Source organism: Pontibacter chitinilyticus (genome assembly GCF_039748935.1).
Taxonomy (GTDB): Bacteria; Bacteroidota; Bacteroidia; order Cytophagales; family Hymenobacteraceae; genus Pontibacter; species Pontibacter chitinilyticus.
Map to the genome: position 1 here is coordinate 56,677 of NZ_JBDIZJ010000010.1, position 115,343 is coordinate 172,019.

Annotated in this window: 97 protein-coding genes and 1 pseudogene (1 of these 98 running past the window's edge); 55 read left to right on the forward strand and 43 right to left on the reverse strand. The window is 51.6% G+C overall.

What is annotated here, in order from left to right:
• Positions 1–341 precede the first annotated feature (341 nt).
• Positions 342–508: pseudogene (locus ABDW72_RS20380) on the forward strand (BBE domain-containing protein).
• 237 nt (positions 509–745) lie between these two features.
• Here ABDW72_RS20380 and ABDW72_RS14890 read toward each other — a convergent pair.
• Together ABDW72_RS14890 and ABDW72_RS14895 are read right to left on the reverse strand one after the other, a co-directional pair.
• On the reverse strand, positions 746–1,843 hold the full coding sequence (locus ABDW72_RS14890; RefSeq protein WP_347159382.1) for an acyltransferase family protein: 1,098 nt from the start codon (positions 1,841–1,843) through the stop codon (positions 746–748).
• Between the two features lie 202 nt (positions 1,844–2,045).
• Positions 2,046–2,576 (reverse strand): DUF4385 domain-containing protein, encoded by a 531-nt coding sequence (locus ABDW72_RS14895; RefSeq protein ID WP_347159383.1) that lies wholly within the window; start codon positions 2,574–2,576, stop codon positions 2,046–2,048.
• 250 nt (positions 2,577–2,826) lie between these two features.
• On the opposite strand from ABDW72_RS14895, the gene ABDW72_RS14900 reads away from it, so the two are divergent.
• Both ABDW72_RS14900 and ABDW72_RS14905 read left to right on the forward strand, forming a co-directional pair.
• The gene (locus ABDW72_RS14900; RefSeq protein ID WP_347159384.1) at positions 2,827–4,728 is read left to right on the forward strand and encodes an acyltransferase family protein; all 1,902 of its coding nucleotides are present in this window, start codon (positions 2,827–2,829) and stop codon (positions 4,726–4,728) included.
• A gap of 135 nt (positions 4,729–4,863) precedes the next feature.
• Complete coding sequence (locus ABDW72_RS14905) at positions 4,864–5,784, forward strand: DUF808 domain-containing protein (RefSeq protein ID WP_347159385.1); 921 nt, start codon at positions 4,864–4,866, stop codon at positions 5,782–5,784.
• A gap of 198 nt (positions 5,785–5,982) precedes the next feature.
• On the opposite strand, the gene ABDW72_RS14910 is transcribed toward ABDW72_RS14905, so the two are convergent.
• From ABDW72_RS14910 to ABDW72_RS14920, 3 genes are all read right to left on the reverse strand, one after another.
• Positions 5,983–6,258 carry a Sec-independent protein translocase subunit TatA/TatB gene (locus ABDW72_RS14910; protein WP_347159490.1) on the reverse strand — a complete coding sequence of 92 codons (276 nt, stop codon included), beginning with the start codon at positions 6,256–6,258 and terminating at the stop codon, positions 5,983–5,985.
• Positions 6,259–6,537: 279 nt separating this feature from the next.
• Positions 6,538–7,653 carry an MBL fold metallo-hydrolase gene (locus ABDW72_RS14915; protein WP_347159386.1) on the reverse strand — a complete coding sequence of 372 codons (1,116 nt, stop codon included), beginning with the start codon at positions 7,651–7,653 and terminating at the stop codon, positions 6,538–6,540.
• Positions 7,654–7,752: 99 nt separating this feature from the next.
• A complete protein-coding gene (locus tag ABDW72_RS14920) occupies positions 7,753–9,288 on the reverse strand; it encodes a lipase maturation factor family protein (protein WP_347159387.1) in 1,536 nt (511 codons plus the stop codon).
• Positions 9,289–9,711: 423 nt separating this feature from the next.
• Here ABDW72_RS14920 and ABDW72_RS14925 point away from each other — a divergent pair, with 423 nt between their 5' ends.
• Positions 9,712–10,920 (forward strand): alpha/beta hydrolase family protein, encoded by a 1,209-nt coding sequence (locus tag ABDW72_RS14925; protein WP_347159388.1) that lies wholly within the window; start codon positions 9,712–9,714, stop codon positions 10,918–10,920.
• A gap of 114 nt (positions 10,921–11,034) precedes the next feature.
• Here the strand turns inward: ABDW72_RS14925 and ABDW72_RS14930 are convergent, their stop codons facing one another.
• The 3 genes from ABDW72_RS14930 to ABDW72_RS14940 all read right to left on the reverse strand — a co-directional run bounded on the left by ABDW72_RS14930 (position 11,035) and on the right by ABDW72_RS14940 (position 15,803).
• Positions 11,035–13,437: an alpha-L-rhamnosidase-related protein gene (locus tag ABDW72_RS14930; protein ID WP_347159389.1), complete on the reverse strand. Its 2,403-nt coding sequence runs from the start codon at positions 13,435–13,437 to the stop codon at positions 11,035–11,037.
• A gap of 218 nt (positions 13,438–13,655) precedes the next feature.
• Positions 13,656–14,450, reverse strand: a complete 795-nt coding sequence (locus tag ABDW72_RS14935; RefSeq protein WP_347159390.1) for an alpha/beta fold hydrolase — start codon at positions 14,448–14,450, stop codon at positions 13,656–13,658.
• A 459-nt stretch (positions 14,451–14,909) separates the two neighbouring features.
• Positions 14,910–15,803, reverse strand: coding sequence for a Rieske (2Fe-2S) protein (locus tag ABDW72_RS14940; RefSeq protein ID WP_347159391.1), 894 nt, complete (start codon positions 15,801–15,803; stop codon positions 14,910–14,912).
• Between the two features lie 574 nt (positions 15,804–16,377).
• On the opposite strand from ABDW72_RS14940, the gene ABDW72_RS14945 reads away from it, so the two are divergent.
• The 3 genes from ABDW72_RS14945 (at position 16,378) to ABDW72_RS14955 (ending at position 20,230) form a co-directional block, all read left to right on the forward strand.
• Positions 16,378–17,823 (forward strand): AMP-binding protein, encoded by a 1,446-nt coding sequence (locus tag ABDW72_RS14945; protein WP_347159392.1) that lies wholly within the window; start codon positions 16,378–16,380, stop codon positions 17,821–17,823.
• On the forward strand, positions 17,824–18,960 hold the full coding sequence (locus ABDW72_RS14950) for a DUF3419 family protein (protein WP_347159393.1): 1,137 nt from the start codon (positions 17,824–17,826) through the stop codon (positions 18,958–18,960).
• 76 nt (positions 18,961–19,036) lie between these two features.
• Positions 19,037–20,230 (forward strand): aminoglycoside phosphotransferase family protein, encoded by a 1,194-nt coding sequence (locus ABDW72_RS14955; RefSeq protein WP_347159394.1) that lies wholly within the window; start codon positions 19,037–19,039, stop codon positions 20,228–20,230.
• Here the strand turns inward: ABDW72_RS14955 and ABDW72_RS14960 are convergent.
• The 3 genes from ABDW72_RS14960 to ABDW72_RS14970 are packed head-to-tail and all read right to left on the reverse strand — an operon-like array spanning position 20,182 to position 24,704.
• Positions 20,182–21,249 carry a hypothetical protein gene (locus tag ABDW72_RS14960; RefSeq protein ID WP_347159395.1) on the reverse strand — a complete coding sequence of 356 codons (1,068 nt, stop codon included), beginning with the start codon at positions 21,247–21,249 and terminating at the stop codon, positions 20,182–20,184. The genes ABDW72_RS14955 and ABDW72_RS14960 overlap by 49 nt on opposite strands.
• Complete coding sequence (locus ABDW72_RS14965) at positions 21,243–23,807, reverse strand: PEP/pyruvate-binding domain-containing protein (RefSeq protein ID WP_347159396.1); 2,565 nt, start codon at positions 23,805–23,807, stop codon at positions 21,243–21,245. Before ABDW72_RS14965 ends, ABDW72_RS14960 begins: the two co-directional genes overlap by 7 nt.
• A 3-nt stretch (positions 23,808–23,810) precedes the next feature.
• Entirely contained in the window at positions 23,811–24,704 is an 894-nt protein-coding gene (locus ABDW72_RS14970) for a UbiA family prenyltransferase (RefSeq protein ID WP_347159397.1), read from the reverse strand.
• 44 nt (positions 24,705–24,748) lie between these two features.
• Between ABDW72_RS14970 and ABDW72_RS14975 the strand changes: the two genes are divergently transcribed.
• The 3 genes from ABDW72_RS14975 (at position 24,749) to ABDW72_RS14985 (ending at position 29,464) form a co-directional block, all read left to right on the forward strand.
• Positions 24,749–26,971: an efflux RND transporter permease subunit gene (locus ABDW72_RS14975; RefSeq protein WP_347159398.1), complete on the forward strand. Its 2,223-nt coding sequence runs from the start codon at positions 24,749–24,751 to the stop codon at positions 26,969–26,971.
• A 253-nt stretch (positions 26,972–27,224) separates the two neighbouring features.
• On the forward strand, positions 27,225–28,445 hold the full coding sequence (locus tag ABDW72_RS14980) for a serine hydrolase domain-containing protein (RefSeq protein ID WP_347159399.1): 1,221 nt from the start codon (positions 27,225–27,227) through the stop codon (positions 28,443–28,445).
• A 104-nt stretch (positions 28,446–28,549) separates the two neighbouring features.
• Positions 28,550–29,464 carry an NmrA family NAD(P)-binding protein gene (locus tag ABDW72_RS14985; protein WP_347159400.1) on the forward strand — a complete coding sequence of 305 codons (915 nt, stop codon included), beginning with the start codon at positions 28,550–28,552 and terminating at the stop codon, positions 29,462–29,464.
• A gap of 149 nt (positions 29,465–29,613) precedes the next feature.
• Here the strand turns inward: ABDW72_RS14985 and ABDW72_RS14990 are convergent, their stop codons facing one another.
• Positions 29,614–30,501, reverse strand: coding sequence for a 3-keto-disaccharide hydrolase (locus ABDW72_RS14990; RefSeq protein ID WP_347159401.1), 888 nt, complete (start codon positions 30,499–30,501; stop codon positions 29,614–29,616).
• A 131-nt stretch (positions 30,502–30,632) separates the two neighbouring features.
• Here ABDW72_RS14990 and ABDW72_RS14995 point away from each other — a divergent pair, with 131 nt between their 5' ends.
• The 4 genes from ABDW72_RS14995 to ABDW72_RS15010 all read left to right on the forward strand — a co-directional run bounded on the left by ABDW72_RS14995 (position 30,633) and on the right by ABDW72_RS15010 (position 34,463).
• Entirely contained in the window at positions 30,633–31,496 is an 864-nt protein-coding gene (locus tag ABDW72_RS14995; protein WP_347159402.1) for an AraC family transcriptional regulator, read from the forward strand.
• 197 nt (positions 31,497–31,693) lie between these two features.
• Positions 31,694–32,800: an SGNH/GDSL hydrolase family protein gene (locus ABDW72_RS15000; protein ID WP_347159403.1), complete on the forward strand. Its 1,107-nt coding sequence runs from the start codon at positions 31,694–31,696 to the stop codon at positions 32,798–32,800.
• Positions 32,801–33,158: 358 nt separating this feature from the next.
• On the forward strand, positions 33,159–34,010 hold the full coding sequence (locus tag ABDW72_RS15005; RefSeq protein WP_347159404.1) for a DNA/RNA non-specific endonuclease: 852 nt from the start codon (positions 33,159–33,161) through the stop codon (positions 34,008–34,010).
• 39 nt (positions 34,011–34,049) lie between these two features.
• Positions 34,050–34,463: a nuclease A inhibitor family protein gene (locus ABDW72_RS15010; protein ID WP_347159405.1), complete on the forward strand. Its 414-nt coding sequence runs from the start codon at positions 34,050–34,052 to the stop codon at positions 34,461–34,463.
• Positions 34,464–34,630: 167 nt separating this feature from the next.
• Here the strand turns inward: ABDW72_RS15010 and ABDW72_RS15015 are convergent, their stop codons facing one another.
• On the reverse strand, positions 34,631–35,179 hold the full coding sequence (locus ABDW72_RS15015; protein ID WP_347159406.1) for a YceI family protein: 549 nt from the start codon (positions 35,177–35,179) through the stop codon (positions 34,631–34,633).
• Positions 35,180–35,509: 330 nt separating this feature from the next.
• On the opposite strand from ABDW72_RS15015, the gene ABDW72_RS15020 reads away from it, so the two are divergent.
• Entirely contained in the window at positions 35,510–36,325 is an 816-nt protein-coding gene (locus ABDW72_RS15020; RefSeq protein ID WP_347159407.1) for an SDR family NAD(P)-dependent oxidoreductase, read from the forward strand.
• 76 nt (positions 36,326–36,401) lie between these two features.
• Positions 36,402–37,154, forward strand: a complete 753-nt coding sequence (locus ABDW72_RS15025; RefSeq protein WP_347159408.1) for an alpha/beta fold hydrolase — start codon at positions 36,402–36,404, stop codon at positions 37,152–37,154.
• A 116-nt stretch (positions 37,155–37,270) separates the two neighbouring features.
• Here ABDW72_RS15025 and ABDW72_RS15030 read toward each other — a convergent pair whose 3' ends face one another.
• Both ABDW72_RS15030 and hrpB (ABDW72_RS15035) read right to left on the reverse strand, forming a co-directional pair.
• On the reverse strand, positions 37,271–37,573 hold the full coding sequence (locus ABDW72_RS15030; protein WP_347159409.1) for a GIY-YIG nuclease family protein: 303 nt from the start codon (positions 37,571–37,573) through the stop codon (positions 37,271–37,273).
• A gap of 273 nt (positions 37,574–37,846) precedes the next feature.
• Positions 37,847–40,303, reverse strand: a complete 2,457-nt coding sequence (gene hrpB, locus ABDW72_RS15035; RefSeq protein ID WP_347159410.1) for an ATP-dependent helicase HrpB — start codon at positions 40,301–40,303, stop codon at positions 37,847–37,849.
• Between the two features lie 153 nt (positions 40,304–40,456).
• Here hrpB (ABDW72_RS15035) and ABDW72_RS15040 point away from each other — a divergent pair, with 153 nt between their 5' ends.
• The 5 genes from ABDW72_RS15040 to ABDW72_RS15060 all read left to right on the forward strand — a co-directional run bounded on the left by ABDW72_RS15040 (position 40,457) and on the right by ABDW72_RS15060 (position 43,390).
• Positions 40,457–40,678, forward strand: coding sequence for an HTH-like domain-containing protein (locus ABDW72_RS15040; RefSeq protein ID WP_347159411.1), 222 nt, complete (start codon positions 40,457–40,459; stop codon positions 40,676–40,678).
• Positions 40,679–40,716: 38 nt separating this feature from the next.
• Positions 40,717–41,547: a ParA family protein gene (locus ABDW72_RS15045; RefSeq protein ID WP_347159412.1), complete on the forward strand. Its 831-nt coding sequence runs from the start codon at positions 40,717–40,719 to the stop codon at positions 41,545–41,547.
• On the forward strand, positions 41,547–42,050 hold the full coding sequence (locus ABDW72_RS15050; protein WP_347159413.1) for a hypothetical protein: 504 nt from the start codon (positions 41,547–41,549) through the stop codon (positions 42,048–42,050). The genes ABDW72_RS15045 and ABDW72_RS15050 overlap by 1 nt, the downstream gene beginning before the upstream one ends.
• Complete coding sequence (locus tag ABDW72_RS15055; protein ID WP_347159414.1) at positions 42,050–42,763, forward strand: hypothetical protein; 714 nt, start codon at positions 42,050–42,052, stop codon at positions 42,761–42,763. The genes ABDW72_RS15050 and ABDW72_RS15055 overlap by 1 nt, the downstream gene beginning before the upstream one ends.
• Before the next feature lie 159 nt (positions 42,764–42,922).
• The gene (locus ABDW72_RS15060; RefSeq protein WP_347159415.1) at positions 42,923–43,390 is read left to right on the forward strand and encodes a transposase; all 468 of its coding nucleotides are present in this window, start codon (positions 42,923–42,925) and stop codon (positions 43,388–43,390) included.
• On the opposite strand, the gene ABDW72_RS15065 is transcribed toward ABDW72_RS15060, so the two are convergent.
• The 4 genes from ABDW72_RS15065 to ABDW72_RS15080 form a co-directional block, all read right to left on the reverse strand.
• Positions 43,353–43,730: a hypothetical protein gene (locus ABDW72_RS15065; protein WP_347159416.1), complete on the reverse strand. Its 378-nt coding sequence runs from the start codon at positions 43,728–43,730 to the stop codon at positions 43,353–43,355. The two genes, ABDW72_RS15060 and ABDW72_RS15065, sit on opposite strands and share 38 nt — an antisense overlap.
• Positions 43,731–43,829: 99 nt before the next feature.
• Entirely contained in the window at positions 43,830–44,195 is a 366-nt protein-coding gene (locus ABDW72_RS15070; protein ID WP_347159417.1) for a hypothetical protein, read from the reverse strand.
• Between the two features lie 134 nt (positions 44,196–44,329).
• Positions 44,330–45,100, reverse strand: a complete 771-nt coding sequence (locus ABDW72_RS15075; protein ID WP_347159418.1) for a hypothetical protein — start codon at positions 45,098–45,100, stop codon at positions 44,330–44,332.
• A gap of 166 nt (positions 45,101–45,266) precedes the next feature.
• Positions 45,267–47,474 (reverse strand): acylase, encoded by a 2,208-nt coding sequence (locus ABDW72_RS15080; RefSeq protein WP_347159419.1) that lies wholly within the window; start codon positions 47,472–47,474, stop codon positions 45,267–45,269.
• Between the two features lie 825 nt (positions 47,475–48,299).
• On the opposite strand from ABDW72_RS15080, the gene ABDW72_RS15085 reads away from it, so the two are divergent.
• From ABDW72_RS15085 to ABDW72_RS15095, 3 genes are all read left to right on the forward strand, one after another.
• Entirely contained in the window at positions 48,300–48,833 is a 534-nt protein-coding gene (locus ABDW72_RS15085; protein ID WP_347159420.1) for an EF-hand domain-containing protein, read from the forward strand.
• 120 nt (positions 48,834–48,953) lie between these two features.
• Entirely contained in the window at positions 48,954–49,526 is a 573-nt protein-coding gene (locus ABDW72_RS15090; protein WP_347159421.1) for a hypothetical protein, read from the forward strand.
• A gap of 293 nt (positions 49,527–49,819) precedes the next feature.
• Entirely contained in the window at positions 49,820–50,122 is a 303-nt protein-coding gene (locus tag ABDW72_RS15095) for an ATP-binding protein (protein ID WP_347159491.1), read from the forward strand.
• Positions 50,123–50,182: 60 nt separating this feature from the next.
• Here the strand turns inward: ABDW72_RS15095 and ABDW72_RS15100 are convergent, their stop codons facing one another.
• Complete coding sequence (locus tag ABDW72_RS15100) at positions 50,183–50,812, reverse strand: DUF4403 family protein (protein WP_347159422.1); 630 nt, start codon at positions 50,810–50,812, stop codon at positions 50,183–50,185.
• 236 nt (positions 50,813–51,048) lie between these two features.
• Here ABDW72_RS15100 and ABDW72_RS15105 point away from each other — a divergent pair, with 236 nt between their 5' ends.
• Complete coding sequence (locus ABDW72_RS15105; RefSeq protein WP_347159423.1) at positions 51,049–51,570, forward strand: RNA polymerase sigma factor; 522 nt, start codon at positions 51,049–51,051, stop codon at positions 51,568–51,570.
• Positions 51,554–52,171 (forward strand): hypothetical protein, encoded by a 618-nt coding sequence (locus ABDW72_RS15110; protein WP_347159424.1) that lies wholly within the window; start codon positions 51,554–51,556, stop codon positions 52,169–52,171. The genes ABDW72_RS15105 and ABDW72_RS15110 overlap by 17 nt, the downstream gene beginning before the upstream one ends.
• Positions 52,172–52,416: 245 nt before the next feature.
• On the opposite strand, the gene ABDW72_RS15115 is transcribed toward ABDW72_RS15110, so the two are convergent.
• Positions 52,417–52,986, reverse strand: coding sequence for a hypothetical protein (locus ABDW72_RS15115; protein WP_347159425.1), 570 nt, complete (start codon positions 52,984–52,986; stop codon positions 52,417–52,419).
• A 305-nt stretch (positions 52,987–53,291) separates the two neighbouring features.
• Between ABDW72_RS15115 and ABDW72_RS15120 the strand changes: the two genes are divergently transcribed.
• From ABDW72_RS15120 to ABDW72_RS15135, 4 genes are all read left to right on the forward strand, one after another.
• Complete coding sequence (locus ABDW72_RS15120; protein WP_347159426.1) at positions 53,292–53,735, forward strand: hypothetical protein; 444 nt, start codon at positions 53,292–53,294, stop codon at positions 53,733–53,735.
• Between the two features lie 147 nt (positions 53,736–53,882).
• On the forward strand, positions 53,883–54,692 hold the full coding sequence (locus tag ABDW72_RS15125) for a tRNA pseudouridine synthase A (protein ID WP_347159427.1): 810 nt from the start codon (positions 53,883–53,885) through the stop codon (positions 54,690–54,692).
• A 254-nt stretch (positions 54,693–54,946) separates the two neighbouring features.
• The gene (locus ABDW72_RS15130; RefSeq protein WP_347159428.1) at positions 54,947–56,638 is read left to right on the forward strand and encodes a L,D-transpeptidase family protein; all 1,692 of its coding nucleotides are present in this window, start codon (positions 54,947–54,949) and stop codon (positions 56,636–56,638) included.
• Positions 56,639–56,773: 135 nt separating this feature from the next.
• On the forward strand, positions 56,774–57,127 hold the full coding sequence (locus tag ABDW72_RS15135; protein ID WP_347159429.1) for a DUF5655 domain-containing protein: 354 nt from the start codon (positions 56,774–56,776) through the stop codon (positions 57,125–57,127).
• 68 nt (positions 57,128–57,195) lie between these two features.
• On the opposite strand, the gene ABDW72_RS15140 is transcribed toward ABDW72_RS15135, so the two are convergent.
• Positions 57,196–58,944: an ABC transporter ATP-binding protein gene (locus ABDW72_RS15140; protein WP_347159430.1), complete on the reverse strand. Its 1,749-nt coding sequence runs from the start codon at positions 58,942–58,944 to the stop codon at positions 57,196–57,198.
• 1,002 nt (positions 58,945–59,946) lie between these two features.
• Between ABDW72_RS15140 and ABDW72_RS15145 the strand changes: the two genes are divergently transcribed.
• Both ABDW72_RS15145 and ABDW72_RS15150 read left to right on the forward strand, forming a co-directional pair.
• The gene (locus tag ABDW72_RS15145; protein WP_347159431.1) at positions 59,947–61,356 is read left to right on the forward strand and encodes a carbohydrate-binding protein; all 1,410 of its coding nucleotides are present in this window, start codon (positions 59,947–59,949) and stop codon (positions 61,354–61,356) included.
• A 451-nt stretch (positions 61,357–61,807) separates the two neighbouring features.
• Complete coding sequence (locus ABDW72_RS15150; RefSeq protein WP_347159432.1) at positions 61,808–62,725, forward strand: mechanosensitive ion channel family protein; 918 nt, start codon at positions 61,808–61,810, stop codon at positions 62,723–62,725.
• A gap of 74 nt (positions 62,726–62,799) precedes the next feature.
• Here the strand turns inward: ABDW72_RS15150 and ABDW72_RS15155 are convergent, their stop codons facing one another.
• On the reverse strand, positions 62,800–63,342 hold the full coding sequence (locus ABDW72_RS15155) for a hypothetical protein (protein ID WP_347159433.1): 543 nt from the start codon (positions 63,340–63,342) through the stop codon (positions 62,800–62,802).
• A gap of 330 nt (positions 63,343–63,672) precedes the next feature.
• Here ABDW72_RS15155 and ABDW72_RS15160 point away from each other — a divergent pair, with 330 nt between their 5' ends.
• Entirely contained in the window at positions 63,673–64,407 is a 735-nt protein-coding gene (locus tag ABDW72_RS15160; protein ID WP_347159434.1) for a hypothetical protein, read from the forward strand.
• Between the two features lie 155 nt (positions 64,408–64,562).
• Here ABDW72_RS15160 and ABDW72_RS15165 read toward each other — a convergent pair whose 3' ends face one another.
• Positions 64,563–64,760 (reverse strand): hypothetical protein, encoded by a 198-nt coding sequence (locus ABDW72_RS15165; protein ID WP_347159435.1) that lies wholly within the window; start codon positions 64,758–64,760, stop codon positions 64,563–64,565.
• Positions 64,761–65,014: 254 nt separating this feature from the next.
• On the opposite strand from ABDW72_RS15165, the gene ABDW72_RS15170 reads away from it, so the two are divergent.
• Positions 65,015–65,731 carry an N-formylglutamate amidohydrolase gene (locus ABDW72_RS15170; protein ID WP_347159436.1) on the forward strand — a complete coding sequence of 239 codons (717 nt, stop codon included), beginning with the start codon at positions 65,015–65,017 and terminating at the stop codon, positions 65,729–65,731.
• 281 nt (positions 65,732–66,012) lie between these two features.
• Positions 66,013–67,044 (forward strand): SDR family oxidoreductase, encoded by a 1,032-nt coding sequence (locus ABDW72_RS15175; RefSeq protein WP_347159437.1) that lies wholly within the window; start codon positions 66,013–66,015, stop codon positions 67,042–67,044.
• A 104-nt stretch (positions 67,045–67,148) separates the two neighbouring features.
• Here the strand turns inward: ABDW72_RS15175 and ABDW72_RS15180 are convergent, their stop codons facing one another.
• From ABDW72_RS15180 to ABDW72_RS15195, 4 genes are all read right to left on the reverse strand, one after another.
• Positions 67,149–67,319: a hypothetical protein gene (locus ABDW72_RS15180; protein ID WP_347159438.1), complete on the reverse strand. Its 171-nt coding sequence runs from the start codon at positions 67,317–67,319 to the stop codon at positions 67,149–67,151.
• Entirely contained in the window at positions 67,267–68,403 is a 1,137-nt protein-coding gene (locus tag ABDW72_RS15185) for a cation:proton antiporter domain-containing protein (protein WP_347159439.1), read from the reverse strand. The genes ABDW72_RS15180 and ABDW72_RS15185 overlap by 53 nt, the downstream gene beginning before the upstream one ends.
• A 345-nt stretch (positions 68,404–68,748) precedes the next feature.
• Complete coding sequence (locus ABDW72_RS15190) at positions 68,749–69,234, reverse strand: hypothetical protein (RefSeq protein ID WP_347159440.1); 486 nt, start codon at positions 69,232–69,234, stop codon at positions 68,749–68,751.
• A 12-nt stretch (positions 69,235–69,246) separates the two neighbouring features.
• Entirely contained in the window at positions 69,247–70,404 is a 1,158-nt protein-coding gene (locus ABDW72_RS15195; RefSeq protein WP_347159441.1) for a zinc-dependent alcohol dehydrogenase, read from the reverse strand.
• Positions 70,405–70,954: 550 nt separating this feature from the next.
• On the opposite strand from ABDW72_RS15195, the gene ABDW72_RS15200 reads away from it, so the two are divergent.
• Complete coding sequence (locus tag ABDW72_RS15200) at positions 70,955–71,812, forward strand: FkbM family methyltransferase (RefSeq protein WP_347159442.1); 858 nt, start codon at positions 70,955–70,957, stop codon at positions 71,810–71,812.
• Positions 71,813–71,865: 53 nt separating this feature from the next.
• Here the strand turns inward: ABDW72_RS15200 and ggt are convergent, their stop codons facing one another.
• Positions 71,866–73,461 carry a gamma-glutamyltransferase gene (ggt, locus tag ABDW72_RS15205; protein ID WP_430438158.1) on the reverse strand — a complete coding sequence of 532 codons (1,596 nt, stop codon included), beginning with the start codon at positions 73,459–73,461 and terminating at the stop codon, positions 71,866–71,868.
• A 416-nt stretch (positions 73,462–73,877) separates the two neighbouring features.
• Here ggt and ABDW72_RS15210 point away from each other — a divergent pair, with 416 nt between their 5' ends.
• From ABDW72_RS15210 to ABDW72_RS15220, 3 genes are all read left to right on the forward strand, one after another.
• Entirely contained in the window at positions 73,878–74,882 is a 1,005-nt protein-coding gene (locus tag ABDW72_RS15210; protein ID WP_347159444.1) for an amidoligase family protein, read from the forward strand.
• The gene (locus tag ABDW72_RS15215) at positions 74,849–75,790 is read left to right on the forward strand and encodes a gamma-glutamyl-gamma-aminobutyrate hydrolase family protein (protein ID WP_347159445.1); all 942 of its coding nucleotides are present in this window, start codon (positions 74,849–74,851) and stop codon (positions 75,788–75,790) included. The genes ABDW72_RS15210 and ABDW72_RS15215 overlap by 34 nt, the downstream gene beginning before the upstream one ends.
• Before the next feature lie 349 nt (positions 75,791–76,139).
• Positions 76,140–76,835 carry a hypothetical protein gene (locus ABDW72_RS15220; protein WP_347159446.1) on the forward strand — a complete coding sequence of 232 codons (696 nt, stop codon included), beginning with the start codon at positions 76,140–76,142 and terminating at the stop codon, positions 76,833–76,835.
• A gap of 202 nt (positions 76,836–77,037) precedes the next feature.
• Here ABDW72_RS15220 and ABDW72_RS15225 read toward each other — a convergent pair whose 3' ends face one another.
• The 4 genes from ABDW72_RS15225 to ABDW72_RS15240 form a co-directional block, all read right to left on the reverse strand.
• Positions 77,038–77,655 (reverse strand): cupin domain-containing protein, encoded by a 618-nt coding sequence (locus ABDW72_RS15225; protein WP_347159447.1) that lies wholly within the window; start codon positions 77,653–77,655, stop codon positions 77,038–77,040.
• Positions 77,652–78,200 (reverse strand): RNA polymerase sigma factor, encoded by a 549-nt coding sequence (locus ABDW72_RS15230; RefSeq protein WP_347159448.1) that lies wholly within the window; start codon positions 78,198–78,200, stop codon positions 77,652–77,654. Before ABDW72_RS15230 ends, ABDW72_RS15225 begins: the two co-directional genes overlap by 4 nt.
• A gap of 183 nt (positions 78,201–78,383) precedes the next feature.
• A complete protein-coding gene (locus ABDW72_RS15235) occupies positions 78,384–79,091 on the reverse strand; it encodes an alpha/beta hydrolase (protein WP_347159449.1) in 708 nt (235 codons plus the stop codon).
• Between the two features lie 131 nt (positions 79,092–79,222).
• Positions 79,223–79,591, reverse strand: a complete 369-nt coding sequence (locus ABDW72_RS15240; RefSeq protein ID WP_347159450.1) for a hypothetical protein — start codon at positions 79,589–79,591, stop codon at positions 79,223–79,225.
• A 354-nt stretch (positions 79,592–79,945) separates the two neighbouring features.
• Between ABDW72_RS15240 and ABDW72_RS15245 the strand changes: the two genes are divergently transcribed.
• Together ABDW72_RS15245 and ABDW72_RS15250 are read left to right on the forward strand one after the other, a co-directional pair.
• Complete coding sequence (locus tag ABDW72_RS15245; RefSeq protein ID WP_347159451.1) at positions 79,946–81,502, forward strand: protein adenylyltransferase SelO; 1,557 nt, start codon at positions 79,946–79,948, stop codon at positions 81,500–81,502.
• Positions 81,503–81,737: 235 nt separating this feature from the next.
• Positions 81,738–82,163, forward strand: coding sequence for a hypothetical protein (locus ABDW72_RS15250; RefSeq protein WP_347159452.1), 426 nt, complete (start codon positions 81,738–81,740; stop codon positions 82,161–82,163).
• 93 nt (positions 82,164–82,256) lie between these two features.
• Here ABDW72_RS15250 and ABDW72_RS15255 read toward each other — a convergent pair whose 3' ends face one another.
• Positions 82,257–84,683, reverse strand: coding sequence for an ABC transporter permease (locus tag ABDW72_RS15255; protein ID WP_347159453.1), 2,427 nt, complete (start codon positions 84,681–84,683; stop codon positions 82,257–82,259).
• Positions 84,684–84,976: 293 nt separating this feature from the next.
• On the opposite strand from ABDW72_RS15255, the gene ABDW72_RS15260 reads away from it, so the two are divergent.
• The 3 genes from ABDW72_RS15260 to ABDW72_RS15270 all read left to right on the forward strand — a co-directional run bounded on the left by ABDW72_RS15260 (position 84,977) and on the right by ABDW72_RS15270 (position 87,961).
• Positions 84,977–86,329: a sigma-54-dependent transcriptional regulator gene (locus tag ABDW72_RS15260; protein WP_347159454.1), complete on the forward strand. Its 1,353-nt coding sequence runs from the start codon at positions 84,977–84,979 to the stop codon at positions 86,327–86,329.
• Positions 86,319–87,671, forward strand: coding sequence for a sensor histidine kinase (locus ABDW72_RS15265; RefSeq protein ID WP_347159455.1), 1,353 nt, complete (start codon positions 86,319–86,321; stop codon positions 87,669–87,671). Before ABDW72_RS15260 ends, ABDW72_RS15265 begins: the two co-directional genes overlap by 11 nt.
• A gap of 74 nt (positions 87,672–87,745) precedes the next feature.
• Positions 87,746–87,961, forward strand: coding sequence for a hypothetical protein (locus ABDW72_RS15270; protein WP_347159456.1), 216 nt, complete (start codon positions 87,746–87,748; stop codon positions 87,959–87,961).
• A gap of 7 nt (positions 87,962–87,968) precedes the next feature.
• Here the strand turns inward: ABDW72_RS15270 and ABDW72_RS15275 are convergent, their stop codons facing one another.
• Together ABDW72_RS15275 and ABDW72_RS15280 are read right to left on the reverse strand one after the other, a co-directional pair.
• Positions 87,969–88,811, reverse strand: a complete 843-nt coding sequence (locus ABDW72_RS15275; RefSeq protein WP_347159457.1) for a hypothetical protein — start codon at positions 88,809–88,811, stop codon at positions 87,969–87,971.
• Positions 88,812–88,815: 4 nt separating this feature from the next.
• On the reverse strand, positions 88,816–92,817 hold the full coding sequence (locus ABDW72_RS15280; protein WP_347159458.1) for a DUF7149 domain-containing protein: 4,002 nt from the start codon (positions 92,815–92,817) through the stop codon (positions 88,816–88,818).
• A 705-nt stretch (positions 92,818–93,522) separates the two neighbouring features.
• Here ABDW72_RS15280 and ABDW72_RS15285 point away from each other — a divergent pair.
• Complete coding sequence (locus ABDW72_RS15285) at positions 93,523–95,175, forward strand: tail fiber domain-containing protein (RefSeq protein ID WP_347159459.1); 1,653 nt, start codon at positions 93,523–93,525, stop codon at positions 95,173–95,175.
• A gap of 172 nt (positions 95,176–95,347) precedes the next feature.
• On the opposite strand, the gene ABDW72_RS15290 is transcribed toward ABDW72_RS15285, so the two are convergent.
• The 3 genes from ABDW72_RS15290 to ABDW72_RS15300 all read right to left on the reverse strand — a co-directional run bounded on the left by ABDW72_RS15290 (position 95,348) and on the right by ABDW72_RS15300 (position 99,250).
• Positions 95,348–96,991, reverse strand: a complete 1,644-nt coding sequence (locus ABDW72_RS15290; protein ID WP_347159460.1) for an ABC-F family ATP-binding cassette domain-containing protein — start codon at positions 96,989–96,991, stop codon at positions 95,348–95,350.
• Between the two features lie 239 nt (positions 96,992–97,230).
• Positions 97,231–98,379 carry a Na+/H+ antiporter NhaA gene (gene nhaA / locus ABDW72_RS15295; RefSeq protein WP_347159461.1) on the reverse strand — a complete coding sequence of 383 codons (1,149 nt, stop codon included), beginning with the start codon at positions 98,377–98,379 and terminating at the stop codon, positions 97,231–97,233.
• Between the two features lie 154 nt (positions 98,380–98,533).
• Positions 98,534–99,250 (reverse strand): RDD family protein, encoded by a 717-nt coding sequence (locus ABDW72_RS15300; protein ID WP_347159462.1) that lies wholly within the window; start codon positions 99,248–99,250, stop codon positions 98,534–98,536.
• 70 nt (positions 99,251–99,320) lie between these two features.
• On the opposite strand from ABDW72_RS15300, the gene ABDW72_RS15305 reads away from it, so the two are divergent.
• From ABDW72_RS15305 to ABDW72_RS15330, 6 genes are all read left to right on the forward strand, one after another.
• Positions 99,321–100,283 (forward strand): stage II sporulation protein M, encoded by a 963-nt coding sequence (locus ABDW72_RS15305; RefSeq protein ID WP_347159463.1) that lies wholly within the window; start codon positions 99,321–99,323, stop codon positions 100,281–100,283.
• A complete protein-coding gene (locus ABDW72_RS15310) occupies positions 100,258–101,148 on the forward strand; it encodes a DUF7847 domain-containing protein (protein ID WP_347159464.1) in 891 nt (296 codons plus the stop codon). Before ABDW72_RS15305 ends, ABDW72_RS15310 begins: the two co-directional genes overlap by 26 nt.
• Positions 101,132–101,872: a DUF4129 domain-containing protein gene (locus tag ABDW72_RS15315; protein WP_347159465.1), complete on the forward strand. Its 741-nt coding sequence runs from the start codon at positions 101,132–101,134 to the stop codon at positions 101,870–101,872. Before ABDW72_RS15310 ends, ABDW72_RS15315 begins: the two co-directional genes overlap by 17 nt.
• A complete protein-coding gene (locus tag ABDW72_RS15320) occupies positions 101,869–103,056 on the forward strand; it encodes a DUF4350 domain-containing protein (protein ID WP_347159466.1) in 1,188 nt (395 codons plus the stop codon). Before ABDW72_RS15315 ends, ABDW72_RS15320 begins: the two co-directional genes overlap by 4 nt.
• Positions 103,057–103,059: 3 nt before the next feature.
• The gene (locus tag ABDW72_RS15325; protein WP_347159467.1) at positions 103,060–104,052 is read left to right on the forward strand and encodes an AAA family ATPase; all 993 of its coding nucleotides are present in this window, start codon (positions 103,060–103,062) and stop codon (positions 104,050–104,052) included.
• A gap of 88 nt (positions 104,053–104,140) precedes the next feature.
• Positions 104,141–105,472: a DUF58 domain-containing protein gene (locus tag ABDW72_RS15330; RefSeq protein ID WP_347159468.1), complete on the forward strand. Its 1,332-nt coding sequence runs from the start codon at positions 104,141–104,143 to the stop codon at positions 105,470–105,472.
• Positions 105,473–105,523: 51 nt separating this feature from the next.
• Here ABDW72_RS15330 and ABDW72_RS15335 read toward each other — a convergent pair whose 3' ends face one another.
• On the reverse strand, positions 105,524–105,781 hold the full coding sequence (locus ABDW72_RS15335; protein ID WP_347159469.1) for a hypothetical protein: 258 nt from the start codon (positions 105,779–105,781) through the stop codon (positions 105,524–105,526).
• A gap of 207 nt (positions 105,782–105,988) precedes the next feature.
• Between ABDW72_RS15335 and ABDW72_RS15340 the strand changes: the two genes are divergently transcribed.
• Positions 105,989–106,510, forward strand: a complete 522-nt coding sequence (locus ABDW72_RS15340; RefSeq protein WP_347159470.1) for a hypothetical protein — start codon at positions 105,989–105,991, stop codon at positions 106,508–106,510.
• Here the strand turns inward: ABDW72_RS15340 and ABDW72_RS15345 are convergent.
• Together ABDW72_RS15345 and ABDW72_RS15350 are read right to left on the reverse strand one after the other, a co-directional pair.
• Entirely contained in the window at positions 106,507–108,954 is a 2,448-nt protein-coding gene (locus tag ABDW72_RS15345) for a PAS domain-containing protein (protein WP_347159471.1), read from the reverse strand. The two genes, ABDW72_RS15340 and ABDW72_RS15345, sit on opposite strands and share 4 nt — an antisense overlap.
• 5 nt (positions 108,955–108,959) lie before the next feature.
• A complete protein-coding gene (locus tag ABDW72_RS15350; protein WP_347159472.1) occupies positions 108,960–109,253 on the reverse strand; it encodes a hypothetical protein in 294 nt (97 codons plus the stop codon).
• Positions 109,254–109,601: 348 nt separating this feature from the next.
• Between ABDW72_RS15350 and ABDW72_RS15355 the strand changes: the two genes are divergently transcribed.
• From ABDW72_RS15355 to hrpB (ABDW72_RS15365), 3 genes are all read left to right on the forward strand, one after another.
• Positions 109,602–110,738 (forward strand): class I SAM-dependent methyltransferase, encoded by a 1,137-nt coding sequence (locus ABDW72_RS15355; protein WP_347159473.1) that lies wholly within the window; start codon positions 109,602–109,604, stop codon positions 110,736–110,738.
• A gap of 52 nt (positions 110,739–110,790) precedes the next feature.
• A complete protein-coding gene (locus ABDW72_RS15360; RefSeq protein ID WP_347159474.1) occupies positions 110,791–111,312 on the forward strand; it encodes a GreA/GreB family elongation factor in 522 nt (173 codons plus the stop codon).
• 193 nt (positions 111,313–111,505) lie between these two features.
• Positions 111,506–114,052: an ATP-dependent helicase HrpB gene (hrpB, locus tag ABDW72_RS15365; RefSeq protein WP_347159475.1), complete on the forward strand. Its 2,547-nt coding sequence runs from the start codon at positions 111,506–111,508 to the stop codon at positions 114,050–114,052.
• A 66-nt stretch (positions 114,053–114,118) separates the two neighbouring features.
• Here the strand turns inward: hrpB (ABDW72_RS15365) and ABDW72_RS15370 are convergent, their stop codons facing one another.
• A protein-coding gene (locus ABDW72_RS15370; protein WP_347159476.1) for a sodium/glutamate symporter crosses the window boundary here: on the reverse strand, positions 114,119–115,343 show its 3' portion. The gene runs 17 nt beyond the window's last position; 1,225 of the gene's 1,242 nt are visible here — the last part of the coding sequence; the start codon falls outside the window, past its right edge — the gene reads right to left on this strand; its stop codon occupies positions 114,119–114,121.

A 115,343-nucleotide genomic window follows, 5' to 3' on the forward strand; every position in this document is an offset into this window, starting at 1 on the left:
CCACATTACTCTACTTTACAATAATCCGGTTTTTCGGGGGAGGTCAGGTATCTCAATCGCACCTATGTGGTATAGAAAGATGGAAATTCTGCCGGCCCATCACGATCGACTGCTTATTTCAATCAGGCAACGGGTACAGGCAAACAAGGAGCTGAATCCGGATCTTTTCTGGGCAATACAGGGTAGTGGCAACTTTGAAATTGTTACATCCTTTGAGTTTCAACTGCATCCTGTGGGTCCGGAAGTCCTGTCAGGGCTCATTATTATCCTTTTGAAGATGCAAAACAGGTGCTGCAGTATTACCGGGGCTTGGTGGCCGACTTGCCTGATGAAACTGCCGTGTGGGTCGTGCTCCGATAAACTTTTTGACAGAGGAAGAAACAGACCGTATCAGCGCTGCTTACGGCCTCAACTTCGACCGACTTGTAGAAGTTAAACAAAGTATGACCCGGAAAATCTTTTTAGGTCTAGCCAGAACATTATACCACGCACAGTCGCTATGTTCTGAAGCAGCACAAAGTTGATGCTATACATGACCAGTGCCAACGTTCCTCACCTGGGTGTTTGTGCTGGCATACACACCGGAGAGGTGCTATTTGAAGGCTATGATGTTCTAGCGATAGCGTAAATGTAGCTGCTTAATTATAGCCGTTGGCGCCAATAGGTGGCATTTGGTCCTCGGAACAGGTACATAAATAACTCTGCTGCTTGCGTGGAACGGCTAAAGTGTAGTTATATTTTCCTATTATCGCTGCCGCCTTTTACTACTAAGGTATCTCCTAACAGGGATATCATACACCACCATCACGAAATAAGCGAAGCCGACCAATAGCACTACTCCTATTATTACGATAAGAAGCAACTCGGTTGCTCCGGGCTTGTTGCTCGTGTAATAGTTGCCAAACATCCAGATAACGGCGTAATGGGTCATGTACAAGGGGTACGAGATCTTTCCAGCGAAAACACAGAGCTTTTTCAAGCCTGCTAACAAGCTGGAGCCGGCTCCCAAAGCAACTAGTAATGGAAAATAGAAGAGGACGACCAGCAGTTCTGCCAGCCAATTCCATTCAAAATGGGGCATAACAAAGGCCAGCGACAGCAAGATAGCCAAGCCGATGAATCCAAGCCTGTTTCTGATAATCCAGTTAGAACGATAGATCAACAGCCCGGCAGAGAAGGAGTAGGCGATACGCGCACCGCCATCCCAGAAATTCTCTCCTGCCCAGCCCCCCAGCAGGTTTCCGGCACGATAGGAAACAAAACAAAGAGCAACCGCTGCCAGCAAGGTGAGTACTGCCAAATAGCGGCGGGAGAGCCTGCAGAGCACAAGGGCATACACAATATTGGCAACGTATTCCCAGAACAAAGACCACGAAGGAGCATTGAGACCGAACAGGTTAAAAGCACGGTCTTCCATCATCGGAAAGGGAATAAGCAGTATGGAGCAAAGAAACAGCAGGATAAGCTTGCCCGTGCCATACACGCCTGTGTAAGCGGCGAAGGGATCAAAAAGAAAAGCCAACAAGCCCAACACAGAGCCTAGCACTACCAGGGGATGCAGCCTTATCAATCTAGATTTAAAGAACTCCATTATTCCCATTTTCCCTATGCGCTCGTCATAAGCGTAGCCGATGACAAAGCCGGACAAGCAGAAAAAGAAATCCACCGCGAGGAAGCCATGTCCAACGAAGTTCTGGCTGGAGTCCGGGTAAACCCATTCCATGAAATGGAAGACCACCACAGCCAAAGCGGCTATTCCTCTTAACCCGTCCAGGATAATAAAGTGCTGTTTCGTCTTTAGAATGCCCGGGCTGGCGACGGTATTCACTGTAAGCTCATTCATTAAGTTCTGGTAAGCGCACAATGCAAGTAGCAGCAAGTCTTGATAAGGATTTGTGCAACAGCATCTGATGGATAAAGTCGTAATATATTAAGATTATCGCTTTAAAGCAGACACGTAGCCGGAAAATGTTATTACTGCTACGCTTATACCTCAGCAGTTACCCTCAACAAGTATAATCCGGCTCACTCCAAAATCCAGTTCACTATTTACTGTAGTATAGCTGCTTGAAACGCTCTTTCTGTCTTAAGTATTCAGGATTGTCCTTTGCTTTAAACCAATAGCGCCTGAAAACTTCCGCTGCTCTGGCTTTCTCACCTGTCAGCGCGTCTTCCTCCTGCGGGAGAACAGGTCCGCCCTTGTTTTTGCTCCCTGAGGAATATGGATAAGAAAGCTCCTCCGTCCCTTGGCGCTCCCCTGGCTCATACTTTCTCCCGCTGCTGTGGTTGGCATACCGCCTGGCCCGCGTGAAACCCATTTGAAGAAACTTACGCGCGATATCCGCACCAACGAAGTCCCCAGCTTCCAGATAGCCCTCGAACAACCTATAGATTGTCTTTGCAGATTCCGTTGCAAGTGCCTCGGTTTTGAACCTCCAGTGCGGCAGGATCTCTGACTTGTAAGGCTGTACCAGCAGCACGCCTTGCTCGCCTACGCCGATGCGGTACAGTTCTGGCTGCTTCCTGAAATCCACAGTACTGAACTCAAGCGAGTAGTTGAATGCGTTTTTTGCCATGTGCCTGATCTTGGTAACTCTCCGTGTACGGAAGGCTCCGGCAGGCGGTATCGATTTCCGCTCCTCTCGATGTACTATTTATAACCTCTGGCAATAGCCTAAGGGGCCGCCTCATTAACTATACTTCATTTTTCGGTAAAATATATTATATCTCAATATATTCATTTATAATTATTTGACGTATTCATTCTACTTGCTTAATAATACATAAATTCATGCTTTTAGTTTGCTAAATACAAATATGAATGTCATGACGAATACGGCTAAACCTAAATCGGACTTTCGATATGATATAAATGCGCTCAGAGCGCTTGCCATATTGGGAGTGCTGCTGTTTCATTACAAGGTCCCTTTCTTTGAGGGTGGTTTTGCAGGCGTGGACGTTTTCTTCGTTATATCGGGTTATTTGATGAGCCGCATCATCATCCGTTCAATTAACAAGAATGCGTTCTCTTACAAGGATTACCTGGAGAAGCGGCTCCAAAGAATAGTCCCGGCCTTGCTATGCCTGGTCACCTGCCTTACCTTGGCCGGTTTTTTCCTTTACCTACCTGAAGACTATAGACTTAACGAGAAGAATGCTGCAGCAAGCGTACTCTTCTTATCTAATATTTTGTACTGGCAGAGTTCGAGTTACTTTGCCCCTTCTTCGGATATGAACATTCTCCTGCACACTTGGTCGCTCTCCGTAGAATGGCAGTTTTATCTCTTATACCCTGCTGCCCTGCTCCTTTTGCACAAGGCCTTTAAGGCAAAGCTCCCTTACATGCTATGTTTTGTCGGCTCTACAGTACTCCTCGCGTTCTTCGCAATATGGTTTACGGAAACGAACCCAACGGCCTCCTTCTATCTGCTGCCGACAAGGTCCTGGGAAATGCTATGCGGGGGCATCGCTTTCTTCGCAGAAGGCTATATCAGGGGGTATAAATGGCGTAAAGTGCTGGCTATAGCAGGATATGTTACTATTTGCTTAAGCTTTCTACTGCTTAATACCTCCATGCTCTGGCCCGGTATCTTCACGCTTCTTCCGGTAGTGGCTACTTTCCTGGTCATCATTGCTGATCATAGTGATGTTACGATCGTCCGGCACAGCGGCCTTCAGTTTATAGGACGTATATCGTACTCTTTATACTTATGGCACTGGCCCATCTATGTCATAGCCCAGTATTTCGGGATTGGAGAAAGCCTTTGGGCTGTTACTGCTTTTGCCTTGCTATCTGTAGCTTTAGGGTATGTTTCGTTTAAGTATGTGGAGACTTTCCGCTTCGCTAACAGCAGGCCTGTCATCGCCGCTATGGTAGTTCTGTTTGTCTGCACGGCCGGCCTCGCACACTTTAAGGCCAACCGCGCCCTCTTCAAGGACAAGACATTCGCAATCGAAAGCTATCAAAGTATGCACCAGCAGGAGTTATTTGCCCAGTACCGGCGCGACACATGCCATGTCAGCAAGATGGAGGAGTATGATGAAGACTACTGCCTGCGTATTGAGGAGGGGAAAAAGAATATCCTGCTGCTGGGTGACAGCCACCTGGGGCAGCTTTCCCGCTCTATTATTGAGCGTTTTGAGAGCAGGGGCGTGCACATCCTTCAGGCAACGGCTTCCGGTACCTTTCCCACATTACAAAATTATGAGGGCAGAAAGGCAATGGTTCGGCCACTGATGGATTATATTTTCCGGGACTTCATTCCAGCGCATGCAGGAGAAATAGACGGCGTCATTCTCTCTGCCAGCTGGGCCGGGAAAAGTGATATTCCCCAGGACAGCATTCTGTTTGGCATACAGGAAGCCCGGGATTATCTCCGCAAGTATAACATCCCCACCCTCGTAATAGGGCAAACGGAAACTTACAAGATACCATATGAAACGATAGCAGCCAGAGATTACGAATACGGCATTCATTCGGGCAGTCGGTTCCTGAATGACTATACTTATGAATTGGACAGTTACCTTAGCAAGCACTTAGGGCCTTCTTACATCAGGGTGATCAACTCCAACTCTTTCCCCTCCCTGTCACAGGATGGAGCACCCTACATGGCTGATAACCATCACGTCACCCCATATGGTGCTGACCTGATCGTTGCCAAGATCAGCACTAATCCTACTGCACGGAGATTCTTAAGCGAAGAGAACAGGGGTGTTGCACAGAAGTGATAGATCCCTTTGCCGCCTCTAAGAATCAATTTATTGTGCTATAACTTCGCCAAAGGTGTTAGCTTTGTAAGGCAGGCAAGTGCCTGTGCCGCTTTGTAGATTAAAAGCTGCGCTCTCTTAAACAGCAAACAAGCAATGGCTACAGGACTTCTTGCTTTACTGGATGATGTGTCTGCCCTGGTGAAAGCCAGTGCGGCTAGTCTGGACGACGTGCCCACGCAGGTGGCCAAGACAACAGGTAAAGTCTCGGGCATCGTCATCGATGACACCGCCGTGACGCCTAAGTATGTAGTGGGGCTTGATCCCGCGCGCGAACTCTCGATTATTTATCAGATTGCCAAGAAGTCGCTCATCAACAAGGTTTTTCTTTTAAGTCCGGCAGCGCTCCTGCTCGGTTTCTTCGCCCCCTGGGCTATAGGTCCTATCCTGATGCTTGGAGGCGCCTATCTTTGCTTTGAGGGGTATGAGAAAGTCCATTCTATGTTCAGCCGGCATTCAACGGACGATTCTCACAGCAGCGCAGCAGATGACCTGATAGTAGTATCACCCGAAGAGTTGGAGAAGGCAAGAGTCAAGAGCGCCGTCCGCACTGACCTGATTCTCTCCTCTGAGATTGTCGCCATCACCTATGCCACCGTAGCAGGCAAAGACTTGGCGATGCAAATTATTGTAATGCTGTGCGTGGCCGTATTCATCACGCTTGCCGTGTACGGGTTTGTAGGCTTGGTTGTAAAAGGGGATGACATCGGGGTGCATTTGGCCAAAGCCAACCACCATCCTCAGATCAGGAATATTGGACGTGGCATTGTCAAGTTCATGCCGATATTTCTAAAAATCCTCAGTTATGTCGGCACGGCGGCGATGCTGTGGGTAGGGGCAGAAATCATCGCGCACGGCATTCCCCTGACAAGCCATGCCCTGGAAAGACTGGAGGAAGCGCTGGCTCACCTGCCTGCGCTCGCCTGGCTGACGAAAGCTGCAGCTTGCGGCGTAGGAGGTTTGCTCTTAGGTGCTGCCATTGAAAAAGCGGTAGCATTGACCCGAAAAGTTGCGTAAGCAATATAGTCTCTCCTAAGGGCTACATAGGATTTAGGCTGGAACTGCAGCGTTTTACCGGGAGCTATTATAAGCAGCCAAAACTGAAGATGTCACAAGGCAGAAAACCTTGTGACATCTTCAGCCATACTTCCCTTACTACTTTCAAACTCTAGCAGCATAAGGGATGGTGCCTGAAAATTTGTGTGGAGTCTACTTTTATAGCGGTCCTTCTGTTCGGGTTTGATCGTGCCGCTGGGCAACCTCCCTGATCTGTTCCTCTCTTTTGGTCCGCTCCTGCTCATCAGCCGCGCGCGTAATCTCGTGCGTTACCTCGCTGGCAGCGTCTTTGAACTCCCGGATGCCACGGCCAAGCCCTTTAGCAAGTTCAGGAATGCGTTTGGCGCCAAACAGTAACAGAAATACAACCAGAATAAGCATGATTTCCCCTCCTCCGAGATCCCCAAGGAAGAGAAGGACATTTTCTAATACCATCTTCTTAATTTTAAAGTATACATGAATAATTAAACACAACTCTTTAACATTTCACAGTGCAGGGTTGCAGCAAACTGCAGCAACTTGGTATGGCTTAGGTTTACGGCTTTGGTGTAAAGCCCAAGCGCCATTCCTTTACTGCTGATTCTGCTTCGAAAGTGCAAATCTTATCGCTTTACCACAATAGTGCTCTTTCTTTCAACGATCTGGCTGACCGAAAAGCCACGTTTGCCACAATATTTTAGAGTATAAGCATCAAAGTTTATACTGTAGTGAATTCTACCCGCTATGCATCCCTGCGTAATCTACATCCTTCCACCATTCTGTAAAAACCTGCGCACTATCATTCAGGTTAACGGGCTCTCCTATCTGAGGCGTCACCAGCGGCAATCCTATCTTTTCGTTACGCTTCACCATCTCTTTCAACGGTTCATCCCACGCATGCAGTGCCAGGTCAAATTTGGATGAATGGACCGGCATCAGCCGATTCGCTTTCAGGTCTATAGCCGCTTGCAGGTTTTCTCCGGGCAGAAAATGAATAGCTTTCCAGGCTTCATTGTATTGGCCGTTTTCCAAAATTGCCAGGTCTATAGGGCCATGCAGCGCACCAATTTCTTTAAAGTGCTTGTCATAACCACTATCACCCCCAATATAAATTTTGCGTGTAGGGGTTTGGAGCAAAAAAGACAACCAAAGCGTCTGGTCCCGCTTAAAACTCCTGCCGGAAAAGTGCCTTGCCTCCAGCCCGAAAATCTTTACTCCTTGCTGCGGTTTAACAGCCGTATTCCAATCCATTTCGGTAATGTTCTCCGGTTCATAGCCCCAGCGCTCCAGGTGCGCACCAACGCCCAGGCCACAAATCACTTTCTTCACTTTCTCCTTCAGCTTTTTGACTGTCTCATAATCCAGGTGGTCATAATGGTCATGAGAAATAAACAGGTAATCAATTTCGGGCATATCGTCTGTAGTATACACATTCGCTCCTTTAAATGCTTTGGTGGATCCGGGTACAGGAGAAGCATTGCCACTAAATACCGGGTCTACTAAAAACGTCAGTCCATCAGTTTGGATGAAATAAGAGGAATGCCCGAACCAAACCAGCCAATCACCAGCAGGAAGATTCTTAAGATCAGTGTGCACAGCGGGTATAGTACCTTTTGGCTTCGTGCTCGCTCCCTTTCTGAAAAGAAAATCGAACATCACTTTAGTCATAGAATAGCCTTCTGTAAGTGATGGCGTATAAGTACGGTTTACAAAGGTGCCATTCTTATAGTGGGGAGACGCCTGCATCTTTTGGAGTCTTTTGCCTGTGGGCTTTGCGCCAAATGTAGGGCGCTGCATGTATAAACTTACGATAATTACCAGTACTACTACAAGAGCGATAAGTATGATCATATTCCGGGGAAGGAGTTTTTTATTTTGCGGTAAACTATTATTCAACGAGGCGCTGATGTAAGCAGATACATTTTACTGCATTATATTGTCAGGCCAGGTTTATGGAATCCAGCCGGCTGTTTTTAAGAATCCGGTCAGTTGCAAATCATTCGTGGATAAAGGGGGTAGCCAAATGCGGACCCGCTCCCGCGTCCACCAAAGCCCTTGGGGGTTGCCCGGCTTTGCAAAACGGTAGCGGTAGAGCACGGCGCGGATATAGCGGGGCGGCATATGGGGGAAAGGAGTACTGGCAAACAGACTAACAACTCCGGGATCGTTATGGAGGAGTTTCCAGACCAGATTCAGCGTCCAGGGATACTCGTTATGAGAGAACATAGCAGCAAACCACATTTGCCAGTCCAGGCGCAACTGGTACGGCGCTACCTGCGGGGGCCGCTTATCCAGGGCCACAGGCAGCCCTTTGTAGATATACGGTTTCCAGTCGGCGCTGTCGTCAGGTATCGTATCCATTGTTCCTTCAAAAATAACGTTCAGGCGTTCCTTTCCAACCGTTCCAAAGGCGCCATATGTATTCACGAGGTTTAGCGGGTCAAAAGAAGTATTCATCACTTGCTCAGACGATAGCATATTAACGGCAGGCCGGAAGCTCAGGAGCGCGATTATAACCGTCACCACCCACGCGATTGTCTGCATAGGCTTTGAGGCTGTGGCATTTGCAGCGGCTAATTCAGCCTTTCGCACAAGCTTTCGGGGAAGTAACTTCGCCCAGAAGCCATCATCGAAACAGGCCAGCGCAGGTACAATTGTCAGCCAGTTTAAAAAAGACAGGTTCCCGCTCAAAATAATACTGATCTGGAATAACACGATCACGACTCCTGCTACATGCCGTGCCAACCGCGGCCAGAATACGAACCAGGGGGCAACCAATTCAGCCAGGTGATTGAACCAAACGCCCAGTTTCAAAGCGGAATGGGGCAAAAAATGAAACCACCGGCTCAGTGGCCCGGGTATAGGCTGGGTTTCGAAGTGGTAGTAGAGGGCCGTGGTATCGCGCCATATCTTATCTCCCCTGATCTTGATAAGTCCGGCCCCAAGCATGATGCGGAAGATCAGCCATCGAAATAAAACAATAATGGGCATGGGTGGCTCCCGCTTTGGAAAAGGGCGCAGGTCGAGCAGCGGGCAAAGGAAGATTGCGAGAAACCCTGTTTCGGTTAGCAGGAACTCCCAGCCATAGCCATACCACTCCTGCCCTACATGTACAAAGGACATGTATAGAAACCAGAGCACGCCTAACAGCAGCGCATTTGCAAAGCCTGCCACCACCACCAGAGATAGTATAAACCCGATCCAGGCGACTGTTACAAGTGCCGCGTCAGAACGCCAGAGCCAAAAGAGCGAGGGCAGGCGCACAAAGCCTGCCGCATCAGACCCCAGCGCCACACTTACCTGCTGGAGGTAAACTGCTACCGGCAGAAGCCCCTTAGCACCAATCAAAGGAACGATCTGGTTGATAGCCACGAGAAAAGCGATGCTATAAATCACACCCAACAGGCGAAGTATGACAAAGCGCGTGAGCCAGTAAGTTGGCGGGGCACCTGGCAAACGGGAGGCTTCTGTAAGTTCGTTATCCATATTGCGTTGAACTAAAGAACCATTATACTTCTGTTGCTTTTAGTGGCCTTTATGGCCATACTTGCTTGCCCAGCTTCTGACAAGACCTGGTTTAGTATACTTGAAACGAACGCTTGGCGGATGCAGCTGTTTTATACTTGCTCACCCGCATCTTCTCCTTCTGACCCACAGCCAGGCACACCGTTTCACTTTTAAAAAGTATCATACTTTGCGTGTTACGGAACAAGAAATCAGCATCCAGAAGCTGAACGGTTGCGCGCCCGGAAAACGCCACCTACGTTTCTTCTCTCTTAGCACTGTGATCTTTCCCTGTTACTAAAAACAATTGCTATACTTAATATTTCACACTTAGTATTTGTATTATTATAACTTCAGCAGCTATAAAGACACTGGCTCGCACATCACCATCTAATCATGTAAATTATGAAAAACACTACTAAACCGAGCTTCTGGCTCCTGCTTCTGGCAGTTTGTATGTTGTGGAGCTGTGATTTTAATCCAGAAGATGGCATTCCTCCGTTACAGCATGATAAAACCTTTGTGTCGGCCACTCCAATCGGCACTTTTTCAAAGCAGTCCTTACAAGCCCTGGCCTTGTCTTCAGCTGAATACAAGAGTTTTGCCCCGCTGGTACAGTATGATGTTTCCTTTTACCGGATCGTGTACAAAACAATGTATAAAGGGAAAGAAATAGATGCTTCGGGGCTATTAGCCGTGCCGCAAAATACCCCCTTTGTGCCGGCGCTGCTAAGTGCTCAGCACGGCACTATGTTCAAACGAAGCGATGCGCCCTCTAACTTCCCATCCACTTTCTCCGGGTTCGAGCTTTTTGGTGCAGCAGGCTATGTCGCTGTGATTCCTGATTTTATCGGGTATGGTGCCTCAGCCAATATTTTTCATCCTTACTACGATGAAACGTATTCGGCAGACGCGGTAGTGGACATGCTGAAAGCCGCAAAGTATTACCTGAAACGGGAAAAGGTAAAAACAAATGGCAAGCTGTTCCTGGTAGGTTACTCGGAAGGGGGCTACGTCACCCTGGCAGCACAGAAAAAGTTAGAAGCGGATCCCGAGAAAGACCTGGCATTAACAGCTGTTGCAGCAGGTGCCGGCGGTTATGATCTGACCGAAATGATGAACATCATCGCCACCACTCCTTCCTATGCTGATCCAGCTTTTTTGCCTTTCATTGTGCAATCTTATAACATCACTTACAACTGGAACCGCCCGCTGACTGACTTTTTTCAGCAGCCTTACGCCGCAAAAATTCCGGGCCTTTTTGATGGGACCAAGATCAGAGAAGAAATAGACAGCGCCTTACCCAATGAGCCGGCTGCCTTGTTCACGCCGACCTTTTATGCTGCCTTGCAAAAGCCGGCAGAAGAAACCGTGTTGAAACAGGCCCTTGCGGACAACAGCTTGTTGGATTGGGTGCCCAAAAGCCCTACCCGCCTTTACCACGGTACAGCAGATGAGGCCGTCTTCTTTCAAACTTCTGAAACTACCTACAAAGCGTTTATAGCTGCTGGCGCAAAAAACGTCACGTTCATTCCCATACCCGGTGGCATGCACAGAACCAGCATCACGCCAATGATGCTAGACGTACTGCCCTGGTTCAGCTCTTTTAAATAAGCTACCTCCGAGACGCTTTATTAGGAGGTAACCGGCAGCTACCGTTATTAAAAGTAAAAGCGGCTACTAGGCAAGTAGCCGCTTTTACTTTTGTATTGCTGCTCCAGTTTTCGCTTACAGCGTTATACGTTGCTTTTCTCCGCCAATTAAGGGTGCTTCCTTCCCGTTCCAGACAAGGGTGCCGTTTACGCCTGCCGGCAAGCTGATCTCTGCCTGTAGCTGCTGTTTTTTGTTGATGGTATACTTAACTGCGATCTGTCCTTTTGGATGCGGGATAGCGCCACTGGCTTCATTCAGATCGCCTAAATGCGGTTCGATGCGCACCTTACTGAAACCAGGCGCATCGCTGTCGATGCCCAGCACGATGCGGTAGAGCTCAATGTTGGGACTGGCGCCCCAGGCATGGCAGTCGGAGCGCGAAGGTTCCGGTTGCTCGGCCCAGGTGGTCAGGCCCCTGGAGAGCTGCGACCGCCATTCTCCCAGTAGGCTGATGTACTTGTCTCCTAAGCCCGCTTTAGCGACAGCCTGATGAACGTAATATTTGAAATAAATGGTGGCTTGGGTGAGGCGGGGCTCCGTTAGTACCTTCTGCATCAGTTGCCGGGCCTCCTCCTTCTCTACTACGCCACTCAGCACGACAAGCGAATTGGTGTGTTGCGAAAAGCTTGTCTTATCCGGTGTATCGGCAAACAGGCCGCTGCGGCTGTCCCAATACAGATTCCTGATCGTTTGCTTCAGTTCGGCGCTTTTCTGCGCATAGTGTTCGGCAAGTGCGGGCACGCCCACGGCCTGCTCCAGTGGCATGGCCGCCTGGTAGGCCAGCAGCAGTTGCAGATCCAGGGCTGCCGAACTGCCGTTTTCGGCTTTAGGTGCCATGCCGGCTTTCCAGCCCGGGGCTTCCGCCCAATCAGTAAAAGTCCAGTATGGTACCACGCCTATGGAGCCATTTTCTTTCTGCTTTGTTTCAAAAAAGTCGATAATGGCCCTTTCTACAGGCAGCTGCGCTTTGATAAACGCCTCATCGCCCCTATACTTCCAGTAATCGTTTACCATGCCGATCCACCACAAGGAAAAGGTAGGAATGTACTGGGGCAAATGGCTGGGGTACCGGCTCTGCGTAATGCCGCTCAGCCCATGCGAATGGCGGATCTGGTTGATCGCGTTCCGCATCAGCCGGTCATCGCCACTGTTATACAGCGAAACAAGTGCCTGAATGCGGGTGTCGCCAACATACTGCAACTGCTCATAGTAGGGGCAGTCCATGTAGGTTTCATGCGCACACAGGCGTGCCGTGCGCCAGCCAACTTCCAGTATTTTGTTTAGCTCCGGACGATGGGCATCAAACCTTGCCTGCATCTGAAACGGATAGCCAGTGTACAGCCCATACAGATCAAGTATGGTAAGCGGCTGGTCTTTCGTTTCTACGGCCAGCTCCAGGTAGCGGTACGTTCGCCAGTAAAGGGGCATGAAGGTGCGCGCTTCTCCTCCATCGGCCAGGTACCTGTCTTCATACCCGATAAAGGCTTTGCCTGCTACCTCGTTGCGGTTACCTTTATACTTGGTTTGCGCCACCTCCTTGCCCTCGTCTACAAACAGCGATTCGGCATACCGCAGCGAGACAGTTGCCCCCTGCCCTCCACGCATCGAAAGAACTGGAAAAGCAGTGGTTTCGAAACCCTGGTCAAGAAGGAGAATGGCTTTGGTATGAGCGGGTACCGTAAAGGCGGCGGCTTTTTGAGGAAAGCCTTTGGGCATGGCTATACCTGTAGTGCTTCTGACACTTGCCAGGCGCTGGGGTGTCAGTTCCATGGCCGGAATAGGACGGGGTTGCAGGTTCCAGCCTTCATACCAGGGCTCAAACAAACCGCCCACCAACCCTGGCGAAAGCGTACTTGCCTGCGGCCATTTGCTGTCATCATACTCCTCGGTTTCCCAGCCCCATTCGTAAGCAGAAGCATCCAGCTGCTCGCCGGGTCCGGTCACAAAATACGTATATAAATTGGTGCTGACAGGCGTAAACGCTTGGCTGCGGATGCCTTTCCAGGAGGCGCCGGTATCCACTACTTTCTCGGCAGGCCCATTGCCTTGCAGGATAAAACCCGTCCGGTAACTCATTTGCGCCACCGGCATTTCGTCCCCATAGTTCCATACAACAGCAGCTAGGGTATTTTTACCTGGCTTCAGAAAAGGCGCCAGGTCCACCGTTTCAAAGTTCCAGTGATAGACATCACCCCGTGCAGGCCCAAAACAGACCTGCTGCCCATTGACATACAAGCGGTACCTGTTGTCGCCGGAAACATGTACCTGAAAAGTAGCCGGCTTGGCAGGCAGTTCTATACTTTTCCGGAAGTGGTAAACGCCATACGCTTTCGGGGGCGCATCCGTTACTGCAATCCACTGGGCAGACCAGGGTGCAGTGGTTAGCGCTGCAGGTAAGCCGGAGGCCGGGAGCTGCGCAAAAGCAGCGAAAGGAAGCATGGTGACTATCAATAAAAGTATAAAGAGCAGTTTCTGCATAGGGATGATCCGGCAAGGTAGAAAGCGGTATACTTGGTAGCATAAGATACTAATTTCCATGTAAATCCGGCTACAAGCACAACTTACCTGTACTGGGAACTGGTGCTCATGCTAAAGCATACTAAGCAATCGTGCCTCCGGAACAGCAACTTATCACCTGTTAGCTATACTTTGCTCTTCTTACAGCAGCATTCCACGCAGGCCCGGACAACCGGCGCCTATTGCGTCAGGTAGGTTTCCATGGCCGCAATAGTTTCAATTGGAGCACTCAGGTTGGGGCAGTGGCCGGTGGCTTTCAGGTGCACAAGCGTAGAATGTTGCAGGGCCTGATGCACGTAGGCGCCTACTTCTGCCGGGGCAATCATATCCTCCGCGCATTGCAGGATCAGGGAATCTGTCGTTAACTTGGGCAGGTCAGAGCGATTGTCGGATAAGAACGTGACGCGGGCAAAGCGCCTGGCGATGTAAGAATCACTGGAGCAGAAGCTGCGGGCCAGCTCTTCTCCCAGCGATGGCTTATCAGGATTCCCCATAATGAACGGCGCAAAGGTATTGGACCAATCCATAAAGTCTTTGTCCATAAACTCGAGCATTGCCTGTATGTCGGAGCGCTCGAAGCCCCCGGTATACGCTGCTTCATTCAAATAGCAGGGAGAAGGACCGATCAGGATCATCTTCTCGAAATGCTCCGGCTCTCTGATAGCACTTAAAATGCCTATCATGGCGCCTACAGAATGTCCAACAAACACAGCGTGTTCCAGTTGCAGGGAGTTGCATATTTCCAGCAGATCAGTGGCATAGCCTTGCAGCGAGCTATACTTGGATTCATCATACGCAGTGCTGTCAGACGCACCGGCACCAATCTGATCAAACAACACGATCTTATACAGGTGCTGAAAGGCAGGCGTAATGTAGCGCCACATATTCTGGTCACAGCCAAAGCCATGACAGAAAATCATCGCCTGCTGCCCTTTGCCAAAAACCTTCACGTTATTTCTGCGGAGTACATCCATATGAAAGCATATAGAATTTACAGAACTATGAATTCAATAAAACATTCCTGATAAAAAATACTTGGAGCAGTTGCCTGAACCGGCATGCACTTGCAGCACGACAGCGGTTCTAGCCTTAGGAGGCTCAACAAGGCCTTTCTTGGATACGATTTTCTTTGCGCCGCACACTTACCTGCATCCTATAGAAAGTACAGCTGCATCCGAAGTATACTTTGATAAACGATATAGAAATAGAAAAGACTCCCTGAAACGAGGAGTCTATTCTATTTCTATAAACTTTCTACTGTTTTTTTGCTTTTATATGCAAAACAGATGCTACAACAGAGGCATATGAGCAGCGGTAACGGACTGCCTGCGCTGCAAAGTATATTTTTGCTGCTGCCCGGTATGTAGCTTCCGCCGCACTAAAATACTATAGCCTGAATGCGGGAAGCCCCTACGTAGCTCTTTCTACTTATACTACTTATTTTCGCTTTGTGGCGTACGAACCTCAATCTGGCCATCCTTAATGCGCACTTCAAATTTTGGCTGGGGTTCTGTTGCCGGTCCTTCCAATACACTGCCATCTTCTAAAGAGAAAACAGAGCCATGCCACGGACAACGAACGCTGCAGTCATCCCGCAACTCTCCATCCGAGAGGGGTCCTCCCAGGTGCGAGCAAGTATGCGCAATGGCAAAGATCTCCCCATCTTTTCGGGCTAGCAGCACGTCAACTTCGCCTGCTTTCACACAGCGCATCTTATCTTCCTGCAGTTCGTTCTCTGGCAAAACAGCTACAAACTCTTTGGGATAAACTGCGGCTGTAGCGGTGTGGTCAACCCCTATTTGCTTGCCAAATACAAGATGGCCGCCCAGGTATGCGCCGGCACTTACAACGCCATAGCCGATCATCGCCAGGCTAATGGCCGCCCCACGCGATTCTTTTCGCCGGCGCAAAACCATAGAGGTTAAGTATAGCGCTGCCGCACCCGCATTGATCATGCCATGCATTAAGCCGAGCCTGCGCCTTTCTTTGGTTGTGCCAGTCCAGTCTGTTAAGCCGGTAACAGCCGCCCCCATTGCTCCTGCCAGACCTACTGCTACAGCGGCATCGGCTCCCGGCGCATACTTTTTTTCACCCATCAGCTCCAGGCTGTCCAGCACAACAGCGGTAGTCCAGGCCCCGATCGGAATATCTGTAATAACCGGATGCAGCGGATGGCCCAGCCATGTTCCGTGAAGCGCATCCTTTATCTGCTGCCCCGTTTTGCCACCTGCCTTGAAAGCATTGATAATGGCGGGCTGTAGCGCATCGCCTGCGGTGTTTAGCCACTCCTGATTAGCAATCGAATTAATCGCAGTTTTCTGATCCATGAGCTTCTGTCTCTGTTAAGTTTGCCTTCTTTGCAACGCGGTTTTTCCTTCCGATGTTTCTTAAATTCATACTTCCGCCTGCATTTCCATGCAGTAAACCCAGGTTACAATGAACAAATGCTGTGCAAGTATAAACTTGGCCCTCCTCCCTCTGGAGAGGAGAATCTCATACGCTTTGCGAAATTCTCCTCCTGAGAGGGGCAAGGGGTAGGTTAACCGCGAGGTGAGTAAGAATGTAGCAAAGCAATGCAGCATGCATTCCATTAAACTGATCACTTTTTTCACCTGCCAAACCACAACGGAGCGTTTTCATCTTTGTCAGATGTCGGGGCTAGTATACTTTCATTTTGCTTTAAAAATGCTGCCTGCGAACATTATCATTCATATATATTGTTTTTTTCCTTACCTTATACCAGACTTTTTTTCAGCAGGTTAGGTGTCGTTTCCTGATCAGGAAGTATGGCCCGCGCTGCCGCTGCTGCATTTTGCTTGCCGCTGCTGTAAGAATACTATACTTAAAAAAGAGTCCTGATTCCCATGTTATAACATCGTGCCTACAGCGGCCGGGCAGCACATGACGTACAATTTTTACCAGAACATTTATGATACCCTGAACAGGCAGCCGGATACGGAGCTACTGGTGTGGCCTGGTACCGAAAAAGGAAAAGCAGCCACTTCTTATACCGGGAATGACATTGCCCGGCAGCTCTCCGCGTACCGGCAAGCGTTAACAGAGCAAGATGTGCGGCCGGGGCAGAAAGTGCTTCTGGCAATACCGGTTAGTTTTACCCTGATCTGCGCCTTGCTGGCAGTGATGGCGGCAGGCGCGATTCCGGTGTTGCCGCCTGCGAAAGCCTCCAAAGTGGAACTGCTGCGGCTCCTGTATAGCAGCGGCATTTCAGCTATCCTTTCTGCCGATGCTTTTGCTTTCCCGATGCGGCTGCTGGCGCGTATCCTGCGCCTGCGCTTACTGCCCCTGGCCCAGGTAATTCCTAACATACCGGCTGAATGGCTGCCGCCGGTGGCTGTTCCGGCAGGGCAGGCAGCGCTGATCTCTCATAGCTCTGGCTCTACCGGCAAACCCAAAGCCATTCTCCGGAGCCACCGCGTGTTGCAGGCGCAGCACGAAGTGTTAAAAGCAATCTTTCCGCATTGGCCCGGGCAGCGCGACTTCCCACTGTTCCCCAACATTCTGCTGCACAACCTCTCCATTGGCACTACCAGCATATTGCCCGACCTGCCCTGGGCTGACCTCACCCAACTGGACCCGGAACGGCTGGTGACGCAAATAAATCAGGAGCAGGTTGCCACGCTAACAGGAAATTTATACTATTTTAGAAGGTTGCTTACCTACCTGCAGCAACAACGTTTATACTTGTTGCAGGTGCAGGCGGTGGGCATCGGCGGCTCACCCATTCCTGAAAAGCTGGTGCAGGAAGCGCAGGCCTTTTTCCCGAACGCAACGTTTTACCTTATTTACGGGTCTTCAGAAGCAGAACCGATCGCGGTCCGTAAAGCAGGGCCGGAAAAAGAAGCGCCAGCCAAAGGTTATGCCGTAGGGCCGGTGCACTCTTCCCTGCACTGTCAGATAGCAGTTCTCGGGAAGATCATTTTAGCTGATGGTACCACCTACCCGGTCGGGGAGATACAGGTGAAAGGGTCGCATGTGGCCGCTACGCAACCGGATGGTTGGCTGCGAACAGGTGATTTCGGTTATTTGGATGCCCGACAGCACCTATACCTGACCGGGCGACAGGGCAACGAGCAGCTTCATGAAGGGGTGCAGCACTACCAACTGGAGCATGTGCTGCAACACCTGCCCGGCGTAACACGCGCCGCAGCAAAGTCCGCAGCAACTGGTTTTGACATTTATATAGAAGGAAAGATTGAAGAGGCCGAGGTACGTGAAGCATTGCAGCAACACTTTCCGGCACAGGTCATCTGCCGGATCCTGTTCCGGGAGCAGTTGCCCGTGGATGCGCGCCATCATTCAAAAATACGTTATACTGATTTAAACTAAATGTACTCAGAGTTTTACAATGTGGCCTTAGACAGGATACGCTATTCCCTGGTGTGGGAAGACAGCAATACCCTGTTCGAAGCCCTGGAAATAACCGCTGACGACCAGGTGCTGGTTATTACCTCGGCTGGCTGCAATGTGCTGAACGCCCTGCTGCAAGGCCCTGCCCGCCTGACTGCCATCGATCTGAACCCGGTACAAAACAAGCTGCTGCTTTTTAAGAAGCACCTCATCTTGCAGCACGATTATACTACCTTTCGGGCACTCCTGGGCCTGGATGGCGCAGCACCCGTAGCTGCTGCCTGGCACAAAACGGCACCCACGCTCCCCGAAGACATGCAACAGTACTGGGACTCTTTTTTCCGGAGCCACCCGGAGGGCCTGCTGGCCGCCGGAAAGTTAGAGGCTTACCTGCATGGCTTTTACCATACGTTAGATGCCCACACGCAGGAAAAGCTGCAGCAGTTGATGATTTTTGACACGGTATCCGCACAGGAAGCCTTTTTTATGCAGGAGCTGCATGGCACTGCTTTTCAGCAGCAGTTTACGGCTTACTTTGATGAAGCAAACTTAAGCAAAGGCCGTGATCCGAAATTGTTTAAGTATGCGGAAGAGTCGGGCGGCACGGCTTTTTACAAGCGCTTGAAAGCGCAGGTAGCGGCGGTGCTGGTAAAGGACAACTTCTTTTTCCGCTTCTTTTTTTTCGGGCCGGTAGCTTTGCCGCCCGAGCTGCTCCCGCCCTGTTACCAGGAACAGAATTACAGCCGTCTGCGGGCGCAGCTGCACAAGTTACAGGTGGTGCAGGCAGAGGCCGTGGATTACCTGTTGTCCGCCGAAGGGAAACAGATCAACAAAGCCAGCCTGTCCAATATTTTTGAGTATACCAGCCCTGCGGAGTTCCGGCAAGTATACGAGCGGCTATTCTCAGATCCTAACCGTGACCTGCGCATGGTCTTCTGGAATTTACTGCAGGACCAGGGCGCAGGTATACCAAACGACCTATGGCTGAATGCCGGTATGTCGGCCGCGCTTTCGGCCACCGACGGCTGCTTTTATTTCCGGAATGTGCGGGTACAGCATAAAGAAAAACACCCGGACCGGCATAGATCAACCCACATCTGTATGGAAAGCAGTTGAGCACGCCAGCTGTAAAGGGCATACCCAGCGACATAACTACATGTACCGCTTTTTTGCGTCAAGAAATTAACTTCGTATGAAATCTTCCTATCTCACCGTTCCCTTTATCGAGCAGCTGATGCAGGCGCACGCACCGGAGCAACATATCCGGGTACTCGCGGTCAATCCATTGCCCGTTGACAACTCCGCCAGCATCCTGGTGGCCCTCACGGCCGGCAGCTCTACCAAGCCGATCGGTCATTTTGGGCTGGATGTGCAGTATACGGTCAATGGCAAAGCCGAACAGCGCCGCATGGTGCTGAAAGTAAAACCCCATGGCGACGAGATCGTGGCCATGCTCAATATGCTGGCGCAGGCCTGTGGTGGAGAACTGGCAGCGATTTATCCCAAGTATAAATCCCTTACCGGCTTTCAGCACACGCACATGCGCGAGCTGGAAGTATACGGAAAGCTACCCCATACCCTTGCCCCTATCATCTATGGCTTACAAGCTGACCCTGAGCAGGACCTCTATCTGATCCTGATGGAATACCTGGCGGATGTGGAGCTGCTCAATACGGCCATGGCCCCCGAACAGTGGACCGACCAGCACATCCGCACAGCCCTGGAGCAAACGGCGGAATGGCATGCTGCGCACCTGAACAAAACTTTGCCCGTGGATAAGCGCTACTGGGCCGATGCGCCCTCCAAAGCCTACATGGTGGCGCTGCAACCACTATGGCAGGCGCTGCTACAAAACGCCCAGGACCATTTTCCAGAGCTTTATACTACAGAGCGGGTAGCCCTTTTGGAAGAAGCCATCCAGCAGATCCCGATCTATTGGGACGAGCTAGCCCGGATGCCCATAACTTTGGTGCACAATGACTTGAATCCGCGCAACACCTGCTTCAAACGGGAGGGCGATACGTTGAAATTCTGCGTGTATGATTGGGAATTAGCTACCTGGCATGTGCCGCAGTACGATGTGCTGGAGCTCTTGACCTTTGTGCTGGACGAACATACCGCTGCGTTGCGGGAAGAATACCTGGAGTTTTACAGGGAGGCTTTGCATAAGCGCACAGGCTTGTTTGCAGACCGGGAGCAGTTTTACAGGGGCTTTACACTGGCTGCCTTTGATTTCGGGTTGCATCGCCTGGGCATGTATATCATGGCCCATACTGTAAGCCCCTACCCTTTTCTGCCACGCGTGGTCAACAGCTATTTCCTTACCTTGGAGCAGTTTCAGGCAGGCAGAAGCTTGCCAAACAAAGCATACCTGGCAGACTCGTAAGGGAGCATATTGGTGAAGTGGGTGGAGAAATTATCCGAGCGCATCAGGCAGAAGATCACCTCTTCATAGTACTCCTGAAAACATAGCATTCCGTAAGCGCCGAGGTAATTCATTAGGCCCTGCCCCCGGAAGTCGGGGTGTACGCCGACAGATTTAGCCAGCAGCACTCTTTTCTCCAACTTCGGGTAGTCCTGCGCAAAGATCGGCGAAGCGGTAGCTGGCAGCTGCAAGCTGTAGTAATTGGGGTGGCAAAAGCTCATGGCCGCAAACCTACCCGACGCCTGCTCCCGGAATAGCACAGAAGAATAGGGACAAAGCTTTTGCGCAAAGGTCCCGTTATACAACATGCGAAACTGCTCCCGCGAAACAGGCTTATAACTAGGGTTAGTGCCAAATACCTCATGCACCAGCGCATATATTTCCGGCTCATACTTTTGCCATACGGCTGGGGTAATAGGTATAAAATCGTAAGGTATCTTTTGCAATTCGTCCAGGTACAGCTGTTTGTCTAAGTATACCGCCGGGATGTGTTCTTTGCGAATGCGCCTGCTTTCGAAGGTGCTTGTGGGCTCATAAGCCAGTTGCTCCAGCAGGTTGGCATAGTACGCGGGGTTCACAGGCTCCCGGTCAAAAGTGCCCCAGGAAGGCACATCCTGCAGCCGCAGCCGGTATCGCTGGAAAGTATTAAAATCCAGCGGACCAGTGATGCTGGTGCAGCCACTTGCCGCAGCATCGGCTTCGAGCAAAGCAAAAGCCTGACGGTTCAAATCCACGTCATCAGTAGTTTCCCAGAAGCCAAAATGCGCCGTTTTACTTCCATGCGGGAAAATACCTACAAGCCGCAGCTGCCGGTGATCGGTATAAAGTATGATATCATGACGAACAGCCTCCATTGCAAAAAGCTGTTGCACGGCGGCGGCGGCCTCCTGCCAGCTAAAAGGTAGCTCCGCATACAGCGGCGGCACCAGATCAAAGAAACTTGCTGGCAGCGTGCCAGTATATGGGTAGCGGTTTAGCATGAGGTACGCTTTATCTCGCCGGTGCTACCATTCAGCAACACCTGCTCTCCGGAGACCAGCTGCCTGGTAAGTCCGGGCACATTAATGATGGTGGGAATGCCCAACTCCCGCAACAGGATAACGGAATGGGACAACGACGAACCTTTCTCGATCAGCACGCCCCGGCAGGTCGGGAAAAGGGCGGCCCAGCCGGGATCGGTACGGAGAGCACATATGATTTTACCAGACACCTCCAGGTTATCTTCCGGAGCTGTGATTACCACCACTTCTCCGGTAACGACTCCCGGCACGCAGCCGCTGCCCCGCAGCGTACCCGCAGTTACATCTTCTCTTGCTGGCGCCTGTACCGGTGGGCTGGGCACCACCACCCGCGCAGGCACTTCCTCTGCTTTATAGGACTCAAACTCCAGGCGCCGGCTTTCTGCCAAGTCCGCGACGGAGCTTGTGCCGGTCGTAAGTATGGCCTGCATGACCTCCGCTTCCTCTAAGTAAAAAACAGCTTCGGCCACAGGCAGTTTGCCCTGCTCCTGCAGGCAGGTGCCCATGTGCAAGTATAAAGCCCTGTACATCCCAAAAAGGCGCGTGCGCTCCAGCCGAAGCGACTCGCGGTAGCGGATGGCCTGCTGTAACTTTTGCAGGCGCTGGTATACTTTCTGTTGGAAGAATTTCCCGCGGCCCTTTAGCAGTGCCTGCAGTTCTGCTTCCGCTGCTGCTTGTAAACTTGTACTTGCTGGTAAATCGGGTGTTGGGGCTGTCGCCTGGCTTAGATAGTTGCGCAGGTATTTATAAAAGATGAGCGGCTGCAGACGCATGGTCTGTGTTTCCAGCTTCAGCTCCCCTACCGTGCGGTCGCCATAGTGTGCAATAAAGGCATCTACTCCAGCATAAAAGCTTGGAAACTTTTCCGCTACCTGCGCGTGCAGTGTGTCGGGCAGCGCCAGCACTAAGGCCCGGAGTTCCGGCTGCTGCCAGGCTTCTGCTGCCAACGCCTGCATGGCGCGGGTGGGCTGTGTGCTTTCCAGTTGATGATCTCCGGAAAGGTAGCGGCTCAGAAATTCGTCGGTGTCTTGTACTCCTGCTTTCTTAAGACTGCGGACTACCCGGCCATTCATCATCATTACATAAAAATCATTGATGATAGGGGTTGTCCAGTGCTGCAGTAGCTCCTCGTCCAGTTGCTTCTTCAGGTCTACCAAGGCCTCGGGGCCAAGTATAGCCAACGGCAGCTTGTAAAAGTAGGCATAGTGCTGCCGGAAATGAGCATGAAACGCCGGGACCATAGTGCCAAGGCTGCTGAAAGCCCGGAGCAAACGCGCCAGGTTCACCAGCAGGCCGGGCAGGAGCTTTACCTTCTCTGCCAGTGTTTTCTCCCGGTCTTCCACAAAGTCCACAGGCTCCTCCAGGCCCATCATACGCTCCATATCGGCTTTGTTTTGCCTGAAGGACGGCAGCAGTTGCAGCCCCCTGTACCAGTTGTTAATGTTATAGTATATTCTGCCTTTTACCAGTCCCAGCAGTTGGGTTACCACCTCCTCCTGCTCCCCGATCCTGCTGTTGGGGAGGCCCAGCACTTGCATGGTCTGCCGGTAAACGGTGGCATAGGCGCGGCGGGCAAAGCTGAAGGTCAGCGGGGTGGTTACGCCGCAATAGCTTTCCTGGATGTTGGAATTATCGTAGACCACCACCTCGGGAATGGCCTGTGTTACAGGCCGCGACTGCACCACAAAGCTGCCTGCTTCACTTACAACAAACTCGATGTCCTGCGGATGGCCAAAAGCTTTCTCCACCATCATTCCCCAATCATAAAGCTCCTGCAACTGTGCAGCCGTCAGGCAGGCCGCTATAGGAAGCTCTGGAGATGGGGCGGTTTGCACCTTTACAGCATCAGCAATTAACAGCTCTGCGCTGTTTTGTGGCACCACCTGCCGGTGTAAGGCACCGGTGCTTTTGAGAAAGTAAAACTCTTCGGGCTCTACATTTCCCTGCATCAGGCCTTCGCCAAAGCCCGCGGTGGCATGTATAGCCAGCTCCTGCGGGTATTCGGGAAAGGTGGTGAACAGTACGCCACTGGCACAGGCGGGCACCTGCTGCTGCAGGACAACTGCAGGTCGGGCAGCCAGGCTGATCCCTTTTGCCTGGCGGTAAGTCATGGCCCTGTCAGAGTAAGCGCTGGTGGCACAGTGGCAGATAGCTTCCAGCACCTCTTCCAGCGTGGTCAGGTGCAGGAAAGAATCCATCATGCCCGGAAATGCATCTGCCTTTCCATCTTCATCGGCTACAGAAGAGCGCACCACCACCGGCTGCTGCGGAAAGCCCCAGCCGTGCAACAGCGCTTCGATCTCTTTCACGAGCGCGGCAGAAAGTATAAACTGCCGGAGTTGCGCCTGCCGTTCTGCGGTGGCGGCAGGCGGCAAATGCTGCAGCGCAGGGTCAAATACTTCGGCGGGAAGCACGGCAAAAGGCGGCACGGGCAGGCCCAATGATTTCAACCTGAAAAGTCCGCTTGCTTTGCCGCCAAGGGTATACTGCTGCGCCTTTTGTGAGGTATAAACCAGCATGCCTTACCTGAAATAAACTTCTACGATAAGCGACACGTAGCTCACCAGCATGAACAGGGACACAAAGCCCTCCGCCTGCTTCAGCGTTTTTTCCTGTGGCTTACGGATGGAGAACAGGTAGAGCACCAGGGTAGCCAGGTAGAGCAGGCCCAGCAGCACAAAGGGCCACAACCGGGCTTCCAGCATCCACAGCAAGTAGCTTTGCACCAGCACGCCCAGCAGCAAGATCACCAGCACGCTGACAATGGCCGCCACATACCCCATCGACTTGGAATAGGAATCCACCAACTCCCGCTCAGCCTCCTGTGCGTGTATCTTCCGGGCCAGTTCAAACGAAAAGCCGCCGAGCAGGCTCAGCATCGCCAGCAGCATAAAGGTGGTGGAGAGGCCATAATCCTGCACATAGGCCGACCAGATCCACAGGATCACCAGCGGCATGATGAGCATGTGCGTAATGGCATAGAGCACCAGCCGTTTCTGCAGGAAGCTGCTGCTGAAGAACTCGTAGCGCATCAGCAAACTATAGCCAACGGCCAGACCCCAGCACACAAAGGTGGGCACGCCCATCATGCCGGCCCATACCAACTCCAGCACTGCTCCAAGACCCGCGAGCACGATCAGTTGTTTGATACTCACCCTCCCCGACTGCAGCACCCGCTGCGGGTGGTTGAGGGCATCCAGGGCATAGTCTTTTATCTCGTCGAAAACCCGCAGGCGGTAAAAAAAAGAAATGGTGGCCACTATGCCCAACCCATCTTTCCAGGTGAAGGCAAAAGGCACTGTGGCCGAGGCAAAGGTAGAAGCGACGGCCTGCACCGTGAGGAACAGAATCGCAAAAAGGGCCATGTTGATGACCGGAAACCGCTCCTTAAAATAAGCCCACAGGTGAATAGCCATAAACTGCTATAATTGAATATATTTGACAAAACGCATCTCTTGCTATGCTACCACAGCTATACCGGCTCCGCTATACTTTCCTGCTAATCACGGCACTGGCCTGTGTGCTTCTCTGGCCTGGCGTAAAGTCAGCACTGGTAGTTGACAACAGCCTTACGGTCTGGTTTCTGAAGAACGATCCGGCCCTGATTCCCTACCGTACCTTCCAAAAGTACTTCGGCAACGACGAGGTGCTTGTGCTGGTAGTCAAAGATAAAAAAAGTCTGCTTTCGCAAAAGCATTTTGATGCCTTTATTCAGCTGAGCCGCAAGTTGGAGGCCATTCCGGAAGTGGCGGGAGTAATCGGCCCGGGAAATGCCCGTGTTGGAGGGAGCGGCGCCTTCGGCCCTGCTGCGCAACCCTTGCTCTCAGCCCACACCGATACGCTGCAGGTAAAGCGTACCCTGGCGCAGCAGTCTATCCTGCGCCAGCAGCTCTTTAGCAGCACTTACAAAGCAGCCCGTTTCCTGATCGTGCTCAAACAGCTGCCCGACTTTGACACCCGGAGAGGGGACATATTGGAGCGCATCCGGTACACCATCGCTGGCACGCTGCCGGCACACACGTATCATCTAGGGGGCGTAGGGGTTATTTTTGCGGGCCTCAACAAGCTCTCCCAGCAAGACTTCGGTTTCTTCCTGGGAATCGGGTACCTGCTGATGTTCCTGCTTATTTTGTTCATTTACCGCAAACCGCTGCTGCTCGTTTATGCGCTGGGCACCGTGGCGCTGGCCACTTACCTTACGCTGGGCATTTATGGTGCGCTCGGCTACCGGCTGAACCTGATGACCACACTGCTGCCTATCATTATCATTCTGCTGGGTATTATGGATGTGCTGCACGTGCTGAATGAGCGCACCCAGCTCACTTCAGATCAGTTTGAGCCGAAAGAGGCGGCCTTAGCAGCCCTGACGCATGTATTCCGGCCCTGCCTGTTCACCTCCCTCACTACGATGGCGGGTTTCCTGGCGCTGTCTGTCAGCCCCATGGCTATTCTGCAAACCTTCGGCATGTTTGCAGCGCTGGGTATTTTGCTCAGTTTTGTGTTCACCTATCTGCTGGGAATCCTCCTGCTGCCCCTTAGCAAGCCCGCCGCTCGAGCAACAGCAACAGCCAACACCCGGATGGGTAGCCTGCTACAGCTGGTGCAGGAACGGCAACGGTTCTTCATCCTGCTTTCTCTTGGGTTAGTAGGCATGAGCATAGCCGGCGTTTTTCAGTTAAAAAGCGACACGTATACCTTAGGCTATTTTCCGAAAAACCATCTGGTTGTGCAGGACCACCAGGCCATGGAGGCAGCCTGGGGGCCTTACATGCCGCTGGAACTGCTGGTGCAGCCAAAGAACGGCAGAAGGTTAGATGATAAACAAGTGGTGCAGGCGGCAGTCGCTTTTGCTGATGCGGTGCGCCAGTTGCATGGTGTAGGGCAGGTGTTCGGATTTCAGTCGTTGTACCAGGCGGGGCTGCAGGCGCGGTTCAAAGAGAAAGGCACGCGCATGCTGCAAAGCCAGTTTTACCTGACACAGGTACAAAAGCAGCTTACCACCGACTACCCCGCGCTGACGCGGCAGTTCATCCACGCGCCCACCCAGACCGGCCGCATTACGATCTTCGGCTCCATGGCATCCGCACGGCAACTGAGTGCGAAGATGGATACGCTCCTGCAGCTTTCGGCTGTTACCCTGGGCAAAGTGGCCACCGTAACGCCATCCGGTTACCAGCCCATGTATGCCGATATCGTGCAGTATGTCACCAGCTCGCAGGTAAATAGCCTGCTGTTGTCGCTGGTGCTGGTGTTTCTGCTGGTGTGGCTGTTTATCCGCGACCTGAAACTGGCGGTGCTTTCTGTGCTGCCAAACTTTTTCCCGATCATCCTGATGCTGGGCTTTATGGGCTGGATGCATATTTACCTGGATACGGCCACGGCCAGTATTGCCGCCATCGCCCTCAGCTTTTGCATCGACGACACCATCCACTTTATTTACCACTACCAACGGGTGCGCAAACAAGGGAAAACGCCGGCCGATGCCCAACGCGCCACCATGCAGCACGTGGGTCCCGCCATCGTGATCACGAGTGCTGTGCTCTTTGTGGGCTATGGTCTGATGATCTTTGGCTCGCTGAAAACAGTGGAGTTGTTCGGTACTTTAACGGCTGTGGCGGTGGCCGGGGCTTTGTACAGCCAGCTGTTTATTTTCCCGCTGCTCTTAAAGCGGTTCGACCGGTAACTGCGCGGTTATACTGGGAGGCATTCAGCATAGGGTAGCGCGACAGCTAGCACCTGCGGGCGTAGCGTACCAGTGCAGGCGCAGCGGTGTGGCCGTTCTACTTGTAGCCTGATTTCCGGAGCAATATTTTTTTTCAGAGCTGCTGATTCCTAAAGACGAAATATTATATTTAGGCCTCCTTTACGTGTTGGTGGTTTCTGGTATGGCCTTTCTTAAAGTACAATTCTCTTTGCGCAGATGCCTCGCAGCATCTATGTTATGTTTATTCTCGGTTTCTTGCCAGGAATCCTCTTTACAGGAACATGTCCATCGGTTATTTTCGCGGGAGGTTACCCGGCAACAGGTGGTGGTGCCAGCTTCGTTTACCCCTGCCAGTGCCCGGCACTTAAGTAGCCAGCTCGATTCCGTTTTCAATTATTTCCATAAGAAGCGGGGATTTAATGGCGCGGTGCTGGTTACCAAGTATGATAAGGTGATCTATGAAGGGGCTTTCGGCTATGCTGATTTCTACCACAAAGACCACCTCACCACGCAGACCGCCTTTCAGCTGGCTTCCGTCTCCAAGCAGTTTACGGCAATGGCCGTTATGATGCTGCAGGAACAGGGCAAGCTCAGTTACGACGACAGCGTACAGCAGTACATCCCTTCTTTCCCCTACAAAGGCATCACCATCCGCTCGTTGCTGACGCACCGGTCGGGGCTGCCGAATTATACTTATTTTAGTGATAAGCTCTGGCCCAACCGGAAAGCGCCGATGACGAACGAGGACGTGCTGCACCTGATGGAAGTTTATCAGCCTAAAATATACCACAAGCCAAACACCCAGTTCGATTACAGCAACACGGGCTATTGCTTGCTGGCCGCCATTGTAGCCCACGCCTCCGACATGCCTTTTGCCACTTTTATGCAGACGCAGATTTTTGAGCCACTGCAGATGACGCATACCTTTACGTTCAGCAGCGACCTGCATGCTCCGCCGGCAGAAGTAGCGACCGGCCACACCGGCAGCAGGCAGAAACGAACAACCGATTACCTCGATACCGTACTCGGCGACAAAGGCGTTTTTTCTACTGTGGGAGATTTATACAAATGGGACCAGGCACTTTACACGGATAAACTGGTAAAGCGCGAAACCCTGAACGAAGCGTTTACCGGCACCAGCATGGAAAAGAAAAAGAACGAAGCGTACGGATTTGGCTGGCGCGTGTGCCAGCTGGACTGTGGCGACCCGGTGGTGTTTCATGCCGGCCTGTGGCATGGCTATACCTCCTACATCCTGCGAAACCCCAAAGACCATAGTGCCCTTATCATACTCAGCAATTTGCCGAATGGTAGTTTACGGCCCCTGAAAAATGAAGTACAGCAGCTGTTATACCCGGCTCCACTCCAGCAGGTTGCTGCTAACAAGCAGCGGAAAGTTGCCAGCGCCCGCCCTGTAAAAGCATCGCATAGAAGCCAGAAGAAAGCTAGCTAAGGCATTCCCTTTCCTGTACTTCATCCTCCGGCAGCGGGTAATACCTGCTCTTTACAAACATTCTGGTCCGCGTGCCAGTTACTAACAAAATTACCGGATCAACCATGATAACTGACAAGCAGGACCGCTCCGATACTCCACTCATTATTCTGGCAGGAGCCACCGGAGAACTCGGCGGCCGCATTGCCCAGGCTCTACGGGAACAGGGAGCTGCTGTGAGAGCGATCGTACGCCCAGGCAGCAACGGCAGCAAAGTGGCCGCTTTACGCAAAAAAGGCGTTGAGGTGGTGGAAGCTAACTTCAAAAGTGTTTCCGACCTAAGCAGCGCATGTGCGGGCGGCACCTGCGTGGTGTCAGCGCTCTCCGGCTTGCAGGACGTGATCCTAGAAGCGCAGCGGGTGTTGCTGCATGCAGCCCTTGAAGCAGGAGTTCCGCGCTTTATTCCGTCAGATTTCTCCATCGATTTTACGCAGCTCCCGCCCGGCACTAACCGCAACCTGGATCTCCGGAAGGAGTTTCATCAGCGCCTGGACAAAGCACCCATTGCAGCTACTTCCATTTTCAACGGCATGTTCGCGGAGCTGCTCACAGGGCAGGCGCCGCTCATACTTTTCCCCCTCCGGCGGGTGCTTTACTGGGGAGATGCAGATCAGCTCCTGGATTTTACCACCATGGACGATACCGCCGCATTTACGGCAGCGGCAGCCCTCGACCCTACTACTCCCCGCTACCTGCGCGTTGCCGGTGATGTTTGCAGTGTCCGCGATTTGCAGGAGATTGCAAGCGATGTGACTGGCAAAGCGTTTCACCTGTTCCGCGTTGGCGGACTCGGGAGGTTAGACACCATGATCCAGGTGACGCGCGCACTCCTGCCGCAGAAACAGGAAGTCTTTCCGCCCTGGCAGGGCATGCAATACCTGCGCAACATGTTTAGCGGACGCGCCAAAATGGAGCCGCTCGACAATGACCGCTACCCCGACCTGCGCTGGACCTCGGTGCGGGAAGTGCTCTCCGCCTAAGCATCCGAGCTTTATACTTGCTTTGCAGAAGGAAAGCAGCTGAATGTAGTCTCCGCCAAGTATAAACAAGTATAAAGCTAAGCTGACTTAAGATCAAAGTATGGGTTATTGGCAGCTCATACTTTGATCTTAAGTCAATACACCATTCCCTACTTAAAATAAGCGGCATACTTGGCCGGCATCTCTTTCAGGTTCCTGATCTTAATATCCTTGTAGTATACTTCAGCAGCTTCGCTTTGTAACTGTATTTTGCCGCTGGTTAAGGGTATGGTTTTGCCGTTTTCCACGTAGCGGGAGTTCTGAAGCACCATCACTACCTCGCCATTGATAATGTGCAGGCTCTTGTCGCCAACGCAGATGAGTTCAACTTCGGTCCATTCCCCTGCCGGGCTTTCCCGGTCTTCGCTGCGCAGGCAAAAACCACTTACCGCTGTGCCGGCTCCGAGTGGCAGAAAAGGCTGCCGGGCACTGGCAACCGTGTTCATGGCACCTTCCGGTATGTAGGCCCGGATGTCTACAGCAGAAGATGCAATGGTCCAGTAATCCCCCATGTGCCCTTCCATGATCTGGAACTCCTGCCCCAGCATCCACGAGCGCCAATAGTCCACCCCGCTCTTCCCGATGGAATGGTATACAATGCCGGAATCTTTCAGCAAGGCTGTTCTGGGTACCCACTTTTTAGTGCCCCATTTCACCTTCAGCTTCAGGTCGTAATTCTGAAACGCCTGTTTGGTAAAAAGACAGCCATAGATCTCCCCGCTGATCCGCAGCACCGGTTCACCGTTCTCCTGCAGCACCGAGAATACGTTGCTATCGTTCCTATTATACCCAATAGGCGCCAGTTCCTTGCCGTTTTCATCCAGGGGAACATCGCCTTTGTAGCCCTCCCGGTGCCGGTAGCTCAGGTACATCTCCCACCGCGACAGGTTCTTGTCAAGCAGCGGCGTCCACTCCTCCTCGCTGTTAAAAGAACTCAGGCCGCCAAGAAGCACCGCGCAGGCTAGCAGAGCCAGGATAGTTTTAGTTAAGTATGCCATATCCAAATAAAGTATACAGCTGCCGAAGCAGCCTTTTCATCTGCTCAAAAGTAGCAAAGGCCTGCGGCAGCTGTATGGTATAAATTCATTCTTTTGCAGTATAAGTGTCCCTTTTTATGTACTTTCATACTATGCGGCGCTACATTCAATATGAACCCTTTAATATTTACCTGTTCGATACCAGCACCTGGCAGCACCCGGTACACAAGCACAGCTATTTCGAGATCATCTTTACCAGGAGTGGCAGCGGCCTTCATGTGATCAATGGCCACACGGCCATGTATACTGCTGGCGACGTGTTTTTACTAGGCCCTGAAGATTACCATTATTTTGATATTCAGGAGCATACCACGTTCTGCTATATCCGGTTTACAGAGGAATATATCAAAGAGAAGAACGCCGTGAAAGCGCCTGACTGGATGCGCACGATCGCCTTTCTCCTGCATGCGCCATGGCAATGCCACGGCACCATCGTGACGGATGCTACCGAAAGAGAACACCTGGACCGCTTGCTCTCGGTCCTGCTCCATGAGTATAGCAACCGGGGCGACAGTGCGCAGGGGCGCATCATACAGCACTTAATGAAAGCCATACTTGGCATTCTGGCGCGCAACATGGTGCATCAAACGTTGGTGGAAAGAGAAAAGACGAAGCACTCCCGGCTGATCGAGGAGATCATGTTATACATCAGCCAGCACATTTATGAGCCAGAGGCTTTGCGAATGGAGCAGCTGGTAGCCAGGTTCCAGTATTCCCACAGCTACCTGAGCATCTTCTTCAAAAAGCAGACTGGGGAAGCCTTGCAGCAGTACATTCTGAAGTATAAACTCAAGCTGATCGAGAGCCACCTGCAGACAGGCGAGCAGAGCGTCACCCGGTTGGCGTATGACTTTGGGTTTACGGATGGAAGCCACCTGAACAAGCTTTTCAAAAAGTACTATGGCGTGTCGCCGGGCGAGTACCGCACGCAGACATCAAAGCGCCCGGCCACCTAAAGCAAATCAGGAATTGCTGTGGCTGATGAGTTGGTCCCTGTGCTTTCCCTGTAGCCTGCTGTTCGACTTACCGCTTCAGCGAAGTTCGGTGTAGTATGGGTAGATTCCTGTCAGGAGCTATAACTTTATACGTTTAAACCTGGTTTCAACAAAGCATTTACGCAACTTGCGTATCCGAAAAACAAGCCTGTTTTCCTATGAAATTTAATTACACGCTCCTTCTCGCTGTGCTGAGCCTGCTCTGCCTGCGCTGTACCTCCCTGAAAAAAAGCACTGCCGACGCCACCGTTTTGCCTGCTACGGAACTGAAGCCGTATGGCCGGTATCGTGTTAACGAGGCCAAGCAACTGGAACTAATCAGTTCTGCCAGTCACATCGGGTTTAGTTTTGAAGGGAAGGAGGCCCGCCTCTTTGCGTCTGCGCCGGATGCAGCAAGCCACAGTTACCTGCAGTATGAGCTGGACGGCATTTACCAGGGCAGAATAAAAGTGGACGGTACTGGGGCGCCGCTGGTGATAGCGGCTCCCTCGGCAGGTAGGCATACCGTGTGGTTCTACAAAACAACGGAAGCGCACACGGGTCCCCTGGTCATCGGGAAAGTGACCGGCCCTAACGTACAGCCGCTGCAGGAAACTGCAGCACCACTCATTGAATTTATTGGGAACAGCATCACGTGCGGGGCCGCTGCCGATGCCTCCGAGGTGCCCTGTGGCACCGGCGTTTACCATGACCAGCACAACGCGTACATGGCCTATGGCCCCCGGGTGGCGCGTGCACTGCATGCCAACTTTGTATTGAGTTGCGTGAGCGGCATAGGCGCTTACCGCAACTGGAACAGCAATAGCCCCACCATGCCGGAGGTATATGAGAAAGTAGATTTTCAGGAAACCACCCCGCAACAATGGGATTTTAGCACTTTTACACCCGAGATCGTCAGCATTGCTTTAGGAACCAACGACTTCAGCGAGGGCGATGGCAAAAAAGAGCGCCTGCCTTTCGACAGCGCCCGTTTTGTAAACAGCTATGTACGATTTGTGCAGCTGGTAAAAAGCAAATACCCGAAGGCCCACATTGCTTTGCTCAGCAGCCCGATGCTGCACGCGACCAGCAAGCAAACCCTGGAGCATTGCCTCACTGCTATTAAGCAACAGGTAGATGCCGCCTACCCTTCCGATCGACCGGTGGCGTTGCACTTTTTTGAGCCCATGCAGGCAAGAGGTTGCGCCGGGCACCCCAGTGTAGAAGATCACGGGATTATGGCCGCCGAGCTGGTGCCGTTCTTCAGGGACCTTTTACCGCGTTAGCGCACAGTAGCCAAGGGCCTGCAGTTGTTCCTGTAGTTTCTTATAAAAGTATGTCTCACAATTGTTTTAGGTACCTGACGTAAGCTGATTACGCCGGTAGCGGCGAAACGGAAAAGTAGCAGCCTACTTTTCCGTTTGGTCAAAACCTGCCTGGCATTTTTTCTTCTTACAGGCCTTTTGGCTTATCTTTGCAGCAGCTTTTCCAGTATAGCCTTTAGCAAAGGGCCTACAGTCTTTGCCTTACACCAACACGCGGCATCTGGTAAACCTTGCCTTTGCTATTCACTGGAATTGCTGCTCCGGAGGCCCGGGCTTTCCGGCACAGCAGCTGCTACGCGCTAATTACATCCTTTATACTATGATGAAATCGTATTACAAACATTTCCTTTTTCTCCTGTTGCTGCTTGCCGGCTGTAAGACCACGGAGCAGGCGCCGCAACAAACTGCACTGCTACAGGAAGAACAGCTGCTGCTCGGCAACCCCAGCGGCGCCACCACCGACATCAACAATGCCAACAATTACCTGCTGCGCAAGCCACAGTATGTATTGTCCTATAGTCGGGAGCGGGGCACACCAAACTGGGTGAGCTGGCACGTAAGCCGTGACTGGCTGGGCAATGCACCGCGACAGAACAGTTTCCGGGCAGACGCATCCCTGCCGGAAGGCTGGTACCACGTGACCACCTCCAGCTATACCGGCAGCGGGTTTGACCGGGGCCATAACACGCCCTCCGCCGACAGGACCAGCTCAGCAGAAGACAATGCCGCCACCTTTCTGATGACCAACATCATTCCACAGGCACCTAACAACAACCAGGAAACCTGGGGCAATCTGGAGGATTATACCCGCGAACTGGTACAGCAGGGCATGGAAGTATACGTGATCATGGGCAGCTATGGCGTGGGCGGCACCGGCAGCAACGGCAGCGCGAACACCATCGACCAGGGAAGAATCACTGTACCCAAAAGGATCTGGAAAGTACTGGTAATATTGCCGGAGGGAGAAAACGACCTGCAGCGGATTACAACCAATACGCGCGTGATCGCCGTCGATACGCCTAATAGCAACACAGTTAAACCGGACTGGCGTACCTACCTCACCACCGTAGATGCCATCGAACAAGCTACCGGTTATGATCTGTTATCAGCAGTGCCGGTAAAGGTGCAGCGGGTATTGGAGAGCCGGGCAGACAACACGCCTTCTCAGTAATGAATCCGCACTTATACTATACAAGAGGGATACAGCATGATGGAAAATACAGAAACTGCTGCTGCCACGGCAGCTTTGCTGGAAGAGTTACGGCAGTATTCGGAAGGGCTGCAGTACATCAGCGAAACAGAAGCTCCTTTTGAAGTGGTCTGCTTTCCCGATTTCCAGGGAGATGAGCCGACGGAAGCCAACCTGACCCTCTGGGCCGGAAAAGCGCTGGATGAACCCATAGAAACCACAGAATTGCCGCACTTTTTACAGCACCTCACTACCGCTGCCGAAGACCAGGAACCAAATGCGAGCCGTTTTCAGCAGTTGCAGCAATTGCTGGAACTGCGCCTGCAGGACGTGAAAGTATACCGAATCGGGCGGCGGCGCATCACAGCCTTTATACTTGGCAGAACCGCCACCGGCACCCTGGCAGGGCTGAAGACCACGTTGGTAGAAACCTGATTACTGCTATACTCTTAAAAGGAGCTTACCCCTGATTGGCTGCTGCAGCATACGAACTACAGCACTTATGCGCCTGTCAGCACTGAATGAAACAGAGCTGCAGCGAAGCTCGGGTACTTTGCCCGATACTTCACTGCAGCTCTGTTTTTGGGCTGTAAAAGGTAGCGCTATACTACTGGTTGCGCCTGTTCCTGCACCAACTGAATGCTTGCCACCAGCTTGATATCTTCGCCCAGCACCAGGCCGCCTGTTTTACTCAGCGGGTTATAGGTTAGCCCGAACTCCCAGCGGCTGATGATGCCGCTCACTTCAAAACCAGCCTTCAGGTGGCCGTACTCATCTGTCGCAAAACCGCCAAATTCAGCCTGCAGTTCTACCGGTTTGGTGATGTTCTTGATCGTAAGCAGCCCAAAAAGGCTGTATACATCATCATGCATTTTGGTAAAGTAGTTAGACTGAAAGTGAATATGCGGGAAGGTCTCCGCGTCGAAGAAGTCGGATGAGCGCAGGTGGTTGTCCCGGGCCTCTACTTTGGTGTCGATGCTGCGCACATCAAGCGAAAAGTGTATTTCTGCATTCTCGAACGTGTCGCCCTGCACGGTTGCCCCGCCGGTAAAATTGTTGAAAGATCCGGTAACCGTGGAGATAACCAGGTGCTTGACTTTAAAATATACTTCTGAATGTAAAGGATCGATTGTCCATTTAGTGGTTGCCATATGTTTACTGATTTATGTGGGCTAAAGCGTGAAAAGGATTGGAAGCCAGAATACCTATACGTTCTAAAAACATGTTCAGACATCAATATGTTACAAGTTCCGGGTTAAATCAACTCCTTCCCGAAAAACATTCTAATCCTACTTTTTTAAAGACTCCTGCAGCGCTTTGCCCCTGTTGCGGCACTTGCCTCCTGCTCCTTTTCCACTTCTTCCTAAACAGTTTCGGGCATCGTCTGTTGATTTTACAGAAGATAAAAGTGCTGCCAGCCTCTACGTTGGTGCTATGGGTGCTTTTTTCTGCAGAGAACGCGAACCTACAAAAAACAAACGATGGATTTAGAAATAAAAGGCCGTACAGCCGTAATTACCGGGGGCGACTCCGGCATTGGAAAAGCAACGGCCAAACTGTTAGCCAGCGAAGGCGTGCACATTGTGCTGTCAGACAAAACGCAGGAGCAGCTCGATGAAACAGTGGAGGAGGTAAAGCAGGCAGCACAACATGGCGCCCGCGTTGTACCGATCACGGCAGACCTATCGAAAAATGAAGACGTGCAGCGTCTCGCACAGCAGGTGAAGGAAGAATTCGGGGGTGCCAATATACTTGTAAACTGCGCCGGTGCCCGTGGTGCTGCCGGCGATTTCCTTACGCTCACAGACGAAGACTGGTATAAAACCATTGAGATTGACCTGATGGGCGCCGTACGGGTCTGCCGAGCTTTTATCCCGCAGATGCAAGCCAAAGGCTGGGGGCGCGTAGTGCTGATCTCCTCTGAAAATGCGCTGCAGCCTTACCACGAAGAAAGCCCTTATAACGCCTGCAAAGCCGGTATCATCAACCTGTCCAAGTGTCTGTCGCGGGCATATTCGCAGGAAGGGCTCCTGATCAACACCGTATCGCCGGCCTACATTGCTACGCCTATGACGGATGCTATGATGGAGCAACTGGCAGAAAAGCGGGAAACGACGGTGGATGGCGCCATTGAGTGGTTCCTGGACAACAAGCGCCCGCACATTGCCGTGAATCGCAGAGGGAAAGCAGAAGAAGTTGCATCTGTTATTGCGTTTCTGTGTTCGAAGCGCGCCAGTTACGTGAACGGCAGCAACTACCGCGTAGATGGTGGTTCCGTGGAAACAGCTTTCGGGTAAGCTAAGTTACAGCTCCTGCTAACGGCAGGCAGCTTCCGAATCGCTTTGCCAGAGAGAAGGCATAAACCAACCAACGATGAAAGAAGTTAAGAATGGCCTCCAGTGGGGGGACAGCAGGGAGATATTGGTATTTCTCCACTACTTCGGCGGCTCATCTGCCAGCTGGCAGTGGGTGGCCGAAGCCCTCTCCGATGACTACCGCTGCATTGCGCTAAACCTACCTGGCTTTGGCGGCACAACTGCCCTCCCGGAGCCCACCATTAAAGAAATGGCAGAGGAGGTGCTGCTAACACTGGCGCAACTAGGTATAAGCAGCTATACTTTGATCGGGCATTCCATGGGTGGCAAAATCGCCGTGCAGGTAGCCGCCGCGGCAAATGCAGGAGCGGTTAAGCAGCTGATCCTGTTGGCACCCTCTCCTCCTACCATTGAGCGCATGCCAGCTGCAGAAAAGCAGCGGATGCTCCGCCACCCAAATGCGGCTGTGGCTGAAAAGACCGTACAACAGGCTACCATTGCCTCGCTCACCACCCAGCAACATACCTTAGCTGTAGACACCCAACTGTGCATCGACGAGAACACCTGGCGCTGGTGGCTTCTGCAGGGCATGAACCACTCCATCGAAGACCAGGTACCTCTTATCAACTTCCCTATCACCGTGCTCGCCTCTAAGGATGATCCGGCGATTACGTTTGAGATGATTCAGCAGGATGTCATGCCTGTTTTAACTACGGCTAACCTGATCACCACAGCTGATCTGGGCCACCTGCTGCCCCTGGAGGCCCCTGCGTGGGTGGCGGGACAGATAAGAGCAGCTGTAGCGGCTTAGGTTTTTGGTGATGTGAAGGGAGTGCTCTTTAGTTGCCGTGAGTCCAACCACACCTAAGAGTTAAGCTTGCTACCTTCGAACTCGCTTCTCGGTAGTCTAAAGAGGGGAAATTTTACTTACTCCAGTACCAAGTCATTAAGCGACTTCAAAAGCGGGTTAAGATTTCTTATAAGCACTTCTTTCTTGCTCCTGCTCCAGTTTTTCAGCTGCTTTTCACGAGCTATTGCATCATCAGGCGATGTAAAGCGCTCATAGTAAATCAAGGTATAGCAGTAATAACGACCAGCAAATGTTTTTTTGTCACCACTGTTCTGGTAATGCTCATCCAGACGACGAACCAGGTCGTTTGTCACGCCAATGTAGAAAGTAGAGCGTGTGGTGTTAGAGGTTATGTAAACAAAGTAGTTGCTGTTGAACATAAGATGTTGCATTGAACATCAAGAACCTGTTAGTAATTACAGTAGTTCCTTTCCCAACATCCATAAAAAAAGACACTTCTCAAACGTCATCCCGAGCGCAGCCGAGGGATCTTATGTGTTCAGTATAAGAGCAGCATTATTTTACGCTTACTTCTCCCGCTCAATACCCCTGACCTGGTAACTCCCGACTATACTGCTGTAAAGATCCCTCGGCTGCGCTCGGGATGACAACACGGTATGGCTAACTCCTAAACCCTCAGACTCTCAAACTCGCTAAATTTCTCCCCTCTCCCAATCTACCTCCGGAAACACCACCTCCAGCTGACGTTTGATCACGCGGTAATTCCCTTTCCAGAAACTCGCCAAATCAGACACAGTCGTGATCGGCTTCAGCTCCGGCGAAAGCAGGGCCAGCTCTACGGTCATCTCTCCCTCATCTACTTTCGGGCTTTCTTCCCAGCCCAGCACATCCTGCAGGCGAATCTCCAGCTTGGGTTGCTCTCCGTTTGGCTTATACTCCAGTTCTATACTTGAGCCATCCGGCAGAGTTATACTTGCCGAGGCCAGAATCTCCAGTCTCGCACGCTGCTCCTCGTTCAGGTACTTGGCTTCCAGGATCGGCTGGAGGTCCAGCTTCATCAGGTCGTCGGGGTGCTCTATGTCGAACAGGTAAGACTTTAGCCAGTCCCAGTTGGTCATGAGTAGCGTGGAGGTGCTTACGTCGGGCCAGAACTCGGAGGGGCGCCATTTGCGCAGGCTCATTACGCGGTTTTGCCATTGCGTTACCTCGTGGTTGAAGTCCAGCAGGTGCTCGCCTTCGTGTTTGATGGCTTCGGAGATGGCAGGTACGCGGTACTTCTCGTCGGGTGGTGGCAGCGGCTTGCTCTGCAAAACAATACTTCCGATGCGGGTATCCATAGAAGCGGTGAGTTCGCCGTCGTTTACGTCCCAGGTATAAACTTCCTGCTGTTTTACGAGCGGGGCCAGGTCGCGGGGGTTAAGCGGCGAGGCCAGGAAAATGCGGCCCGGGTTATCGCCGGTGCCGGCGTGCAGGTGCGCGATGGCCAGCCAGGGCTCGTGCGCCAGGTCGTCGCGGTGACCGGCAGATGCGTATTGGCCGCTTGCCAGCTGGAACTGCGCATTGTTGCCGGGGCGTGCATAAGCGATGCGCTCCGGGTAGCAATGCGTCAGCAGCACACCCGTTTCATACGCATCAAAAGTACTGTTATCCGGCTGCAGATCAAACATAGCGCGGTACGAGCGGGCGATCTTCTCGATCTTGCCGAAACGTTTGCCCTGCCCCTGCTCTTTCCTATACCTTCTGAGGGCTTCAATTCTTAAGTTAATGTCGATGCCGGCGTTGCGGTCCAGCGGGTCGCGCTCTTCCAGGATGGCGGCAATATCGCTTGCCAGTGCCACCTGGTCGGTTTCCTCGGCTTTGAGCAGCATGTGCGCGATGCGCGGATGGCACGGCAGCGCGTGCATTTTCTTGCCGTGCTCGGTAATGCGGCCATGCTCCAGCGCCTGCAGCTGGTGCAGCATCTCGGTGGCATATTGCAGGGCAGCGCGCGGCGGCGGGTTTAGCCAGGTAAGCCCACGGATATCCATAATGCCCCATTGCGCCATGTCCAGCACCAGGTTGGCCAAGTCGGCTTCCATGATCTCGGGGGTGCGGTGCGGGGCCATGCGCTCCTGCGTGGTCTTGCTCCACATGCGGTAAGCCGTGCCCGGACCCAAACGCCCTGCCCTGCCGGCTCGCTGGTCGGCGGCGTCTTTGGAGATGCGCACCGTTTCAAGTCGCGACAAACCGGACTTCGGATCGAAGCGGGAGGTTCTGCCGAAGCCCGTATCCACCACCACCGAAATGCCTTCTATGGTTAAGCTGGTCTCGGCTATACTTGTTGCCAGCACTATTTTGCGTTTGCCCTGGCGGTCGGGCATGATAGCGGCGTACTGCTTGCCAAAGGGCAGCATACCAAACAGCGGGTGTATCTTAAAATCGCGCAGCTGCCTGCGGAGCAGTTCTTCTACCTTCCGGATGTCGTTTTCGCCGGGCAGGAAAACGAGGATATCCCCTTCCTGCTCCTTAGCTGCCTGCTGCACCACTTTGGCCGTCATTTCGGGCAGCATGCGGTCGTCGGCATCGCCGGTGTAAAAGGTTTCGATGGGATATTGCCGTCCCATGCTTTGCGCTACCGGGGCCTGCAGCAGCTTGGTAAGCTGGGGCATATCCAGGGTGGCCGACATCACCATAATGCGCAGGTCCGGGCGAAGCGTGTGCTGCGCCTCCCGACTCAGGGCCATGGCTACATCGGCATGGATGCTACGCTCATGAAACTCGTCGAAGATCACGATGCCTATACCTGTCAGCGCGCGGTCGCTGTGGATCATGCGGGTGAGGATGCCTTCGGTAACGACCTCGATGCGGGTTTGCTCAGAGATGCGCGTCTCGAAACGGATGCGGTAACCGACGGTCTGGCCTACCTCCTCGCCCAGCAGCTGCGCCAGGCGCTCGGCAATGGTTTTGGCCGCCAGGCGCCGGGGCTCCAGCATGATGATCTTCTGATCTTTCAGCCAGGCCTCGCCCAGCAAAGCCAGCGGCAGCAAGGTGCTTTTACCGGCTCCGGGAGGGGCGTTCACGATCAGCGTGTTCTGCGCTGAAAGGTGCTTCCTAATAGCTGGTATAATTTCCCGTACGGGTAAGTCTATGATAAATGGGTTGAAGAGCAAGGGGGTAAATTTAAATAATATATATAATTCACACAAAGTTAAACCAATAATTGATGTAGAATAAATAAGCTTAAAGCTGAAATATTTTAGCTGTTAGATTTTTTATTTAAGCTAAAACATTTTAGCTTTGTTATTAAATCAAAATTTGGAATTATGACATTAAGAGATTTAGGACAAAAGCTTAAAGAAATGTATGAAAATGCTCCAAGAGGCGAACAAGTTACAATGATTCATCTTTTTGGAGTAAAGTTCGCTGATTCAATTAAAGAAGTAGGTGTTAAGGAAGTCATTGATGAAGCAGGTATTAGTTCTACATATAGAACTGAGCTGAATAAAGCTATTAACCTAGCTAAGTATGTAAGGCCAATTAATTAAATTAATCACTTATATTATATAAGTATCATTATCTCTTTATGAATGTAATAAGCTTAATAAACATGAAAGGCGGGGTTGGCAAAACAACCTTGTCTGTTAATCTATGCGATTGTTTGGCAAGAAGGCATAGTCATAGGGTCTTATTAATAGATATTGACCCACAATTCAATGCTACCCAATGCCTTATGAATCCAGAAGAATATATCGAACATAGAAAGAACGATATAGATACTATTACGAACATCTTTGATAGATCAAGTAGACAGGTAGTAAATACAGTAAATGGTATAGAAGAAAAGCAGGCAAAAAAGCTTGAAGAAATCATGCCAACTCAAATACATGAGAATTTTGATTTGCTGCCTGGAAGCTTGGAGTTATATAGAATAGAAATGTCTTCTGGCGAAGGAAGGGAACATAGATTGAATAGATATCTGGAAATACTTAAGGAGAGCGACCAATATGACACAATAATCATAGATACACCTCCTACTCCATCAATTTGGATGACAAGTGCTCTACTTGCATCAGATTATTATTTGATTCCTGTGAAACCTGATCCTATTTCTTTTACAGGTATTGACTTACTACAAAGCATAATTGATGACAAGAAAGAAAACTATGCTTTGAAAATTCAATGCGCAGGCGTTGTACTAACTATGGTTGAGGATACAACCCTTGTTTATCGTCAAGCTGTCGAAACTTTATCAAATAGCAAATGGGCAAAGTATAAATTTGAGAAAGAATTACCAAAAAGAACAGCTATTGCTAGAACACAAATGAGCAAAAACTTTATTCTAGATCTTGATGATTCTACCGCTAAAACTTCAATTGCTGGAATTGTAGATGAACTTATTAGAAGGATTAACTAATGACAAAAATAGATAATATAAAAAGAAAGAAGATTTCTCAGGCTATTAATTTCGTTGAGGAACTTTACTGGCTTCTTGATGCAAAGAAAAATGTAGACCTTAAAGAAATGCCGGGTTTGCTAAGAAGTTTGTTAGATCAAGATTCTCCTAATATCCTTGATAATAAATACGAATCTGCAAATCAAAATAAAAACTATTTAATAGGAGTATTACCAAATCTATTTCAAGATTTAGACCTCTTTAAAACAAATCTGGATTTGTCTGACTTTGCAGAACATGTACTAAAAATTTCTGTTACTCGTGCTGAGAAGAGGTCTAAATATGAATTGATTGGTCTCATTATATGTGAAGTTACAAGGCTAAATGATTCTGACTTAACAAACCTTGTCAGCGCCTTATATAAAATAACTGGAAGCAAGGAGAAGTTTAAGCAATTTAAGGAAGCGAAAAAGAGCGCTAACTTCTCTTGGAATGAAGCTATTCAAGAATTAAGTAAGTTATAATGTCACGAGAAATTAATGAAGATTTTTCCAGCTTAGTTGCTTTTTTGAAGGGTTACAACTTAACTAGTCTTGCTATAAATGAAGATTTTCTAAAGATTATATCTCAGCTCCACAAAAAATATTTTGCCTATTTAACTTTCATCGCAGAACTTACATATCTACAAAAGAAAGGTCAGGCAACAGCTTTATCAGTTAAGCAAATTGAATTTATAACAGAGTCATGTTCGGATGTAGGTAGCTCAATTTTTGTGATGACACAAGGTGCATATAAAGCATCAAGAATGATGCTGCGTAGCTCTATTGAAACATTTATTAAAGGATTTAACCTTGATGAGATACCAGATTTAGATTCTGAAAAAAGTGTATACGCTATATTTGATAAAGTTAAAGCGCTATCTTTTTTTCAAATAGAACCAAACAAAGCTTTATTGGAAAGTATTCATCAAGATTACAAACTACTTTGTAAGGATACACATACAGCCACAGCATTAAATATGCGACATATAACTGCGATGAAATACTTCCCTTCATTTGATATTGCTGAGGCAACACAACTAAAAGAATTTTCGATTAGACTTGTTTCTAATTATAACACACTGCTAGGAATAAAGTATAATTCCTTGTTCCATTTGATGCATTATAAGAACAAGGAAAATATTTTAGAAAGTATTCAAAGAAAATTCAAACCCTTACTACTGGGAGTTGAGAAATAGACACCCCGCTGGCGCGAGCTTGTAGCTCGTGCCTTTTCTTTTCACGCAGCCATACCTCAAGCAAACGTAACAGTACGAGCTACAAGCTCGCACTAGCGTTTCAATACTAGCGTACAAATACCTAAACCTGCAAACTGCTATTTAAAGTATAAGTCTTACATGAGCCGGAAATATAAATTCCATAACAAGGAAGGGCTATACTTTGTGAGTTTTGCGGTGGTGTACTGGATAGACGTTTTTACGCGCGAGGAGTACGTTGACCTCCTTACCGAAAGTTTGGACTATTGCAGTAAAAACAAAGGCATGGAGATCTATGCCTGGTGTATCATGCCCAGTTACGTGCATCTTATCTTCCAAACCAAAGACAACAATCCGAGCGTGCTGCTGAAGGAGCTGAAGACCTATACTTCCAAACAGAACATCCCCCTACCCCCTTCAAATGGGGACTTTCCGCACGAGTTGGTTCGCAGGTGTAAAGCATTCCCTACCCCTTTCTTTTTCGAGGGCCCCTACCCCCAAGGGGAACTGAGAATTACCGCGCACAAGCAGGAAAGAACAGCGCAAAGCATAAGGCAGTCGCAAATTAACTTTATACCAGCAGCCGGTAGAGCAGCAGGAGTATGCTGATCAGGAAAATGGTCGTGTAGATCTCCTTGTTATACCTGGCCAGCCAGTTTGGCAGGAAAATATCAAAATTATCGCGGGTTGAGTCGGAGTATTTTCGGGCAACAACCGTGATGGGGCACATCTTTTTGAAGGCTAGGAGCACAAGCCCTTCCAGCAAAACCAGCCCGATACAAATCCATACCCATTTGTCAATCCGATCCATGAGCACGGCATAAAGCAGGTAGAAGATCACGACATTATAGAAGATCCAGATGAGCGTATGCACCACTTTGATAAGCAGGAGCTTTCGCTCATTCGTTTTGTGGTCAGGATAGCTAGCTGGTGGTTGAACTGGCTTCATTGCTACGTTATGTACGTTGTACCAACATCCCTGTCATGCCATAACTACTCGTTTACAATAGCCTGGTTCAACTAATGAAGTGAGAACAGTAGCGCAGGTTCAAAAGCCTTCCCGAAACTCTTTTAAGTGGGCGTAACAGACGGGGCTGCTGTTTTCCTTCCGCTCGGCTTTTTCCTTTACCAGTTCCTCGTAGTTGGCCGGGGTAGCTAAAATTCGGCACTTCGGGTATAGCACCACGCCCCGCCGCACGATCTTGCTGTTCGCCTCTATCTCGTGCGCATTTACCCCTTCGGCCCCATACACATGCATGGTGAAGAAATGATAGTTCGTTTTCTTTGCATAGCCTTCTGCCGTTATCCTGCCGGTTATCGTCCGCTCCCCGATAAAGTCCGATGTCTCTCCTTCTCTATAAGGCGTGTACACCGACTCCGTCCATGCTACTTTGCAACCTACTGTCAGATTCATACTTGTGTGCTATGCTTTCCCGGTTTTACGTAGCCTGTAGCGCAACATATAAAATCCTGGGGCAATCTGCTGTTATATTTTGCACCGCCGGGAAAGATTTGCTCTTGGTGAGATGACACGAGGCGTTGATGGGATTATTCTTCGCCAAGGTTAAACTCATATAGCACCTTCACCGACGTATCCCAGTCGGGATATTGGAGGCTGCGGCGTACGCCGGCAACAACCTCCCAGCCATGCAAATGGTTAAGTACAATGCCGGTGCCGGCGTACCAATCGGCCTCTTGCTGGTGGGTGCCGGTTACCTCCAGCACGGGGTGCCAGCGCCCGGTGCCATAAACGGCCGCAGCGTTGTAAAACCAGTTCACCTCTTTGGCCTCCAGTTCGGCGCCGCCACTCAGGTGCAGTTGTGTCTGGCCAAACTGCCGGGCATAGATCAAAGCAGGAGCGTACGAGACCTTATTTGCTTCGACATCATCGCTGGCTATGTACGGTTTGTTTAGCGGCAACTCAACCTCCAGCGACAAAGCGACTGCCTGCCGGGGAGAATGAAAGAGCCGAAACATGGTGCCCAGCTCCAGGCGGCGCAAGGTATACTTGTTGCCCTCACTTTTAAACAGCTCATTTTCCAGCCCCGCCGCTACCTGCAGCCAATCCGTCAGGCCGTACTCCAGGTTCATGCTCAGCGCGTTGCCTACCTGCAGGCTGTTCTCCGTTCTGAAGTAACTTACAGTTGCCTGCACATCGCGGCGCTGCTGCAGATACACTGCCTCGGTAAACGGAAACTCCTGGATCTGCTGCTTAAATTTGTCCTTCTTTTCTTCCTGCTCCTGGGCAAAAGCGGTAGCCGTGCTGCCAACAGACAGCAACAGGAAAAGCAACAGGTGCAGGGGGTAGTTCTTCATCATACAGTAACAATAGCTTGTACTTGTACCAGAACTAAGCCCCGGAGGTTACTCTCTTTTGCTGGCATGAACGATGGATGCAGACCTGCCATATTACCAGATCACAAACAGCAAGGCCCGGGCAATTCGTCCGGGCCTTGCTGTTCAGGTATAGTATTTCAGCGGCTTACTACCAGCTTACCTTCTCTCCGGGGTGGTAAGTGGCTTTGGCTCTTTTCTCTACGTCTTCGCGGTAGTAGGCCACGTCTTTAAACTGCATATCGGCATAGCGCTGGGCCTGGTCGTCGAAGTGCGGGGAGGCCGGGTCTCCGCTTTCGCCACCGGCCAGCATGGTCTTGGCTTTTACCTTGTCGCCAAACTCTACGACGGCCACAAAGCTGTTGCCCGAGGTGCCATAGATCTTTTTGGTGTTGTAGGAGTTGGCTCCGAAAGACGCCAGCGCCCCCCAGTTGCCCGAAGCCATGCCAACTGGTATACTGGGTGCGGCATCGTTAAACGGCTGCTGTATGTCGCCGGTAAGGCGCTGGTAGCGGTTGATCTCGCCCCAGGGCGTGTTCCATTGTCCGAAGTCATTTTCCAGCTGGTTTACGGTTTGGCTGAAAAGTGCCAGGCGCTCTGCCTCCGGTGCTGTTTGCGCATAATAGGTGATCCGGTCTATCAGCCCCAGCCCCTTGGGTGCGCTGCCGTTTTTAAACGCATTGGTCGCATAAAAATGGGCCAGCGACATGGCCACGGATTCTTTCGAAACGGCATCGTCCCAGTGGCGCAGCACCTCGATGGCCTGCTTCAGCTTCGGGTCTGCTGGTTTCTGATCGTCGTAGGCTTTTACGAGTCCCGGTATCAGCACTTCAAAGGCCGGCAGGTAGGGGTCGTAGGCCAGTTTGATCAGCTTGTCCAGCGTCAGGTTGTCTGCTTTGCGAAGCAGGCGGATGGCATGGATGCCCCGGAAGTTTTCCGGCGCCGGCGCCATGTAAACCGGGTAATCTTCTTTCTTCGGGCTATACTCGGCTGCCGCCGTAAAAGGCGTGGAGTTGCAGTTCTGGATCCAGCCGTTTGGCGGGTTCACGATCCGGATCGTTTCCTCCAGCGGGTGCAGGCCGTGCCAGTCGGTTTTCGGGTTGCTGCCATCTACCGGCTTGGAGTAATCAAACGACGTATCACGTACCGGGAAGAAGTTGCCGTGGTAGTAGGCAATGTTGCCGTCGGCATCGGCATACACGGTAGCGTTGGAGGAGTTGGTGCGCATCTGCATCATCTCGTTAAACTCCTTCAGATTGCTTTTCTTGGTGCGGGTATACGACTGGATGAGCGCATCCACCGGCTTCCACATCAGGGCCGTAGCTACCCACTTGTCGCCGTTCTGGTGCGTAATCGGGCCGTGGTGGGTGCGGTAGGTGGTGAAGGTTTTTTGCTTCAGCGCATCGCCGTCTTTATAGGCCAGGGTTACTATGTTCGTAGTAACCGGGCGCAGTTCCTCGCCATACTTGTAAAACAGCTTGCCGTCTTTCTTCACGATCGTCTCCTCAAACTCGTCGATCACATCGGCATAGGCAGAGGTGTGCATCCAGCCGGTTTTCGCGTTAAAGCCCTGGTACACGAAAAACTGGCCCCAGGTCACAGCGCCGTAGGCATTCAGCCCTTCATCGCTCACGGCATGCACCTCACCCCTAAAGAAGAAAGACGTATGCGGGTTGATCAGCAGCATGGCATTTCCGGAAGCCGTGTGCTTGCCCGAGATGGCAAAGCCGTTGGAGCCTTTGGGTTCCGCCAGCAGCCCCGGCTTCACCAGGCCATAACTGTTGTTCAGCCTAAGCGATTTATCTTCGCCGTAAAAAGCCTTGATGCCTTTGGTCGAAACACTCTCGATATCGCCGCCAATGGAGCCTTCGCTGAAGTATAGGGGCATCCAGGGCTCAAAGTGCGTCAGCAGCTTCGGCTTTACCTCGGGGTGCGTGTAGAGATAGTAGTTGATGCCGTCGGCAAAAGCAACGCAGAGCTTCTTGAGCCATTCCGGACTCTGCTCGTATTGTGCCTTTGCTTCTTCCTGCGTCATGTAGAGGCGGGCACGCAGGTCGCTGTAGAGCAGCTCCTCCCCTTCTACTTCGGCCAGGCGGCCGGTAGCCCACAGGTAGTTGTGCTCCACCCGGTTAAAATCGTCTTCGCACTGGGCATACAACAGCCCGAAAACGGCATCGGCATCGGTTTTACCATACACGTGCGGCACACCAAAATCGTCGCGGATGATGGTGACGCGGGCCGCCTCCTGCTTCCATTGCGCCACTTCCGCGTTAGAGGCGGCTTGCTCTTTTACGGCGCAGGAAGAAACATTCAGAAATAAAAGCAGCAGGAGTAGCTGGGGCTTCAGGATATAGCGCATAGGTTGTTTGATCAAAGGAAAACAATCACCCAATTTAAGTATAATTTAAGATATTTAAGCTTCTCAGGCCTTTGTTGCTGCCCGCCTTGTTTCAGATTAGCCCTTCACAGGCGCGAGCTGTGCGCAGGTATGTATGGGAGCAGAAGCAGCGCAACTGCCTTGAATAAGCTCGTGAGATACGCAACGAATCCACGCTTCAAAAACCTCCTAGCAAAGACATAAACCTAAAGTTGCGCGCCAGGAAAGGATGCCAAAACGACCAGAAGTGATGCTGCATCAGGGCTGAAATTATACTTACCGGTAGGTTACCTTTACCTAAATCCTAACCTCCGGATGCAGCGTACCTTGATAGGTCTTTGGAGTTATAGTATCAGGAGTAACAGCGTAGCAAAAGTGACAGGTTCTGACGCGCTTTAGCTAACGAACCACCTGCCTTCAGGCAATCTTTACAGGCAACCCAAACCTGCCTCACCTCTCCGGTTTCGAGCTGTAGCAGATAAAAAATTCACTTAACCCATTGATATCATGACCGTTGCACTTATCAAACACCTACCTTTACAGGAGATTTGCCTCTATTAACAGCTATTTCCCTCCCGGAGATGTGCCTTTTATACCTGTAAAGCCCGCTTTAGCACTCATTTAAAAAGATTATCTGCCTGTTCACAGATAGACTCTAGGGTCCTTTTATGTTGTACTTTTTAAATATAATGTCTTATTTAATAGGATTAAACCAAGTAAAAAGGCGACAAAACGGTAAACACAACGGGATTGTGGGCGTAAATAAATATAGAGCACCTAATATGTTTTACACTAACCAACACACCTATGAAAACTACTAACACAGAATTATGGAGAAGGATCGGAACGGCACTCTGCCTGTTCCTTATGCTAGGATTTGTAGCCTGCGATGATGACGAGCAGGATGATGTATCCCTGTTTAACAACGACACATTTTACTCTGACATCAGCTCTACCAGCTTGTTCGACGACTGGGATCTGAACGATGATAACTTTATGGATGAAGACGAGTTTACATCCAGTTTCTACGATACCTGGGACCTGGACAACGACGGCGTATTCGAAGAAAACGAATGGAACACGGTATCGGAAGACTATGGTTTTAATGCAACAGACTGGGATGTCTGGGACGTGAATGCTGATGGCGTGGTGGACAGGACGGAGTTTGAACCTGGTTTTACGGCCTACAACTACTACACTTTGTGGGATCAGGATAACGATGGCGTAATTAGCGACCGAGAATATACCGATGGTGTTTTCGCCGGATGGGATACTGACGGCGATGGCATCTTGAGCGAAGCAGAGTATACCACCTGGTACGACAGGTACTATGGCGTATAAGCCCACCTTTTTGCTAAGGCAGCAGCATAAAGTATAGGCGCTGCTTACATTTTATGCTTTTAGCCTTTCTATACAGGTGGTATGCAAATACCTGATCTTAAAACTTAAACGCTAAACACGATGAAAAATAATTCAACCAACTTCTTTAAAACACTCATTACCCCTTTTTGTATGCTGTTGGCAGTAGGCATGGCACGCTGCTCTCCGGATACAACTACCGGAGTACAGGTTGACGACGGCATTGTCAATACCAATGAGGTAGTAACCGACAGTTGGGACAAGGATAAATTCGGAACCGCTTTTGCCGCGAACGATGCTTACGACGGGTGGGACATCAACGACGACAACCTGCTGGATGAAAACGAATACTACACCGGTTTTTATGATACCTGGGACCTGAATGACGACAACAAGCTGGACGAAAATGAATGGAACACCTCCGTTCATAACTTCGGCCTGGCAGATGAAACCTGGGCTGACTGGGATACAAATGCAGATGGTATCCTGGACAATAATGAATTTAAGACCGGCTTTGCTGACAATAACTACTATTCTGCCTGGGATTTAGATCATGATAATTTTCTGAATGAGAAAGAATACAGTGATGGGCTTTTCTCCACATGGGACGTGAACGACGATAACATCCTGGACACAAACGAGTACGGAAACTATAACACGTACTTCGGTGCATAAGCATCGCTCTATTCCCCCACTACTGGCACGAGGATATACTCGTGCTTTTCTTTTTCCCTACAGCAAACTGATAGCTCCTGCCTTTCTTTTAAAGCAGAAGCTCTTACCCCTTGTACTATGTTTCGTTGCTTTGAACCTGGCGTTCTAGCTTGCGCTGCCTCAGCTCAGGTAGCTACAACCTGAGCTGAGGGTTCGGAGTAAAAAAGAACAAACCCTCCAACCTGAATGCATACTTTTTCCATACCGACCTGCAGGTATACCAGCTTGAGTTCTCGCGTAAAAACTTCCGGAGTATTTTATACAACCTGATCAGTAACGCCATCAAGTTCCAGTTCCCCGATCGGGATTGCATCCGTCACCATCTCCTCGCGCCTGGAGGAGCGCTGCAGATTAAAAACAATGACCTGGGCATTGACAGCAGGCTACAGGAAGGGCTGTACACCATGTTCAAGCGGTTCCATGACCACGTGGAAGGCACTGGCGTGTGGCTCTACATGGTAAAACGCATCCTGGAGAATGCCGGAGGCAAAATAGAAGTGAAAAGCGAAGCAGGTACCGGCACAGCGTTCAAGCTCTACTTCCCGGCAGCCGTTTAAGCAGATATACTTGCTTAAGAAGCAACTTCGAAAGTATATCTGCTTAAAGTATAAGCGGCATCAGGCTTCAGCCGTTTTGGGCGGCAGAAGCCTGGCCAGGTCGTGCACTGCTACCTCCAAATCGCCTTGTACCTGCAACCGGAGCGAAAGCCCGTCGGGTTTTGGAACAATATCCTGCACTGCCACTGCCGTTACGGTCCCTTTCAGTTTCAACCCTTTCAGCTCCAGCCCCTGTGCCAGTTGGCTGTTCACCTTTTCCAGCTCTGCCGCAATAATCGCTTTCAGGTCAACCCGGGTCTTTTCGATGATCTGGTGGTAAGCGACTTTGTTCACCAGCACCTGCAGCGCCGTGTTGTAAAAGCTACTCGAAGTGGCAGACTCCATGGAGAACTGCCGCACATACAATTGCTGCGTGGCGTTGTCATAGGCTAAAGCAACGGAGGCGTACAGGTCTACCTGGTCCCGCTTCAGAACGGTACGCAGAATCTTCAGCTGCACCCGCAGCAGGAGGTTGTAAGCCCCGGCGCTCGTCCCTGCTATACCGACATTCAGCACCCGGGCATAGGGGGTTGCCGTGCTGCCTGCCTCAGGTTTAGGAAGATACTCCCCAACCAGTTGCTGTTGCAGCACCTCTTCCAGGGCGGCGTATGAAACGGTGACGGGCACATTTATACTTACAGGGCTTTCCATAGGATCATGTTTCGGAGAGGAAACAGCTACAAGCAGCAGTTGTTCTACTTCCCTCAATAAGCAGGTGCTGGGTCAGAAACCCTGAGCCAAACTTGCTGCTCTGGTATAGAGCTGCCTAAAGGTAAGCAGAGCAGGGCGGCAGGACAAAATAAATTGGCTGCTGGTTGTAGTTTTTCTGGGCTGGCTGCAACTAATAGTATAGCTGCCGGTAGTATAACCGCAGGTAAACCGAGCGCATGAGCACAGCTTTAGACCATACTTTTCTGGATCAGGTTAACCAGCACCTGGGCATCGCGCACAAAGTATGCGGCCTCTACTTTTCAGATGTAGATGAGAAGAAAGATGTGGTGCAGGAGATGCTGTACCAACTCTGGCGTGCTTACCCGGCATTTGACGGCCGCTCCAAGTTCTCGACCTGGATGTACAGCGTCTGCCTTAACACGGCGCTCACCTACCGGCGCAACAACAGCAAACACCAGTACCTGCCGCTCTCGCTGGCCCATGACCAGATACCCGATGAAGCTGCCGGAGACAAAGAAGAGGGCATGCACTTGCTTTTTGAAGCCATTGCTGCCTTATCGCAGCTGAACAAAGCCATTGTGCTGCTTTACCTGGAGGACCTGAGCTACGAAGAGATTGCGCAAATAACGGGCTTGTCCAGGTCGAACGTGAGCGTGCGCCTGGTGCGGATAAAAAGAGAACTGGAGACCTTTATGAAAAAACAACCTAAACCTTACAGCGATGTCAGCCCTGGATGATCTGAAACATACATGGAGCGGAAGCCAGCGCGCTTTACCGCCCGCTGCCCCCTTCGATACCGAATCTTTTAACCAACTTATACTTAGCAGTATGAAAAAGCAAAATAATCGAATTTTCCGTTACTTCTGGGCTACCTTCTCGCTGCACATCCTGGTGTACGCCCTCCTGAGCCACGTGCTTATCCGCTATGCGGGCGACAAGGAAACGCTGGTATTGAGCCTCATCGGCTTGCTCGTTACAGTGCCATTTACCTTTGTTATGCTGCGGCGGTACAAGCAAATGGCTGTGGCAAAAATGAACCCCCAAAGTATGACCTCGCTTTATACTTCTATTGCCACACAACGGAGCCGACTGGCTGCTTTTTACAAGTTCAAGAAGCGGTATGAATGCCTCCTGATTCCGCTGCTGTCAGCCATTGGCGTGCTCCTGGTGTTTAACCTGTATTTCCCAGGAGGCGTGCGGGCATTTCCGTCAGGTGCCTTTATTACGTATCTTCTCACATTACTGAGTTGCCTGCTGGCTATCCGGTCCGAAAACAGCAAGTACTTTAGCCAGCCCCTGCAGGAAATGCAAGCTATACTCGATGACTACAAGCGCTGAGGTGCGGCTTGCTAAAGTATGGGTACATGCAACGCCAACACAGGCAGGTAAATGCTTACTCCTACCCGCTACTTGTTATCCCCAGCAGTGGCTTCTGTGGAAGAGCAAAAGCCGGCCTGGGAAACGCCGGCGCTGCAGCCGCAACATGAAGTATAACATCCCGCTCCGCGAGCAAAACTGAAGTATTTAGAACACAAAAGAGCCGTTGCTGCAGGGCAACGGCTCTTTTGTGTTCGTGCCAGAAATTAATAGTATCTGGTCTGGTTGATGGATCTTCTGTCCTGGTTATACCAGCTGTCGTCATTACGGTCACTACGCTCGTCATAGTCTCTGCTGCTGCCGTAGTCGGAACGCCTGTAGTTATCACTCCGGCGGCCATACCGGTCGTTTTCGTTGCGGTAATCCTGGCGGGAGCTGTACCGGTCTGATGTGCCGTAGTCGCGCTGGGTATTCCCATAGCCCTGATCACCCCGGTACCTGTCCTGCTGGTTGCCGTAGCCTTCCCGGTAACTGCTGTAGCGGTTGCGGTCGGAGTAGTCGCGGGTACGATCCCAGTCGCTACGGGAATTGTTTCCGTATTGACTGTCATCGCGCTGTAGCCGCTCATACGCACCATCCATGTTGCCTTCGTGGTACGTATGCGGCAGTTGCCGCTCCCGGTCATTGTTCCGATAGCCCCTGTGGCGTTCATATTCCTGCTCAAATTGGTCGGTCAGGTTATAGGCCCGGTGGTAGCGCGGATCCTGGCGGTCATAGCCTTCGTCCCGGTCGTAATCAAATCTGTAATTGTCGCGGTTTCTGTCTTGTCTGTCCATAGTTTGTTGTTATATGGTTCAAAATAATCACTTTATTTAAACGGTTGTTCCGCTTAGCGGTTTTCGTACATCCCTTTGAAGTATAAGGCAGCATGGCGGCATAGGCGTTCAAAGCGATCTGGCACCTTGCTTCAAGTTCACTGCAGCCCTGCCAAAGGCATTAAGGACAGCGTCAACACAATACCTGGAATCTTGCTATACTTTCGTGCGGCGCTATCAGCATTATCGCGAATCTTTGATTTTAGATGTCCCGGTAGAAGGGAATTGCCCGGCCAGCAACAGGCCGTCAGGTTAAGTATCTACACATGATTAACTTCGAAACGGAATACCTGAACATCTGGATTAATGAGGAAGTGAACCTGCTGTATTCCGAATGGCTGCAACCCATTACAGGAGAGGGCTACCGGCAGGAAATTGAAAAGCTCACCACTTTGTTGCAGGCCCATACGCTAAAGTGCGGGATTGCCGATTGGTCCCGGTTAGGTGATATTCTTCCGGAAGACCAGCGCTGGACCCTGCAAAAGGTACTGCCTGACATCGTCGCTTCCGGCGTCAGCAAACTGGCGCGTGTGAGCGGGGAAGACCGCGTCAGCTTTAACAAGTTTAAGGATTTTATGGAGAAAGCCTCCTTTGCCGGTCTCGGAAATGTGGACATACGTCAGTTCATGTCCTACAAGGAAGCGGCAGACTGGGTGGGGGAATTTCGGTATAACTTCTTCTTCTTCCGGGCTCATCCTCACTTTAATTGATTCTTACTAGCGCTAGCCTGAGATTTATACTTCAGCACACCTGTCACATCGTTCATTCGGCTTGCTAACACCGCGCAACAGCCATATTCCTTCGGAAAGTTTACTATCTTGTCGGCCTGTTTTCAGCTATGAAAGTATAACCCCCGCATGCGCTACTTTTTCCATATCGGCTATACCGGTACCAACTATCATGGCTGGCAGCGGCACCCTTACGGCATAGGAGTGCAGCAGGTGATAGAAGACGGCCTGCGGCGGATTTTAAAGATGCCTGTCGCGGTGGTGGGCTGCGGAAGAACCGATGCCGGGGTACATGCCAGCCAGTTCTTTTTCCACCTGGATGTAGCCGAGCCGTGGGACTTCGACCTGCTTTTCCGGCTCAACAAACTACTGCCATCCGACATAGCCGTGTTCGACATTCTTCCGATGGAAGGGCTGCCGCACGCTCGTTTCGATGCTACCCTTCGTAGCTACGACTATTATATCCATACCTATAAAGACCCTTTTCTAAGCAGCGTCAGCGCCCTTTACCTTACGCGCCACCTGCACCTGGATGCGATGAAGGCGGCCACCGCCCTACTGCCCCTTTACAGTGATTACCGCTGCCTCTGCCTCACGCCGGCAGCGCAGGAAAGCACCATCTGCCACGTAACAACGGCCCAATGGGAGGCAGATGCCAGCGGCGACCGGCTGCGCTTCCGGATCTCGGCCAACCGGTTCCTGAGCAGGATGATCCGGATACTGGTTGGCAAGCTGTTGCTGGTGGGTACGGGCGCTCTTAGTATAGATGCATTTGAAAGCTACCTGGCCACAACAAATGCACCCAAATCACTGACGCCTGCTTACCCGCAGGGGCTCTTCCTTTCCAAAGTTACCTACCCCTACCTGAACCTGGCACCCCGCAGCTCCTTAGCTGCCCCCGCACAGCAGCAGGCTAGCCCTGACTGGCAACCGCTCTAACTCTGGAAAGTGTCCGCTGGCATTATGAGCCGGCAGCTATGCTACAACGCAGGCTGAATGGCGACAGCGGCAAGTAGGAATTGTAAGGGCTCCGGAGCAAAGGTAGCGACAGCAGAAACTTTAAACTTTCTAAGCTTGAAAGCGGTATTTATATATACAGGGGCTTCTGAATTGTACCCACACATCCTTCCGCCTGCTGTGCAGGAGCCACAGTATACATATCGAGAAAGAAAGAACTGAGAAAGAGAACATTGATGAAGAAAAAGAACCATTTATACTTACCCTGCCTAATTTTATACTTCCTGTGGCTTGTACCTTTACTGGCAACAGCCAATACCCAGACCATAACACGCCCGAATACGACGACTCATCCGTTAGCGGGTGCCCCGTCGGACATCGATAGCGCCTACGTGCGGCAGTACATTGGAAATGAAGCGGAGTTTCGCAGCCAGCTTGGATTGGTGCAGCAGTTTTACAGTGACAGAGGGTACACCTTTGCCTGGTTTGAAAACGGCCGGCTGGTGCCCCAGGCAGATAAGCTGATCACCGCGATTGAAAATGCCCGTAAAGAAGGCCTGAAACCCAAAGACTATAGCCTTAAGCACTTGCGCGACCTGTATAGGGGGGTTGAAACGGGAGGCGCCACAAGCACAGCACAGCAGCAAAAGCAGCAACTGGACCTGGCGCTCACGGCGTCTTACTTCAACTATGCCTCCGATTTTTACAAAGGCGTTGTGGACCCGCACAGTGCAGAAGGGATTGAGTGGGCGGTGAGACGAAACAAGGTCAAGCTGAACAAGGCCCTTGAAATGATTTTGCAGAAAAGGGCAAGCTCCTCCCCTTATTATGAGTTTGAAGCCTTGCATCCGGGGTACAAGCGCCTGCGGGATGCCTTGGTGCACTACCGCGAATTGCAGGAAAAGGGCGGCTGGCCTAAGATAGAAGGCAAGGACGTAGTCAGGCTTAACGACACGGCCGCTGTGGTGGTGGCGGTACGCAAACGCCTCTTACCGCAACAACAGGTAAACGAACAGGATTCTGCCTCTTTTGTGTACGACCAGCAGGTAAAAGATGCTGTGACCGATTTTCAGAAGCGCCTTGGCCTGACTGTTGATGGCATTCTGGGCCCGGAGACGTACAAAGCCCTGAACGTAAGCGTGGACGAACGCATCGACCAGATCCTGTTGAACATGGAACGTTGGCGATGGCTGCCCAAGCAACTTGCTTCTGATGGGGAACACGCCCGGTATGTTATGGTCAATATTCCGGCCTTCCGCGTGTCAGTGATAGAAAACGGCAAAGAAGTGATGCAGATGAAAGCAGTGGTAGGCGAAGTGATGCACTCCACTCCTATTTTCAGCAATGAGATCCAGTACCTGATGTTTTCGCCTTACTGGAACGTACCCAACAGCATTGTGGAGCGGGAGATTAAACCGCACCTGGAGCACAACCCGCGCTGGCTGGAGAGCCGCAACATGGAGATGGTCACCACGTTTGGCCCGAACGCCCAACAGGTGCCGGTAAGCCGTGTAAACTGGTACAACATGACGGAGCAGAACTTCAGGTACCGCATCCGGCAGCGGCCGGGGCCAACCAATGCGCTGGGCCGGGTAAAGTTCATGTTCCCGAATGAGTATGCCGTCTACCTGCATGATACGCCCGCAGATCAGCTATTTTCGGAAACTGACCGCGACTTCAGCCATGGCTGTGTGCGGGTGGAGCGCCCAGCCGACCTGGCCACTTACCTGCTGCAGGACAAACCCGGCTGGGGCAGAGACCACGTAGTACAGGCGATGCATGCGCGTGAGCAACAGCGCGTAGACCTGCCCGAAAATGTGCCCGTATACCTGGTCTACTTCACGGCCTGGGCCGATGAAGACGGCACGGTACATTTCCGCGATGACCTTTACGGCCATGACAAAGCCCTTGCCCAGCGACTCTTCTAAGAAGTATAATTTCTTAACTGCTTAGACTTAGAGCGCCGTTTTGATAATGGCGCTCTAAGCCTGCGGATATTAGCACATAGTGGCACTTTTATAGCCGCTTAAATTTGTTAACTTGGGAGCTTATCACATGTTCTCATGAAAACTGTAGCTGACTTCCTAGACGGCAAATCTGCCATTACGCTAGCCTTGTTCGAGCATTTTGTGGCGCAGTACCGCCAGATTGGAGCGCTAACATTGTGCCCCACCAAAACCATGATTGGTCTGGCTTCGCCCCGCGTGCGCGTTGCTTATGTCACACAATTCGGCAGGAACTTTATACATGTAGTATTCCCGTTTCCAAAGGCATACCCTGACAACCTTTGCTTTCAAAAGATTGCGCAGGTTCCTGGTCAGCAGCAGTTCAACCACCATTTCCGCATGTATGCGCCGGAAGATGTGAACGAAGAAGTACTGCAGTTCATGCGGCTGGCCTATGAACGGGGTTGCTAACAGAACATCATCGCTTAGAAGTATGGCGTGGAAAGATGCTGCAAGTATACTTCCCCACAGCCAAAGCGTTAGATACGGGCCTGATAGGTATATAACTGGTAATAGCGCCCTTGTTTCTCCAGGAGTTCTTCGTGCCTGCCCTGTTCGGCAATGCGGCCCTGTTCGATTACCAGAATCTGGTCGGCCTGGCGGATGGTGCTGAGGCGGTGGGCGATTACGAAGGTGGTACGGCCCTGCATCAGCGTCTTCAAACTGGCTTGTATCAGGCTCTCGCTTTCCGTGTCGAGGTTGGAGGTGGCTTCGTCCAGGATCAGGATACGCGGGTCGGCCAGCACGGCCCGGGCAATGGCAATGCGCTGCCGCTGCCCACCCGAAAGCTTCACGCCCCGCTCCCCGATTAACGTGTCCAGGCCATCGGCAAACCGGTCTGTAAATTCCTGCACATGGGCCGCTCGCACGGCCTGCTGTACCTGGGAATTCGTGGCATTTGGCCGCGGGAAAAGAATATTCTCGCGTATCGTGCCCTCAAACAGAAAATCGTCCTGCAGCACAACGCCCAGCTTGCTCCTATAACTTTGCAGGCTGATGGTTTGCAGGTCGTGTCCGTCTACCGTGATCGTGCCGCTCTCCGGGTTCAAAAACGATGCGGCCAGGCCGGCAATGGTGGTTTTGCCAGAGCCTGAAGTGCCCACTAGTGCTGTAACAGACCCGGCAGGCGCTTTAAAGCTAACCTCGCGCACCACATCCTTCCCGGCCTCATAAGCAAACGACACCTTATTAAAAACAATATCGCCTTTGATCTGGTCCAGTTGCAGGGTACGGTGTCCGCCTGCATCTTCCAGGGGCATGTTCAGAATTTCCTGCGTGCGGTCGAGGCCGGCAAAGGCTTCGGTAAACTGGCTGCCAATGTTACTCATTTGCAGGATGGGCGCGATCATAAAACCCAGGTATAGCGTAAAAGCCAGGAAATCGCCAAACGTAAGCTGGTCTTTCATAATCAGGTAGCCACCGATACCCATAATGCCCGCAGAGGCAAAGCCTAGCAGCAAGGTGGCCGACGAGGTAACAAGGCTGGTAGTGATCAGGCTTTGCTTCACATTCCGGAAAAGCCTGTCTACCCCTGCTTCAAAGGTCCGAATCTCCTGCGCCTCGGCATTAAATCCCTTGATCACCCGCACGCCTCCTAGTGTTTCCGTTAGCCTGCCCGTTACCTCCGCATTGATCACGCCACGTTCCCGGAAAATAGGCCGTATCTTTCCGAAAGCTTTGAGGGAAATGACTCCAAAGATGGCCACTGGCCCCAGCACAAACAAGGTCATCAGCGGGCTAATGTAGATGAGCAGCCCCAGGCAAATGAGAGAGGTTAGCACGCCGCCTATCATCTGCGCAAAGCCGGTTCCAACCAAATTCCGGACGCCTTCCACATCCGTCATGATCCGAGAGACCAGCTCACCGGTTTTGGTATTGTCGAAAAAGCGGATGGGGAGCTGGATAATATGCCGTTGCACCCGCGCTCTTAACTGAGAAATAAGGTTCTGTGCCTCTACACTAAGTATTTGCGTCAGTGCAAAGGAAGTAACGGCTTGTATGATGATGGAGGCGACCACCGCCAAAATCAACCATTTCAGCATGGTAAAATTATGATGCGGAATGACATCATCGATCAGGTACTTGCTGGCACCCGGCAGAATCAATCCCGCCAGGCGGCTGATAACAATCAGCACCAGCCCGATAGAAAGGTACTTTTTCCGGGGCCAGATGATTGTTTTAAAAACCTGACCAACCGTTACATTCTGAAGCTTTTTTGATTTTGCCATTTAGTATGAAAGCAATAGCTGGATGAGTTGCTGGTATTTTATCCTTTGATGAAGGCCTGCATGCTACGCTGAATCTCTGCCACCTTCGTAAGTATGAAATTTAGTTAAATTAGATTACCTGTACAGAAATAAATTTTGATTCACTGCAAAACAACGTTCCAAAGCAAACATTTTAAGGATAAGAATTGGCATGTACAGTATAGTGATTTGATTATTCGACTTCGAAGTGGCTGGTGGTTGACGTGGAACAATCAGCCAGATAAAACAGGTGTGCGGAACAGTTGCCGATGGATTATGGCAGCATAGTTATCAGCCTCTGTTAAACCTTCAACAATCACATAGCCTAATTTTGAGATCACAAGGAAAGACCCTATTAAGTTGTAAAAACTCTTGTAGAGATATATGCTCTAAAGTGTGGTAGCGAATAGCGGAATCTGGCAAGACCCTGTACATTTTCAATGGCAGAGTCTAATGATCAGAAGTTTTAATTTATAATCCTGAAAGTCAAAGTTTTATTTGTGATTGTAGAATAAATTTTCTAATTTATTCAGAATAATTCCTCGATTATAGACCAGGTCTGTTGAGCTAAAAACAGGCCTTTGTATCACCACCTCTATACAGGACAAACACAGAGCCTGTAAGCTTTCCCACAAGTTGAATAGTTCTAGCACAAAAGAATTTGACTTAAAACAGTTCTTATGAAAAGAACTACTTCCATTCTTCAACAAATTGCTTAAGTCCATAGGTTAGCCTGGCTGAAAATCAAATGGAGCACCGTGTATTTTAGAAATAGCTGACTGAACCCTGTTAGCATTGATACAACTATCCGCGCAGTACGGATAAAGCTGCAAAAATCTTAACCCGTTTCTTTGAATAAGATTTTTGAAGGAAGAAATAAACAGGATGGCGAAGAATATAGACTTCATAGCAGAAATCCTGATTAATCTAAATCTTCTCTTGTTATTGACTAGGCGATTTCTTGAGGACTGAAATAGATGTGTCATGAAAAATTTTATTATAAACCTTACTGGTTGCGCTTATTTACCCACAGCAAGCAGGCTGATGTTCAGCTTTCTAATTGTTGCTGCTTTCTTTTTTACAGGTTGTGAAAAAGAATCGCTTCAGCCAAATGAGCTTCATGAAACAGTTCAAAAGCAGGAAACCGCCAGCTTGAGTGGTGTGCTTGAAGCTGAACGGGCTGTTTTAAGTGGAGCCGTCGTAGCCACCAGTCAGCCGGGCTTTACCGGAACCGGCTATGCTGATTACGTAAATGCAACCGGAGACTACATCGAATGGACTGTTAATGCTACCGCGGCTGGTTCATTTCTGCTTCAATTTCGCTATGCGAATGGAGGGACCACAAACCGCCCTCTACAACTGAAAGTAAATGGAACTACTGTGGCAGCCAGCCTCAATTTTACACCAACAGGCAGTTGGAGCACGTGGAAAGTTTCCGCTGCTGCTGTTGCTCTAATTACAGGAGCAAACAAAATAAGATTAACTGCAACTGGTTCTAATGGTCCAAATGTCGATAACCTTAGTTATGGCGCTGGTCTCAAGCATGTGCTTTACATGGTCGATAACGGCTTTAACAAGCTTCTTTACCTCAACCAGAAAGACCCGTCGAAGAACTGGACTGTGGCAATTCCCGCCGGCTCACGCGACCTGCAATTAGTCGCAAACAATAAGATACTGGTGAGCCATGGCAACGGCGCCGCTGAATATGACCGTACCACAGGCGCTAAGGGCTGGTCGGTCAGCACCTATTCAGGTGTTTCGACCGCCCAGCGCCTACCCAATGGCAATACTTTAATTGGTTGGTCGACAGCAGCCTCCGGGACCACACCAGCCAAAGTGATACTATCGGAAGTGAATAGCGCCGGAACTCAAGTTGCGCGTGTAACCGTCAGCAATATTACCACTTTTCGTCTCGCCCGTCGGCTGTCAAACGGCAATACCTTAATTACCGGCGACACCAACAACGACTTAAAGTATAAAGTGTTCGAAGTCAATGCGACCGGCGCTATCGTCTGGCAGCAGTTGCTGTACGGTGGTAAGGGCTATGTTGCCAACCGCCTTACCACCGGCGAAACACAAGCCACAATGGGTCCTGTGGGCAACTTGTACCAGCCAGGCAAGGATGACAATAAGCTTCTACAACTTAGCTCAAGTGGTGCCGTTGTTAAGTTCTGGGGCGGCATGGCCAATCACCCAACTGCCCAACTGAGGAAATTCTCAGGTTACAGCACAGTTCCCAGCAACGGTAATATCATCATTGCCAATTGGCTGGGTGACGGGAATATCGGCACAGGTCCGCATGCAGTGGAATTCGACGCTAAAAACAATATCGTGTGGAGTTGGAAAAACTTCTCTGCCGCTCAGACAGTCACCAATGTTCTCGTCATCGAGTAGCGCGATTTCCTTACCGAAAGCGTATGACTACACTTCTGTCTGCTTTAAACTAAAAAGATTGATAAATTCGATTTTCCCATACTTTACAAAGATTAAATTTAATAACTATTCAGGCTCCGAACGAAGTATAACCCGGCGAAAGAACCAACACTTGAAAAAAGTATTATTTGGAGAAATAGCCGAGCAAATGACACTATACAGCTAAGCCTTGCTAATGTTAGGAAAAACTAACTTCATGCAGGCAGGGAACTGTAACAAAACGGTAGGACCAGATTTGCATAATCAAAGTAGAATATAACACAGCCGTGTCTTAGGGCAGAGGGTCAGGTCACTTTTTGCGGGTGCAACCTGAAATTTAGGATTTCGTTTAGTCACAGTGGTTCATCGGGGCAAACAAAAATGTCCGGCAGGCTGTTATGCTTGTGCCCTGTTTCTACCTGAACATTCATCTATGCAAGACACGAACGACTTAAACATCAGCGATACTTCCTCCGATCTGATAGGGGTGGTAAACACTTACTGGGAAAAATTTCTCTACCTGCTACCTAATATCCTGCTTACCATAGTTCTGATAGTAGTGGCGTTGTGGCTGGCAGGCAAGGTAAAAAGGTTACTGGAAGGGAGGCTGACAGAAAAGGCGCACGACAAAATAACAGGCAAATACATTGCACTGGTCGCTAAATGGGCCATTATCATTATTGGGCTGCTGCTGGCGCTGCAAACGCTGGGGCTTAGTGGCGTGGCGAGTGGCTTACTGGCCAGTGCCGGACTATCGGCCGTAGTGATTGGCTTTGCTTTTAAAGATATTGCTGAAAATTTTCTGGCAGGACTTATACTTGCCTTTAACCGCCCGTTCGAGATAAACGACACCATTGACGTGGAGGATACCGTTGGTAAAGTGAAGGAACTGCACCTACGCACCACGCATATACTTACGTTCGATAGCAGGGACGTTTACATACCTAATGCGACGATCCTGACTTCGAAGGTAACCAACCTCACCCAAAACGGTCTGATCCGGATGGACTTTGTGGTGGGCATCGATTACAACGACAACATACAGGATGCGATCGACCTGATTGAAAAAACAGCATTAGGCGTGGAAGGTGTGTTACAGAAAGATCCGCCTTATGCTATGGTAGACGAATTAGACGTAAGCACTGTGAACATAAAGGTGTTTTTCTGGGCAGAGACCAAAGACTATAAGAAAGGAGTGCTGCTTCTCAAGGGCCAGATCATGCAGGCTGTCAAAAAGGCGCTGCTGGAGAATAAATTTGGCTTGCCCGCCAGCATACAGGAGCTCAAACTTTACGATTATCAAAAAGACTTACCTATCCGAATGGTGGAAAAGGAGGCACAGGGAGATTAATAATTTACGGCGAACGCCTGTGAGTAGCCTGCTACCCCTAAGTATAGCTCAGGCCTACGCAGGCAGGTTGATGCTTACGTAATTCGCACGCGTGCGGCGAGCACCCTGAAAAGGATGTACAGGAGGGCAAAGATGACCATAGCAATTAACGCCCACGATTTCTTTCTGTTTTTCCCGCGCCAGAAATCCCGTTCTGCCTGTGTATGCTTCAGTTGCTGCTTTAATACCTGATGCACCCGGCGCTCCTGGTGCAGTTTTGAGCGCAGTGCTTCTACGCTAGTCGTATCTTTTAAGTAAACCGTATCGGTGGTGTAATTCGTCTGGCAATCCAGGCACTTCCGAAATAAAGGCGAGAAGGATGCGGCCGGCGCCCGCACCAGCAACGCAGCAGGAACCAACCTGCCGGGCACAAGCGAGGAAGCGGTATACAAGGCTGGTGGGTAAAAGTGCGGCAGGAAAGGATGGGCTGCATTGATGGATACCTGCTCCGTACCATACTCAGGTTCTTTAGAAACATACTCCGTCGGTTCAGCTGCGATACTGTCAAAATGCTTTTCGGCCTCACGTTGGGTCGAGCAAGAGCACAATAGCAGCAGCAGGAGTAGTATACACCTCATGGTATAAATATAATCATCAATTTACAGGGGCTTAGCTCAACCTCATGCCTTGGTAACGCATATGGTTAAGGCGTACGTACGCCAAAGTAGGGATTACAGCTAACTTCTCTCTTCTCAGCAGCAGTACGCTGCAAAAGCTAAGCTACGCAAGAAAGGGTATAAAGTAAAACGAAAAGGGAATATCTTAACGGCAAATTGCCAGCACCTTTTTTCCGCGCGAGCTACCGGTTGCAGCGTTGTGCAGCCACCACCGCGCACAGGCTAATCCTACCAAGCTTAATATGATTTTTCTGCTGCTTTTACGAACTTGCCACCGCTTACCTGTTACCTATGAACCGACTGATTCCGGAAGAACAAGCCGCAGAACTGCTGCGCACTTTACAGGAGAAAGCCACCCCGGCTGTTTATGACCCTGAAAAGCACCGGCTGGCGCTGTTAGATGATGCAGGTAACGCACAGGTATACTTCCGTTTGCCTCTTACGCTGGCGGCACCGGATAGCAACCTGCCTACCGGAAAGCAGCCGCTGTGCTATGTAATTCTGCTGATACAAGCCGGCAATTGTGCGGTGGGCTATTTTGAGAATGGCGTCAACCTCGACCATAAAGTGTTCCGGTCTTACATGGTACGGAAAAAGCAGGGAAAGAGCCAAATCAAATACCTCAAAACCAAAGGCAAGTCACGGGCAGGCTCCCGGGTGCGACTGGGCGAAACAGTAGAATTCTTCGAGAACATCAACGAGCGGCTGCAGCGTTACTTTGCCGAGCACGACGTGCAGCGCATTGCCCTCAGCTGTTCTAAAACACTGCTCCCATATCTGTTCAACTCAAAGGTAGCTACGCCCTTTACTAAAAACGATCCGCGCCTTTACAAGGTACCAAAGCACATCCATACCCCCATTTATGAGGTCCTGCTGGATGCTAACAAATTCCTGCTCAGCGGCGAACTGATCTATGACGAAGCGCAGCAGGAACTGGTAAACCGCCTTATACCTGCAGCAGCCGGAAGAGAAATCCCCGACAACGCTTACATACAGGAAGAAGCGGATGATGACGAAATATGGTAAACGCCACTGGTTTTTCTATAGCAGGAACCAGCAAGTATAGCCGTACCTGCTGCTTTAACAACTGGTATATCTATACTTGCTGGTTTGATTGGTTGCTGCTGTCCTGATGAGGTGCACTATACAGGAGCCTTAGATACTGTCGGCGTGCGCCCGCGCTACGCTCCTTTGCGGCCCACGTAAATACCATACGCTAACAATCCGGCTGCACCGGCAAAAAGGATGTACTGCTGCTCCTTTGGTGTCAAGTTCTGGAAGAACTCCAGCCCTTTTTTACCGGGGTTTTGCAGGATATCCGTTACCTGTGATGGATTTTGAAGCAATTTTTTAAATGAAGGAGTATTAGAATCTGCCATTAGAATGTTTCTTTAGGTTTAACCTAAATACGTTGCTCTTCGGACAATAGATATGGGTGCTAGCCAGCAGTTGCGCTTACCTGCACGCCTGACAGCCATACTTCCGGTTTGCTATGGGCGCTACAACGCGAAAAAACTGTTTACGGAAGTCAGCTCGCCTGGAAAGGTGAAGCACCTCTGTTGCCTTTATCACGTAAGCAGCAGGTGATTAAAGTGTGCTGAACATTTCCAATGCCAATCAACCAAACAGCCCCATGCCTGTAACGTACCTCCTAACCTGTGAACACGCCGGAAACGAGATCCCGGCAACCTATGCTCCTCTGTTTAAAGGACACGAAGCAGTCCTCTACTCGCACAAGGCCTTGGATTTAGGGGCTCTGGATCTGGCACAGGCTGTGGCTGCGGAAACCGGCCTACCGCTATACGTTACTACTATCTCCCGCCTGCTGGTAGAAGCCAACCGCTCGCCTGATCACCAGGCGCTGTTCTCAGAGTATACCAATAGCCTGCCTGCAGCAGAAAAGTATACGCTGCTGCACACCTACTACTTCCCGCACCGCCGACAGGTAGAAACAGCCATAGCAGCAGCCATTGCCACCGGCCGGCAGGTATGCCAGATAGCGGTGCATACGTTCACCCCCGTGTTAGACGGCAACGTACGGCAGGCTGATATCGGCATACTATTTGACCCGGCACGTGCCCTGGAAGTAACCTTTGCGCAGCAGTTAGAAGAGAAGCTTCTGGCCTTAAACCCAGCACGGCAGGTGCTGTACAACTCTCCCTACGCCGGTACGGACGACGGCCTGCCTACTTACCTCCGAAAGAAGTTTCCGGCAGCCGCGTATGCCGGGCTGGAGCTGGAAATAAATCAGAAGTTTTTCCTTAGTGGCAGGCCCGAAGTATGGCAAGCCTTAAAAGCAGAACTGGCAGCTGCTGTGAAAGCCCTCTCCGATGCTCCAACGATACTGTAAATTCCTGTTCCTATCTAGCAAGTAAGCGGCTCTCCAATTCCGCAAAACCCTTATACCGGGCGTTCATACTTACTTGTGCGGCTTTGCACTTCTGTCCTAAACGCTCAAAGTATAAATTTAGAAAGATGGCGGATAATCTTTACAGTTGTATGCCTATATCCGGAAGGAAGTAGCTTGATTTTCTTGCAGATACGCTGCGATCAGACAACTGCACGACCGCTAAAACGCGTATGAATGTATAACAGAAGTATAAAACCCAATCTATAACAAACTTGAAAAATATGTCTATTTCATTAAAACCCCTCCACCAACAGGTGCTTGTAATTACGGGCGCCTCGAGCGGTATAGGACTTGCAACCGCCCGCGCTGCGGCAAAGAAAGGCGCAAAACTTGTACTGGCATCCCGCAACGGCAAAGCGCTGGCAGATATTGAACAGCAGATCAGAACTGAAGGCGGCGAAGCCATTCATGTGGTGGCCGACGTCGGCATTCGCGAAGATGTGCTGCAGGTTGCCGAAGCAGCAGTGCAGCATTTCGGCCGCTTCGACACCTGGATTAACGATGCAGGCGTATCTATTTATGGCAAGTTGGAAGAGGTAAGCGAAGAAGATAGCCGCCGCCTGTTTGACACCAACTTCTGGGGCGTAGTGCATGGCTCGCTCATCGCAGCCAATTACCTCAAAAGCCGGGGCGGTGCCATCATTAACCTGGGCAGCGAGCTTTCTGATATGGCAATACCACTGCAGGGCATGTACAGCGCCAGCAAACATGCTGTGAAAGGCTTTACGGATGCTTTGCGCATCGAACTCCTGGAAGATGAGGCTCCGGTGTCGGTAACGCTGATCAAACCTGCCGGCATCAACACGCCCTATACAGAGCACGCCAGGAACTACACGAACCAGGAACTGACACTGCCACCGCCGGTGTATGCGCCGGAAGAGGTTGCCAATGCCATCCTGCATGCAGCTGCCCATCCGGAGCGCGACATTTTTGTAGGCGGCGCCTCAAAAGCCATGAGCAGCACTAACAAGTATGCACCTGGCCTGATGGACTGGACCAGCAAAAAAACGATGACAAAGATGCAGCTGAAAGATAAACCGGCGAAACATAAGGCCGGCGCTTTACACCAGCACGCCGAAGATGGCCACGTACACGGCAACTACGAAGGCCACGTGATGCAAACCAGCCTGTACACACGCGCTGCCTTGCACCCGCTGATTACGGGCGCTGTAGTAGCTGCAGCCGGTGCCGCTGCAATCGCGCTACTGGGCAAGAACAGCCTGAAAGACATGAAAGAAAAGATTGAAGGGTAAAGCCCCTCATACTTGCATCAGCACAAAAGAGTACCCCGGTTATCAAATGATGAATAGCCGGGGGTATTCTTTTTATGGTGGAATGAACTTAAGCGGCCTGGCGCTTACGAACTGACTTTCTGCTTTTCAGGCTGCTTGTTGCCTGTTACCCATTGGTGATACAGCTTGGCAAAAGGATATCCCGTCAGGCCATGTACGAGAGTAGAGCCAAAAACCATCAGGCTACCAACTACCCATACTTCCTGCACACCGATCTCCTTCAGGCTGGTCATCATATAGAACAGCGCCGCTACGCCAATGGGGCCAAACCAGCCGACCAATGATCAGGTCTGCCATTTTTGGAAGCTTTTTAAGCAAAGGGCCCAAGAGCAGGATCACGGGCAGGCGCCGGAAAAGCAGTATAGCCACTACGATCCAGACCGCATTCCAGCCAAGAGCCATCCAATCAGACCAGGGCAAAATGAGGCCGAAAAGCATGAAGATAGGAATGGTGAAGATACGCCCCATAGACTCCTGCACCCCCTCCTGCTCAATATCCTCATCTTCGCCCAGCACCTGGTTAGCAGCAAAACCTGCGGCAAATACACCTATAATACCATTGCAATGGATCAACTCCAGTATGCTCAGCACAAAAAAGCCCAGCGACAGCGAGAAAGATAACAAAACAGATTTTGACATCCAGCCAGCATCGCGTGCTTTGACAAGCAGCTTACCGGCCACATAGCCGATGATCAGGCCAAACAGGATAGCAGCTCCGGTTTCCCATAAGATGGATTTCAGCAACCATTCTTCCCAGGCTTTACCGGGCTTTTGGATTAGCAGCAAAGGCAGGAATACCAGCGGAAAAGCCATGCCGTCGTTTGCTCCCGACTCAAAAGAAATGGCGTGGCGTACCCGGTCCGGTATAAGCTTTTTGGCTGTTTCGCCGGAAACTACTGTAGCAGAGATCACAGGGTCCGTCGGGGTGACTACTGCGCCGATCAGGAAGCTGAAAATCCAGCTGACGCCAAGTATAAAATGCACCAGTAGGGTAGACATAGCACACATGCCCAGCATGCCCAGTGAGAGCAGAATACCCTGCATCAGTCCGGCTTGTTTGAGGTAGTTCTTAGGAATGCGTAGCGCAGTAGCCATCAAGGCCATACTAATGGTAAGCTGCGTGGCTACCTCCATTATCTTTTCAAACGGGCCCCAGTTGTGCATATCCAGCACATTTAATACCTGCGGGCCAAGCAAAATGCCGCTCAACAGGGCTATGATGGGTTCACTTAGAAAAGATCGCTTTATCTTTTTATAAAGAAATCCTAACACCAGTACTATAAAACTTATACTGGCTAATGCCTCGGTAAAGTCTTTCATCAAGGTAGGCTTTTGTGCAGAAGCATCTTCTGCACCGTTTTACATGGGGTGCTGCAATCTGCTGAACTAAACAAGAAAGCAAAACATCGCCTGGCTCAGTCTAGCCAATTAATAGGGTAGCGATATCAAACAGCGGGAATTTGCAGGCTGATCCACGTTTCGGGTAACGGTACCGGAACTTCGAAAACAGGAAAACGAGCAAGATTCCTGCATGTTAGTTGCTGGTACGTGTATCAGCAGGTGCTGTTTCGCTGCTGCTGATACACCTGTTCAAAAAAGTAAGGCAGCTACTGGTGGGTAGCTGCCTTACGTGCGTTGTATTTGGTCACAATGTTTGCTTGCGCCTTACTTACTCTTTCGGGCCAGCAACGCTACAACGGCAGCCGTTACACCGGCATAAATGGCTATGCTCTTCAGCAAAGCGCCGCGGTTATACTTCCATTCGGCGCTCATACCCCTTTCTTTCCAGATGTTTGGGATATGGCCGTGTTTCAGGTCATCCAGGATGCCTTCTACCACATCAACGCGGTCGGCCATAATAAGCGGCAGCCAGTGTGCAAAGCTGCCTTCGCCATACTCAAACGCTTTGCGCCTGATCATCCCACTTAAGCCACTCGGCGGCTTGGAGGTGCCAAATACGGCCGTTACATTTGGCCGTTCTATACTATGCAGAACTTCTACGTCGATGGGTTGCTGCGGTGGTCTTTCCCAGTCGTAGCCGCCATGGTCGTCGTTTGCGCGTTTGCGCATGGGGTAAGTAGGGTCATTCTTCGGATCAGCGTCGATGCCCCACCCTTTAATCTGATTATAATCGATTGGTTTATTTTCCATACTTGTGCTCTTTTATATTCTGGCTGAAGGTGGAATCAGAACGGTTTTGATGCATCCATCCATTTTATCTGCAAAAATACGGTAGGCATCCGATACTTCCTCCAACGGAATGTGGTGTGTGATCATCTCTCTCGGGCTAAAAACGCCATTTTTGATGTGCTCGATCATACGAGGCAGCAGGCGCTTTACGGCTGCCTGGTTACCACGAAGCGTAACGCCTTTGTTCATGGCATTGCCGATCGGCACCATGTTTAGCGTAGGTCCATACACACCGATAATAGAGACAACGCCTCCTTTTTTCACAGAATTGATCGCCCACTGCAAACCAGTTGCCGATCCGGCCTGCATCAGCGTTTTCCGGCCGGTGATCGTCTGCAGTTTACTGCCTGCCGCTTCGGCGCCTACTGCATCGATGCAAACATCAGCTCCCAGCGAGTCGGTTTGCTTTTTCATAAAGACTACCGGATCGGAGATCGACTTGAAATTGTAGGCTTCACATTGTGCAAACTTCCGCACAAAGTCCAGCCGGTACTCTTCCTGGTCAAACACGATCACACGGCCTGCTCCAAACAGCCAGGCACTTTTGGCAGCCATAATCCCGATCGGGCCAGCGCCAAAAATGGCAACGGTATCGCCTTTCTGAATGCCGCCCATCTCAGCTGCCTGGTAGCCGGTTGGCACCACATCTGTCAGTAGCACCGCATCATCGGGGTGCATCCAATCCGGAATGATCATCGGGCCTACATCGGCATACGGCACACGGGCATATTCTGCCTGACCGCCATTGTAGCCGCCGGCAATGTGCGAGTAACCGAAAATACCGCCTACGGCTGTGGCCTGCGGGTTGGCCTCGTGGCAGTTGCCGTAGAGCTCCTGCTTGCAAAACGTACACTGTCCGCAGGCAATGTTGAACGGCACGATCACCTGGTCGCCTACTTTGAGTTTGTGTACGTCGGGCCCGATCTCTTCTACCACCCCGATAAATTCATGGCCGAAGGTTTCTCCTACGCGGGTATCGGGCACGTTGCCATTATATAAATGGAGATCAGACCCACAGATACAGGAGCGGGTAACCCGAACGATGGCATCCTGAGGATGCAGTATTTCGGGCATGGGCTTGTTGCGGTCGAGGCGCACCCGTTGGGGACCCCGGTAATTCATTGCCAGCATAAGTTTATTTCCTTCAGGTTTAGGTATGACATATGGGATGCTTAAAGTTCTTATACGGCAGTTTATAGGATAGCTATTCTAATTGCCGGACTTGGTGCATCACGTATAAAAGATACTTGTCTCTACCTTCAAAGTTTCAAAGTGGTGAAGTGTACCAAGCCGGCGGAGCAATAGCCAGTTCTTAGTTTCAGGGCTAAAGCAGCAGAAAAACATGTGAGCAGCGCTGATTTATAAGCGGATAATTGCAGCGATATCCTTAAAATTTTACTAAATAACTTCTGAATAGCGATCATACGCGCATAATTCATACTTGTGCTGCGTGTCCGTTCATAATCGGTTAACTTGCCTTTGTACGCGCAACAATGAGGATTTCTGGACAACTTGCAGACAAAGCAGCTTAGGTAACCTATGCCATAGTGATCGCCTCATAACAGGTATATAAGCGCGAGATTGGATGCTGCATTGGCTCATTTTGTGGGTTTGCGGCAGGATGTATTATAGTAGTATTTTAGCTGTAACAGGACTAACTTGCACGTTCAAAATATGGTTTATGCTGAACTTTATCCTGCGTGCTCCCCTCACCCTGGCTAGTTTATTTCGAGAAGCAAATCAGAACAAGCATTTTTCGGTAGCAGAAAAGGCTCAGGCGTTCTCCGTCTTATGTAAGCTTTTTATCAAGCAGCGTTTACGGCCACAGCAAACGGCAACGGTGCAGGTAAAGCTCTTTGGCCTTCGCTTACAGGCATACAGTTATTCTGCTCTCATTTTTTTATTCCGCGAAATCTTTCTGTACGAATCCTATTATTTTGAAGCGGAAACACCAGCGCCTTTGATTATTGATGGTGGTGCAAACATTGGCATAAGCGCTTTATACTTCAAATACCTTTATCCCCGGAGCACTATTTTGGCATTTGAACCAAATCCGACCGCCTGTGCGCTCTTCCGACAAAACATCCACAGCAACCAGTTGCAAAACGTTACCCTCGTGCCCATTGGCTTAGGAAAGCATCGGAGAGAACTATCATTTTATACCAGCGAAGTCAAAGGCAGTTTGATCGCCTCCTTTCAAAAGAACAGTTTGTTACAGGAAATAAAAGTACCCGTAGAGAAGCTTTCAGAATATATCAGGCGGTATACGCCGGAGCTGGTGAAACTTGATGTAGAAGGAGCTGAAATAGACATTGTACAAGAACTGAAGGCTGCTGGTGTTCTGGCTATCCCTACACAATACCTGATTGAATACCATCCTGCCGCTCAGGAAAGCGCTACAGCTTTTGCAGCCTTTAAACAAGTCTTTCAGGAGGGGGGATTTACTTATCAGATCCGAAACTTGGATGGTAGCCCGAAGCAGGACCTGCTGCTGCACATCTATAAATCCGGCGAGCCCACCGGGCCAGCCTCTACATAGTATAACATAAAGTCTTTTGGTTTTGGTGCTGTTCGCTACTGCATGCGGCGCATTTAAAATCCTGCGGCCGCATCGTCTCCCCTGGGGTCGGCGCCTGCTTCCAGTCTGCCATCGGGCAATACCAGGATACCTGCTGCACGGCCAATGCCGCCACTCGGTTTCGGCACGATCCGATGCCCCATGGCCCACAGCCGTAATCCAGTGCCAAAGCCCAGCGCCCCCCACTCCGACAGCACCCAATCCGGCTTCCACTGGTGGTGATAACGGCCGGCATTTACGGCGCCCTGCATCGGAAATCCATACACCGTTACGTTCAGAATGATCTGGTAAACGGTGGTGATAATGGTAGAACCTCCCATTGCGCCGATCACCATGTATAAATGGCCGTTTTTTTCCAGGATTGTTGGCGTCATGGAGCTCAGCATGCGTTTGCCGGGTGCAATGGCATTCGCCTCGCCTCCTACCAGCCCATAACTGTTAGGATAGCCGGCCTTCACACTGAAATCATTCATCTCATTGTTCAGTAAAAACCCGGCTCCGGCCACAAACACCTTCGAGCCAAAGTTACTGTTAAGCGTGGTAGTCACCGAAGCGGCATTCCCCTGAGCATCCACAATCGAGTAATGGGTCGTATGCGGGCTCTCGTAAGGTGCAGGTGTGCCTGCCGACACATCCTGGCTGCTGGTCGCTTTTTCAGCAGAAAAGTCCTTCATCCTGCTCAGGATATAAGCGGTATCCAGCAGTCCTGCCTGGGGAACGTCGTAAAAGTCCGGATCCCCTAAGTGCCTGGCCCGGTCGGCATATACCCTGCGTTCCGCTTCCAGCATCAGGTGTGCTGATTTAGCCGTGTTCCAGCCCCAGTCCTGTAGCGGGTAATGCTGCGAAATGGTCAGCAGTTGGATCAAAGCGATGCCGCCGCTGGAAGGAGGTGGCATGGAGATCACTTTGTAGTTTTTCAGCTGCGCCGCCAAGGGTTTCCGCCAGACGGCATGGTAGGCACTCAGGTCTGCTTTGCTGATAATTCCCCCGCCCCGCTTCATTTCAGCCACCAGCAGGTCTGCCGTTGTTCCTTCATAGAAGCCTGCTCTGCCGTTGTCTCTGATCCGCTCCAGCGAGTGGGCCAGGTCCGGCAGCCGAAGTGTATCGCCTTCCTGCCAGTGTTCGCTAAGTATAAATTCGGGCCGCTTGCTGTTATACTTTAAAAATTCCACCCGCTCCGCATTCAGCTTCTGTGCCTCTTTTTGGGTGAGGGGAAAGCCTTTCGTTGCCAACATAACAGCCGGCTGCACCAGCTCTGCCCAAGGCAAACTGCCATACTTCTGATAGGCCTGCACCATCCCGTCAACAGTGCCAGGCACCCCAGCGGCCAGATGCCCTTTCAGGCTCAGGTTCTGGATCACCTCCCCTGCTTCTGTTTGATACATGGCTTTGGTAGCCGCAGCAGGCGCTTTCTCCCTGTAATCGAGTGCATCCGTATAGCCATCCTTTTGCCGCAGCACCAGAAAGCCACCCCCGCCGATGTTCCCGGCATCGGGGTACACAACCGCCAGCGCAAACTGCACGGCTATAGCGGCATCTACGGCATTGCCGCCCCGCCGCAATATCTCCGCCCCTACTGCCGAAGCGAGCGGGTGCGCTGTTACTACCATCGCCTGATCGGTGACAAGGCCCTGCTCGTGCAGTTCCCTGTTGGAGCAAGCGGTTATACTTAGAAATAAAAAGAGAAAGGTAAGTTTTCTGAGAATCAAGAGCAGCTGTTTTTGGATGCAAAAGGACTTCTATAGTCTTTACCCAAAAGGCGGGAGCTAGGTTGAGAAAGTAAGTGTTTTTGCAGCTAGCCTGCTATTATCTCCTACATGTAAGAATAGCACGACCGTAAGCTGCGCCACGTGCACCAGGTTGAGGTTTAAGAGGGCGTTCACGTCTGGGCTCTCCTTCTTGAGCTTACGTGTATACCTATGGCATTTTGTTGGCGGGAGGCTGGATAATCCTACAGAAAGTTTAACCTGCCAGCAGAACCGTATGCTGCCACGGACGTTCTACTTAAACATCAGATTTGAAAACTATGCCATTCAAACAGCCTCCTATACTGTATAACGAGCAAGGCAACGTGCGCACCGTTGGTTTTGAGCTGGAGTTCGCTAATGTGGGGATAGATAAATCAGTGGAGCTGATCCGGGCCTTATATGGAGGAACAGTGCAGAAAGAGAGCCGCTTTAAGCAGCAGGTAACAGGCACCAGCCTGGGCGATTTTACTGTGGAGTTCGACCTGACCCTGCTCACAGAAAAGCGCTACAAAAAAGCCTTCGAAGCATTTAACATCCAGCTGGAAGATGTGAAACTAGGAAACGGCACCCTGGAGGATGGGGTAGAAAGTGCGCTTGAAAATATCATTGGCAAAGTATTTCCTTATGAGATCGCCTGCCCCCCGGTGCCGTGTACACAACTGGAGCAACTCGAGCAATTGCGGGAAGCACTGTATCAGCACAAAGCGGAAGGAACAGAAAATTTTCCGACCAATGCATTTGGCACGCATATCAACGTGGAAGCACCCCGCCTCGATGCCCCAACGCTGCTACAGTACCTGAGAGCTTTTCTGGTGCTCTACCCCTGGTTACTGCAACTTGGCAAAACAGACCTGGCGCGCAAGCTCAGCCCGTTCATTAATCCCTACCCGGCAGCTTACACCAACCTGGTTCTGGACGCCGCTTATCAGCCGGACCTGGAAACATTTATCCGGGACTATCATACGCATAACCCCGACCGCAACCGGCCACTGGACATATATCCATTGTTTGCTGCTCTGAAAGAAGACCTTGTGGCGCAGTTTGAGAATCTGGGTAAGGTAAAGCCACGGGACACGTTCCATTACCGGCTGCCAAACAGCTCCATTGCCTTGCCCAACTGGACGCTGGCCGAAGAATGGAACCACTGGGTATTGATAGAGGAACTGGCATCTGACCAGGATATGACGGCGGAGCTGAGCCAGGAGTACCTGGCCCTTAAAAAAGAGACTCTTATCGGGTTCGAAACCAAATGGATCAGGAGAACAAAAGAATGGCTATCCTGAAGCAGCAACATAAGATCAACCGCGGCAGGCCCACCATCGGCATTACGGGCCCTGACAAAGGCGGCGAAGCGGCCTGGCTTTTTACGGCCTTTGCGGTATTACTAGCCGGAGGCAAGCCGGTGCACATCACCCCTGCCCGCCCCCGCACTGCCGACGGCCTGCAGGCCCTGATCATTGGTGGCGGAGCTGATGTAGACCCCTGCACCTATGAGCGCGAGCATTTTATTGACAGCTACCTGCAGGAAACCCTAAAGCATCCGCATAAAAGCTTCTGGCAGCGGATCGGGCATTTTACCCGCTGGCTATACTATCCGGCCTTGTTCTTTGTACGGAAACTACTAAGCCGCAAACTCACCTTCGGCCTGGACCGTGCCCGGGACCACCTGGAGCTGCAACTGCTGGACCAGGCTGTGAAAAAAGACCTGCCGGTGATGGGGATCTGCCGTGGAGCACAACTGCTGAACGTGTACTTCCGTGGCACCCTATACCAGCGCATTGATACCTTTTATACGGAGGAGCCAAACCGGGCCAGCATTTTCCCGGTGAAGCAGGTTTTTATACAGCCGGGCAGCAAGCTGGAGAAAGTGCTGGGCACACGCCAGCTGCAGGTAAACGCGCTCCACAAGCAGGCAGTTAAAGCACCTGGCAACGGCATCGAAATTGTAGCCAGGGAGCCTAACGAAGTAGTACAGGGCATTGAGCACAGCACCCTGGATTACATGATCGGGGTACAATGGCATCCGGAATACCTGCCGCAAAAGAAAATTCACCGCCGCCTTTTTCAAGCGCTGGTGCAGCAGGCACGCAAGGTTAGCCAGCAGATTGAAGACCACGACCTGCAGGATGCATTGGCTGGTCCAGAAAGCGATGTGCTGCAGCACCTGGAGGCTCCTACCGGAAAAAGCTAGACAGCACAAAGGCAAATACCGGCGCCAGTTCTGTTCAAGCCGGTTAGAAGCGGCTTGCTTAAAGTATAGCACTTTTTCAATTTCTATTAGTTGCGGCTATACTTGCTTAGGTATATTGCTCCGATTTTAGATATTGGAATCTAATTCCCAATATAGGAACAGAACAATATTCTATTTCCTTTTTCACATTTCCTCCTGCGCACTTCCCTAATTTTATTTAACATGTAAAACGCTCAAGATCAGCATAAGTATAATATTAATTATATATAGTAAGTCCTTGTTAAGGTGACTTGCTCCCCAACTGGCATACTTCTTTCATAGCTGGGTATATAGCTTAAAACAATCGGTTATGCCTGCCTTGAAAGAAAGTAAAATAGAGGATTTTGCCTTTGATTACCTCAACAAGTATTATTGTACATTATACCAAACTGAGAAATTGTATGTTGCAAAAGAGCAGCAGACAAAAAAGGGTCATATTGCCAGCGGCATTTTTGTCTGCCAGGTAGAAGAGCAACACGCCTTTATAGCTTCCCTTAAACTAGACCCCTCTGCGCAATTGGCAACGCTGCTGGTTACCTACAAAAAAGACGGCCTGAGCAAGTTGCGGTTTATGACAGCGTTCGCTGGTTTTGCCGCCGGTTTTTATTGGGGAGCACAAACGGACACCGGCCTGTGGGCAGGAGTTCTGTCGGTTGCCCTTGCTTTAGCTAGCTTTATAGTTCATTCAATTCTGGAGCAGAAATGGCTTAAAAGAAAGGTCAAAACAATGGTGGAGGAGCTAAAGAAACAGCCGGCAGACCAGCAATGGCTTGGGCTCTCCGTTAGCAGCCTTTGCTTCCGGAACAACTACCTGGGCGATTACCTGCTGGAGCTTTGCAAGAAACGTGGTATCGGCATCCTGACAGTTGGGAAAAGAGCCAAAGTGGTGGTGGTGCAGGAGCCCAAAACCATTATCTGTCGCAGGGGCGATTTCCTTTCATACTACCGCTCGGAAGCGCAGATCCGGACGAGCTTGCAGAAAGGCCTTTACCTGCGCGTAGCCTAAACCGGAAAAAAACTCCACGTTTCAAGAGGAACGGATAGCCTGTTTATACTTGTCAGGAACAGCTAAAGCTGCCGGTTCTATTTCGGCTGCTGCTGTACACATCATGCATTCTACAGCCGCCGCTACAAACAGCAGTATAAATTCTATAATCATACCGCCTCTGTAAAGTCAGCGAAGTATAAAGTAGCGGAAACGTGCCGGATCAGTTAACGAGCAGGCGCTGCAGAACCACTTTACAGGCCACATCAGACGTAACCTCTACCATATGTGGGGTATGGAGCGGCACTTCAAAATAGTCGCCGGGGGACAGGTGGTAGATTTCTTCTCCGGCAATAATCCGGCAGGTACCTTCCAGAATCAGAAAGCGCTCATACTCGTCCTCGTGCACTTCATCATCAGCCTTGTCTTTGATCCAGACAATAGCCGTAGTAGCAGCAGGCGTATAGCCAATGATGCGGGCGTAAATATCATCCGCATCGGAGGGCAGCACCATCTCTGCCTGTTGCAGCCAGGAGGCATAATCCTCCGCACGAGAATCCGGCGTCAACACAGGAGGCGCCACCGGCAGTTCTCCCTGTCGCATGCGCTCCATGTAATCGATGGTAGCCAGCACCAGCGGCTTCACCACATTGCGGGGTGTTACAGCCTGCGCCAGGGCGTAGTGCTCCAGGGCCAGGCTGATGGCCTCTATCTCCTGCCGTATCTCAGAATGTGCCGCCGCCATTTGTTCTACGGTGGCAGTTTCTTCCGGTGTTGTAGCCCCCATCACGTACAGCTCCAATACTCCGGACTGAATAAAATCTGCGATAGGGTCCTTCATGCTGATCTTTCTGCTTTTAAATGTAGAAATACCTGTTTTATACTTGTTTTTAATCTCGCTTCGGTCATGCCCAATGTTGCTGCGGCTTCGGTGCAGTTACAGCCTTTCAGGTACAATAGTTCCAACAGTAGCTGTTCCTGGGGTGCTAGCTGGCAAGGTATATTTTGCCGGGCATTCAGGTGCTGTAATTTACCCTCTTCCGGATCCTCTGAGCCTGCCGGAGCCGGTTTTTCTGAGTTAGCAGCTGCGCGGCTGGTTGCCAGCATGTCCAGCGCCATGCTGCGGGCAATAGTGAGCCCCCACAGGAGAAAGCTGCTCTTTGCCGCATCGTACAGGTTAATGCGCGACCAGACGGCGACGAACGTTTCCTGCAACACGCTTTCGGCCAGTTCTTTGTCCGGCACAATACGGGAAATCACCCCCATCAGTACCGGTGCATAGGCATCATACAACTGACTCAGCGCCTCCTGCCTGCCCTGCCGGAGGGCCTTCAGCAGGCGCTTCTCTGTTTCTCCCTGAAGAATTATTCCTGATGTTGATGTCATGATGCTATTTCCGGTCAGCTTCGTATTGTTTTGCAGGTAGCCGTTTTACAAATCTACTGCAAAATAGTTCGCTAACGTGCTACTGCTCAAACGTACTCCAGCAGGTGCGCCAAACACAATTGGAATAACTGCTACCAAATAAACGACAGAACCCGCACTATAGCAAACTATTACCGGGCATCTTTATACTTTGGTCTGGCTGTTGCCGGTAAACCACGCTATAGCACGGGCTGCGATAGCAGCCGGAACTTCGTGCTTTCCATCAAACTCGGTATAGGTGACGGCTAGTTGCTGCTGCTGCAGAAGCGGGACAATGCGCCTGCTGCAGGAGTCAATGGGTAATACTTGATCATGAGTGCCATGCGATACAAAGATGAAGGGAGCGCCATACTTCTCCGGGGCATAGGCAAAGCCCGGCGAAAAAGCGATCACATGCGTAAAGAGGTCTCCGTTTGTCAAGCCCAGACTCAGCGCATACGATGCACCATCTGAAAAGCCTCCGATGGCGAGCCGGGCAGGGTTAAGGGTATACTGCGCAAACACAAGGGCAAGTGCCCGGTCTATAACCGCCACATCTTGCCCATAAGCTTTGTCGGCAATGATGTCCCAGGAATAAGCTTTAGAAGCCGGGGCAATCAGAATAATGTTTTCTTCTTCGGCATACCGCTGGAGGAGCGACAGCCCCTGTTCCGCCGGTGCGCCTGCACCGTGCAGCACGAGCGCCAGTGCCGCAGGACGATCGGAACGGTACTGCCGGGAGATGTAGCGATACCCGCTTTTCTTCCCATCTATATACAAGGGCGATACACCTGTTGTTATCTCCTGGCTGCTCACCGGGTCTCCTGGTCGGGCTGTTAACCGGCCTGTTTTATACTGCTTGCTTGCTGCCATCTAATCTTCTGCACTTAAGTATAAACATGTTTATTCCTACGGCAAATTGCAGCAGGCATTTGCCCGCTTACTCCCCTTTCTAAACAAAAAAGGAGCCCTGAGCTCCTTTTTTGTTTCTATGGTAGGCTGTGCTAAAATCTGTCAGATGTATTAGCTTGACCAGCTTCTTCGAAATGTGACGCTTGTTTAATGGTCTTTTCTTTGCCGTTAGCGTCTTCGTAGGAGCGCTCCTCCACTTCTATCGATAACGTTTTACCTTTCAACTCCTTTGAGTCAACGTCGGTTTTTTCAATGCCGGTGGCCTTCAGGAAAGCTGCCAGGATCGGCTGGCCAGGTTCGCTCAAATAAAAACGCTGGTTGATAAACCCATCTTCATTTTCGAAGCGGCAGTTAATGAACGGTACGTCCTTATTCTCGCTTCGTCCGTCTTCCACTTCTGTAACAGTGACAACATGCCGGCCTTCCGGCAGGAATGGCTTTTCATTTATATGCAATTTCATAAGCTATTTCTTTTTTATACTAATGTGATACGCAAAACTTATGCTTCGGTTTTTAAAAAGTGGCGTATTCATGATCTTTTTACTAAATTAATTAGCAATAAGTATAACATCACCGCTGCTGCTTTCCTAAAAGCAGCAGCGGTGATGTTTGCCGGACCCGCGTTTCCAGCGATCAACTTTCATTCATATTTACTTTTTAGCACCCATACTTTAGCATCTGAAGCACATACCTGCTTTCTTTTTTTCATCTTTGTCTACCTCAACCATTCTGCCCCAGGTTGTGTTACTCACGAGAAATACCTGGAATGAAATCGCGATCGCCTGGCAGGCATCGCTTTAATTTAAACGGATAAGATGGAAAGCCTCCTTTCAAAAGAATATAAAAACGACTTTGTAAACACCTTTGCAGGCGATAAGAGCGGCGACCGGAACCCACGTCAAACACCAGGCGTGTTGTACAGCAAAGCCCTCCCGACGCCAGTTAAAAAACCTGAGCTGCTGGCCTGGTCCGAAGAGCTGGCAGCCGAACTTGGGCTGCAAAAACCAACCGGGCAGCAGGAGATCGATGTGCTGGCCGGAAATGTTGTAACCGCGACTATGCACCCGTATGCAGCCTGTTATGCCGGGCACCAGTTCGGGCATTGGGCCGGGCAGCTCGGCGATGGCCGGGCCATAACGCTGGGTGAGTGGGAAACAGCCGCCGGGCAAGTATGCGAGTTCCAGCTCAAAGGCGCGGGTCCTACGCCTTATTCCCGCCGGGCAGATGGCCGGGCCGTGCTGCGTTCGTCGGTACGGGAATACCTGATGAGCGAAGCCATGCATTACCTCGGCGTGCCCACCACCCGGGCGCTAAGCTTAGTTACCACCGGAGAGCCTGTGCTGCGCGACATGTTTTACAACGGCAATGCCGCGCACGAGCCAGGGGCGATCGTACTGCGCGTAGCGCCCAGCTTTTTGCGCTTCGGCAACTTCGAGATGCTGAATGCCCGCAAGGAAACAGACCACCTGCGCCAGTTGGTAGACTGGACCATTGCACGCTACTACCCGCACCTGCAGGGCGAGGATAAGGTGCTGCGCTGGTTTAAAGAAGTGGTGGATCGTACCGCCGGTTTAATGGTGGAGTGGCAGCGGGTCGGCTTTGTGCATGGCGTGATGAATACAGATAACATGTCTGTCCTGGGCCTTACCATCGACTATGGCCCTTATTCATTTCTGGATGACTTTGACCCGGATTTTACGCCGAACACCACCGACCTGCCGGGCAGAAGGTATGCTTTTAGCCGGCAACCCAGTGTAGCGCATTGGAACCTGGGTTGCCTGGCGGGTGCCCTCCTGCCGCTGGTAGAAAAAGACCAGCTGGTGGCAGCGCTCGACGGGTACAAAGACAGCTACTGGAGCAAGTACTACGCCATGATGGGGAATAAACTGGGGCTAGACCAGGTAAGTGCCGCTGATACCGACCTGATCACGCAGTTTGAAAATACGCTTGCTGCTGTGAAGCCCGATATGACTATTTTCTACCAACTGCTCATCGACCTGCCGCTCTACATGGCGGATGCGCAGGAGGTGGCGGCTTACTTCAACCCCAGCTTGTACTACGAGCTGACTCCCGCTGAAAGTGAACTGCTTTATACCCTGATCCAATCATACCTGGCACGACTAAATACAAATACTATCAAACGGGAGGACTCACAAAAGCGTATGCGTGCGGCCAATCCGCGCTTCATTCTCCGGAATTACCTGCTGCACCAGGCTATCGAAGAATTGGAACGCGGAGAGAACACGCTGTTCCTGCAACTGCAGGAAGCCTTGAAAACACCTTATACTTGTAAGGATGATACTTTCTTTGAAAAACGGCCGGAATGGGCCAGTCAGAAAGCCGGCTGCTCCATGCTCTCGTGTAGTTCATAAGTTTGAAGTATACCGCCTACTAATTTAAGGTGCTGCAAAGTTGCTCCGACTGCTTTTGGAGCAGCTTTGCAGGTTCAAAAGCCGTAGCCGCTTAAGTATAGCAGCTTTTATACTTTGGCTTCCCTCTTAGTTTACACGCTTTCGTAATATCCTGCTTATCTTCGTGGCAAGCGTATAAAAGTAAAATGCTTGGTCAGGGCATTGTTCTGGCCGGAAGTATATAAACACAGCAAGTATGAGGTTAACAGGAAACCTGCGGGATATCAAAGAGAAAAGAGAGAACAAGAACCAGCCGATTGAAATACAGGTGGACCAGATCGAGTACCTGACGCACAAGAAAGATGGGCGTTATTACCAGCCCTTTGAGTTTGTGGATGAACTGGATGTGCCCTTTGTGATCACCGGCGATTGCCTGGCCCGCTCCAACAAGGCGCACCTGGAAGAAGGCGAATTCGAGTTTGATGTATATGATAAAACAGGCGACGCGTATGTGCGCAATGAAAACAAAGCGCTTTTTGTCACCACCGTTTACGACGAAGCAGAGCAGGTAACGATTCTTTCCTCCGTCACTTATGTCGTCACCGTTTCCAATGAGGCGTTCAGGCAAATCAAAACGGACAGGTATGAGGCGAAGAAAGGGAAATCGAAACGGAAGAAGTAAACACAAGCCAAGACTTTCCCGCCACTGTTTTCAAAATAAAGCGCCCTTCCGGCAGTTACCGGAAGGGCGCTTTATTTTCATAGGTTATAAGTGTTACTCCGTCCGCAGGTTGAGCACCGGGTTGGCTGTGGCCGCTTTTAGGGCCTGGTAGCTGATGGTTATAAAAGCGACCAGGGCAGCTACTAATCCTGCAGCAACAAAGGCCCAGACTGGAATGCTGATGCGGTAGGCAAAATCCTGCAGCCAGACGTGCATCGAATACCAGGCCACCGGGAAAGCAACCAGGGCTGCCACCACTACCAGCTTCAGGAACTCCTTCGAGAGCAGCGCCACGATGGTAGACGTATCGGCGCCCAGCACTTTGCGGATGCCGATCTCTTTTTTACGCCGCTCTGCCGCGTAGGCTGCCAGCCCGAACAGGCCCAGGCAAGCCACAAAAATGGCCACACCCGTAAAGATCCACAGCAACGACTTGAGTTTGTCTTCGGCCTGGTACATCTTCTGGAAGTTATCGTCCATAAAAATGTACTCAATCGGGTAATCGGGCGCATACTTGTCCCATACTTTCGTCACCTGGTCAATCGTGCTGGGAATGTTGCCGGCTTTTATCTTCACCGCCACTTTCCAGTAAGCGTCCGGGTAGATCTGCAGCACGGTGGGTTCCATTTTATCATAGAGGCTCTTGTAGTGAAAGTCCTTCACCACGCCAATGATCTTGCCCTCTTTCAGCGAGTCGGGGTTGGTATCGCTCCACACGTTCCAGAACAGTGTCTGGCCAAGCGCTTTTTCGGGCGAGCCGTAGCCCAGCTCCCGCACGGCCGTTTCGTTGATCATAAACGCGTGGTCTGTATCGGTTTTATAGGCTTTGGAGAAGGGCCGCCCTGCCACCAATTTCACATCCAGCGTGTTCAGATAGTCATAGTCGATCATGAGTTGCGTGACATGATGCGGCACCTTCTCCCCGTTCCGGGGCACCGTAATGCCATCGCCGGCTGTCGCATCGCCCGGAAAGCCGTACCCCACCGACACGTTTGCTACGCCCGGCAGCTGCTTCAGGTCTTGTTTAAAGGTTTCGTAGCTTTCAAACATCTTGTCGCCCCGCATCTGGAAGAACATGATCTGGTCACGGTTAAAGCCCAGGTCTTTGTTGTGCAGGTAGCTCACCTGCCGGAACACCACCACAGCACTGACGATGAGGAAGATGGACACGGCAAACTGCACCACAATCAGCCCATGGCGTAGCCACTGCACTTTGCCGATCCGGCTGTCGCTCACCACCGCTCCTTTCAGCACGCGCACCGGGTTAAAACCGGATAAAACCAGGGCTGGGTAGAAGCCCGCCAGTATGCCAACGACTAAGGTCAGGCCGAGCAGGAGCAACAGCAGCAGCGGATGGGTAAAAATATTAAAGCTCATCTCTTTGCCAGTAAACGCATTGAGCGACGGCAGCACCAGCGAGGTAAGCGCGGCAGCAAAGATGACGCTGATCAGCGTAAGCAGCACGGTTTCGGCCAGGAACTGCAGCATCAGCTGGCTGCGGCTGGCGCCTACGGCTTTGCGCACGCCCACCTCTTTGGCCCGCTGCATGGACTTAGCCGTCGCCAGGTTTACAAAGTTGAAACAGGCGATGAGCAGAATAAAAATGGCAATGATGCTGAGTGCCTTTACATAAGTGATATTCCCTTTCTTGAACATATTATACTTAAAGCTGGCCGAGTAGAGGTAGACCTGGCTCAGTGGCTGAAAGAAGGGTTTATACTCATAGGGCTTGTTGGTGGCGGGGTCAATCTGCTGCTTCACAATATCGCGGAACTTGGACTGGACAAAGGCTGGATCGGTGCCCTTGCGGAGCTTTAAGTACGTAAAGAACTGCTGCCAGCCCCAGTTTTTCATGCGCTCCGGGGGGAACTCCGCTGCTTCCAGCGACAGGACAAAGTTAACCGGCAGGTGGAATTTCGGATTGTTTTCAAAAACGCCCCGCACTAAAAAGGGCTGCTTATTTACTGTTAGCTTCTGCCCCACAGGGTCTATGTTGCCGAATACTTTTTGGGCGAATTTATCTGATACCACAATGGAGGAAGGGTCATCCAGCGCTTTTTCGGGGGAGCCATACTTGAATGGCAGCGGAAAGACCTTGAAAAAGCCCGGATCCGCAATAAACTCGCCCTGCTCATACATCCGCTTCTCTCCCCATTCTACCAGGTTCTGCCCATCAAACGTTTGCATGAGGATGCGCACCGTCTGCTCCACTTCCGGAAAGTTCTCGTCCAGCGTGGTGGCAAACATAGGCGACGTGGGGAGTACAGTTTCGTCCGCATCCGGGCTGGTTACCTCGTCGTAGATGCGGTATACCTGGTCTCCTTCCGGCACAAACATATCGTATTGCAGCTCATCATACACAAACAGGCCAATGAGCAGGCAGGCCGTGAGCCCCAGCGCCAGCCCGGCAATGTTGATGAACGTGAACCCCTTGTGACGAACCAGGTTGCGGTAGGCAGTTTTGAAGTAGTTGCGAAGCATAGTTTTAAGATACAAAGTTTAGGGATATACTGCTGCTGTTTCAGCACTCCAGGCGCAGCCGGCCTGTGCCTGAAATGCTGAAATAGGGCAAACAGAACGAATGCCAGAACAGCATATAATTCACTATCAGCTACTTACATTTTCTACTACCCTCTCAGGTTGTGCAAAAGCGCACGGCAAGTGTGCGATTTCGCACGCTGCTATGGCAAGTATTTAGCGGTAGCAGCTCATCTTCAGGCTGTTGGAATAGTGGCATAATTGTAGTTTCTTTCGCTGCTATACTTTGTGTGCTTATGCTACTGAAAAAGGCTTCTGTGCTGATTGTGGATGATGAGCCCGACGTGCTTACGGCGGTGCGGCTGCTGCTGCGCCCGCAGGTCCGGGAGATCATAACGGAGAAGAACCCGGAGAACATCCCTTCCCTGCTCGCGCAGCAAACGTTCGACATCATCCTGCTCGACATGAACTTCGTCAGCTCCATTAACACCGGCAACGAAGGTATTTTCTGGCTCCGCAAGATCAAAGCCCTGAAATCTGAAGCAGCCGTGATTATGATCACCGCCTATGCCGACATCGACCTGGCCATCCGCTCGCTGAAAGAAGGTGCGTTTGATTTTGTGGTGAAGCCCTGGCACAACGACAAGCTGTTGGGCACCTTACAGGACGCCCTCGACCAGAAAGGCAAAGGAATAAAGGCCACCGCACCGGCCGCGCCACCCGCAAGCATAGGCCCGGAGCTGCTGGGCGAATCAGAGGTGATGCAGGACATCTTTTACAAGATCAAAAAAGTGGCGCCTACCGATGCCAACATTTTGATTTTGGGCGAGAACGGCACGGGCAAAGAGCTCATCGCCAAAGCCATACACCAGCACTCGCTGCGCAAAGACAAGCCTTTTGTAAAAGTAGATGTGGGCGCCCTGACTGAATCGCTGTTTGAAACAGAGCTGTTTGGGCATAAGAAAGGCGCTTTTACCGATGCCCGCGAAGACCGCGCCGGCCGCTTTGAAGCCGCCAACAAGGGCACCATTTTCCTGGACGAGATCGGCAATATTTCGCTGCACCAGCAGTCCAAGCTGCTTAGCGTGCTGCAGAACCGGCAGGTGATCCGGGTAGGTGCCAACGAGCCAACCGACATTGATGTGCGCCTGCTGTGCGCCACCAACGTGCCGCTGGCGGAGCTGGCCAACGAATCGCACTTCCGCAAAGACCTGATCTACCGCATCAACACCGTTGAAATAACTGTGCCGCCGCTGCGCAAGCGCGGCAACGATATTCTGCTGCTGGCGAGCCACTTTATAACAGTGTATGCCAACAAGTATATGAAACCGGCTCCGGAGTTGGCCCGGTCGGCTAAAGAAAAGCTGCTGCATTACCATTTTCCGGGCAATGTGCGGGAGCTGCAGTATGCCATTGAGCGGGCCGTAATTATGGGGGATGGCGAGTTGCTGGAAGCGCAGGATCTCCTCTTCTCCCCGCTCGAGAAAGCACCTGCCGCTCCTGCTACCCAAACCAACCTGGAGGAGCTGGAGAAAGCCACCATCCTGAAGGTGCTGGCGCAGCACAGCGGCAACCTGACCAAAGCCTCGAAAGAGCTCGGCATTACGCGCACCGCCTTGTACAGACGCCTGGGCAAGTATGGCTTATAGAAATTTTAAAGCCCGGCTGCTCCTGCGGCTGCTGCTGCTCGGCCTTAGCCTGAGCCTGCCCGCTGTGCTGCTCCTCCACAACTGGGCCGAAGCGCTGGTGTTTCTGCTGCCCCTGCTGGCCTACCAGGGGATGGAGCTGTTCCGGTTTGTGGCGCAGGCGCAGGAAGAGCTGGAGCAGTTTGTGGAGTCGGTGCACTACCGCGACTTTACCCGCCACTTTGATGAAAAGCATGCCACTACGGATGTGCAGTTGCTTCGCAAAGGCTTCAACGAGATCAGCAGCGCGCTTAAAAACATCAACCGCGAAAAAGAAGCCCAGCACCTGCAGTTGCAGCGCATCCTGGAGCTGGTGGAAACCGGCATTCTGTCGTACAACACCGAAACCGGCGAGGTGCTGCTGATGAACGAATCGCTGAAGAAACTTCTGCAGCTGCCCTTTATGCACACCATCCAGGCCCTTGTGAAACGGGACGAGGAGCTGTATGCGGCCGTCGTGCAGCTGCTGCCGGGGCAAAACAAGGTGGCGACGGTGCATACGCTGTTGCTGGAGCGCCATTCGATCAAAGTGCTGCTGTCGGCTACAGCCTACCAGAGCGAGGGCAACAGCTATAAACTGGTAGCTTTCCAGAACGTGAACGAGGCGCTGGACGAAACCGAATCGCAGGCCTGGCAGAAACTGCTGAACGTGATGACGCATGAGATCATGAACTCGGTGGCGCCTATCTCGTCGCTGGCCGATACGCTCAAGCACCGCCTGCAGCAAACAATGCGCAACGGGGCCGCGCCCGGCGATGCGGAAGACCTGGAAGAAGGAATAACCACCATCCGGCGCCGCAGCGAAGGGCTGCTCAAGTTCGCCACTACTTACCGCAACCTCAGCAAGATAACAAAGCTGCACGTGGAAACCATTGCCCTGCAGGAGACCTTTACGAACCTGCAACGGCTGATGGAACCCACGCTCGCACAGAAAGGCATCCGGCTGGAGACCATTTTGAAAGACCCGCAGCTCACCCTGCGCGCCGACCCCAACCTGCTGGACCAGGTGCTGATCAACCTGCTGGTGAATGCTATGGAAGCGGTGAAGAACAGCCCGGAGCCCACCATCGTGGTCTCGGCTTACCCGGCTGCCGATGGCAAGGTGCTGCTGAAGATACTGGATAATGGCAGCGGCATGCCGGCCGACGTGCAGGAGAAGATCTTTATTCCCTTTTTCAGCACCCGGAAAAACGGGACCGGCATTGGCCTGAGCCTCTGCAAACAGATCGTGCTGCTGCACCGCGGCACCATCCAGGTGCAGTCGGAAGAAGGCGTGGGCACGGCATTTATACTTCAGTTCAGGTAAGCGGGGCGGTTGCAAAATGCGGCGGCAGGCCATAACGATCGTAGGCTGCGGCGCGTACCAGTACCAAAAAATCCATGAAGACGTTAGGGATCATCCTGATCATGTTAGGCATAGTCGCTTTTATCTATACCGGCTTTACCTATACCACCAAAGATACCGTGGCCGCTATCGGCCCGCTTGAACTGAAAGCCAACAAAAAGCACAACATCAGCTGGTCGCCTATTGCGGGCGTTGTGATGGTTGTCGGGGGCATGGTGTTGCTCGCTATGGGCAGAAAAGGCAGGAGGTAAAAGCAGCTCAGGGGCAGTGGTAGGCAAAGGTATATCTGACCTCTTTGCCATTGTGGTAGGTACGGGTTTGTGTGAGCGGATAGCCCTGTGCATTGTAGGTATAGCGGCTGTCGAAGGAGCGTTCTGCGATGGGGGTAGTCATCAGTGAATTTTCCACCACCAGGCTGGTCAGGTTGTGCTGGTATGGGAACAGAAAGCTGAGCAGCTTGAAAAAGTCTCCCTGGTTGAACGGCACGCTTATGCCCGCCGCCGGAAGCTTGTGGGCATCAAAGGTCAGTTGGCTGCTAAACGTATTGACCGGGCTGTTTACTGCATATTCTACCACATGGTGGAGCACCCCGTTTTGGTACTCGTACTCCATCACTTCGTAGTCCTGCAGGGTGCCCTTCAGCAGCTCCCGGAGCCTCACCTGCACGAGCTGGTGCTGGCTGTTATAAGTATGCGGAAAAGTGGCGATCAGCTTCATGCCGCTTGTCGGGAGAAGTGTATAGATACTGACTGAATCCGGCAGGCCGGCGCTGTTGTAGGTATACACCGCCTTTTGCTGCTCGTCAGACCTGGAATACGCCGAGAGCACTTCTTCTGTGCGCCCCTGTGCATCGTAGCGCAGGGTAAGGGTGTTGTAGGTCTGGTCGATGGGGTTATATACTTTGTAGCGCAGAGGCTGGTGCGCCTGGTTATAAGCCAGCACCTGCAGCACGATCTTTTCGTTGTACTGCCCGACATTGGCCCGCACCTCGGTGAGCTCGCAGGGTGCATCGGAGTCAGGCACCGGCGCTTCTGTCTCTTTTACGCAGCCGCTGCTCCACACCAGCAGACAGGCTATCAGTATATGTACGAGTACTTTCATAGGATCAGTTCGTCGGCATACTTATCGGGCGGGAAGCTTCATACACTTCTTTCGGCAAGGCAAAACCCGGCTCCACCAGCAGCACTTCCTCGTAGGTGAGGTGGTACAAGCGGTAGACCAGCACATCAATTTCCGCTTCCAGCGCCGACGTATCCGCAGCGGCATCAGCTTGTTTTATTCGTAGAATCTGGCTTACTAAAGTTTGCAGTTCCTCTGCTAGTGGATTATCGAAATCTGGTAATGGGATATTCTGTAAATATTTATATATAAGCTGATAGCCATTTTGTATCTGAGTACAGAAACTAGAAATTAAATACCACCCTACCTTAGAGTTTAGTACACCAAGTAAAGCAAGGTTTTCTGTGGGCATTATCCAAGTAGCATTGTTTCCAAAGAAACCTTCAACATCATAAATAAATGAAGGCTTGACTTGAAAAACTAAGTACATAATTTTAGGTTTTTCAAAAATATCGTAATAAGAGGCTGCACAACGCTGTAGAGCATACCACTCATACCTTATACCTGTTTCAGCTTTGTTTCTATTGGCTAGCTGTTTTTTATAGCCCAATAGATGATTGTAAACTGCAGGATAATTTTCTTTAAAAGCCTCCTCTGCTATACTAGAGGCTCCAGTTATAGAATCATCGTTGTGGAGCGGGAAGTGCCAAGGAATAAATAGGATATACTTTCCAGAATGAGGTAAATGATATCTTTTGATATCTTTTCCTGTAAGAAATGGCTTGATTACGTCAGCACTTCTAGGGTCTTCAGCAATTAACCTTTCTTTGATTTTACCATCTATTACAAACGCTTCATTGTATCCAGTTTTTATACCATAGTATATGTTCCCTTTTACATACCTATCTAATGTACAGCCACTACTAAAGAACTTTTTCATTAGCTCCTGCGAACTTCTATTTGAGAGTGTCCAACCAGTCTCCGCTAATAAACTTGCTTGGACACTATATTTGTGCTGCTGCACGTAGGCCGCCAGCCCCTGCTCAAATTGCAGCGTGTTTATGTTGGCGGCTTCAAACGTATAAACTGCCTCCTGTTCGATTTGCGGCAAGGCCACAGCAAGTATGAGCGGGTATGTGGTAGCTTCTTCAAACACGGGCAAGTCGCCGAAGTCGAGAAGCTGCACCAACGTTAAATTTTGTAGCCACTGGCGCAGCGCCTGCCCATAACCGGCGCGCATCCATTTGTTAGGTATAATGTAGCTGAACTGGCCACCGGGGCGCAGCAGTTTCAGGCCACGCTCCACAAAGTATACATACAGGTCGGCAGTGCCGGCGTATACTTCAAAGTGCTGCTGCAGGTATACTTTAAAGCTGCCGAGTTCTTCCTGCCGGATGTACGGCGGGTTGCCGATCACCACATCGAAGCCTTTGTAGTTGCCCTGCTCGTCCAGCACTTCCGGAAACTCGAAGCGCCACTCAAAAGCGCCTTCGTATACTTTGTTGGCTTCAATGGCCTCGCGTTCGTCCTCCAGTTTCTGCAGGGCTTTCTGCTTGCGCTGCAGCTCTTTCTTATCTACTTTCTTAGGCCCGAACAGGTCGGGGTCCTGCATCACGGCAATGGTGCCGCGTAGTTTGGCCATCCGGTCGCGCATGGGGTCGTTGTTGGCCAGCGTGGTTTTGAAGCCCTGCTTTATTTCCTCCAGAAAAGTAACCAGCTGCTTCTTTACTTCCTTGGAGTTGGTGTTTTTATACTTTGCTACGGCTTCGCGGTAGGCCTGCAAACTATGGCCTTTCCTGCCGAACGCCTCCTGCAGGTCGGCGGTGAGCGGGTAGCGGCTCAGCAGCGAGTTGCCCTGCTTGATGTTGATGTCGATGTTGGGCAGTGTCTGCAGGTCGGTGTACCTGGCGGCGGGCTCCGGCGCTTCGAAACCTGCCCGCAAGCCGGGCGCCTGGGCGTAGCACACGGGGCTGCTCAGGTCTTCGGTTATACTTGCCGCAGACTGGTAATAGGCATTTTTGAGCAGCTCAATCCAGAGGCGCAGGCGGCAGATCTTTACCGAATTCGGGTTGATGTCCACGCCAAAGAGGCAGTTCTCGATGATGGTCTGCTTTTCGTGGAAGAGCGCCTCCTGCAATTCCTGCACCTGCGGGTTGATGCTGCGGTGGCCGTCGGGGTGCAGCTGCACGGTGTAGCTGAACAGCTCGCCGTAGTGGTCCGTCACGATCAGCTCGTCGTTCTGCACCTCGATGCTGCCGAAGTGCAGCGGCTTGCCCTGCCGGTTAAGCAGCAGGCGCAGCTCCGCCTTTATCACGATCAGCTCGTTGAGGGCGCTCACCAGGTAATGGCCCGAGCCCACGGCGGGGTCGCAGATGCGGAGGCTGTTGAGGAGCGCGTTATATTCTTTTATCTTGTCTAAAGTATAGTTTTTAGCAATGTGGAGATGCAGAGATTCGAACCCTGGTCCGGCCGAAGCGGTATCGATGTTCCAGCCATACTTCTCCCGGAAGCGTTGCACCACGGCGCGGCGGATGGCTTCGCGGCTCATGTACATGGTAATGAAGCCGGGCGTGTAGAAGGAGCCGTCGCGGTAGCCGTTTATTTTCTCGAAGATCAGGCCCAGCACCGAGGCTGTGATCAGCGTTTTGTTTTCCTCCTGTATCTCCTCCTTGCCCTCGGCCCCGAAGTCGTAGCTGCCCAGGAAGCGCAGCAGGTACTCCAGCGTGTGCAGCTCGGCCTGGCTCTTGCCCAGGTTTTTGCCCTGCGCATCGCGCAGCACCGTTTGCGGGTATACCGGCAGCAGGCTGCGGTCTTTCAGGTTCGAGATGCGGAGCGTGCGTTTCTCCAGCGCCGTGGTCTCGAAGAGCGAGGAGTTGAGGTACGGGATGTGGCCATACTTCTGGCGCACGTGGGCGGGGCGGTTTTGGGGCCGCTCGGCCAGCACGTCAAAAAACAGCTCATTCAGGTCATCGAACTCGCGCAGGTTGGCGGTACTCATAAACGCGAAGCGCTGGTCGCCCTGGTGGTAGCTGATGAGCTGCGCTTCCAGCAGTTTCAGGAACAGGATGCGGTTCATCCAGGTGATGCACAGCTCCAGCGCCACGTTAAAGAGCTGCTCCTCGCGGGTGCTGCCAAAGCTATAGGGGTTGTCGAGGCCGCTCACCAGGTCTTCAGAGCGCAGCTTCTGGTAGGCTGCCTCCAGCAGCGAGCCGTGGTTGGGCTTTTCCTTTCTTCGGATGAGCTTGCGGCCTCCCTCCTTCACCTCCTCCAGCCCGATGATGTGCAGCAGCTCCCGGTAAAAGCCCTGGTCCAGCGAGTTGGCATCGTTGGCAAACGCCTCTTTGAGCAGGTGCGCCGGCGAGAGCAGTTTGTAGAGCGCCACCAGCTTCACATCGTCCTGTAGGTTTTTGTTGCGCAGCGGCTTCTCGTAGTCTTTTAAGTTGAAGTGCGTAAAGCTGATGCTTTCGGAGAGGCTGGCAATATAAGGTGCGGCAATCTCTTTGTAGAAAAAGTCAGTGCTGGCGCTGGCTTTGCGCCCGGCGGCCCAGTCGGTAAAGTCCTTCCGGAGCTGCGCATTGCGGTAAAACAGGCGGTCGAATTCCAGGGCATCAAACACAAACCACTCGTGCACACTGGTGACCACCAGGTGGCGCAGGTCGTGGTTTTTATGCTCCAGGCGCTCGCGCAGGTAATAAAGCAGCAGCTCGTGCACCGCCTTGTAGTTCAGGTTGTCGGGCGTGGGCATGTCGGCCTTGTTGGTGGGCCGCTTCACCTCCAGCAGCACGCCGGCGTTGCTTTTGGTGGTCGCGCCGGTATGGATCACCAGGTCGGTTTTGCCTTTGGTGTTCACGCCATACTTATCATAATAAACGCACTTCAAAAAATCACGCAACTGGTTCTTCGCATGTTCCTCGCTCTCGCTTAGGTTGATGCTGTCGAGCAAAGTGCGGAGGGCCTGCTTAAAGCCCTCCATGTCGGTGCGGGAAGTCTTGAGCCGGAGGTACGCCTTGTTGAGCGCCTGGCGCGGGCGGAGGAGGTTGTGCTGCATGGGTGCGGTTTGTTTTCAAAAGCAAGATAATCATTTATGCCCTATAAATTAGAAAAAGGCAATATTATACATCCTTTGGAGCTGAGCGGCGGCAGGTTCCGTTTTGGTGTTTCAGGTATGATAAACTTTTTCAATCAGAACATAAACCTGAGTTGAAGATCAAGGCGCAAAAACCTGAACAATCAACAACCAATAACAACTTAAACCGTTCTAAATAATTGATAAATAAAGATTTATACCTTTTCACCTCGCAGCAAAATATGCCACCTTTTTAAACCAATAGCAGTTTAAACCGCCCCTTCTAACTTTACAGTAGAAGCTTCCAGAAAATAATCCCGCCCGGGATGCCTGAATGATATTGTAGTGTAACCACGCCCCTTCTCCCACAGATTCTGAAGCCTGAATTTCCAAACATTCTACTTTCTGAAGCAGCCGATTTTTACCGGTATGCACTCTTTGTTTACCATCTGTAAAGCAGCAAAGTATACTTCCGGTAATTAGGTTTAGCTACCTTTTGCCTTCCGCTCCCGGCCTGTTCAAATCGCTTGTAAAAACTTATAAGCGCATTATGTTGAATAAGGCTCCTGTTACTGACTTCTTCACACTAAATCAGATAATTACATTAAACCGGATCTTAGCTGCCTGTTCCGGAAAATGTACAGCATCGCTACAGTATAAAAGTAATCAGGTTCAATCTAAATCTTTATGAAAAAAACAATACTTCTGCTCATGAGCTTGGTGCTCCTCAGCAATTATAAACTAATGGCCCAGAACTGGGTGAACGGTGGCAATACCCTCAGCGCCAATGGCAGTCTGGGTACCAACAGCAACTTCTCGCTTATTTTTAAGACCAACAATACCGAACGCGGCAGAATAACCAACGGCGGTAACTGGGGAATAGGCACCAGCAGTCCCGGCGCCAAGTTACAGGTAAACAGCGCTTCCGGTGCCAATTCCTTTCGGGCCAGCATAAACGGCTCTACCAAACTGTTGGTGCATAGTAGTGGTGGCGTAGCGATCGGTAGTAATCAAACTCCTCCGGCCAATGGGTTATATGTTTCCGGTAATGTTGGTTTTGGCATAACCACACCCGGTGCCAAAGTACACATCAATAGCGCTGACGGTCAGTATCCGTTAAGGGTGCAGGCAAATTCATTGACCGGTCTTCTGGTCCATAACAATTTAGGTGTCTCTGTCGGCAGCGCTGCTATTCCACCCCCAAATGGCCTGAATGTTAATGGCTTACTAACAATTACCAATGGCGGCCTGTCGAGCACCAACACAAGTGCTACGGGAAATGGGGTTTATGGCAGCGGTTACTACGGCGTGTATGGCAGCGGTAGTAATGTGGGCGTGTATGGGTTTAGTACCGGTCTGTATGGGGTTTATGGCTACAGTAACAATGCGAATGGCAGAGGGGTGTATGGCATTGGGTTAAACGGGGTTTATGGCCAAACAACAACCGGTGGCGGAAATGCTGTGTATGCCACCGCCAGTGCGCCATCTGCCTACGGACTGTTTGCAGCATCCTCACAGGCTATTGGCGTATATGGCTATACTGGCAACACGGCTTCCTATGCCGGTTATTTTGCAGGCAGAGTATACAGCAGCGGAGGTTATATATCTCCTTCTGACCGCAAACTCAAGCAAAATATCACCGAAATGGGTAGCGCCATGGACATCATCAATAAATTGCAGCCAAAGACCTACGAGTACCGTCAGGATGGCAACTTTAAGCTGATGAACCTGCCAAAAGGAACACAATATGGTCTGATCGCGCAGGATGTGGAGCAGGTGCTCCCCGACCTGGTAACGGAAGCAACTTTTAATACCGCAAGAACGATACCTGCTAAGCAAACTGTAGTACCCGACCCTACTCAGCCGAATGCAACAGGCCTACAAACCGAGCAGGTGGCAGAACTTAAACCGGGAGAAGAGATCGACTTTAAAGCAGTAAACTATACCGAGCTGATCCCGATACTGGTAAAAGCCATGCAGGAACAGCAGCAGGAGAACAATGTTCTGAAAGCGCGTATCGCGAAGCTGGAAGCTGCTATAAGTGGCCAAAGCGCGGGTAGTAAAAGTATAGGGAATGAAATACCAGGCGTTTCGCTGGAACAGAACTACCCCAACCCTTTCAACCAGAGCACCACATTCCGTTATACTTTACCAGCCGGAGCAACCGGCCAAATCCTGATCCACGAAGTAGCGACAGGTAAGCTGATTAGAAGCATTCAGGCACCTGCAGGCGGACAAGCACAGCTCAATGCAGGCGATCTAAAGCCTGGCGTCTATACCTATACTTTAACGGTGAATGGACAAGTGGCCGCATCTAAAACAATGATGCTGCACAAATAAAGGGTAAACCCGTGTAGCGCCATCGTATAAAAGCGCCTGTCTCATTGCCGAGACAGGCGCTTTTATACGATTATATCTTCAACTATACTATCCCGCAATCAGGAAACAGCGATAAGTATCCCCGTGTAGCCACAGCGGTTTTAAATAGGTCCCGGCTTTGGACGCTTCTTATTTATTTTGCGGCTGTGCGTTCAATCTCCCGCAGGTTCTCCAGCTTTTTGTTTCGGAGGAAACCGTTGATGTCTTCGAAGTGCTCTTTGATGCGCTTGTTGCCGAACTCAAATACTTTGGTGGCCAGCCCGTCCAGGAAATCGCGGTCGTGCGAGACAAGTATGAGCGTACCGTCAAAGGCTTTGAGGGCATCTTTCAGGATATCTTTTGTTTTGATATCGAGGTGGTTGGTCGGTTCGTCCAGAATGAGGAGGTTGACTGGCTGCAGCAGCAGTTTGATCATGGCCAGGCGCGTCTTCTCCCCTCCTGACAGCACTTTTACCTTTTTCTCGATCGTATCGCCGCTGAACATAAAAGCGCCCAGCATGTCTTTTACGCGTGTGCGCACATCCCCAATGGCGATCTCGTCGATGGTCTGGAAAACAGTCAGGCTCTCATCCAGCAGCGAAGCCTGGTTCTGGGCAAAATAGCCGATCATGCAGTTGTGGCCCAGTTGCAGCTTGCCGTCAAAGTCCAGCTCGCCCATTATGGCTTTCACCAGCGTGGACTTTCCTTCGCCGTTCTTGCCTACAAAGGCTATCTTTTCGCCGCGGTTAATGGTCAGCGACACGTCCTGGAACACAGTATGGTCGCCATACTTCTTGGTCAGCTCTTCCACAATAACCGGGTAATTGCCGGAGCGCGGCGCCGGTGGAAATTTCAGGTTCAGGGCCGACGTATCCACCTCATCCACTTCAATGATCTCCATCTTCTCCAGCATCTTCACCCGCGACTGCACCTGCAGCGTTTTGGAATAAGTGCCTTTAAAGCGATCGATAAACGCCTGGATGTCGGCCATCTCTTTTTGCTGGTCCTCAAACTGCTTCTGCTGCTGTTCGCGCCGCTCTTTGCGCAGTTGCAGGTAATGGCTGTAGTTTACCTTGTAGTCGTAGATGCGGCCCATCGTTACCTCAATGGTGCGGTTGGTGATGTTATCGACAAAGGTCTTGTCGTGCGAGATCACGATCACCGCTTTGGCGTTGTTCACCAGGAAATCCTCCAGCCACTGGATGGATTCGATGTCGAGGTGGTTGGTAGGCTCGTCGAGCAGGATAAGGTCGGGCTTTTGCAGCAGGATCTTGGCCAGTTCAATGCGCATGCGCCAGCCGCCGCTGAACTCACTGGTTGGCCGGGTAAAATCTGCCCTCGAAAAGCCTAAGCCTTTCAACGTCTTCTCTACTTCCGCGTCAAAGTTGATCTCTTCTATCGAGTAGTACTTCTCTCCCAGTTCCGATACCTGCTCGATCAGTTTGTAATACTCATCCGAGTCGTAGTCGGTGCGGGTTTCGAGCTGGGCATTGAGGGCATCCATCTGCGCCTTCATGTCCAGGATACTGGCAAAGGCTTTAGAGGTCTCCCCGAAAACTGTGCTGTTGTCTTCTGTTAGTAAATGCTGCGGCAGGTACGCGATCACGGCCTCTTTGGGTGCCGATATTTTGCCGCGGGTCGGTTTGCTTACCCCGGCAATGATCTTTAATAAGGTTGATTTGCCTGCCCCGTTCTTGCCCATCAGGGCGATCCGGTCTTCGGGGTTTATGTTAAAGGAAACGTTGCTGAAAAGCGCTGCGCCGTTGAACTCTACGGCAACCGCATCTACTGAAATCATAGCTCTGAAATTAAGGCTGCAAAGATACTATAATTCTTTATTTGCCTTTATGTTAAGCCGGAATAAGTTCGTGGAGGGCAAGAGAATGCGACACGGCAAAAGCAGCCGCAGCACAGACACAAGTATACTGAGCTGACCTATACTTCAATCTGCAACGGCATCACAACAAACTGTAAACGGAAAAGCAGGCGGCAGCAAGCAGCAAACTTTATACTTCGGCTACCGCTAAGCCCTGCTTATCATTCCTCAGTAATCGTTGTTTTCAGCGTTGCCTTCAGCGCTACAAATCCAATCAACCCTGCTATGAGTGAGCTTAGGAGAATGACCAGTTTGGTGTTGTTAATGATCGTTTCATTGCTAAAGGCAAGTAGTGTTATAAAGATGGACATGGTAAAGCCGATGCCGCCTAAAAACCCTACACTTAAAATCGATTTCCAGCTGAGGTCTGCTGGTAATTTGCATAGGCCACACTTTACGGCTACAAACGTGCAAATAAAGATACCTACCGGTTTCCCGATGATCAGCCCTAGCGCTACGCCGATGCTGTAGTTTTCAGCGAGTATATTCCCGATGTTTCCGCTGACCGGAATAGCTGTATTCGCTAAGGCAAAGATGGGAAGGATCAGGAAAGCGACCGGTTTGTGCAGGAAATGCTGCAGCCTGGAAGAGCTTGATTGCTCCGATCCATCTCCAAAAGGAATGACAAAGGCCAGCAGAACGCCCGTAATGGTGGCGTGAACGCCCGAATGCAACATAAAATACCACATGGCAACTCCTCCGATCAGGTATAAAAGGAGGTGCTTTACTTTAAGCCTGTTTAGTAGGATCAAAACTCCAAAAATGCCCAGCGCAATGAAAAGGTTTGTCCATAACAAGGTCTTAGTATAGAAAATGGCAATAATTAAGATGGCGCCCAGGTCGTCTATCACAGCAAGCGCTGTCAGAAATACTTTTAGAGAGGTTGGCACTTTGTTACCGAGCAGCGAGAGTATGCCCAATGCAAAGGCGATATCGGTGGCCATGGGTATGCCCGCTCCTGATTGTGTGGCCGTACCAAGATTGAACAGCAGGAAAAGGCCCGCCGGTAAAATAATGCCTCCTAGGGCACCAAATGTGGGGAGTAAGGCATCTTTGATATTCGAAAGTTCGCCTTTGTAAATCTCCCGCTCCAGCTCCAGGCCAATGAGCAAAAAGAAAATGGCCATGAGGCCGTCGTTGATCCAATGTTCAATCGTAAGCCCGCCAAACGTCATCATCCAGAAATGGTGGTAGCCGGTCGCGAAGGCAGAATTGGCGATGAGCAACGAAACAGCAGTACAGGCCATCAGGATTAATCCGCCTGCTTTTTCACTGGCAAAAAACTCTTTGAATAACGCTGCTGCTTTCATCTGTTCGTTGCCTGTTAAATTTATACAGGGTATACGGGAGCTTACCAGGTAGTAAGTACTTCCAGTGTATACTTACTACAGATTTATACTTACCCCAGCACCTCCCTGAAGTATGGCCAACCGGTTGCTGGAAGGATACGACCAACCGGCAGGCTTATACCACCACATCGCCGTGTGTGTAGTGGTGGTAATCTTTGATAACGATCTGCAGAAAATCCCACTCCGGCAGGTCTGCCTGAATGCCGGTTACTTCTTTTACCCGCAGCGCCATTTTTTCGAGCAGGTCGTAGTTGTTGTGCTGCTTAGCTTTGTAGAGCAGCTTACGGATCAGCGCCACATCCTGGTCAGTGAGTTGGTGCACCTCCGGGAAACGCACCTGGTAGCCTTCTTCTGTTTGCACCAGCATCCGGTCTTTCTTGCGCACGGCCTGTGTGCGGATAACGCAGGTACCCGCGGCCATATCGCCGAGGCGCTGGCCCTTGCTGCTGGCGGCAATCGTTACAATAGCCACCAGCCCGCTGGACACGGTAGTATCAACCAACCGGAACACCCAGCGCAACAGGTAATCGCCTATTGTTGGAGACTCGCCGTTGAGCTTGATCACTTTAATGTCGCGGGCCATTTTGCCGACGCTCTGCCCCTGGAGGAGGATTTCGCAGGCCAGCTGGTAAAACAGGATGGGTAACCCGACGATCAGCGCCTGTAGAATGTTGTTGCTGAGGCCTACCTTCTGCAGGAGCAGCACCGATATACAAAGCCATACAAAGTAGATGACCATATCTATGAGATGGGCTATAATGCGATCTCCGACGCTGGCCACCCGATATTCCACCTCCACATGCTGCGTAGTTCGTATTCTGATTGTGCTCATCTTTTATTTAAGTTTGTTTTTTTTACATCACAATATACATATATTTGGTAGATAAGAAAATACTTTTGCCGTGCGTGAGTCTGCCTTTATCCGAAAAAACAAACTTAAGTGGAAGTCCTTTGCCATTCAGAAAGCCTCCAGCCCCGATGAGTTGGCTGACAAGTTTATTGAGCTGACGGACGACCTGGCGTATGCGCGCACGTTCTACCCCGATTCTGACACCACGGCCTATCTCAACGCACTCACCGGCCGCACACACCAGTCCATCTATAAAAATAAAAGAGAGAAGCAGAACCGCTTCTTCGCCTTCTGGAAGTATGAACTGCCTTACCTATTCCGGCAGCACCACCGGCAGTTGGGCTATGCGTTTCTGATCTTTGCCGTTGCCTGCGGCATTGGCGCCCTTTCCGCCGCTCTCGACGACACTTTTGTGCGCCTCATTCTGGGCGACTCCTATGTAAACCAGACCATGGAGAATATCCGCCACGGCGACCCACTGGCGATTTACAAAGGCGGTGGTGAAGCCGAAATGTTCCTTTTTATCACCCTGAACAACATTAAGGTGGCTTTTATGGCTTTTGTGCTGGGGGTGTTCTTTTCGCTCGGCACCGGCTGGATCCTGTTTCAGAACGGCGTGATGCTGGGCGCTTTCCAGTACTTTTTCTACAAACAAGGGTTGCTGCTGCCGTCGCTGCTCACCATCTGGATACATGGCACGCTGGAGATCTCGGCCATTGTGATTGCAGGCTGCGCCGGTTTTGTGATGGGCAACAGCCTCCTGTTTCCGGGCACCTATTCGCGCCTGCACGCATTTAAGCAGGGCGCCCGCCAAGGGCTTAAGATCGTGGTGGGGCTGGTACCTATCTTTATCACCGCTGGTTTTCTGGAGGGCTTTGTAACCCGCCACACCGACATGCCAGTTGCCCTCAGCCTGGCCATTATCCTTTCTTCTGCCACTTTTATATTCTACTACTTTATACTTTATCCACGCACGTTGCACCACCGCCATGCTACAGACAAGCCAGAAAATTAACTTACGCGAAGAAAGGGACTTCAGTGAGAAGCTGAACGCCACTTTCCGCTTTATCAAACTCAACTTCCGCCCGCTGCTCCGCGTGCTGCTGCTGTACGTAACACCGGTTGCACTGACAGCCGGTATCCTGTCGGGCCTGTACCAGGCACGCCTGTTCCGGACACTGGGCAGCGACAAGCCTTACAGCACGCTAGGCGAGTATAGCTTCTTCAACCAGGTGACCTCGCTCCATTACCTGCTCACCCTTTTCTTTATGTTTCTGGGCTATGTGCTGGTGTGCCTCACGGTGTACGGCTTTATGGTGGTGTACATGGATGAAGAAACGCCTGTGCAGCCTGCCGCCGTGTGGGCGCATGTGAAACAGAACCTGGTGCAGGCCCTTTATTCCAGCATTGCATTGGCCGTTGTCAGTTTTCTGGGCATATTTCTGCTGGGGCTTGGGCTATACCTGGGTGTGGTTTTTTCCTTGTTCCTGATCGTGATGGTGCGCGAAGAGACCGGCTTTGTAGAAACGTTGGAGCGCTGCTTCCACCTTATCAAAGGCAACTGGTGGGCTACCTTTGGCTTGCTGTTGATGGTTGGGCTGATACAAGGCGTTTTCACCTGGCTGACGGCTTTACCGGTAGGTGTGGTCACGCTGATGCGCATGTTCCAGATACCGGGTGCAGAAAGCGATCTGCTGCTGGTAGTGGCAAGTGCGATTTCTTCCGTACTGGGCATTTACATCTACTCCCTGTCAGCCATTGCGTTGGCATTCCAGTATTTTAACCTGGTAGAGCAGAAAGACGGACTTGGTTTACTTACCCAGGTAGATATGATTGGCCGCCGCGACCTGAATGCAACAGCAAATGAAGGCGAATTTTAAGCGCTTTCCGGTTTTTATACTTGTACTTGGCCTGCTATTTGGGTTGAGCCGTATCGCCTGTGCCCTGCCCCAGGACAGCATCCCCGCTGCCCGGCAACCGGTGGTGGTCCGGCAACCGGACAAAGAAACGTTAGCGGCCCTGCAGGCAGACAAGGACTTTGAATACTTTGAAGAAGTACGCCCAACCAACACTTTCTGGGAGCGCCTGATGGCCCGCCTGCAACACTGGCTGAAGGAGCTGTTTTACCAGGGCGAGGCGAGCGGCTTCTGGGAGCTGATGATCTACCTGCTCATTACGGCGGCTATTGCCTTTGTGGTGATAAAGATGCAGCATGTTGACGTGGGCAGCCTCTTCGGCAAAAAGCCGCAACAAACCGACACCCCTTATGCGGTGTATGAAGAGAACATACAGGACATGGACATGGCGGCCCTGCTGGCGGAGGCGATCGCGCAGCACGACTACCGCAAGGCCATCCGCCTGCACTATCTCCAGAGCCTGAAACAACTAACGGAGCTGGGCCTGATCCACTGGAAGCCGGGCAAAACGAACCGCAGCTACATCACTGAAATTCAGCTGCCCGGTATCCGGCAGGAGTTTGAGCAGCTGACCAGTATGTTTGAATATGTATGGTATGGCGGCGCTGGTTTAGGGCAGGAACTCTTTGCCTCTGCCCGCATAACGTTCCAACAGTTTGACGCCCTCGTAAAGCAGCAGCACGCATGAAAGACTACCGCAGATATATCGTCCTGATCCTGCTGCTCTTCTCGGGGCTGGTGCTGCTGGAGTATTTCCGCCCCAAACCTGTGGACTGGTCGCAGACCTATTCGCGCAAAGACAAGATCCCGTATGGCACGTATGCGCTGTATGAGCTGCTGCCGGGCCTTTTTCCGGGGCAGCAGGTGCAGCAGGTGCGGGAGCCAGTATATAACCAACTGCAGGACACTACGCTGCAGGGCAACTACATTTTCATCCAAAAATACTTTGCGGCCGACAGCCTGGATACCCAACTGCTGCTGGACTTTGTGCGCCGCGGCAACCAGGTCTTTATCGCGGCAGAGGAGTTTGCCCCTTCCCTTCGCGATACGCTCCACTTCAACACGGCTTTCCTGAATACCACCTCACCTGATTCGACAGGCTTATACTTTACCAGCCAGCCAAAGCACACCGTTTATACGTATCCGCCCAACAACAATGCCCGCTATTTACAAGTAACGCAGCGGGCGGGCCATGTAGCGCTCGGGCGTAACAAAGCAGGCAAGCTCAACTTGATGCAGGTGCCGTTTGGAGCGGGCAGTTTTTACATCAGCGCTGTGCCGCTGGCTTTCACCAATTACCAACTGCTGACAAGGAAGCAGAGCGGCTACGCAGCCACCGCCCTCTCGCACCTGCCCGTGCAGCCGGTGTTGTGGGATGAGTACCAGAACCAGGGCCGCGACGAGAATCCATCCGTTTTCAGGGTGCTGATGCGCCATGAGTCGCTGACCTGGGCCTACTACCTAGCTTTGGCAACCATGCTCCTGTTTCTGCTGGTGCAGAGCAAGCGCACGCAACGTATTATTCCAGTGCTGGCACCGCCACGCAACACCACCCTCGATTTTGTGCAGGCCATCAGTGGTTTATACTATACCCATGGCAACCATAAAAACATCGCCTCAAAAAAGATTACCTATTTTCTGGAACACCTGCGCCTGCAGTACCACGTCAGCACCAGTATATTGGATGAAGATCTGCGCGAGCGGGTCACGGCAAAATCAGGTGCCGACAGAGAACTGATCGATCGTATTTTTGAGCTGATCAACAGCATCACACACGCCAATGCCATCAGCGACCAGACCCTGCTGTTGCTTAACAAGTATTTAGAAGACTTTTACAAACAAACCTTTATCGGGCCCAAAGCCCAGGTATAGCTTATGCAAGAAGACGTACTCATCTCCACCCAGGAAAACAAAACCGACTACACCGCCCTGCGCACCGCTGCGGAAAGTATAAAGCAGGAGCTTCGCCAGATTATAGTTGGCCAGGAGAAACTGATCGAATTACTGTTGATCGCCATGCTGGCCGAGGGCCACGTGCTGATAGAAGGCGTGCCCGGCATTGCCAAAACGCTGACGGCAAAACTGCTGGCCCGCACCGTGCAGGTAGACTTCAGCCGCATCCAGTTCACCCCGGACCTCATGCCCTCCGACGTGTTGGGCACCTCCGTTTTCCACCCCGGCACCAGCACCTTCGACTATAAAAAAGGGCCGATCTTCGCCAACATTGTGCTCATAGACGAGATCAACCGGGCCCCTGCTAAAACGCAGGCGTCGCTGTTTGAGGTGATGGAAGAGCAGCACATCACCCACGATGGCAAGGTATACCCGCTGGCGGCGCCGTTTGTGGTACTGGCTACGCAAAACCCGATTGAGCAGGAAGGCACCTACCGCCTGCCGGAGGCGCAGCTGGACCGGTTCATGTTCAAGGTGCTGGTTGATTACCCTAGCCTGGCGGAGGAAGTGGCCATACTGGAACTACAGCACAAAGGCGCCCAGCTCAAAAAGGATCTGGATCGTGTGCAACCAGTTTTATCAGCAGAGCACCTGCTGGCGCTGCGCGAAGCCGTGCAGGCCGTGCACCTGGACCGCAAACTGATCGAGTATATTGCCGGGATTGTCGGGGAAACGCGTGGCAATAAGTCGCTGTACCTGGGCGCTTCGCCCCGTGCTTCGATTGCGTTGCTTAACAGTGCCAAAGCGATGGCTGCCCTGCGGGGTCGCGGCTTTGTAACCCCGGAAGATGTGCAGGAACTGGCGCCGGTGGTGCTGCGTCACCGTATCCTACTCACGCCGGAGCGCGAGATGGAAGGCATTACGCCGGACGAGGTCATCAAACAGATCATCCAAAAAGTAGAAGTACCGCGTTAGCCGAAAGCTCCGGAATGCTAAATCTTACCTGAAGATTGTCCCTGGAGGGAAAATCTGACTTTATGAACAACTTAATTTTTCATTGTTAGTGGCTTTTATCCGCAGTTTATACTTTACCAATCGCCTGTACCTGAGCCTGGCCGCGCTGGTGTGCCTGTTTGTGCTTGCCTTCTTTGTGCCGGTGCTGCTGGTGTTTGCCAAAGCAGGCTTCGGCGTGCTGGTGCTGCTCACCGTGCTCGATCTGCTGCTGCTTTACAGCAACCGGCAGGGGGTGTTTGCCAGCCGCAGCATGCAGGAAAAGCTTTCTAACGGCAGCGACAACGAAGTATACTTATACCTGGAGAACAAGTATAACTTCACGCTGCATGCCGAGGTAATCGATGAACTGCCGTTCCAGTTTCAGAAGCGCGACAGCCTGTTTCAGGCGACTGTTCCGAAAGGGCGCACGCATATTATTCAGTATACCCTGCGGCCCACCAAGCGGGGCACATACAGCTTCGGGGCAATCAACGTATTTGCCATCAGCACGCTGCAGTTGGTAAAGCGGCGCTACAAGTTTGCACAGGACCAGGAGGTACCGGTTTATCCTTCCTTTATCGAGATGCGGCAGTATGAGCTGCTGGCCGCCTCGAATAAATTACACGAGCTGGGAATTAAGAAAGTGCGTCGCGTGGGCCAGAGCTCCGAGTTTGAGCAGATCCGCACGTATGTGGCCGGCGACGACCAGCGGACGATCAACTGGAAAGCCTCGGCCCGCAAAGCTGAGCTGATGGTGAACAGCTACCAGGATGAGCGCTCGCAGCAGGTATATTGCCTGCTGGACAAAGGCCGCGTAATGCAGATGCCGTTCGAAGGACTAACGCTGCTGGATTATGCCATCAACGCCTCGCTGGTTATTTCTAACATCGCACTAAAAAAGCAGGACAAGGCAGGTATCATCACGTTTTCGGATAAGATCAGCAACATCCTTCCGGCGCAGCGCAAAGGAGACCAGCTGCGCCGCATTCTGGAGCTGCTATACAACCAGAAAACCCTGTACCAGGAAACAGACTACGAGCGCCTGTACGCCACCGTGCGCCATACCCTGAAACAACGCAGCTTGCTGTTGCTGTTCACCAATTTTGAAACCTTAAATGGTGCCCAGCGGCAGCTGCCTTACCTGCGGGCATTGGCCAGGCACCATTTGCTGGTGGTGATCTTTTTTGAGAACACAGAGCTGCGTGCCCTACTGCAAGAGCCCGCCACCAACACCGAAGAAATATACACCAAGGCCGTTGCCGAGAAGTTCCGCTATGACAAGCGGGAGGTAGTCAAGTTGCTGCGCCAGCACGGCATCCACGCCATCCTAACGCCGCCCAAAGACCTGACGGTTAACACCATTAACAAATACCTGGAGTTGAAAGCCCGTGGCCTGATCTAACGAAGGCAGCAAGTATAAGCAGGAGTCAATGCCTCGGCCTTTTATACTTCATCAGGCTTCCAGCAGGCGCTGGATATCTATGTGGGCGGCGTAAGGCTCCAGAATTGCCATGGCGCTGGCCGCCGGTTTAAAAGTGGAGACGACCCGCAGCCCGTCTTTTTCCCAGAGCTCTACAAAATGATGCTCCAGCACATACAGTGAAACGCGCCATTCCCCTTGCTGCCGCAGCGCCAGGTGGGTTCCCTGCTGCTCCAGCACTTCTGCCTGGCTCCACAGCGGAAGCTTGTAAAAGAAAGAAGACTCTATCATAAAAACGATTCCGTTTGCGATAACAGGCTATGAACAGGCTCCGGCCGCAGCACCTTAAGCACCGGTGTTGCCTGCGCTACGATACAGGTTGCCAATGTATAGCCTCATACGAAACCCCGTTTGTCAGGGCTTGTTTCATACTTGTTAAAGATACAACCGCGCTCGCCAGCAACAAAGTTTAAAACCAGAGATAACCCCAATTAAAGTATGGTACATCCCTGCGCATGCTCCCGGCAGGTATACATGAAAGGAAAGCAGACAGTTCCGGGTTCAGACAGCGCTAAGGATGGCTCTGCTCCGGCTGCACCTGCTACCGTACGGCTTGGCAAATCTTTTGCCGGAAGCTATATAAATGCGGCCTGCAACGCTTACCTTGCACCCATGGAACTACGAGGCACATGGACCAAAGACGAGGAAGGCTACATGACATTCGACAAGCCGGAAATACAACGCTTGTATGAAGCCATTACCGACAAGTACCACCAGGTGTACAACCGCTACCTGGCTGCTTACGACGACGAGGAGGCGTATTACAAAGCCCTGCACGACGGCTACGAAATGGTGACAGACGACCAGCTGATCGATGGCAAATCGGAGTTCGCCACCAGCTACAGCACACCCGAGTACGTGCTGGATGTATGGTATGAATTTGATCCCTACAGCGGCAAACGCCTGTATAACAAAGGCTTTATTCGGATCACCAGCAAGCCGGTAACAGCAGACGCTTAGTGCCGGAAGTAGACGTAAAAGGCCGTACCTTCGCCTACCCTGCTGGCCACTTCTATTTTACCGCCAGCATTCTCTATAATGCGCTTTACCATGTATAACCCAATGCCCGATCCTTCTACATGGTCGTGGAAACGCTTAAACATGGTGAAAAGCTGTTGCTGCTGCCCCGCATTCATGCCCAGCCCATTATCCTGCACTGTAAGCACAATGTAGCCAGGCTCCTGGTGGCACCGCAGCTGCACCAGCGGCGCTCTCCCCGGCGCACGGTATTTGATGGCGTTGGAAAGCAGGTTATAAACGATGCTGCGCAGGTTTTTCTCTGAGAAAGAAATGGCGGGGCATTCCTGCATCTGCACCACCACCTGTGCCCCTGATTCCCGAATCATCTGCTGCAGGTCTAACTTTACCTCGCCGACTACGGCGGGCAGCTGCACCAGACTCACCTCTTTGCTGTTGTCCTTCTGCAGTTTGGTTACTTCTGTCAGGTTGGCAATAGTTCTTTTAAACCGTTCAATTGAGTCCTGCATCATCCGCATAATGTGCTGCACCACTTCCTGCTGCAGGCTTTCTGCGGGTAGCTCGCTTTGCAGCGCCTGTAGTAGCCCTTCGATGTTAAAAATGGGCGCTTTGAGGTCGTGCGAGGCGGTATAGATAAAATTATCCAGGTCTACGTTGGTATGAGAGAGCTGCTTGTTTATTTCGGCCAGTTCCCGGTTGCTGGCTGTGATCTCGGCGTTAGCTGCTGCCAGTTCGTTGTTGATCTGGGCCAGTTCTTCGGTAAGTGCCTGTAAATGTTGGCGGGCATTTTTCTGCTCTGTCATATCCGTTATCAGCACATAAACACCCTCCACCTTCCCTTGTACAACGTGCGGAATATAGTTGGTTAGTACATGCCGGGAGTGGCCGTGACGGTTGTCCATCTGCACTTCAAATTCCATGCGCTCCCCCGCCATTGCCTGGTTAAAGTATGGCTTGATGTTGCGGTAAGTTTCCTCCCCGACCACATCTTTCAGGTATAGCGCCAGCATATTTTCAGGGTTCAGGTGAAACCACTGCTCATAAGCCTTGTTGGCAAAATAATAGCGCTCGTCTGTGCCGATGTAGGAGATAAGTACCGGCAGCGCATCAGTCAGTAGCCGGAGTTGCTGCTCCTGCTCCCGCAATGCCGCCTCGGCAGCTTTCTGCCGGGTAACATCCAGCATTACCCCGGCAATCCGAACGGGCTGCGCCTGCTCGTAAAACACCTGCCCCTGGTTCCTCATCCAGCGCAGCTCTCCGTCTACGCGGCGGATGCGGACTTCCATATCTAAAAGGCCGGTCTGCATTGCTTGCGAAAATTTCTCCTTCACGATGGCATGGTCCTCCTCCACGGTATGTAGCAGCAGCGAAGCGATGTTCCAGTTCAATTGGTTTTGTTCGTAGCCCAGCAGGCGGTCGTGGTTGGCACTTCGGGCTACCTGCTGCTGCACCACGTCAAAGTTAAAGGTTGCCATGTTTCCGGCTTCCAGTGCCAGTTGCAGCATGGCCTCACTTTGTTCGGCCATCTGGCGGGCCCGCACCTGCTCTGTTACATCGTACACGATCTGCATAACGCCCGTGATCTGCTGTCGGGTATCGCGAAGCGCCTGGTAGCGGATATGAAAATGCCGCTGCTCCAGTTCGCCCTGCCTGATCAGGGTAACGGGCAGCTCCTTCTGTTCAAAAGGTTTCCCCTCCTGCAGCACAGCATCCAGTATTTCGCCAAAGCCCTGCTGCTTTACCTCCGGCAGCACATCAAATATTGATTTGTGCAACAGCTGCTCCGGGTCACGGCCCAGCAAATCACCCAGCATCGGGTTCACCAACTCTACAATATGGCCCTCACCCTGAAAAATACCGATGCCCACAGGCGCCTGCATCAGCAGCGAGTACAGCCGCTCTTTCTGGTACAACGCCTCGGCCTGGGCCAGCTGCAGGGCGTCGGTACGGCTTTGGATGTGCTGTTCGCGTTGCTGACTTTCGCGGAGTTGCCGCTCTGCCAGCACGCTCGCCGTTACATTGACGGTTTCATGTATGATATACCAGACATTTCCCTGCGCATTGAGTACAGGCGTATTGGTGATGCTCCAGTAGCGCTCCAGGGCCGTATCAGCGTTGGCATCTCCGGGCAGGTCGTAGCGCTGGATGCCGGGGGTATGCGGCTCGCCCGTAGCAAGTACGTGCTCCAGCGAGGCACGTAATCTATCGGTCAGGCCAGATGCGGTTTGTGCTTCAGGGAAAACATCAAAAAGGTAACGGTCTGTTATTGCTTCGCGCGACAACCTTGTTTCCTGCAGGTAGGCATCGCTGACACTTTTAATGCAAAATTGTGGGGAAAGGACTAAGTATAGCCCCGGCAAAGACTCGAATAGCTTCTGAAAAGGAACGGGCGCACCAGTTAGCGCGGAGTATAAAGTATCAGCCATCAATTCTAATCTGTAACGTCGAATCCTTGTGTTCCCCTGCCCCTGTTTCCTACATTGACGGCTGCAAACAAAAGCCTGCCGCTATGGTATGCTGGGGAGTAAGTGCTACCAGAAAGCTTCTGTAAAGTAACAATAATAATCAGCAATAATAAAAGTGCAGACTTTGTTTCTGCTATCCCCAAAGTATAAGCAGCACCTTCCCGAACCGGTTCCATAATGATCACTTCCGGACGAACAAAGAGAAGCACTCCTGTAATACTGGGATAAACCGGCAGCGTTTTATACTTGTCTGCAGCCATTCGGTATTTTTATACTTGCCTGCGGCAAAATCCTGCTCTTTGGTACTACCCGCACAGCCATTCTACCACAACCTCTCATTCAAAGTATAAATCATTAACTCTGAATCCATTGCAAGATAAGACATCTGCCAGCAGCCAAAAGGTTGCACAAAAAAAGCTATTATCATTAGCTTTATCAAGTAAAGACTAATTAATTTAGCAACCTTAAATCATGCGGCAGGTTTGACTGCCACCCAAAATCAGGTGTATTGCAGGCAACAGCCGTAAACGCTTTTAAAGCAGCACCTGGCTTTTCAGGCGCCGCCGGATTTTAAACACACTTAACCTGAGTTCCACCAAAGCTTCCGTATGCCTTCTGCCCTTCCAAGCCCTACATTTTTTAAGCACAGGCGCAGCTTTGCCGAACTGAAGCAAGAGCTGCTGGGCAGCTACTTCGATACCTGGTGCGGGCTTTATATGGCTGCTGGCAAAGCCGCAACGTGCGAGGCCCTGCTTTACGTTGACCTGCACGCTGCAGCCGGCGAGGGCTTGGAGGCACCTGCGACATCTTTACCCGGCCTGCTGGAGCGCCTTTGCCGCAGCACCGGCAAGCAGCAGGACCTGAATGCCGTTGTCCGTACGTTTTACAGCGAGAGCGATAAAGCAGCATTCGAGCAGCTGCACCAAAACTTACAGCAACTCCCCTGTTTGCCGGCACACGCGCCGGTTTCTCTGCAAGACCCGGCCAACCAGTTGCTGCTAGCCGAGTTGCTGGAAACCGACTGTCCGTCGCTGCTTTTCCTGGACCCGTTCAGCTACCCCTATGCGCAGGAGATGGTGCAGCGCTGTGCCGGGCTCCAGCAGTCAGACCTGTTCATGGTGCTGCAGCCCGACACCTTGCGCAAGGCACTCACAGGCAAAAAGGTGAGCCCGCCCCTGGAAGCGCTATTTGGCAGCCGGCTGGCCCTGATCCAGAGCTTTTGCCGGAAAGAGAAGAACAGCGCCCGGCGCGATGCCTTTATCCTGGACCTGTTTGTTGCGCTGTGGAAGGAAAAAGGCTACTATACATGCTGCTTCAAAGTGAACGACCCGGAAAAGGAGTTGGCCCTGCAGTTTGTGCTGTTCTGCTCCCGAAACAGCAGCGCCTACCAGCGCTTCAAGGACATGCTGCTGCCCTACAGTGATGTTCAGGCGGATGGAGTTCCCCTATTTGAAACCAACCAGTACCAACGCCACCAGCTGAACCTGTTTCCGCAGCAACTGCCTTATGCCGTTACCAAGCTGGCCGAGGAGCTGGCAGCCCTATCGGCTAAGTATAAGTATAAAACTATTGCAAAGATTGGGGAGGACCACAGCCTCGGCACCAACTATATTCCTGCAAACTACCTGGCTGCCTTCGAGCTGCTGCAGGCCCAGGGTAAAATCGAGCTGATGAACGCCAAAACCCTGCAAACCATACGGGCAGCGACACCCGCTTCAGTGGTCAAGTATAAAGTGCCGTCCTGATGCCGAAAACAGGCTGCACAACGCCGCCTCCTGCCTTACGTTTAGACCTAATATGAGCCGAGCTTTTGTAAAAGAAGATGATGCCGGGCAGCCGCCACTGATTCCGCCGCGTGCGGCATTGCCCCCCGGCACGCCCAACTATGTGACGCCCCAGGGTCTGGCACAGCTGCGGGCCGAAATGGCGGAACTGCAGGCAGCACGCACTACCACTGAAGCCAACCACCAGGACGAAGCCGAACGTACCCGCCAGCTAACCCTGCTCAACGGCCGGCTTAGCGCCCTCTCCGAGCGCCTGTCCAGCGCACGTGTGATCGACCCGGGCAGTCAGCCAGCGGATGAAGTACGCTTTGGCGCCACCGTTACGCTCCGCACCCGCAGCGGCGGAAAACCGGGCCAGGAGCGCCGCTTCACCATTGTAGGCGTAGATGAAGCCTCTTTGCCGGATGGGCAGGTTGCTTTTGTCGCTCCGTTGGCGCGGGCAGTTACGGGTGCACGGCTGGGCCAAACGGTTACGGTGCGCCTGGGCCGTACCGAAGAAGTGGTAGAAGTAACCCACATTTCTTATCCGCAGTAGCTGCCTGGCTGAGATATACAATTTACAAGTATAAGCAGGAACGACATGGCCGCTTATACTTATACTTATACTTATACTTATACTTATAGCCCTGCGCTGCTCCACAAGTATAGCCGCTGTAAAAACGTAATAGCTGTAATATCTCAGCTTTGAAAACAAAACTATCCGCTATAATTCCGACTTTTGCCGCTGTATGCCTGCAACTGATCTCCTTTATACTTTACCTGAACTCCCCGTGAAGGAGGCGCTTCCCCGCCTCCTGGCTGCGTTGGAAAATTCGCCCAAAGCAGTACTCGAAGCCCCGCCTGGTGCCGGCAAAACGACACTCGTACCGCTCGCCCTGCTGCAGGCTTCCTGGCGTAATGGGGGCAAAATTATTGTGCTGGAGCCCCGGCGCTTAGCTGCCCGAGCCGCCGCCCAGCGCATGGCAGACTTGCTGGGGGAAGCCGTTGGCCAGACAGTGGGCTACTGGGTCCGGTTGGAGCACGTGGTATCAGCCAGAACCAGGATCGAGGTGGTGACGGAAGGAATCCTCACCCGCATGTTGCAGGACGACCCGGCGTTGGAAGGAGTTGCCGCTGTCATCTTCGACGAGTTTCATGAGCGGAGTCTGGCAGCTGACCTGGGGCTGGCACTCGTGCTGGATGCCCAGCAGGTACTACGTCCTGAGCTGCGCATACTGGTAATGAGCGCCACCCTCGATGCCACAACCATCGGCAGTTGGCTGGCCGCACCCGTTATACAGAGCGCCGGCCGACAGTACCCGGTGGAGACCTCCTACCTTTCTACGGCAGAAGTGGCTGCAGCTGGTAGCCGCCCCGCAGAGCGGCTGGCCAGCCTGGTACCGAAAGCGATCCGTGAAGCCTTGGCCCAGCACCCCGAGGGCGATGTGTTGGTTTTTCTGCCCGGTATGGGCGAAATGCGCCGGGTAAGCGCACAACTGGAGGAAAAACTACCTGCTACCATCGACCTGCATTTGTTACATGGCGAACTGACGCTCGCAAAGCAGCTTGCCGCTATACAACCGGCGCCTAAAGGGAGACGGAAAGTGGTACTGGCAACGAGCATTGCTGAAACAAGTTTAACCATAGAGGGCGTGATGATCGTGGTGGATGGCGGCTATGCCCGCATACCCCGGTTTGTGCCCCGTACCAGCCTCACAACGCTAGCGACTGTGCCGGTATCCAAGGCTGCTGCCGATCAGCGCCGGGGCCGCGCCGGCCGACTGGCACCGGGCGTTTGTTATCGACTTTGGTCGGCGGCCGATCAGTTGCAACTGCCGGCCAGCCTGCCCCCGGAGATCTGTGAAGCCGACCTCTCTGGCTTAGCCCTGGAGCTGGCTCTCTGGGGGGTGAAAGAGGCAGCAGCCCTGCAGTGGCTGAACGAACCGCCTGCTGCAGCACTGGCGCTGGGCCGCGACTTATTGGTACGCCTGCAGGCGCTGGATGCAGCCGGCAACCCGACTCCACATGGCAAAGCGCTGGCTGGTTTGGGTATGCATCCCCGCCTCGGCCATTTGGTCATGTGGGGTCATCAAATGGGCTTGAGCGCTACAGCCTGTACCCTGGCGGCCCTGCTCTCGGAGCGCGACATACTGCGGCCGGCGCAGGCAGGCTGGGCGGTCCCGCTACCCGACCTGCAACTACGCCTGGAAATACTGGCAGGCAAGCGTCCGCCTCTCCCGGGGTTTATACTTGATGAGAACGCGTTGCGGAAAGTACGGGAACAAGCCCGCCACCTCCGCCAACGCCTCCGCGCCCCCGAGGAGCTGTTGCAACCAGAGGCAGCAGGTATCCTCACGGCCCTCGCCTACCCCGATCGGCTGGCGCAGCGGGAAGCGTCCGGGCGGGTGCGGATGGTGACAGGGCAGCGGGCAGCACTGGCAACTGAACTTTTTGCTGAAGCGGAATTTTATGGTGTAGCGCAGCTGGAAATTGGCAAACAGCCGCGCGTGTTGCTGGCAGCGCCTGTTAGCAAAGCCGAACTGCAGGCTCATTTTACCGACCAGTTGGAAACGCTGCAGGAAGTACGCTGGGATACAGCTACCGGGCGCGTAAAAGCGCGGCAGGTCACCCGCCTGGGTGCGCTGCTGCTGGAAGAAACTACACAAACACAACCCGACCCGGATCAGGTAGCAGCGGTGCTGCTGGAAGTACTGCGGGAAAGAGGCGTTGACCGGCTGCCTTGGGCTGATGAAGCCCTGCGTACCCGACAGCGGCTGTTGTTTTTGCACCAACTGGCGCCTGCACAGTGGCCGGATGTTTCGGATGCGGTGCTGACTGCGACACTGGAAGTATGGCTGCAACCCTACCTATCGGGACTACGCTCGCTGGAGCAGGTGATGCGGCTGGACCTGAACCAGGCGCTGCTGGCTTTACTCTCATGGGAGCAGCGGCAGGAGATGGAGCGCCTGGCTCCATCACACCTGGAAGTGCCCAGTGGCTCGCGGATAGCGCTGGACTACTCCGATGCAGCAACTCCTGTACTGGCCGTGCGCCTGCAGGAAGTCTTCGGGCTACTGGAAACACCCCATATTGGCGGGGGCAAAGTGCCCCTGCTGCTGCACCTGCTTTCCCCGGCCTCACGCCCCGTGCAGGTAACCCGCGACCTACGCAGCTTCTGGAGCAATGGCTATTTTGAAGTACGCAAAGACCTGCGGGGCCGCTACCCCAAACACCACTGGCCTGAAGATCCGCTTTCGGCACCTCCTACCAGAGGCATTAAACGAAAACCGCAGTAAAGCACCTGCCTGTCAGCCATACTATACTTCTATACTTATAAGTGATTTCTTTACAGCTGGCAGCAGCTAGCCGAAGAGGTGCAGCAGCACGGTGGTGAGCAGGATCACCATCCACGGAAACAGGAAAAAAGCATTCAGGGGCATGATGACGGGCATAGGTTCCACCGGCCCCTCTTCATTCATAAACCGGCGTAAAAAGCTCATGGCCATTGGCCCCCATCCTGTTGTTACGACCAGGAAAGCCGTCGCGATCACAGCAGCATAATAGCGGTTGGTAAAGCGTGTAAAAACACCATATGCCAGCCAACTAACGGCCACGCTACAGCCGATGGCCAGCAGCGCGCCCGCCAGCAGCTGCGGCGTAAGCAGCCACAGGTAATGGAGCGGCACACTCATGATGGCATATGACAGCACCAGGTTCATGGTAGGCCCAAGCAGCAGCACTGTCAATGCCTTTTCGGGGAATTTACTTTTATCGACGGCTACGGAGAAAAGCAGGCGGCAGGCAGCTCCCAGCAGAAAAGCGAGCACGATCACGGGCACATAATCATCCTGCAGCCAGCTTACTTTGTTTAGCAGTAGCCACTGTATGCCAAAAGCAACTGAAACAAGCACAAAGATCAGCACGATCAGGCAGGTGAACTCGGTAGCAAATGTGCTAAGCGACAAACGCGCCTGCGTTTCTGAGGGTGCAGGTTTGGGCGGCTGCTTTTCTGCTACCTGAAACATCCGTCTGCTTACCAGGTTCGCTCCGAAAATACTGCATAACACGCCCACCATCATCACGCCCTGGGCTGTTTCCTTCAGGTGCGGGTAGGTGAGTTGAAAGAGGTGCGCGATAGGGCCTGTTTGCGAGGGCGGGTTCAGGTTAAAAGGCGCGCCGACAAAGCTCAACGGCCCTGCCAGAATAGCCGTGTAAACCGGATGAGCGCCCATCGTCGCCACGGGCAGTACCACTATAAATTGAAGTATAGCCAAGCCCAACCCGGCGCCCAGAAAGATAAAGAAAAGCTTATAGCCATGCCGCAGAATACGGGGCGTAATGTGCAGCCCCATGTTAGCTGTTAGCAGCCCCACCAGAAAATCGACTTCGGCCCCCTGCGTAGGTAAATCAACAATGGCTATCTGGGACTTGCGGAGCAGCAGGAAAACCAAGGCAACCAGCAGGCCACCCAGCAGCGGCTCCGGTACGTACGCCCGCCGCAATATAGCGATACTACGTACCAGCCACTGCCCGACCAGCGAAGCAACACCTGCCAGGGCGACAGCAAACAAAAAAGGAAGGTGAAGG

Excerpts from the sequence above, each read along its gene's own strand:
- ABDW72_RS15110 (WP_347159424.1), top strand. The coding sequence starts at position 51,554 with ATGTCAGCCCTGGATGATCTGAAACATACATGGAGCGGAAGCCAGCGC.
- ABDW72_RS14955 (WP_347159394.1), top strand. The coding sequence starts at position 19,037 with ATGAAATCTTCCTATCTCACCGTTCCCTTTATCGAGCAGCTGATGCAG.
- ABDW72_RS15355 (WP_347159473.1), top strand. The coding sequence starts at position 109,602 with ATGCCTTCTGCCCTTCCAAGCCCTACATTTTTTAAGCACAGGCGCAGC.
- ABDW72_RS15340 (WP_347159470.1), top strand. The coding sequence starts at position 105,989 with ATGGTACATCCCTGCGCATGCTCCCGGCAGGTATACATGAAAGGAAAG.
- ABDW72_RS14945 (WP_347159392.1), top strand. The coding sequence starts at position 16,378 with ATGACGTACAATTTTTACCAGAACATTTATGATACCCTGAACAGGCAG.
- ABDW72_RS15175 (WP_347159437.1), top strand. The coding sequence starts at position 66,013 with ATGTCTATTTCATTAAAACCCCTCCACCAACAGGTGCTTGTAATTACG.
- ABDW72_RS15245 (WP_347159451.1), top strand. The coding sequence starts at position 79,946 with ATGGAAAGCCTCCTTTCAAAAGAATATAAAAACGACTTTGTAAACACC.
- ABDW72_RS15025 (WP_347159408.1), top strand. The coding sequence starts at position 36,402 with ATGAAAGAAGTTAAGAATGGCCTCCAGTGGGGGGACAGCAGGGAGATA.
- ABDW72_RS15130 (WP_347159428.1), top strand. The coding sequence starts at position 54,947 with ATGAAGAAAAAGAACCATTTATACTTACCCTGCCTAATTTTATACTTC.
- ABDW72_RS15345 (WP_347159471.1), bottom strand. The coding sequence starts at position 108,954 with ATGGCTGATACTTTATACTCCGCGCTAACTGGTGCGCCCGTTCCTTTT.
- ABDW72_RS15320 (WP_347159466.1), top strand. The coding sequence starts at position 101,869 with ATGAAAGACTACCGCAGATATATCGTCCTGATCCTGCTGCTCTTCTCG.
- ABDW72_RS15040 (WP_347159411.1), top strand. The coding sequence starts at position 40,457 with ATGACATTAAGAGATTTAGGACAAAAGCTTAAAGAAATGTATGAAAAT.
- ABDW72_RS15055 (WP_347159414.1), top strand. The coding sequence starts at position 42,050 with ATGTCACGAGAAATTAATGAAGATTTTTCCAGCTTAGTTGCTTTTTTG.
- ABDW72_RS14990 (WP_347159401.1), bottom strand. The coding sequence starts at position 30,501 with ATGGCATACTTAACTAAAACTATCCTGGCTCTGCTAGCCTGCGCGGTG.
- ABDW72_RS15070 (WP_347159417.1), bottom strand. The coding sequence starts at position 44,195 with ATGAATCTGACAGTAGGTTGCAAAGTAGCATGGACGGAGTCGGTGTAC.
- ABDW72_RS14975 (WP_347159398.1), top strand. The coding sequence starts at position 24,749 with ATGCTACCACAGCTATACCGGCTCCGCTATACTTTCCTGCTAATCACG.
- ABDW72_RS15125 (WP_347159427.1), top strand. The coding sequence starts at position 53,883 with ATGCGCTACTTTTTCCATATCGGCTATACCGGTACCAACTATCATGGC.
- ABDW72_RS15115 (WP_347159425.1), bottom strand. The coding sequence starts at position 52,986 with ATGGACAGACAAGACAGAAACCGCGACAATTACAGATTTGATTACGAC.
- ABDW72_RS15190 (WP_347159440.1), bottom strand. The coding sequence starts at position 69,234 with ATGGAAAATAAACCAATCGATTATAATCAGATTAAAGGGTGGGGCATC.
- ABDW72_RS14915 (WP_347159386.1), bottom strand. The coding sequence starts at position 7,653 with ATGATCATACTTATCGCTCTTGTAGTAGTACTGGTAATTATCGTAAGT.
- ABDW72_RS15105 (WP_347159423.1), top strand. The coding sequence starts at position 51,049 with ATGAGCACAGCTTTAGACCATACTTTTCTGGATCAGGTTAACCAGCAC.
- ABDW72_RS15160 (WP_347159434.1), top strand. The coding sequence starts at position 63,673 with ATGAACCGACTGATTCCGGAAGAACAAGCCGCAGAACTGCTGCGCACT.
- ABDW72_RS14930 (WP_347159389.1), bottom strand. The coding sequence starts at position 13,437 with ATGCAGAAACTGCTCTTTATACTTTTATTGATAGTCACCATGCTTCCT.
- ABDW72_RS14940 (WP_347159391.1), bottom strand. The coding sequence starts at position 15,803 with ATGGATCAGAAAACTGCGATTAATTCGATTGCTAATCAGGAGTGGCTA.
- ABDW72_RS15265 (WP_347159455.1), top strand. The coding sequence starts at position 86,319 with ATGGCTTATAGAAATTTTAAAGCCCGGCTGCTCCTGCGGCTGCTGCTG.
- ABDW72_RS15090 (WP_347159421.1), top strand. The coding sequence starts at position 48,954 with ATGAAAAATAATTCAACCAACTTCTTTAAAACACTCATTACCCCTTTT.
- ABDW72_RS15065 (WP_347159416.1), bottom strand. The coding sequence starts at position 43,730 with ATGAAGCCAGTTCAACCACCAGCTAGCTATCCTGACCACAAAACGAAT.
- ABDW72_RS15120 (WP_347159426.1), top strand. The coding sequence starts at position 53,292 with ATGATTAACTTCGAAACGGAATACCTGAACATCTGGATTAATGAGGAA.
- ABDW72_RS14910 (WP_347159490.1), bottom strand. The coding sequence starts at position 6,258 with ATGGTATTAGAAAATGTCCTTCTCTTCCTTGGGGATCTCGGAGGAGGG.
- ABDW72_RS15210 (WP_347159444.1), top strand. The coding sequence starts at position 73,878 with ATGCCATTCAAACAGCCTCCTATACTGTATAACGAGCAAGGCAACGTG.
- ABDW72_RS15100 (WP_347159422.1), bottom strand. The coding sequence starts at position 50,812 with ATGGAAAGCCCTGTAAGTATAAATGTGCCCGTCACCGTTTCATACGCC.
- ABDW72_RS15290 (WP_347159460.1), bottom strand. The coding sequence starts at position 96,991 with ATGATTTCAGTAGATGCGGTTGCCGTAGAGTTCAACGGCGCAGCGCTT.
- ABDW72_RS15180 (WP_347159438.1), bottom strand. The coding sequence starts at position 67,319 with ATGATGACCAGCCTGAAGGAGATCGGTGTGCAGGAAGTATGGGTAGTT.
- ABDW72_RS15195 (WP_347159441.1), bottom strand. The coding sequence starts at position 70,404 with ATGCTGGCAATGAATTACCGGGGTCCCCAACGGGTGCGCCTCGACCGC.
- ABDW72_RS15185 (WP_347159439.1), bottom strand. The coding sequence starts at position 68,403 with ATGAAAGACTTTACCGAGGCATTAGCCAGTATAAGTTTTATAGTACTG.
- ABDW72_RS15200 (WP_347159442.1), top strand. The coding sequence starts at position 70,955 with ATGCTGAACTTTATCCTGCGTGCTCCCCTCACCCTGGCTAGTTTATTT.
- ABDW72_RS15260 (WP_347159454.1), top strand. The coding sequence starts at position 84,977 with ATGCTACTGAAAAAGGCTTCTGTGCTGATTGTGGATGATGAGCCCGAC.
- ABDW72_RS15015 (WP_347159406.1), bottom strand. The coding sequence starts at position 35,179 with ATGGCAACCACTAAATGGACAATCGATCCTTTACATTCAGAAGTATAT.
- hrpB (WP_347159475.1), top strand. The coding sequence starts at position 111,506 with ATGCCTGCAACTGATCTCCTTTATACTTTACCTGAACTCCCCGTGAAG.
- ABDW72_RS15240 (WP_347159450.1), bottom strand. The coding sequence starts at position 79,591 with ATGAAATTGCATATAAATGAAAAGCCATTCCTGCCGGAAGGCCGGCAT.
- ABDW72_RS15235 (WP_347159449.1), bottom strand. The coding sequence starts at position 79,091 with ATGGCAGCAAGCAAGCAGTATAAAACAGGCCGGTTAACAGCCCGACCA.
- ABDW72_RS14895 (WP_347159383.1), bottom strand. The coding sequence starts at position 2,576 with ATGGCAAAAAACGCATTCAACTACTCGCTTGAGTTCAGTACTGTGGAT.
- ABDW72_RS15060 (WP_347159415.1), top strand. The coding sequence starts at position 42,923 with ATGAGCCGGAAATATAAATTCCATAACAAGGAAGGGCTATACTTTGTG.
- ABDW72_RS14905 (WP_347159385.1), top strand. The coding sequence starts at position 4,864 with ATGGCTACAGGACTTCTTGCTTTACTGGATGATGTGTCTGCCCTGGTG.
- ABDW72_RS15350 (WP_347159472.1), bottom strand. The coding sequence starts at position 109,253 with ATGGCTGCAGACAAGTATAAAACGCTGCCGGTTTATCCCAGTATTACA.
- ABDW72_RS15075 (WP_347159418.1), bottom strand. The coding sequence starts at position 45,100 with ATGATGAAGAACTACCCCCTGCACCTGTTGCTTTTCCTGTTGCTGTCT.
- ABDW72_RS15250 (WP_347159452.1), top strand. The coding sequence starts at position 81,738 with ATGAGGTTAACAGGAAACCTGCGGGATATCAAAGAGAAAAGAGAGAAC.
- ABDW72_RS15255 (WP_347159453.1), bottom strand. The coding sequence starts at position 84,683 with ATGCTTCGCAACTACTTCAAAACTGCCTACCGCAACCTGGTTCGTCAC.
- ABDW72_RS14935 (WP_347159390.1), bottom strand. The coding sequence starts at position 14,450 with ATGGATGTACTCCGCAGAAATAACGTGAAGGTTTTTGGCAAAGGGCAG.
- ABDW72_RS14965 (WP_347159396.1), bottom strand. The coding sequence starts at position 23,807 with ATGCTGGTTTATACCTCACAAAAGGCGCAGCAGTATACCCTTGGCGGC.
- ABDW72_RS14890 (WP_347159382.1), bottom strand. The coding sequence starts at position 1,843 with ATGAATGAGCTTACAGTGAATACCGTCGCCAGCCCGGGCATTCTAAAG.
- ABDW72_RS14995 (WP_347159402.1), top strand. The coding sequence starts at position 30,633 with ATGCGGCGCTACATTCAATATGAACCCTTTAATATTTACCTGTTCGAT.
- ABDW72_RS15005 (WP_347159404.1), top strand. The coding sequence starts at position 33,159 with ATGATGAAATCGTATTACAAACATTTCCTTTTTCTCCTGTTGCTGCTT.
- ABDW72_RS14950 (WP_347159393.1), top strand. The coding sequence starts at position 17,824 with ATGTACTCAGAGTTTTACAATGTGGCCTTAGACAGGATACGCTATTCC.
- ABDW72_RS15285 (WP_347159459.1), top strand. The coding sequence starts at position 93,523 with ATGAAAAAAACAATACTTCTGCTCATGAGCTTGGTGCTCCTCAGCAAT.
- ABDW72_RS15085 (WP_347159420.1), top strand. The coding sequence starts at position 48,300 with ATGAAAACTACTAACACAGAATTATGGAGAAGGATCGGAACGGCACTC.
- ABDW72_RS15080 (WP_347159419.1), bottom strand. The coding sequence starts at position 47,474 with ATGCGCTATATCCTGAAGCCCCAGCTACTCCTGCTGCTTTTATTTCTG.
- ABDW72_RS15045 (WP_347159412.1), top strand. The coding sequence starts at position 40,717 with ATGAATGTAATAAGCTTAATAAACATGAAAGGCGGGGTTGGCAAAACA.
- ABDW72_RS14920 (WP_347159387.1), bottom strand. The coding sequence starts at position 9,288 with ATGGATAACGAACTTACAGAAGCCTCCCGTTTGCCAGGTGCCCCGCCA.
- ABDW72_RS15275 (WP_347159457.1), bottom strand. The coding sequence starts at position 88,811 with ATGAAAGTACTCGTACATATACTGATAGCCTGTCTGCTGGTGTGGAGC.
- ABDW72_RS15050 (WP_347159413.1), top strand. The coding sequence starts at position 41,547 with ATGACAAAAATAGATAATATAAAAAGAAAGAAGATTTCTCAGGCTATT.
- ABDW72_RS15225 (WP_347159447.1), bottom strand. The coding sequence starts at position 77,655 with ATGAAGGACCCTATCGCAGATTTTATTCAGTCCGGAGTATTGGAGCTG.
- ABDW72_RS15220 (WP_347159446.1), top strand. The coding sequence starts at position 76,140 with ATGCCTGCCTTGAAAGAAAGTAAAATAGAGGATTTTGCCTTTGATTAC.
- nhaA (WP_347159461.1), bottom strand. The coding sequence starts at position 98,379 with ATGAAAGCAGCAGCGTTATTCAAAGAGTTTTTTGCCAGTGAAAAAGCA.
- ABDW72_RS15300 (WP_347159462.1), bottom strand. The coding sequence starts at position 99,250 with ATGAGCACAATCAGAATACGAACTACGCAGCATGTGGAGGTGGAATAT.
- ABDW72_RS14970 (WP_347159397.1), bottom strand. The coding sequence starts at position 24,704 with ATGGCTATTCACCTGTGGGCTTATTTTAAGGAGCGGTTTCCGGTCATC.
- ABDW72_RS15215 (WP_347159445.1), top strand. The coding sequence starts at position 74,849 with ATGGATCAGGAGAACAAAAGAATGGCTATCCTGAAGCAGCAACATAAG.
- ABDW72_RS15165 (WP_347159435.1), bottom strand. The coding sequence starts at position 64,760 with ATGGCAGATTCTAATACTCCTTCATTTAAAAAATTGCTTCAAAATCCA.
- ABDW72_RS14900 (WP_347159384.1), top strand. The coding sequence starts at position 2,827 with ATGACGAATACGGCTAAACCTAAATCGGACTTTCGATATGATATAAAT.
- ABDW72_RS15030 (WP_347159409.1), bottom strand. The coding sequence starts at position 37,573 with ATGTTCAACAGCAACTACTTTGTTTACATAACCTCTAACACCACACGC.
- ABDW72_RS15135 (WP_347159429.1), top strand. The coding sequence starts at position 56,774 with ATGAAAACTGTAGCTGACTTCCTAGACGGCAAATCTGCCATTACGCTA.
- ABDW72_RS15150 (WP_347159432.1), top strand. The coding sequence starts at position 61,808 with ATGCAAGACACGAACGACTTAAACATCAGCGATACTTCCTCCGATCTG.
- ABDW72_RS15155 (WP_347159433.1), bottom strand. The coding sequence starts at position 63,342 with ATGAGGTGTATACTACTCCTGCTGCTGCTATTGTGCTCTTGCTCGACC.
- ABDW72_RS14925 (WP_347159388.1), top strand. The coding sequence starts at position 9,712 with ATGAAAAACACTACTAAACCGAGCTTCTGGCTCCTGCTTCTGGCAGTT.
- ABDW72_RS14985 (WP_347159400.1), top strand. The coding sequence starts at position 28,550 with ATGATAACTGACAAGCAGGACCGCTCCGATACTCCACTCATTATTCTG.
- ABDW72_RS15270 (WP_347159456.1), top strand. The coding sequence starts at position 87,746 with ATGAAGACGTTAGGGATCATCCTGATCATGTTAGGCATAGTCGCTTTT.
- ABDW72_RS15000 (WP_347159403.1), top strand. The coding sequence starts at position 31,694 with ATGAAATTTAATTACACGCTCCTTCTCGCTGTGCTGAGCCTGCTCTGC.
- ABDW72_RS15145 (WP_347159431.1), top strand. The coding sequence starts at position 59,947 with ATGAAAAATTTTATTATAAACCTTACTGGTTGCGCTTATTTACCCACA.
- ABDW72_RS15335 (WP_347159469.1), bottom strand. The coding sequence starts at position 105,781 with ATGATAGAGTCTTCTTTCTTTTACAAGCTTCCGCTGTGGAGCCAGGCA.
- ABDW72_RS14980 (WP_347159399.1), top strand. The coding sequence starts at position 27,225 with ATGTTATGTTTATTCTCGGTTTCTTGCCAGGAATCCTCTTTACAGGAA.
- ABDW72_RS15010 (WP_347159405.1), top strand. The coding sequence starts at position 34,050 with ATGGAAAATACAGAAACTGCTGCTGCCACGGCAGCTTTGCTGGAAGAG.
- ABDW72_RS15140 (WP_347159430.1), bottom strand. The coding sequence starts at position 58,944 with ATGGCAAAATCAAAAAAGCTTCAGAATGTAACGGTTGGTCAGGTTTTT.
- ABDW72_RS15230 (WP_347159448.1), bottom strand. The coding sequence starts at position 78,200 with ATGACATCAACATCAGGAATAATTCTTCAGGGAGAAACAGAGAAGCGC.
- ABDW72_RS15020 (WP_347159407.1), top strand. The coding sequence starts at position 35,510 with ATGGATTTAGAAATAAAAGGCCGTACAGCCGTAATTACCGGGGGCGAC.
- ABDW72_RS15315 (WP_347159465.1), top strand. The coding sequence starts at position 101,132 with ATGAAGGCGAATTTTAAGCGCTTTCCGGTTTTTATACTTGTACTTGGC.
- ggt (WP_430438158.1), bottom strand. The coding sequence starts at position 73,461 with ATGGTAGTAACAGCGCACCCGCTCGCTTCGGCAGTAGGGGCGGAGATA.
- ABDW72_RS15170 (WP_347159436.1), top strand. The coding sequence starts at position 65,015 with ATGCCTGTAACGTACCTCCTAACCTGTGAACACGCCGGAAACGAGATC.
- ABDW72_RS15280 (WP_347159458.1), bottom strand. The coding sequence starts at position 92,817 with ATGCAGCACAACCTCCTCCGCCCGCGCCAGGCGCTCAACAAGGCGTAC.
- ABDW72_RS15325 (WP_347159467.1), top strand. The coding sequence starts at position 103,060 with ATGCAAGAAGACGTACTCATCTCCACCCAGGAAAACAAAACCGACTAC.
- ABDW72_RS15310 (WP_347159464.1), top strand. The coding sequence starts at position 100,258 with ATGCTACAGACAAGCCAGAAAATTAACTTACGCGAAGAAAGGGACTTC.
- ABDW72_RS15360 (WP_347159474.1), top strand. The coding sequence starts at position 110,791 with ATGAGCCGAGCTTTTGTAAAAGAAGATGATGCCGGGCAGCCGCCACTG.
- ABDW72_RS14960 (WP_347159395.1), bottom strand. The coding sequence starts at position 21,249 with ATGCTAAACCGCTACCCATATACTGGCACGCTGCCAGCAAGTTTCTTT.